This is a genomic window from Actinomadura spongiicola (assembly GCF_003432485.1).
Lineage (GTDB): Bacteria > Actinomycetota > Actinomycetes > Streptosporangiales > Streptosporangiaceae > Spirillospora > Spirillospora spongiicola.
The window spans coordinates 57,672-173,014 of sequence record NZ_QVNQ01000012.1 but is presented as its reverse complement, the minus strand read 5'-3'; the positions used below and the strand labels follow the sequence as shown (position 1 = coordinate 173,014).

General features: G+C 71.7%; 89 protein-coding genes, 1 tRNA gene, 1 other RNA gene and 2 pseudogenes (2 of these 93 cut by a window edge). 39 read left to right on the top strand and 54 right to left on the bottom strand.

Features of this window, described 5'->3' with window-relative positions; translation table 11 throughout:
* Positions 1-1,662: the 3' portion of a serine/threonine-protein kinase gene (locus D0T12_RS30985; RefSeq protein WP_117404124.1), read on the top strand. It extends 27 nt beyond the left edge of the window; the window shows 1,662 of its 1,689 coding nt (coding positions 28-1,689); the start codon falls outside the window, past its left edge; its stop codon occupies positions 1,660-1,662.
* A 2-nt stretch (positions 1,663-1,664) separates the two neighbouring features.
* Positions 1,665-4,388, top strand: a complete 2,724-nt coding sequence (locus D0T12_RS30980; protein ID WP_233526401.1) for an ABC transporter substrate-binding protein — start codon at positions 1,665-1,667, stop codon at positions 4,386-4,388.
* Between the two features lie 29 nt (positions 4,389-4,417).
* Here the strand turns inward: D0T12_RS30980 and D0T12_RS30975 are convergent, their stop codons facing one another.
* The gene (locus D0T12_RS30975) at positions 4,418-5,668 is read right to left on the bottom strand and encodes a sensor histidine kinase (RefSeq protein ID WP_233526393.1); all 1,251 of its coding nucleotides are present in this window, start codon (positions 5,666-5,668) and stop codon (positions 4,418-4,420) included.
* Complete coding sequence (locus D0T12_RS30970; RefSeq protein ID WP_117404189.1) at positions 5,665-6,318, bottom strand: response regulator transcription factor; 654 nt, start codon at positions 6,316-6,318, stop codon at positions 5,665-5,667. Before D0T12_RS30970 ends, D0T12_RS30975 begins: the two co-directional genes overlap by 4 nt.
* A 208-nt stretch (positions 6,319-6,526) precedes the next feature.
* Here D0T12_RS30970 and D0T12_RS36070 point away from each other — a divergent pair, with 208 nt between their 5' ends.
* Positions 6,527-6,703, top strand: a complete 177-nt coding sequence (locus D0T12_RS36070; RefSeq protein WP_199487803.1) for a hypothetical protein — start codon at positions 6,527-6,529, stop codon at positions 6,701-6,703.
* 94 nt (positions 6,704-6,797) lie between these two features.
* Here the strand turns inward: D0T12_RS36070 and D0T12_RS30965 are convergent, their stop codons facing one another.
* Positions 6,798-7,610, bottom strand: coding sequence for an inositol monophosphatase family protein (locus D0T12_RS30965; protein ID WP_117404122.1), 813 nt, complete (start codon positions 7,608-7,610; stop codon positions 6,798-6,800).
* On the bottom strand, positions 7,607-8,536 hold the full coding sequence (locus tag D0T12_RS30960) for a ferrochelatase (protein ID WP_117404121.1): 930 nt from the start codon (positions 8,534-8,536) through the stop codon (positions 7,607-7,609). The genes D0T12_RS30965 and D0T12_RS30960 overlap by 4 nt, the downstream gene beginning before the upstream one ends.
* Before the next feature lie 103 nt (positions 8,537-8,639).
* On the opposite strand from D0T12_RS30960, the gene D0T12_RS30955 reads away from it, so the two are divergent.
* A complete protein-coding gene (locus tag D0T12_RS30955; protein WP_117404120.1) occupies positions 8,640-9,950 on the top strand; it encodes a D-arabinono-1,4-lactone oxidase in 1,311 nt (436 codons plus the stop codon).
* 4 nt (positions 9,951-9,954) lie between these two features.
* Here the strand turns inward: D0T12_RS30955 and D0T12_RS30950 are convergent, their stop codons facing one another.
* Positions 9,955-10,911: a hypothetical protein gene (locus D0T12_RS30950; RefSeq protein WP_117404119.1), complete on the bottom strand. Its 957-nt coding sequence runs from the start codon at positions 10,909-10,911 to the stop codon at positions 9,955-9,957.
* A 425-nt stretch (positions 10,912-11,336) separates the two neighbouring features.
* Between D0T12_RS30950 and sepH the strand changes: the two genes are divergently transcribed.
* Entirely contained in the window at positions 11,337-13,043 is a 1,707-nt protein-coding gene (sepH, locus tag D0T12_RS30945; RefSeq protein ID WP_233526392.1) for a septation protein SepH, read from the top strand.
* A gap of 12 nt (positions 13,044-13,055) precedes the next feature.
* On the opposite strand, the gene D0T12_RS30940 is transcribed toward sepH, so the two are convergent.
* Positions 13,056-14,609 (bottom strand): PH domain-containing protein, encoded by a 1,554-nt coding sequence (locus D0T12_RS30940; RefSeq protein ID WP_233526391.1) that lies wholly within the window; start codon positions 14,607-14,609, stop codon positions 13,056-13,058.
* Positions 14,606-15,166, bottom strand: a complete 561-nt coding sequence (locus D0T12_RS30935) for a PH domain-containing protein (RefSeq protein WP_117404117.1) — start codon at positions 15,164-15,166, stop codon at positions 14,606-14,608. Before D0T12_RS30935 ends, D0T12_RS30940 begins: the two co-directional genes overlap by 4 nt.
* A gap of 268 nt (positions 15,167-15,434) precedes the next feature.
* Between D0T12_RS30935 and D0T12_RS30930 the strand changes: the two genes are divergently transcribed.
* Positions 15,435-16,442, top strand: coding sequence for an ATP-binding cassette domain-containing protein (locus D0T12_RS30930; RefSeq protein WP_117404115.1), 1,008 nt, complete (start codon positions 15,435-15,437; stop codon positions 16,440-16,442).
* A complete protein-coding gene (locus D0T12_RS30925) occupies positions 16,439-17,248 on the top strand; it encodes an ABC transporter permease (RefSeq protein ID WP_117404113.1) in 810 nt (269 codons plus the stop codon). The genes D0T12_RS30930 and D0T12_RS30925 overlap by 4 nt, the downstream gene beginning before the upstream one ends.
* A 212-nt stretch (positions 17,249-17,460) precedes the next feature.
* Here D0T12_RS30925 and D0T12_RS30920 read toward each other — a convergent pair whose 3' ends face one another.
* Positions 17,461-18,840, bottom strand: coding sequence for an NAD(P)/FAD-dependent oxidoreductase (locus D0T12_RS30920; protein WP_117404111.1), 1,380 nt, complete (start codon positions 18,838-18,840; stop codon positions 17,461-17,463).
* 386 nt (positions 18,841-19,226) lie between these two features.
* On the opposite strand from D0T12_RS30920, the gene D0T12_RS30915 reads away from it, so the two are divergent.
* The 3 genes from D0T12_RS30915 to D0T12_RS30905 all read left to right on the top strand — a co-directional run bounded on the left by D0T12_RS30915 (position 19,227) and on the right by D0T12_RS30905 (position 24,360).
* Positions 19,227-19,826, top strand: coding sequence for a YbhB/YbcL family Raf kinase inhibitor-like protein (locus D0T12_RS30915; protein ID WP_233526390.1), 600 nt, complete (start codon positions 19,227-19,229; stop codon positions 19,824-19,826).
* A gap of 268 nt (positions 19,827-20,094) precedes the next feature.
* Positions 20,095-21,996, top strand: a complete 1,902-nt coding sequence (locus tag D0T12_RS30910) for a hypothetical protein (RefSeq protein ID WP_147339692.1) — start codon at positions 20,095-20,097, stop codon at positions 21,994-21,996.
* 87 nt (positions 21,997-22,083) lie between these two features.
* Positions 22,084-24,360, top strand: coding sequence for a SulP family inorganic anion transporter (locus D0T12_RS30905; protein ID WP_117404107.1), 2,277 nt, complete (start codon positions 22,084-22,086; stop codon positions 24,358-24,360).
* Between the two features lie 439 nt (positions 24,361-24,799).
* On the opposite strand, the gene D0T12_RS30900 is transcribed toward D0T12_RS30905, so the two are convergent.
* Positions 24,800-25,021 (bottom strand): hypothetical protein, encoded by a 222-nt coding sequence (locus D0T12_RS30900; protein ID WP_117404105.1) that lies wholly within the window; start codon positions 25,019-25,021, stop codon positions 24,800-24,802.
* Between the two features lie 216 nt (positions 25,022-25,237).
* Between D0T12_RS30900 and D0T12_RS30895 the strand changes: the two genes are divergently transcribed.
* Together D0T12_RS30895 and D0T12_RS30890 are read left to right on the top strand one after the other, a co-directional pair.
* On the top strand, positions 25,238-26,050 hold the full coding sequence (locus D0T12_RS30895; protein WP_147339691.1) for a hypothetical protein: 813 nt from the start codon (positions 25,238-25,240) through the stop codon (positions 26,048-26,050).
* A 17-nt stretch (positions 26,051-26,067) separates the two neighbouring features.
* A complete protein-coding gene (locus tag D0T12_RS30890) occupies positions 26,068-26,496 on the top strand; it encodes a hypothetical protein (protein ID WP_233526389.1) in 429 nt (142 codons plus the stop codon).
* A gap of 592 nt (positions 26,497-27,088) precedes the next feature.
* Here D0T12_RS30890 and rnpB read toward each other — a convergent pair.
* The 4 genes from rnpB to D0T12_RS30870 all read right to left on the bottom strand — a co-directional run bounded on the left by rnpB (position 27,089) and on the right by D0T12_RS30870 (position 30,351).
* An RNA gene (rnpB, locus tag D0T12_RS30885) (RNase P RNA component class A) lies at positions 27,089-27,481 on the bottom strand.
* Positions 27,482-27,540: 59 nt separating this feature from the next.
* Positions 27,541-28,671, bottom strand: coding sequence for a bifunctional RNase H/acid phosphatase (locus D0T12_RS30880; RefSeq protein WP_199487802.1), 1,131 nt, complete (start codon positions 28,669-28,671; stop codon positions 27,541-27,543).
* Positions 28,668-29,411, bottom strand: coding sequence for a zinc ribbon domain-containing protein (locus tag D0T12_RS36065; RefSeq protein ID WP_199487801.1), 744 nt, complete (start codon positions 29,409-29,411; stop codon positions 28,668-28,670). The genes D0T12_RS30880 and D0T12_RS36065 overlap by 4 nt, the downstream gene beginning before the upstream one ends.
* A gap of 118 nt (positions 29,412-29,529) precedes the next feature.
* Entirely contained in the window at positions 29,530-30,351 is an 822-nt protein-coding gene (locus D0T12_RS30870) for a Nif3-like dinuclear metal center hexameric protein (protein WP_117404098.1), read from the bottom strand.
* A 167-nt stretch (positions 30,352-30,518) separates the two neighbouring features.
* Between D0T12_RS30870 and D0T12_RS30865 the strand changes: the two genes are divergently transcribed.
* The 5 genes and pseudogenes from D0T12_RS30865 (at position 30,519) to D0T12_RS36835 (ending at position 33,794) form a co-directional block, all read left to right on the top strand.
* The gene (locus D0T12_RS30865; protein WP_233526388.1) at positions 30,519-30,989 is read left to right on the top strand and encodes a pyridoxamine 5'-phosphate oxidase family protein; all 471 of its coding nucleotides are present in this window, start codon (positions 30,519-30,521) and stop codon (positions 30,987-30,989) included.
* 45 nt (positions 30,990-31,034) lie between these two features.
* On the top strand, positions 31,035-31,379 hold the full coding sequence (locus D0T12_RS30860; RefSeq protein WP_117404094.1) for a DUF6191 domain-containing protein: 345 nt from the start codon (positions 31,035-31,037) through the stop codon (positions 31,377-31,379).
* A 52-nt stretch (positions 31,380-31,431) separates the two neighbouring features.
* The gene (locus D0T12_RS30855) at positions 31,432-31,830 is read left to right on the top strand and encodes a hypothetical protein (RefSeq protein WP_117404093.1); all 399 of its coding nucleotides are present in this window, start codon (positions 31,432-31,434) and stop codon (positions 31,828-31,830) included.
* Between the two features lie 68 nt (positions 31,831-31,898).
* Positions 31,899-31,979: pseudogene (locus tag D0T12_RS37480) on the top strand (DUF2510 domain-containing protein); the annotation flags it as partial.
* Between the two features lie 930 nt (positions 31,980-32,909).
* Positions 32,910-33,794, top strand: a complete 885-nt coding sequence (locus D0T12_RS36835; RefSeq protein WP_233526387.1) for a M48 family metalloprotease — start codon at positions 32,910-32,912, stop codon at positions 33,792-33,794.
* Between the two features lie 4 nt (positions 33,795-33,798).
* Here D0T12_RS36835 and D0T12_RS30845 read toward each other — a convergent pair whose 3' ends face one another.
* A complete protein-coding gene (locus D0T12_RS30845; protein ID WP_117404091.1) occupies positions 33,799-35,895 on the bottom strand; it encodes a hypothetical protein in 2,097 nt (698 codons plus the stop codon).
* Between the two features lie 166 nt (positions 35,896-36,061).
* Here D0T12_RS30845 and D0T12_RS30840 point away from each other — a divergent pair, with 166 nt between their 5' ends.
* Positions 36,062-38,818: an ATP-binding protein gene (locus tag D0T12_RS30840; protein WP_117404090.1), complete on the top strand. Its 2,757-nt coding sequence runs from the start codon at positions 36,062-36,064 to the stop codon at positions 38,816-38,818.
* 8 nt (positions 38,819-38,826) lie between these two features.
* Entirely contained in the window at positions 38,827-39,480 is a 654-nt protein-coding gene (locus tag D0T12_RS30835) for a DUF1361 domain-containing protein (protein WP_117404183.1), read from the top strand.
* An 18-nt stretch (positions 39,481-39,498) separates the two neighbouring features.
* Here the strand turns inward: D0T12_RS30835 and D0T12_RS30830 are convergent, their stop codons facing one another.
* The 6 genes from D0T12_RS30830 to glnII all read right to left on the bottom strand — a co-directional run bounded on the left by D0T12_RS30830 (position 39,499) and on the right by glnII (position 53,565).
* Positions 39,499-40,770 carry a glycosyltransferase gene (locus D0T12_RS30830; RefSeq protein ID WP_117404089.1) on the bottom strand — a complete coding sequence of 424 codons (1,272 nt, stop codon included), beginning with the start codon at positions 40,768-40,770 and terminating at the stop codon, positions 39,499-39,501.
* Entirely contained in the window at positions 40,767-41,087 is a 321-nt protein-coding gene (locus D0T12_RS30825) for an acyl carrier protein (protein WP_199487800.1), read from the bottom strand. The genes D0T12_RS30830 and D0T12_RS30825 overlap by 4 nt, the downstream gene beginning before the upstream one ends.
* Positions 41,084-45,469, bottom strand: coding sequence for a beta-ketoacyl synthase N-terminal-like domain-containing protein (locus D0T12_RS30820; RefSeq protein ID WP_117404088.1), 4,386 nt, complete (start codon positions 45,467-45,469; stop codon positions 41,084-41,086). The genes D0T12_RS30825 and D0T12_RS30820 overlap by 4 nt, the downstream gene beginning before the upstream one ends.
* Positions 45,466-51,651 carry a type I polyketide synthase gene (locus tag D0T12_RS30815; RefSeq protein ID WP_117404087.1) on the bottom strand — a complete coding sequence of 2,062 codons (6,186 nt, stop codon included), beginning with the start codon at positions 51,649-51,651 and terminating at the stop codon, positions 45,466-45,468. The genes D0T12_RS30820 and D0T12_RS30815 overlap by 4 nt, the downstream gene beginning before the upstream one ends.
* A 170-nt stretch (positions 51,652-51,821) precedes the next feature.
* Positions 51,822-52,445, bottom strand: coding sequence for a hypothetical protein (locus D0T12_RS30810; protein WP_117404085.1), 624 nt, complete (start codon positions 52,443-52,445; stop codon positions 51,822-51,824).
* Between the two features lie 106 nt (positions 52,446-52,551).
* A complete protein-coding gene (gene glnII, locus D0T12_RS30805; protein WP_117404083.1) occupies positions 52,552-53,565 on the bottom strand; it encodes a glutamine synthetase in 1,014 nt (337 codons plus the stop codon).
* A 236-nt stretch (positions 53,566-53,801) separates the two neighbouring features.
* Between glnII and D0T12_RS30800 the strand changes: the two genes are divergently transcribed.
* Together D0T12_RS30800 and D0T12_RS30795 are read left to right on the top strand one after the other, a co-directional pair.
* A complete protein-coding gene (locus tag D0T12_RS30800; protein ID WP_117404082.1) occupies positions 53,802-54,851 on the top strand; it encodes a right-handed parallel beta-helix repeat-containing protein in 1,050 nt (349 codons plus the stop codon).
* Between the two features lie 89 nt (positions 54,852-54,940).
* Complete coding sequence (locus D0T12_RS30795; protein ID WP_117404081.1) at positions 54,941-55,615, top strand: DUF899 domain-containing protein; 675 nt, start codon at positions 54,941-54,943, stop codon at positions 55,613-55,615.
* A 1,091-nt stretch (positions 55,616-56,706) separates the two neighbouring features.
* Here D0T12_RS30795 and D0T12_RS30785 read toward each other — a convergent pair.
* The 9 genes from D0T12_RS30785 to D0T12_RS35650 form a co-directional block, all read right to left on the bottom strand.
* Positions 56,707-59,631 carry an NACHT domain-containing protein gene (locus tag D0T12_RS30785; protein ID WP_158581685.1) on the bottom strand — a complete coding sequence of 975 codons (2,925 nt, stop codon included), beginning with the start codon at positions 59,629-59,631 and terminating at the stop codon, positions 56,707-56,709.
* 1,806 nt (positions 59,632-61,437) lie between these two features.
* Positions 61,438-61,512: transfer RNA gene (locus D0T12_RS30780), tRNA-Val, on the bottom strand.
* A 109-nt stretch (positions 61,513-61,621) separates the two neighbouring features.
* Positions 61,622-63,067, bottom strand: a complete 1,446-nt coding sequence (locus tag D0T12_RS30775) for an aldehyde dehydrogenase family protein (RefSeq protein ID WP_117404078.1) — start codon at positions 63,065-63,067, stop codon at positions 61,622-61,624.
* Between the two features lie 98 nt (positions 63,068-63,165).
* Positions 63,166-64,122 carry an AraC-like ligand-binding domain-containing protein gene (locus D0T12_RS30770; RefSeq protein ID WP_117404077.1) on the bottom strand — a complete coding sequence of 319 codons (957 nt, stop codon included), beginning with the start codon at positions 64,120-64,122 and terminating at the stop codon, positions 63,166-63,168.
* Between the two features lie 108 nt (positions 64,123-64,230).
* A complete protein-coding gene (locus tag D0T12_RS30765) occupies positions 64,231-64,623 on the bottom strand; it encodes a nuclear transport factor 2 family protein (protein ID WP_117404076.1) in 393 nt (130 codons plus the stop codon).
* Between the two features lie 93 nt (positions 64,624-64,716).
* Complete coding sequence (locus D0T12_RS30760) at positions 64,717-65,886, bottom strand: geranylgeranyl reductase family protein (protein WP_233526386.1); 1,170 nt, start codon at positions 65,884-65,886, stop codon at positions 64,717-64,719.
* Between the two features lie 19 nt (positions 65,887-65,905).
* Positions 65,906-66,325 carry a CBS domain-containing protein gene (locus D0T12_RS30755; protein WP_117404072.1) on the bottom strand — a complete coding sequence of 140 codons (420 nt, stop codon included), beginning with the start codon at positions 66,323-66,325 and terminating at the stop codon, positions 65,906-65,908.
* A gap of 66 nt (positions 66,326-66,391) precedes the next feature.
* On the bottom strand, positions 66,392-67,300 hold the full coding sequence (locus D0T12_RS30750; RefSeq protein WP_199487799.1) for a proteasome assembly chaperone family protein: 909 nt from the start codon (positions 67,298-67,300) through the stop codon (positions 66,392-66,394).
* Between the two features lie 124 nt (positions 67,301-67,424).
* Positions 67,425-67,601 carry a hypothetical protein gene (locus D0T12_RS35650; RefSeq protein WP_158581684.1) on the bottom strand — a complete coding sequence of 59 codons (177 nt, stop codon included), beginning with the start codon at positions 67,599-67,601 and terminating at the stop codon, positions 67,425-67,427.
* Between the two features lie 123 nt (positions 67,602-67,724).
* Here D0T12_RS35650 and D0T12_RS30745 point away from each other — a divergent pair, with 123 nt between their 5' ends.
* On the top strand, positions 67,725-68,897 hold the full coding sequence (locus D0T12_RS30745; RefSeq protein ID WP_117404070.1) for a saccharopine dehydrogenase family protein: 1,173 nt from the start codon (positions 67,725-67,727) through the stop codon (positions 68,895-68,897).
* A gap of 1 nt (position 68,898) precedes the next feature.
* Here D0T12_RS30745 and D0T12_RS30740 read toward each other — a convergent pair whose 3' ends face one another.
* The 6 genes from D0T12_RS30740 to D0T12_RS30715 form a co-directional block, all read right to left on the bottom strand.
* Positions 68,899-69,957 (bottom strand): potassium channel family protein, encoded by a 1,059-nt coding sequence (locus D0T12_RS30740; RefSeq protein ID WP_117404068.1) that lies wholly within the window; start codon positions 69,955-69,957, stop codon positions 68,899-68,901.
* 114 nt (positions 69,958-70,071) lie between these two features.
* Positions 70,072-70,374, bottom strand: a complete 303-nt coding sequence (locus tag D0T12_RS30735) for a hypothetical protein (protein ID WP_233526385.1) — start codon at positions 70,372-70,374, stop codon at positions 70,072-70,074.
* 99 nt (positions 70,375-70,473) lie between these two features.
* Positions 70,474-70,950 carry a peroxiredoxin gene (locus D0T12_RS30730; protein ID WP_117404064.1) on the bottom strand — a complete coding sequence of 159 codons (477 nt, stop codon included), beginning with the start codon at positions 70,948-70,950 and terminating at the stop codon, positions 70,474-70,476.
* A gap of 126 nt (positions 70,951-71,076) precedes the next feature.
* On the bottom strand, positions 71,077-71,505 hold the full coding sequence (locus tag D0T12_RS30725; RefSeq protein WP_117404063.1) for a DUF3052 domain-containing protein: 429 nt from the start codon (positions 71,503-71,505) through the stop codon (positions 71,077-71,079).
* Positions 71,506-71,720: 215 nt separating this feature from the next.
* The gene (locus D0T12_RS30720; protein WP_117404061.1) at positions 71,721-72,128 is read right to left on the bottom strand and encodes a secondary thiamine-phosphate synthase enzyme YjbQ; all 408 of its coding nucleotides are present in this window, start codon (positions 72,126-72,128) and stop codon (positions 71,721-71,723) included.
* A 57-nt stretch (positions 72,129-72,185) separates the two neighbouring features.
* Positions 72,186-72,389, bottom strand: coding sequence for a DUF1918 domain-containing protein (locus D0T12_RS30715; RefSeq protein ID WP_117404059.1), 204 nt, complete (start codon positions 72,387-72,389; stop codon positions 72,186-72,188).
* Between the two features lie 352 nt (positions 72,390-72,741).
* Between D0T12_RS30715 and aceE the strand changes: the two genes are divergently transcribed.
* The gene (gene aceE, locus D0T12_RS30710; protein ID WP_117404181.1) at positions 72,742-75,531 is read left to right on the top strand and encodes a pyruvate dehydrogenase (acetyl-transferring), homodimeric type; all 2,790 of its coding nucleotides are present in this window, start codon (positions 72,742-72,744) and stop codon (positions 75,529-75,531) included.
* A 74-nt stretch (positions 75,532-75,605) separates the two neighbouring features.
* On the opposite strand, the gene D0T12_RS30705 is transcribed toward aceE, so the two are convergent.
* The 3 genes from D0T12_RS30705 to D0T12_RS30695 all read right to left on the bottom strand — a co-directional run bounded on the left by D0T12_RS30705 (position 75,606) and on the right by D0T12_RS30695 (position 77,832).
* The gene (locus tag D0T12_RS30705; protein WP_117404057.1) at positions 75,606-75,980 is read right to left on the bottom strand and encodes a VOC family protein; all 375 of its coding nucleotides are present in this window, start codon (positions 75,978-75,980) and stop codon (positions 75,606-75,608) included.
* A 75-nt stretch (positions 75,981-76,055) separates the two neighbouring features.
* Positions 76,056-76,760: a helix-turn-helix transcriptional regulator gene (locus D0T12_RS30700; protein WP_117404055.1), complete on the bottom strand. Its 705-nt coding sequence runs from the start codon at positions 76,758-76,760 to the stop codon at positions 76,056-76,058.
* Between the two features lie 43 nt (positions 76,761-76,803).
* Positions 76,804-77,832 (bottom strand): PHP domain-containing protein, encoded by a 1,029-nt coding sequence (locus D0T12_RS30695; RefSeq protein ID WP_199487798.1) that lies wholly within the window; start codon positions 77,830-77,832, stop codon positions 76,804-76,806.
* Positions 77,833-77,928: 96 nt separating this feature from the next.
* Here D0T12_RS30695 and D0T12_RS30690 point away from each other — a divergent pair, with 96 nt between their 5' ends.
* The 5 genes and pseudogenes from D0T12_RS30690 to D0T12_RS30670 all read left to right on the top strand — a co-directional run bounded on the left by D0T12_RS30690 (position 77,929) and on the right by D0T12_RS30670 (position 82,797).
* The gene (locus D0T12_RS30690; RefSeq protein WP_199487797.1) at positions 77,929-79,098 is read left to right on the top strand and encodes a PucR family transcriptional regulator; all 1,170 of its coding nucleotides are present in this window, start codon (positions 77,929-77,931) and stop codon (positions 79,096-79,098) included.
* 28 nt (positions 79,099-79,126) lie between these two features.
* Positions 79,127-80,116, top strand: a pseudogene (locus D0T12_RS30685) (ACP S-malonyltransferase); the annotation flags it as partial.
* Positions 80,113-81,081, top strand: a complete 969-nt coding sequence (locus D0T12_RS30680) for a beta-ketoacyl-ACP synthase III (protein WP_117404050.1) — start codon at positions 80,113-80,115, stop codon at positions 81,079-81,081. The pseudogene D0T12_RS30685 and the gene D0T12_RS30680, both read left to right, overlap by 4 nt.
* Before the next feature lie 55 nt (positions 81,082-81,136).
* Entirely contained in the window at positions 81,137-81,397 is a 261-nt protein-coding gene (locus tag D0T12_RS30675; protein ID WP_117404048.1) for an acyl carrier protein, read from the top strand.
* Positions 81,398-81,489: 92 nt separating this feature from the next.
* Positions 81,490-82,797 (top strand): beta-ketoacyl-[acyl-carrier-protein] synthase family protein, encoded by a 1,308-nt coding sequence (locus tag D0T12_RS30670; protein ID WP_117404046.1) that lies wholly within the window; start codon positions 81,490-81,492, stop codon positions 82,795-82,797.
* Positions 82,798-83,282: 485 nt separating this feature from the next.
* On the opposite strand, the gene D0T12_RS30665 is transcribed toward D0T12_RS30670, so the two are convergent.
* Complete coding sequence (locus D0T12_RS30665) at positions 83,283-83,777, bottom strand: DUF3145 domain-containing protein (RefSeq protein WP_117404044.1); 495 nt, start codon at positions 83,775-83,777, stop codon at positions 83,283-83,285.
* A 323-nt stretch (positions 83,778-84,100) separates the two neighbouring features.
* Here D0T12_RS30665 and D0T12_RS30660 point away from each other — a divergent pair, with 323 nt between their 5' ends.
* From D0T12_RS30660 to D0T12_RS30645, 4 genes are all read left to right on the top strand, one after another.
* Positions 84,101-85,267 carry a S8 family peptidase gene (locus tag D0T12_RS30660; RefSeq protein ID WP_117404042.1) on the top strand — a complete coding sequence of 389 codons (1,167 nt, stop codon included), beginning with the start codon at positions 84,101-84,103 and terminating at the stop codon, positions 85,265-85,267.
* A 95-nt stretch (positions 85,268-85,362) separates the two neighbouring features.
* Positions 85,363-85,890: an RNA polymerase sigma factor gene (locus D0T12_RS30655; RefSeq protein WP_117404041.1), complete on the top strand. Its 528-nt coding sequence runs from the start codon at positions 85,363-85,365 to the stop codon at positions 85,888-85,890.
* On the top strand, positions 85,887-86,336 hold the full coding sequence (locus D0T12_RS30650; RefSeq protein ID WP_117404040.1) for a hypothetical protein: 450 nt from the start codon (positions 85,887-85,889) through the stop codon (positions 86,334-86,336). Before D0T12_RS30655 ends, D0T12_RS30650 begins: the two co-directional genes overlap by 4 nt.
* Before the next feature lie 50 nt (positions 86,337-86,386).
* Complete coding sequence (locus D0T12_RS30645) at positions 86,387-88,897, top strand: CHAT domain-containing protein (RefSeq protein WP_233526384.1); 2,511 nt, start codon at positions 86,387-86,389, stop codon at positions 88,895-88,897.
* A 27-nt stretch (positions 88,898-88,924) separates the two neighbouring features.
* Here the strand turns inward: D0T12_RS30645 and D0T12_RS30640 are convergent, their stop codons facing one another.
* From D0T12_RS30640 to D0T12_RS30620, 4 genes are all read right to left on the bottom strand, one after another.
* On the bottom strand, positions 88,925-89,755 hold the full coding sequence (locus D0T12_RS30640; RefSeq protein ID WP_233526383.1) for a sulfurtransferase: 831 nt from the start codon (positions 89,753-89,755) through the stop codon (positions 88,925-88,927).
* Between the two features lie 71 nt (positions 89,756-89,826).
* A complete protein-coding gene (locus tag D0T12_RS30635) occupies positions 89,827-90,963 on the bottom strand; it encodes an alkaline phosphatase family protein (protein WP_407642132.1) in 1,137 nt (378 codons plus the stop codon).
* Positions 90,964-90,989: 26 nt separating this feature from the next.
* On the bottom strand, positions 90,990-91,571 hold the full coding sequence (locus tag D0T12_RS30630) for a DUF5998 family protein (protein ID WP_117404037.1): 582 nt from the start codon (positions 91,569-91,571) through the stop codon (positions 90,990-90,992).
* A 779-nt stretch (positions 91,572-92,350) separates the two neighbouring features.
* Positions 92,351-94,807, bottom strand: coding sequence for a bifunctional acetate--CoA ligase family protein/GNAT family N-acetyltransferase (locus tag D0T12_RS30620; protein ID WP_117404036.1), 2,457 nt, complete (start codon positions 94,805-94,807; stop codon positions 92,351-92,353).
* Between the two features lie 168 nt (positions 94,808-94,975).
* Here D0T12_RS30620 and D0T12_RS30615 point away from each other — a divergent pair, with 168 nt between their 5' ends.
* Positions 94,976-95,899 (top strand): carbohydrate kinase family protein, encoded by a 924-nt coding sequence (locus D0T12_RS30615; RefSeq protein ID WP_117404035.1) that lies wholly within the window; start codon positions 94,976-94,978, stop codon positions 95,897-95,899.
* A gap of 667 nt (positions 95,900-96,566) precedes the next feature.
* On the opposite strand, the gene D0T12_RS30610 is transcribed toward D0T12_RS30615, so the two are convergent.
* The 3 genes from D0T12_RS30610 to D0T12_RS30600 all read right to left on the bottom strand — a co-directional run bounded on the left by D0T12_RS30610 (position 96,567) and on the right by D0T12_RS30600 (position 101,662).
* Positions 96,567-97,787 (bottom strand): PP2C family protein-serine/threonine phosphatase, encoded by a 1,221-nt coding sequence (locus tag D0T12_RS30610; RefSeq protein ID WP_199487796.1) that lies wholly within the window; start codon positions 97,785-97,787, stop codon positions 96,567-96,569.
* A gap of 103 nt (positions 97,788-97,890) precedes the next feature.
* Positions 97,891-98,916, bottom strand: coding sequence for a LysR family transcriptional regulator (locus D0T12_RS30605; RefSeq protein WP_199487795.1), 1,026 nt, complete (start codon positions 98,914-98,916; stop codon positions 97,891-97,893).
* A 652-nt stretch (positions 98,917-99,568) separates the two neighbouring features.
* Positions 99,569-101,662 carry a RecQ family ATP-dependent DNA helicase gene (locus D0T12_RS30600; RefSeq protein ID WP_117404033.1) on the bottom strand — a complete coding sequence of 698 codons (2,094 nt, stop codon included), beginning with the start codon at positions 101,660-101,662 and terminating at the stop codon, positions 99,569-99,571.
* Positions 101,663-101,845: 183 nt separating this feature from the next.
* Here D0T12_RS30600 and D0T12_RS30595 point away from each other — a divergent pair, with 183 nt between their 5' ends.
* From D0T12_RS30595 to D0T12_RS30585, 3 genes are read left to right on the top strand one after another with little or no spacing between them, the layout of a single operon-like run.
* Positions 101,846-103,174: a threonine/serine exporter family protein gene (locus D0T12_RS30595; RefSeq protein WP_233526381.1), complete on the top strand. Its 1,329-nt coding sequence runs from the start codon at positions 101,846-101,848 to the stop codon at positions 103,172-103,174.
* Positions 103,175-103,226: 52 nt separating this feature from the next.
* Positions 103,227-103,553 (top strand): hypothetical protein, encoded by a 327-nt coding sequence (locus D0T12_RS30590; RefSeq protein WP_117404029.1) that lies wholly within the window; start codon positions 103,227-103,229, stop codon positions 103,551-103,553.
* Positions 103,554-103,562: 9 nt separating this feature from the next.
* A complete protein-coding gene (locus tag D0T12_RS30585) occupies positions 103,563-104,690 on the top strand; it encodes a DUF6745 domain-containing protein (RefSeq protein WP_117404027.1) in 1,128 nt (375 codons plus the stop codon).
* A gap of 378 nt (positions 104,691-105,068) precedes the next feature.
* Here D0T12_RS30585 and D0T12_RS30580 read toward each other — a convergent pair whose 3' ends face one another.
* The 8 genes from D0T12_RS30580 to D0T12_RS30550 all read right to left on the bottom strand — a co-directional run bounded on the left by D0T12_RS30580 (position 105,069) and on the right by D0T12_RS30550 (position 112,677).
* Positions 105,069-105,923 carry an STM4011 family radical SAM protein gene (locus tag D0T12_RS30580; RefSeq protein ID WP_117404025.1) on the bottom strand — a complete coding sequence of 285 codons (855 nt, stop codon included), beginning with the start codon at positions 105,921-105,923 and terminating at the stop codon, positions 105,069-105,071.
* On the bottom strand, positions 105,923-107,206 hold the full coding sequence (locus tag D0T12_RS30575; protein ID WP_233526380.1) for an STM4012 family radical SAM protein: 1,284 nt from the start codon (positions 107,204-107,206) through the stop codon (positions 105,923-105,925). The genes D0T12_RS30580 and D0T12_RS30575 overlap by 1 nt, the downstream gene beginning before the upstream one ends.
* Positions 107,203-108,006: an STM4013/SEN3800 family hydrolase gene (locus D0T12_RS36830; RefSeq protein ID WP_233526379.1), complete on the bottom strand. Its 804-nt coding sequence runs from the start codon at positions 108,004-108,006 to the stop codon at positions 107,203-107,205. Before D0T12_RS36830 ends, D0T12_RS30575 begins: the two co-directional genes overlap by 4 nt.
* Positions 107,991-109,100: an STM4014 family protein gene (locus D0T12_RS30570; protein WP_117404022.1), complete on the bottom strand. Its 1,110-nt coding sequence runs from the start codon at positions 109,098-109,100 to the stop codon at positions 107,991-107,993. The genes D0T12_RS36830 and D0T12_RS30570 overlap by 16 nt, the downstream gene beginning before the upstream one ends.
* Positions 109,097-110,065 (bottom strand): STM4015 family protein, encoded by a 969-nt coding sequence (locus D0T12_RS30565; protein ID WP_117404020.1) that lies wholly within the window; start codon positions 110,063-110,065, stop codon positions 109,097-109,099. Before D0T12_RS30565 ends, D0T12_RS30570 begins: the two co-directional genes overlap by 4 nt.
* Positions 110,066-110,170: 105 nt before the next feature.
* On the bottom strand, positions 110,171-110,986 hold the full coding sequence (locus tag D0T12_RS30560) for a MetQ/NlpA family ABC transporter substrate-binding protein (RefSeq protein ID WP_117404018.1): 816 nt from the start codon (positions 110,984-110,986) through the stop codon (positions 110,171-110,173).
* 30 nt (positions 110,987-111,016) lie between these two features.
* Complete coding sequence (locus D0T12_RS30555; RefSeq protein WP_117404017.1) at positions 111,017-111,673, bottom strand: methionine ABC transporter permease; 657 nt, start codon at positions 111,671-111,673, stop codon at positions 111,017-111,019.
* The gene (locus D0T12_RS30550) at positions 111,670-112,677 is read right to left on the bottom strand and encodes a methionine ABC transporter ATP-binding protein (RefSeq protein WP_117404015.1); all 1,008 of its coding nucleotides are present in this window, start codon (positions 112,675-112,677) and stop codon (positions 111,670-111,672) included. The genes D0T12_RS30555 and D0T12_RS30550 overlap by 4 nt, the downstream gene beginning before the upstream one ends.
* A gap of 716 nt (positions 112,678-113,393) precedes the next feature.
* On the opposite strand from D0T12_RS30550, the gene D0T12_RS30545 reads away from it, so the two are divergent.
* The 3 genes from D0T12_RS30545 to D0T12_RS30535 all read left to right on the top strand — a co-directional run.
* A complete protein-coding gene (locus tag D0T12_RS30545) occupies positions 113,394-113,978 on the top strand; it encodes a nuclear transport factor 2 family protein (protein ID WP_233526378.1) in 585 nt (194 codons plus the stop codon).
* A 32-nt stretch (positions 113,979-114,010) separates the two neighbouring features.
* A complete protein-coding gene (locus D0T12_RS30540; protein ID WP_117404011.1) occupies positions 114,011-114,592 on the top strand; it encodes a TetR/AcrR family transcriptional regulator in 582 nt (193 codons plus the stop codon).
* Between the two features lie 79 nt (positions 114,593-114,671).
* On the top strand, positions 114,672-115,343 hold the 5' portion of the coding sequence (locus tag D0T12_RS30535) for an SDR family NAD(P)-dependent oxidoreductase (RefSeq protein ID WP_117404009.1). It continues 78 nt past the right edge of the window; the window shows 672 of its 750 coding nt (coding positions 1-672); it begins with the start codon at positions 114,672-114,674; its stop codon lies off the right edge, out of view.

Genomic DNA, 115,343 nt, shown 5'->3' with positions numbered 1-115,343 from the left:
GGCGATCCTAGGGCACTCGGGCAGTACGAGGTCGTCGGGCGGCTCGGCGCCGGTGGCCAGGGCGCCGTGTTCCTCGGCAGGGCGCCGGGGGGCGAGTACGTCGCCGTCAAGCTGCTGCACGCCCAGATGGCGAACGATCCCGCCGCGCGTGCCCGGTTCAGCCGGGAGGTCGCCGCGGCGCAGAAGGTCGAGCCGTTCTGCACGGCTCGCGTGCTGGAGGCCGACGTCCAGGGCGACCAGCCGTACGTCGTCAGCGAGTTCATCGACGGTCCGTCGCTGCACGACGTGGTCGCGCACGACGGGCCGCGCAGCCCCCAGGAGTTGGAACGGCTCGCGATCGGCACGGTGACGGCGCTCGCCGCCATCCACGAGGCCGGGATCGTCCACCGCGACTTCAAGCCGAACAACGTCATGCTCGCGTCCGACGGCCCCCGCGTCGTCGACTTCGGCATCGCCCGGACGGTCAACTCGCAGGAGAGCGCGGTGACCGCCACCGGCATGGTGGTCGGCACGCCGGGCTACCTGGCGCCCGAGCAGCTGACCGGCGCGCCGCTGACCCCGGCCGTGGACATCTTCGCCTGGGCCGCGACGATGGTGTTCGCCGCGACCGGGCAGTCGCCGTTCGAGGCGGACACGCTGCCGGTCATCATCAACCGGATCCTCAACGAGGAGCCGGACCTGTCCGCGCTGCCCCCGGGCCCGCTGCGCGACCTCATCGGACGCTGCCTCTCCAAGGACGCGGGCCTGCGCCCTCCGGCCGCGCAACTCCTGCTGCACCTGCTGGGCCATGTCGGCGCCGCGCCCGCCGGTCAGGGAGCCGGGCAGGAGGAGCTGCTGAACCAGGGCACCCGGATCGCGGCGCAGCTCCCGCCGCCGCCTCCGGTGCCGCCGGCGCCCCGCCCTCAGCCGCCGCAACAGCACATCACCCCGCCGCCGATGCCGATGCACCAGGGCGGGATGCCGGGGCCGAACACCCCGCCGCCCCAGCCGATCACGCCGCCGCCGATGCCGATGTACCAGGGCGGGGCGATGCCGCCCCCGCCGCAGCCGCAGCGGGGCATGCCGATGGGGCAGCCGATGGGGCAGCCGATGCCGCCGGGACCGCCGGGGCTCGGCTACACGCCGCCCAGGCGGTCCGGCGGCGCCGGGCCGGCCCTCGCGATCGGCTGCGGCGTCCTCGTGCTCATCGTGGTGATCGTGATCGTGGCGATCGTCGTCGCCGCCTCCGGCGACGACGACCCCGACCCGTACGTGCCGCCGAACACCTACTCGCCGCCCGTGATACCGTCGCCGACCCTCAGCGGCACACGTGAGGGGCTCATCGGGGTGTTCCGGGGCAACGGCACGCAGCCGGGCGCCGCTTCGGGCAACACCAGTTTCCAGGTCCGGTTCACGCTCGCCTACTCGGTGGGGCTCGGGACGTACACGTACCCGGCCAACTCGGGTGTCGAATGCCGTACCCGGCTCTCGCACCTGTCCGGTGACGCGAACAGCTCGGAGATCGAGTACCAGGAGACGCCGCTCACGGGCATGGATCCGAAGGAGTGCGCCCCCGGCTACATCAAGTTCAAGCCGTCCCCGTCGGGCGACATCCTGCGCTGGGAGTGGCGGGAGAACCGGTCCGCCGCGACGGCGAGCGCCTTCGGGACCGTGAGCAAGTGACGATGGAGATCACCCCCCTTCGCGGGGGTGATCCGTCGCGTCTCGGCTCCTACCGGCTGACCGGACTCCTCGGGGCGGGCGGTCAGGGCACCGTCTATCTCGGCGAGGACGACGAGGGGCGCCGGGTCGCCGTGAAGTTGCTGCACGCGCGGTTCAGCGGCGACCCGAAGGCCAGGGCGCGGTTCGCGGCCGAGGTGGCGGTGGCCCAGCGCGTCTCGGCGTTCTGCACGGCCCGCGTCCTGGCCTCCGACGTCGAGGGCGACAGCCCGTACATCGTCAGCGAGTACATCGACGGCCCGCCGCTGTCGCGGGTGCTGGCGGACGAGGGCCCGCGGCGCGGCACCGACCTGGACCGGCTGGCGATCGGGACGATGACGGCGCTCGCCGCCATCCACCAGGCGGGCGTCGTGCACCGCGACTTCAAACCCGCCAACGTGTTGCTCGCCCCGGACGGCCCGCGCGTGATCGACTTCGGGATCGCGCGGGCGCTGGACGCGACGGGCACGCTGTCGAGCACGGCCGTCGGCACCCCCGCCTACATGGCGCCCGAGCAGATCTCCGGGGCGCCGGTCGGGCCGGAGGCCGACGTGTTCGCGTGGGGCACCACGATGGTGTACGCGGCCACGGCGCGGCCCGCGTTCGGGCAGGACTCCATCCCCGCGGTCATGCACCGGATCCTCACCATGCCGCCGGACCTCGGGGTCCTGGAAGAACCACTGCGCCAGGTCGTGGCGGACTGCCTCAGCAAGGACCCGGCGCTGCGTCCAACGGCCCCCAACGTCCTGGCGCACCTGCTGGACCTGGCGGGGAGCCTGCCGAAGCCGGGCGCCGCGCCGGAGGCGACCGGCGGTGAGGACTCGGTGATCCTCACCCGGGGCGCCGTGACGGCGGCCACCGAGTCGGCGCGGCTGCGGACCGTCCAGCCGCCACCCGCCGCGCCGCCGTCGCCGGCGTGGGCGCCCCCGTCTCCGGTCCCGCCTCAGAACACGCGGGGGCACACCGCGTGGCCTCCCCCGGCACCGCCTCCGCCGTCCCCTCCGCACCTGGGGACGGGCCCCACCCACCCGGTGAAGGGCAGGAGGCGCGGGATCGGCGTGCTGGCGAGCGTCGGCGGCGCCGCGCTCGTCGCCCTGGTCGTGGCGGGCACCGTGATCGCCGTCCAGCTCACCGGGGGCGAGGACCCCGAACCGGCACCGGACGGACGGACCGGCGGCACGTTCCGGATGACGGCGCTCTCGGCCGGCACGATCAACGACGTGATCGACCCGTCGCACGTCATCTCCGGCACCGGGCGTTTCCTGACCAAGCAGCTGTTCACCGGTCTGACCGAAGTCGGCGCGGACGGCGTCACACGCAACCGGCTCGCGACCCGGATCACGCCGGGCCCGGACTGTCGGCAGTGGAAGATCGGCATCAGGGGCGGGACGACGTTCAGCAACGGCGAGCCCGTCGACGCGGGGGCGTTCGTCCGCGGATGGGCGCGCAGCGCCGGGGTCACCAGCGAAGGCGGCGGCTCCTACCTGATGAACGACATCGAGGGCTTCGCCGCGGTCGCGGACGGCAAGGCCGAGACGCTGTCCGGGGTCGTGGGGGTCTCCGACACGGAACTGAGCGTCGCGCTCACCTCACCCAACTGCGACTTTCCCACTCGGCTGTCCGAACCCGCGTTCATGCCCGCCCCCAAGGCGGCGGGACGGCACGACAACACGACCTTCAACCGGCACCCGGTCGGCAACGGTCCGTTCAAGCTGGAGGAGTACCAGCCGAGCGTGCGCGCCTCCCTGACCCGCAACGACGCCTGGGCGTTCGGCAAGACCAGACTGGACGGCGTCGAGATCTCCATGGTCGCCACCGCGGACCTCGGACGCGCCCGCTACACCGCGGGTCAGGTCGACTGGGCGCCCATCGCGATCGAGTCCCTCGGCATGACCGGCGGGCCCGATCTGAAGTCGCGGAGCACGTCGTTCACGCGGCTGCTGGTCCCGATCACCGCGCGGGGGCCGATGAAGTCCAAGGAGGCGCGGGAGGCGGTGTCCCACCTCATCGACCGGAAGAAGCTCAGCGAACTGTTCGGCGGCGTCTACAAGCCCGCCCACGGCATCGTCCCGGCGGCGATCCCCGGCTTCGGCGAGCCCGGCGCCTGCCCCTCGTGCGCGGCGGCGAACCCGGCGAAGGCCCTGGAGCTCGCGCGGCGGGCGGGCCTCAAGCCGGGGACCACGATCCGGCTCTACTACCGGGAGAGGCCCGAGTACCGGCGGTTCGTGGAGGCCGTGCGGGCCATGCTCGAGTCGCCGACGCTCGGTTGGAAGGTCGAGACGAGAGGCGTCCCCCTCAGCGACTACGCGCGGTTCCGGAAGGAGATCGTCGCGGCCGACGCGTCCGGTCTCGTGTTGTTCCCCTGGGGCCCCGACTACCCCGGCGCCTACACGATGCTGTGGCCGCTGCTGGGCGGCACACTGGTGGCGACCGACAAGAACATGTACTCCAACCTGGCCGGTTGGAAGAACGTCCGCTTCGACGACCTGATCTCCACCGCGCTCAGGACGCACTCCGCCGGGACCCGGACGAGCCTGTTCCAGCAGGCCGAGAAGACGGCGCTGGACGACCTCGCCCTCATCCCCCTGCTCTACAACGGAACGGCCGCCACCGTGCGAAGCGACAGGTACGTCGGCCTGGAGATGGACTACGACGGCGACCCGACCGTGGCGACGGCCGCGCTCAAGTAACGCCCCCGGCGGGGCTCAGCCGGGTGGGCTCAGCCGGGTGGGAGGCGGACGGTGACGATCAGCCCGCCGCCGGGGCGCGGCGCCGCGTACACGGCGCCACGGTGCGCCAGCACCACCGACCGGACGATGGACAGGCCGAGCCCGGCGCCCTTGGACGACTCGACCCGGTCGGCGTTCAGCCGCCGGAACGGCTCGAACAGCCGCTCCACCTCGTAGGCGGGGACGACCGGACCGGTGTTCTCCACCTGCACGGTCGCGTACCCCTCCAGCATGCCGGTGCGGATCCACAGCTCGCCGCCGTCCTCGACGTTGTGCTTGACGGCGTTGTCGACAAGGTTGGACACCAGGTGCTCCAGCAGCACCGGGTCGCCGAGCGCCTTCCCCGGCGTCAGCTCCGGATGGACGGTCACGTCGCTGTCGTCGCCGCCCCGTCCGGGCCGCTCCAGCACGGTCGTGGCGACCTCGGCCAGGTCGACGGGCGTGCGGGTCACCAGCTCCCGTTCGCTGCGGGCGAGGAGCAGCAACCCCTCGATGAGCCGCTCGTGGCGGGCGTTGGTCGCCAGCAGCGTCCGGCCGACGGCGCGCAGGTCGTCGGAGACGTCGGGGTCGCCGAGCGCGACCTCCAGCAGCGTCCGGTTGATGGCGAGCGGGGTGCGCAGTTCGTGGGAGGCGTTCGCGACGAAACGGCGCTGCGAGTCGAACGCCTGCCCGAGCCGTTCCAGCATCGCGTCGAACGTGTCGGCCAGTTCCTTGATCTCGTCGTCGGGGCCCTCCAGCGCGATCCGCTCGTGCAGGGTGCTCTCCGACAGGCGGCGCGCCGTGGTCGTGACCCGCTGCAGCGGGCCGAGCGCCCGGTCGGCGACGAACCAGCCGAGCACCAGCGTGATGATGCCGACCCCGCCGAGCGCGAGCAGCGACCGTCCGACGAGCCGCCGCATCGTCTGCTCGACGAACTGGCGCTGGAACGCGGCGGCCTGCTCGTCGGTGATGTTGAAGCCGATCACCTTGACGCCGCCGAGGATGTCGGCCATCAGCAGCGACATCACGAACACCAGCAGCGCGCCCGCCAGGAAGAACAGCAGCCCGTACAGGAGGGTGAGGCGGAGCCGGACGCTCATCCTGGGCAGCGCCTTCATGTCGCCGCCGTGCCACATCCCCTTGACGGCGGGCGGCGGCTGCGGGACCTGCTGCGGGCCGGGGCGCCGCCACGCGCGGTGCTCGCCGGTCCCCGGACGACGCGGTTCGTCGGGGCCGTGCTGCGGCGTGGGTTCGGTGGTCACAGCCGGTATCCCACCCCGGGCACGGTCTCGATCACCGGGGGGTCGCCGAGCTTCTTGCGCAGCGTCATCATCGTGACGCGGACGACGTTGGTGAACGGGTCGATGTGCTCGTCCCAGGCCTTCTCCAGGAGGTGCTCGGAGCTGACGACGGCGCCGTCCGCGCTGAGCAGCACCTCCAGGACGGCGAACTCCTTGCGGGTCAGCTCGATGGGACGGCCGTCGCGGGCGACCTCGCGGCGGGCCGGGTCGAGGGTGATCCCGGCGCGTTCCAGCACGGGCGGCAGCGGCGCGGCGGCGCGGCGGCCGAGGGCGCGCACCCGGGCGATCAGCTCGGCGAACGCGAAGGGCTTGGCCAGGTAGTCGTCGGCGCCGATGGACAGGCCCTCGACCCGGTCGTCCAGTTCCCCCGCCGCCGTCAACATGATGATCCGCGCCGGGTAGCGCTGCGCGACGAGCTGCTTGCAGACGTCGTCGCCGTGGACCTTCGGCAGGTCACGGTCCAGCACGATCACGTCGTAGTCGTTGACGCCCGCCCGCTCCAGCGCGCCCGCGCCGTCGTAGGCGACGTCCACGGCCAACGTCTCCCTGCGCAGACCGGTCGCGATCGCGTCGGCGAGCACGCGCTCGTCCTCGACGACTAGAACACGCACGGGGTCCCCCTCCATGTCCGGGGCGGCCGCCGCCCCGGGGATTCCAGATATGCCACGGGAGCCGTAAGGCGCCCGTAAACGCCTGTTCAGATGATCGTCGTCCGCGCGGTGCCGCTCTCGCCGCAAATCCCGGCGAAAATTGCAGGGCGGACAGGTTTACCTTCAGCCTAGGCCTGGGTAAGCCTGGGCACGATCCGGGAGGAGGCCTATGGGCGAGTTGTCACGCATGATCCAGCAGCGACTCGATGACGCGTACACGTCGCTGCGGAACGCCCACGCAGAGGGAGACACCTACCTGGCGGACATTCGTCAGGAGGAGATCAACGATCTGCGCCGGATCGCAGCGAACAACGATATCGGCGTCGAGCCACCCCGCTGCGACTGAACGACGCGCACGACCTGTACGGGGCCCGGGACCGGCCACGGTCCCGGGCCCCGTGTTCGTTTCCCCGCGCCCGGCGCACACCGGGTGCCGTGTGTCAGTCGTCGCCGAGCGGGTCCAGCGGGGCGAGGAGGTCGTGCAGGGCCTCGAAGGTGCCCGGTCCCCCGGCGATGGTGAGTTCGGGGTTGGGCGCCGCGCCGTGCAGGCCTTCGATCCGCCCGCCCGCCTCCCGAACGATCAGACCGCCCGCGGCGATGTCCCACGCCTGGACGCCGCGCTCGTAGTAGGCGTCGATCCGTCCCGCGGCGAGGGCGCACAGGTCGACGCAGCAGGAGCCGCCCCGGCGGATGTCGCGGACGCGTGGCAGCACGCCGGTGAGGACCCGCGCCTGCCGGGCACGCCGTCCCGCCGCGTACCCGAACCCCGTGGCCACCAGCGCCTCACCGAGCGGCACCTGGGAGTTCACGCGAAGCTCCCGCGCGCCGGACGCGGTGTGCCGGAGGGCGCCGCCGCCGCGCACGGCGGTGTAGGTCTCGCCGCGCAGCGGTATCTCCACGACCCCGGCGACGACCGTGCCGTCCACCTCGGCGGCGATGCTGACCGCCCAGTCGGGCAGGTCGTAGAGGTAGTTGACGGTCCCGTCGATCGGGTCGATCACCCAGCGGACGCCGCTGCCGCCCGCGTGGTCGCCGCCCTCCTCACCGAGGAACGCGTCGTCCGGGCGGACGGCCCGGATCCGCTCGATGACGAGTTGTTCGGCGGCGCGGTCCATCAGGGTGACGACGTCGGTCGGGGACGACTTGGTCTGCACGACGTCCGGTCCGTCCGGGGGGCGCTTGTCGACCAGCATCCGGCCGGCCTCCCGCGCGGTCGCGGCGGCCAGTTCCAGCAGTTCGTCCGCGTGGCTCATGTCGCGTCGGCGAGCAGGTGGCGGGGCAGCGCGGCGAAGCGGGGGTCGTTGCCCGGGGTGGCGGCCCGCGCGAACGCGACGCCGAGTTCGGCGGCCCGCTCGGCGGCCTCGACGTCGAGGTCGAACTTGACCTCCATGTGGTCGGAGACGAAGCCGATCGGGACGACCGCGACGGCGCGGACGCCTTCGCCGCTCAGTTTCTCCAGATGGTCGGTGATCTGGGGTTCCAGCCATGGTTGGGTCGGCGGGCCGCTTCGGCTCTGGTAGACGAGGTCCCACGGTTTCCCGGGGGCCGCCTTCGACGCGACCGTCCGCGCGGCCGTCTCCAGTTCCGCGACGTACAGTTCCCGGTTGGGCTGGTCGAGCGGCACGCTGTGCGCGGTGAAGACCAACCGTGCGTCTTCGGGCAGCCGGTTCAGCGCGTCTTGGGCGGCGTCCGCGAACGGTTCGAGGAAGCCGGGCCGGTCGCAGTAGACGGGCAGCTTGTCGATGACGGGCGCGTCCGGTACTTCCTCGCGTGCGCGCTCGATGTCTTCGAGGTACTGGTCGTTGGTGGAGTACCCGCTGTAGGCGGACGTGACGAATGCGGCTGCTCGCCGGATGCCGTCCGCCCTCATCTGCCGGACGGTGTCGGCAAGGTAGGGGGTCCAGTTCCGGTTTCCCCAGTAGACGGGAAGCTCCACAGCGTGGGCGGCGAAATCGGCCTCGATGGCGGCCTTGAGGTCACGACACTGCTGGTTGATCGGGCTGACCCCGCCGAACAGGTAGTAGTGCTCCCCCACCTCTTCCAATCGTTCGCGGGGGATGTTGCGGCCGCGTGTCACGTTCTCCAGGAACGGCAGCACGTCCTCGGGCCCCTCAGGCCCGCCGAACGACAGCAGTAGCAGCGCGTCGTACGGCGCGCTCGTGTGCGCGGGCGAAGTCATACCTCCATCAAATCAGCTGTCTCCCAGCGCTCACGCCGCACCTTTGCCATCAGCCGCAAAACGTGAGCTTTCCTCGCGAATAGCGGGCGAGTAGAGTCGCCGCATGTCCCCCGTGCCCCACCCGACCTGGAAGAACTGGGCGGGAAACCAGCGGGCCGCCCCGCGCCGCGTCGTGACCCCGGGTACCACGGACGAGGTGGCCGCGGCGGTCCGGGCGGCCGCCGACGACGGACTCACGGTCCGTATGACGGGCACGGGTCACTCCTTCACCGGCGCGGCCGTCGCGGAGGGCGTCCTGCTGCGGCCCGCCGGGCTCACGGCCGTCCGATCGGTCGACACCGCGTCCCGGCTCGTCACCGTCGAGGCGGGTCTCACGCTGCGCGAACTCAACCGCGTCCTGGACGACCACGGACTCGCGCTGGCCAACATGGGCGACATCCAGGAGCAGACGGTCGCCGGGGCCCTCCAGACCGCCACGCACGGCACCGGCCGCGATACCTCCGGGCTCGCCTCACAGGTCACCGAGCTGGAACTGGTCCTCGCCGACGGCTCCATCGTGACGTGCTCGCGTGACGAGCGCCCCGACCTGTTCGACGCGGCACGCTCCGGCCTCGGCGCGCTCGGCGTCGTCACCGCCGTCACCTGGCGGACCGTTCCATCTTTCCTCCTGCACGCGCGGGAAGAACCGATGAGGTGGAACGAGGTGCTCGCACGCCTGGACGAGTTCGACGCCGACAACGAACACTTCGAGTTCTACTGGTTCCCGCACACCGAGGGGTGCCTGACCAAACGCAACAACCGCGTCGAAGGCCCCGCGGAGCCACTGTCGAAGCTCAAGCACTGGTTGGACGACCGCTTCCTGTCCAACACCGTCTTCGGGGCCGTGAACCGGCTGACGCATTCGGTGCCCGCCGCCACGCCGTTCGTGAACGGCATTTCAGCCAGGGCGTTCGGTGCCCGCGCCTACAGCGACACCTCGTACAAGGTCTTCACCAGCCCGAGGACGGTCCGCTTCAAGGAGCAGGAGTACGCGATCCCGCGCGAGCGGCTCGTCCCCGCGCTGCGCGAACTCCGTTCCCTGTTCGCACGACGGGACTGGCGGATCAGCTTCCCCATCGAGGTCCGGGTGCTCCCCCAAGAGGACGCCTGGCTGTCGATGGCCCACGGACGGCACAGCGCCTTCATCGCCGTGCACGTCTACCACCGCGACGCGCACGAGGACTACTTCCGTGGCGTCGAGGACCTCATGACCTCACTGGACGGCCGCCCGCACTGGGGCAAACTCCACACGCGCGACGCGGCGTACCTGGAGAAGGCGTACCCGAGGTTCCGGGACTTCCAGGCGGTCCGGGACGAACTCGACCCGGACCGCCGCTTCGCCAACCCGTACACGCGACGCGTGTTCGGCGACTGACCCGCTAGCCGATCGGAGCGGAGCGGCCCTGCGGGTCGGGGGCCCCGGGCTCCTGGCCACCGCCGCCCTGCGGACCCTCGGTGGGCGCCGGGGTGTCCGGCTGCGTCGGCTGCGGGGTCGTGGGCGCGGACGTGGGCTCCTCGGTGGGCTGCTCGGTCGGCCGCGTCGTCGGCTCACCGTCCGGCGTGCTCGGCCGCGTGGGCGGCACCTCACCGGTCGGCGTGCCGCTCGGGGTGGCGCCGGGCTCGGTCGGACCGTCGCTCGGGGACGGCGACGGCGCGTCCTCCGTCTGCCCGCCTCCACCACCGAGGACGTTGCTCACGGTCAGTCCCTTGTCGCTCTTGCCGATGGTCTGCCCGGTGGTCGCCTCGTAGATCGTGATGCCGCCGAGCACGATGCCGAACACCACCGCCGACGACACCACCAGCATCACCCAGCGCGCCTTCGCCCATTCGACGGTGCTCCGCCACGCCGACCGGCGGACGACCTGGCGCACCGCGTCCTCGCCCGCCTCCTCGGCGAGCGACGCGGCGATCGCGTCGACCGGGTCCATGCGGGTGGCGCCCGGGTCGGCGCCGTACGTGCCGTCGAGCCGCGTCGCGTTCGGGTCACCGCCGCCGAACGCCGGCTCGAACCGCGTCGCGCTCGGGTCGCCAGACCACGCGATGGTGCGGGTCGGGTCGGCGCTGGTCGCCTCGTCCGCCGCGCCCTCCGCCGTCGCCCGCCGCCGCGCGGCCGTCTGCAGGTGCGTCAGTTCCTTGATCTGCTCGCGGCCCTGGTCGAGGTAGTGCTTGCCGACCGCCGAACCCGCCGTCGAGATCACGCTCATCAGCGCCGCGCCGATGATCGTTCCGTAAACGCCCAGATAGGACGCGCCGAAGGCGGCGATCGCCGTCGCCGCCGCGCTGGCGACCAGCTGCGTCGTGCTGACTTCCGGCAGCTTACGCGGCATCTCGGTCACTCACCCCTGTCCATCGCCATTGATCGCCATCGAATCCCCGGAAGACCAACTAACCGGGACATTGAGGTTGTTCCTATCGAGAACGTGACGCTCACAACGTCGGGGGACGCTCGGGGCCGGACGTCCGTCGGGCACGGTGTGGAAAAAGATGGACAAGAATCCGGCCGGGCGCCCCCGGGCCGGTCGCGTCCCCGGCAAGCTTGGTCAGGTGCCCTCTTCGGCCTCGTGAAGAGGGCTTCGAGAGCGGCGATGTTCGGACATGCCGGGTACGGTGCTGGCAGCAGGTGTGTCCGAAAGAGAGACTCGGGAACCGGGGGAAGGGCACGCATGCGCCCTCGGTGGGCATCGGACGGCCGGCCGGTTGAGAGCACGGCGGGCGGGTCCGGGGTCCTCCGTGCCATCATGACAGGGCAGGAAGGACACGCATGCAGGAGCTGCGCCTCGTCGCGGTCAGCGAGGACGGTACGTACCTCGTCCTGGCCACCGCGGGCCGAGGCACCCGGTTCACCCTGCCCGTCGACGACCGGCTCCGCGCCGCGGTCCGTGGGCACTTCTCCCGCCTCGGCCAGTTCGAGATCGAAGTGGAGAGTCCCTTGCGCCCCAAGGAGATCCAGGCCCGAATCCGTTCCGGGGAGACCGCGGAGGAGATCGCCGAGTCGGCGGGAATCCCGGTCGAACGCGTCCGCTGGTTCGAGGGCCCGGTCCTGCAGGAACGCGAGTACATGGCGCAGCAGGCGCAACGCGTCGCCGTCCGCCGCCCCGGCGAGTCCACCCCCGGGCCACCGCTCGGCGAGACCGTCGAGGAACGCCTCGGCCGCGGCGGCGTCGACCTCGAAGAGGTCGAGTGGGACTCCTGGAAGTGCGAGGACAACACCTGGCGCGTCCGGCTGTCCTTCTTCGACAACGGACGCCCGCACGCCGCCGAGTGGACCTTCGACCCGCGGCGGCGCCATGTCTCCCCGCTGGACGAGATCGCCGCCCGCCTCACCGCCGTCGAATGGGACGACGAGCCGCTCTCCGACACCGTCACCCCGCTCGTTCCGCGCCGTCCCGCCATGAAGGTCGTCTCCAGCGACCGCGACCTGCCGCCCCGTGAGCTGCCCCCTCGTGACCAGCCGCGCGACCTGGCCCCGCGCGGCCTGCCCACCGAGCCCGACCAGCCCGAACCGGTCGAACGGCTCGGACGACGCGAACAGCACGACCGGCCCGCCGTCCGCGAACCCCTCCGCGCCGCCGAGCCCCACGCCTCCGTCGTCGAGCACGGCCCCGGGAACGACCCCCGCGGCCCGTTCCGCCGGCCGGGCGATGCCGTGGCGCTGCGCGAGGCCGCCGCCCAGCCCCGCGAGGCGGGCGACCGGCCCGAACCCGCCGCCGGCCCGCCCGCACCGCTGCGTCCGACCGCCGCCCCCACCGCGACCGAACCGTCCGAGGAGCCGGCGCCCGCCGACGAGACCGAACTCACCGAGAAGACCGAGTCCACCGAAGAGACCCGGTCCGCCGAGGAGACCCGACCCGCCGAGACGCCCGAGCCCGCCGCGGAGGCTCCCGCGACCGTGGAGTCGCGCGAACCCGGCCGCCCGCCGGAGCAGGAGGACGAAGGCGACGCCGCCGAGAAGGACGCGGCCCTCGCCGGCGAGCCGGAGGCGGCGACCGACAGGCCCGAAGACACGACCGGCGACGAGACCGGCGACGTCGACGGCACCGCGACCGACGAAGCAGCTGACGAGGCGCCTGTCGAAGCGCCCGACGAGGCGCCTGTCGAGGCACCGGTCGAGGCATCGGACGAGAAGGCGTCCGGCGAGGCTCCCGCTCCCCCGCGCGAGACCGAGCCCGCCGCGCCGCCCGAGCCCCCCGAAGCCGAGGGCGACGAGGCCGCGTCCGACACGCCCCCGGCGCCGCAACGGGCCCCGCAGCGGCCGTCCCCACGCCCACCCGCGAAGAAGAAGCAGACCGGCCGTCCCGCCATGCCCGCCGCGGCCGCGCAGGACAAGCCCGCCGCCGGGGCGTCGCCCGCCGCGGCCGGTGGGGAACCGGCCGCGGCGCGACCGGCGCGGCGCCGCAAGTCCAAGGCCAAGCGCGCCTCCGTGCCGTCCTGGGACGAGATCATGTTCGGCGCCCGCCGTCCCGAGTAGCGCCGCCCGACGTCAGCGGCCGGGCTCGGGCGGAACCTCCAGGAACGGCGTCACCCAGGCGGGGGATATCGCGGCGGCGAGGGCCACCGCGTCCTCTTCCGCCATGTCCGTGGCGGCGTAGCCGCCGTCCCCCGCGCCGACCGCGGCGAACAGCGTCGCCAGGCCGAGCCTGCGCTGGAAGAGGGTCCGGCGGATGCGCCACCCGACGAGGGCGCCGTGCTCGACGACCACCTGGCGGCGGCGCAGCGAGCCCGAACGGACGCTGAGGCGCGCGCCGTCCGTGGCATGGCCGAGCTGCCGGTAGCGGTCGAGCCCGAGCGGGACGGCGAGGACCGCCAGGATTCCGCACAGGGACGCGACCCACGGCTGACCGGCGAGCAGGGCCAGGACGGCGACGCCCACGGGCGGGGCCACCGCGCGGATCAGGCGGCGTCCCCGGGCCGCCGGCGGATGCGCCACCAAGGGGCCGGGGACGTCGCCGACGACGCGGGCGGCGAGGGTCTCGGCGACCGCGCGGGGCGCCGCGGGCAGGAGCCGGCCCCGGTGGGCGGCGTCCCCGAGACCGGTGATCAGCGCGCCGAGGCGGGTCACGCCCGCCGCGCGCTCGAACGGGTTGTCGGCCAGTTCTACACCGCGCAGCCGGCGCCGTTCGAGGGATACGCTGCGGCGCGTGACGAGGCCGCGTTCCGCGACGACCGAGCCGTCCCTCTCGTGGACGGTGAAGTCCCAGTTGAACAGCGTGAAGACGATGACCGACATGACGGGCATGGCGATCAGCACGAGGATGGTCAGCGCCACGACCAGGGCGGTGGGCAGCCCCACCACGTCATGCCCGAGGTTCTCGACCCGTTCCCGCGTGATGAGCCCGAGGTCGTCGCCGAGGTTGTAGGCGGTGCCGAGGAGGCTGCCCGCCAACGCGAAGGGCGTGAGAAGGTACGCGCCGCTGAGCGGCGCGTACACGTACCAGCGGCGTCTCATCCGGGCGAGGACGCGGCGCGGAGGCGCGGGCGCGTCACGGGCCAGCAGGACGCCGCGGAGCCGGTCGGCCTCGTTCCGGGACACGGCGTTGAGAGAGCCTTCGCCGCCGTCCGCCCCGGCGTCGATGTGGACGACGGCGAGCCCGAGCAGCCGGTGTGGAAGGGACGCGGTGATGTCCACGCCCCGGATCCGGTCGCGCGGGATGCTCTTGACCGACCGTCCGATGAGCGCGCGCCGGAACTCGATCCGGTCGCCGTACAGGACGTAGGTGAACGTCGCCCAGCTCGCGACGTGGAACAGCAGACCGACCGCGAGCCCGGTGAGGGCGAAGTAGAACGCCGTGGACAGCCCGCCGACGAGAAGCCCCGTCGCGGCGGCGGCGACCAGGGCGATGAGTTCCCGGACGGCCCCGACGACGAACGTGAGCGGGTGCAGCCGTTGCTCGTCACCGGCGTCCGGCAGGGACGTCCCGTTCCCGTTCGGCGCGGGATGGTGGCCGGCGTCGGGGCGGCCGTTGGACGACGGTTCGACCGTCCGGTGCGGATGCGCGGCGGGTTCGCCCGCGGGCCCGTCGTCTCGGAGGTTCACGTCGCGTCGTCGCGGAGATCGTGCGCGCGGTGCGCGAGGTCCTCGGCAAGGCGGGTCGCCACGTCCACCGGGAGGCCGGAGACCTCGGACGACCCGACATGCGAGGCCGTGTTGACCTCGATCGTGGCGAGGCCCAGCATCCGTTCTATCCAGCCCTGCTCGGTGTCGACGGTCTGGATGCGGCCCACGGGCACCAGCAGCCATTCGCGGCTGAACCAGCCCGTACGGGTGTAGACGACGTCGGCGCTGACCTCCCAGCGGTGGACGCGGTACCGCCACACGGGCGCGACGGTCACCATGAGCAGCCCGGCGGCCCCGACGACGTACGGCAGCCAGCCGATCCGGCCGGCCAGCCAGCCGGGCATGCCGCTCCACCCGGAGTCGCCCACCCAGGCCGCCACGCCCACCGCGAGACCGAACGCGAGCCCCCACAGCAACAGGTACTCGATCGCCCAGTGCGCGATCGCGCGGCGCGACACCCGGTGTTCGGGCGGCCGCAAACGCGGCGGGTGCGACTCCCCGCCGTCCCTGTGGTGACCGCGCCGCACCGACGTCACACAGCGAAGTTTAGAACGCCGGAGGCGTCCTCCCGTTGTTTCCTCCGGGTGCGAACCACGGGACTCCGGGCACGAATGAGCGGATGCCACCGTTTTGTCAGTGGCGGATGCGAGGTTGTGGGACGCCCCTGGCGTCTCACGACGGCGCCTGACGCGGGCGGCGAGAAAATCAGGATGCGCATCACACCGGACACCACCTATTTTGGCTGGTCTTGCTCCTTTTGGGAGCGGAGGCGTCCGGCGAGATCACACACTCTCAGGAGATCACATGACGTTCGCGATCCAGGCCGAGGGCTTGGAGAAGCGGTTCGGTGAGACCCAGGCGCTGGCGGGCGTCTCGCTCACCGCCCAGGCCGGAACGGTTCTCGGCGTACTCGGCCCGAACGGCGCCGGCAAGACCACCATGACCCGGATCCTCGCCACGCTGATCGAACCGACGGGCGGCACCGCGCACGTCGGCGGGTACGACGTCGTCAGGGAAGCGCACAAGGTGCGGCAGCTCATCGGCCTCACCGGACAGTACGCCGGGGTGGACGAGATGCTCACCGGCACCGAGAACCTCATCCTGATCGGCCGCCTGCTCGGCCTGCCGCGCCGCGCCGCCAGGGCGCGGGCCGCCGAGCTGCTGGACCGCTTCCAGCTCAGCGACGCCGCCGAGCGCGCCGCCAAGACGTACTCCGGTGGGATGCGCCGCCGCCTCGACCTGGCGGCGAGCCTGGTCGGACGGCCCCAGATCCTGTTCCTGGACGAGCCGACCACCGGCCTCGACCCGCGCAGCCGCAACGGGCTGTGGGACATCGTCCGCGGGTTGACCGACGACGGCGTCACCGTGCTCCTGACCACCCAGTACCTGGAGGAGGCCGACCAGCTGGCCGATGACATCATCGTCATCGACCGCGGCCAGGTGATCGCGCACGGCACGTCCGACGTGCTGAAGGCGCAGGTCGGCGGTCAGGTGCTGGAGGTCCGGCCGATCGACCAGCCCGACCTGGACGCCGTGGCGAAGATCGTCGGCGACCTGGCCGGGGCCGTTCCGGAGGTCCGCGACGGTCTGATCAGCACCCCGATCACCGACCCGCAACTGATGCCCGCCGTCGTCCGGCGGCTCGACGAGGCCGGCATCACCGTCGGCGAGCTGTCGCTGCGCAAGTCGAGCCTGGACGAGGTGTTCTTCGCGCTCACCGGCCACCACACCGACGACATCGACGCCGAGGCCGACGAGCTGGCCCAGTCCACCAGGCAGAAGGCGACCGACAAGGAAGGAGCGTCCGCATGACCACCGCGACGTTCGCGCCGCAGGACCTCTCCAAGCGGGTCGCCCCAGCCACGGCCGCCCGCAACATCCTCACGCTGGCCTGGCGGAACCTCGTCCAGATCAAACACAACCCGATGGAGCTGCTGGACCTGTCCATCCAGCCCATCATGTTCGTGCTGCTGTTCTCGTACGTGTTCGGCCCCGCGATGGAGGGCAGCGTCGACGCCTACCTGCCGATCGTGATCCCCGGCATCATCGCGCAGAACGCCCTGTTCGCCGGGATGAGCACCGGGTTCGGTCTCAACACCGACATCACCAAGGGCGTCTTCGACCGGTTCCGGAGCCTGCCGATCGCGCGCAGCGCCCCCCTCCTCGGCCGGATCATCGCCGACACCGCCAAGCAGGCGTGGTCGATGCTGATCCTGTTGTCGGTCGGCTTCGCCATCGGGTTCCGGCTGGAGACGAACGTCCTCGCCCTGCTCACCGCGTTCGCCCTCCTGCTGACCTTCGCGATCCTGTTCTCGTGGACGTCGGTGTTGATCGCGATGAAGGTCAACGAGCCGGAGAAGGTGCAGATCTTCGGCTTTGTCGTGATCTTCCCGCTGAGCTTCCTGAGCACCGCGTTCATCAAGTCGACCGAGGGCATCCCGGGCCCGGTGGCCTGGGTGATGGACAACAGCCCGGTGACGCACCTGGTGGAGGCGATGCGGGGGCTGCTGGTCGGCGGTCCCGTCCTCGAACACGCCCTGATCGCCCTGGCGTGGGGCGTCGGCATCTGCCTGGTGTTCGCCCCCCTCTCCCTCCGCGCCTTCAAGAAGCGCGCGTAACCACGCGAGCAAGTCGTCCGAACAGTGAGCCCGGGTCCCTTGTCAGGGACCCGGGCTCACTGCCGTACCGAACCCACTCCAGCCCGTCACCGCCACCCCGCGACAACCTCAGGGTCTGCGATCGCGTCCGAAGGCAGGTTCAGCGGAGCGAGAACCTGATCGCGCAGCGAGCCGCAAGGCGAGCCGGAGCGATGCCAGCGATCGCACGCAGTTCACGACGATGGAGGGCCTCCAGGCCCGACGGAGGAGGGCGCCGCCATAGACACAGCTGCCAGTTCGAAGTCGGCGCGTGGCTGTTCGACGGTGGCGAGGGAGACGGTCTCGCGCTTGAGGAACAGCGCGAGCGTCCAGTCCGCCACGACGCGGATCTTGCGGTTGAACGTCGGGACCATCGCGCCGTGGTAGGTGCGGTGGAAGAACCACGCGGGCCAGCCCTTGAGCTTGAAGCCCAGCGGGTTCGCGACGCCCTTGTGCAGGCCGAGGCCGGCGACGGTGCCGAGGTTGCCGTGGACGTACGGCTTGAGGGTCTTGCCGCGCAGCGACCGGACGATGTTGTCGCCGAGCAGCTTGGCCTGCCGGACGGCGTGCTGCGCGTTCGGCGGGCAGAACTCTCCGTCCTGGGTCAGGTCGGGGATCGCGGCGTTGTCGCCCGCGGTGAACGCGCGCACGAGACCCTCGATCGTCAGGTACTCGGTGCCCTTGACGCGGCCCTTCTCGTCGACGGGGAGGTCGCCGTTCCGGACGACCGGGGACGGCTTCACACCCGCGTTCCACACCAGGGTCCCGGCCTCGAAGGCGCTGCCGTCCGACAGCTCGATCCGGCCGCCGACGGCGGACCGCAGGAGGGTGTTCATCTTCACGGCGATGCCGCGGCCGCGCAGCTGCTCGGCGGTCCACTTGCCCATGTCGGGGCCGACCTCGGGCAGGATGCGGTCGGTGGCCTCGACGAGCATGAAGCGCAGGTCCTGCGGGGTGACGTTGCGCATGTACCTGGTCGCGTCGCGCGTCATGTCCTCAAGCTCGGCGACCGCCTCGACGCCCGCGAACCCGCCGCCGACGAACACGAACGTCAGCGCCTTGCGGCGCAGTTCCTCGTCGTCGGTCGACTCGGCGATCTCCAGCTGTTCGAGGACGTGGTTGCGCAGGTGGATGGCCTCGCCGACCGTCTTCAGGCTGATGCCGTTCTCGGCCAGCCCGGGGATCGGCAGCAGCCGGGGCACCGCGCCCGCGGCCATGACCAGGTAGTCGTAGGAGATGCGTTCCGGGGCTCCCGCCAGTGGCTGGACGATCGCCCAGCGCTCCTCGTGGTTCAGCTCGGTCACCCGCGCCTTGCGCACGGTGCACTTCGGAAGGACCCGGCGGAGCGGAACGACGACGTGCCGCGGGGAGATGTTCCCGGCTGCGGCCTCGGGCAGGAACGGCTGGTACGTCATGTACGTGTTGGGGTCGACGACGGTGACCCGCACCTCGCCCCGCTTCAGCTCGCGCTTCAGCTTCTTCTGCAGGCGCAGCGCCGTGTACATGCCCACATAGCCGCCACCCACGATGAGGATGTGGGGAGCACCAGGGGTCTCCTGGGCGGTCCTGGCCATTGCGGTCTCCAATGTCATGGTCGGCTTGTGAAGACATTCACAAGCTACTCGATGGGGCGCCTCCGACACCAATCAGAACCCTGCGAAGAACAGGAAAATTTCCCGAACCGGCAAAGAATCGGGCGCGTGAGGCTGTGAAACTCGCCACTCCTTCCCAATTTTCCCGACATACATGACCAAAGCACGCATGACCAACGTCACAAGGTCCGCGCCGGGAGGGCCGTCACCCGACGGGACGAAAGGCGCGATCCACTCCCCGCGAAGCCCTATGGTTGGGGCGGACACGGAAGGGGGCGCCGGCGGCGGACGCGGCCACCGAGACGCGGAGCCGAGTTGACGGCGACGCGGCGGCGCGCGGCGTACGATCTCGCCCGGGAGCGAAATCGATGATGAGCAGAGACCGGCGTCCGATTCCGGCCGCGGCCGTGACCACGGTCGCGGCGCTCGCGCTCGCCGGCACCGTCGGCGGCTGCGGGCTGATCGGCGAGCCCCAGAACAAGAGCGCCGAGCTGTCCGAATGGTTCACGGTGACGAGCCCCGTGTTCCGCGATGGCCGCGACTTGCCCCCGAGATACGGCTGCACGACGTACCCTGGCGGGCAGGGCAAGACCCCGCCGTTGCGGTGGTCGGGCACGCCGGCCGGGACCAGATCGTTCGCGATCGTCATGGACGACCCGGACGCGTCCGGCGGCGCCCAGGTCCACTGGGTGATCGCGGGCATCGACGGAACCGTGAACGAAGTCGTCGAGGGAGCACGTCTGGACAGGACCGTCGAAGGACTGACCACAGACAAGAAGGCGGGATACGCGCCGCCGTGCCCGCCCAAGGGAGAGCGGCATCGGTACCGGTTCACCATCTACGCACTGGACGATCCGGCACCGTTCCAGAACGGCGCCGCACTGAAGGACTCGCTGCCCGCCATCGCCGAGCACACGATCGGACGGGGACGGATCACCGGGAACTTCGGCGGCAAGCAGGCGCGTTGACCGTGGAGTCTCAGCACAGGGTCAAGGCGGACCCCACCGGGGGGCCGGAGCCGACAGGGGCGTACCGACGGGCGGAATTGGACCGGTCGGCACGCGCCGTGTGAGGGTAAATGTGCGCGAAGGGTGTGACAACGGTCATAGCGGTCGGACAGAATCGGGCTAAGCCGGGGCGGCGGACTCCCGAGGACGACAGGCCGCCGGCGACAGCCGGAACGGGCCCGAGGTCCGCGCCGGAACTCCTCGCCGAGCCAAGGCATTGGGTGGTGGCATGACTTCATACATCGTGGTCTTCGGCCTCATCGTGGTCGTGGTCCTCGTGGTCGTCCTCGTGGCCCTGGGCCTGCGGGCCAGCAGAGCGGGACGCGACGACGACGACTGGATGGACGACGAGCCGCAGCCGCGCGGCCGCCGGGGAGCCCCACAGCACGAGGACATGGGCGGCCCGGAGGGCTACGGGTACAACGACGGCTACGACACCGGGTACGACTCCGGTTACGACCGTCAGGGCGCTCCCGAGCCGGCCCACGACCGCCGTGTCGCGGGCGGCCCGCTCGCCGCTCCCACCGCCCAGGCGGCGCAGGGGCCGCCGGGGCCTCAGGTACCGCAGGGACCGCAGGCCCCGCCCCCGCCGGCGCCGAGCGGCCAGGCGTCGGACGAGATGGCCGACGACGACTACTGGGCGACGATCACCTTCGACAAGCCCAAGTTCCCATGGCAGCACGACCACGACGGCGAGCGCGGCGACGTCGACCCCGCCGCCGACCCGCTGAACGCGCAGGCGCCGGTCGAGCAGGCCCCCGCCGACCAGCCGCTCCCGCACCAGCCGAACCTGACCCAGCCGGTCTCCATGGGCGCCGACGGCCCGACCTTCGGCGGCATGGGCGCGCCCGGCGGCCAGGGCGGCGGAACCGGTCCCCAGCAGATGGCCGCGCCCGGCGGCTTCCAGGGCGGTTCCCCGTTCGCGAACCAGGACCCCGGCTCCACCGCGCTCGACCCGATCCCCGCCGACCTCACCGGACCCGGCGGCCCCGGCCCGCAGGGCGGCCCGCAACCGCCCTACGGAAGCGGTCCCGGCGTCCCCGAACAGCCCATGTACGGCGGGCAGGAAACCTATGGCGGGCAGGAGCCGCAACCGGCGTTCGGCGCGGCCGACTTCGGCCAGAGCGACCAGTACGGCGGCGCCCCCGACCCGGTCTACGGCGACCCGTCCCCGCACGGGACGCACGAGCCGTCCTACGGGTCCGACCCGCTGGGCGGTCGTCCCGCCGCCGCCGCCGGTCCGCCCCCGGCGGGCCGCCAGGACGGCTACGACTTCGGCCTCGGCTCGTCCGGGTCGGGCGGCGGTCAGCCCGGCGGCGACCCGCGCGTGTCCGACCCGCGCGTGTCCGACCCGCGCGTGTCCGACCCGCTCGGCCTGCCCCTCGGCCGCACCGACGAGCCGTCCGCACCGCCCGCTCCCGCGGCGCCCGCTCCTCCGCCGCCCGCGGCCGCGGCGCAGGGCGGCGCCCCCGGCACCGACACCGACGGTCACAAGCTCCCGACCGTGGACGAGCTGCTCCAGCGCATCCAGAACGACCGGCAGCGGTCGTCCGGCTCGCCTTCCGACACGGGCGGCGGCTCCTACGGCGGTTCGCTGAACGACCCGCTCGGCGACCCCCTCGGCACCGGCTCGTTCGGCACCGGCTCGGGGACCGGCACCACCGGCCCGTGGTCCACATCCGGCCAGACCGGCGGCTACGACTCCGGCGCGCCCTCCGGCTACGAGTCGGGGCTCGGCGGCACGTCCGGTTACGGACAGGGTCAGCAGAGCGACGGCTACCCGACGGCTCCCGCGTACGGCGACTCGTCCCGCTACGACGACCCGCTGAACGGCACCGGCCGGGAACCGTACGCCACGTTCGACGGCGGTTCCGGTACGGGTACCGACGGGCAGGGCGTCTACGGCGACTTCAGCGGCAGCAGCTACAACGGCGGCGCGGACCCGCTCTCCCCACCGTCCGACCAGGGTGCCTCGGGCGGCGGCTACGGCGACCCGGGCGCCACCCAGTCGTACGGGCCCGGCGGGTACGGCGTCCCTCAACCGGGCGGCTACCAGCAGGGCCACCCGAACGACACCGGCCCGTACGGCTCCCGCCAGCCCGCCGACGACTGGGAGAACTACCGCCGCTGACACCTTCCAACGAGGGCCGCCGGACGTGTCCGGCGGCCCTCGACGTGTTCAGGGGTGAAGCGGCACGGGGCCGGATATATATGCGGAGTGACTCCACGACTACCGAGCGTTTCCACCCTTCGGCATGACCTCCCCGCCTCGTTGGTGGTCTTCCTCGTCGCCATCCCCCTGTCGCTGGGTATCGCGGTCGCCTCCGGCGCCCCGGTCGCCGCCGGGCTGATCGCCGCCGTGGTCGGCGGGATCGTCGCCGGCTGCATCGGCGGATCGGCGCTCCAGGTCAGCGGACCCGCCGCCGGGCTCACCGTGATCGTCGCCGGGCTCGTCCAGACCTACGGCTGGCGCGCCACCTGCACGATCACCCTGCTCGCCGGGCTGCTGCAACTCGCGCTCGGCGCCAGCCGGGTCGCCCGCACCGCGCTCGCCGTCTCCCCCGCCGTCGTCCACGGAATGCTCGCGGGCGTCGGCGTCGTCATCATCCTGGCGCAGGTGCACGTGGTGCTCGGCGGCAGCCCCCAGCAGTCGGCGATCGACAACCTCCGCGAACTGCCGGGGCAACTGCTCCACCCGCACACCCATCCGGCGCTGCTCGGGTCGCTGACGGTCCTGGTCCTGCTGGTCTGGTCGCGACTTCCGCGCGGGGGATGGCTCCGGCTCATCCCCGGCCCCCTGCCCGCCATCGCCCTCGCCACCGCGACCGCGTGGTCGCTCGGCTGGAACGCGCAGCGCGTCGAACTGCCGGACACCCTCCTCAGCGGATGGGACGCCCCCGTCCTGCCGCACGGCTCGCTGCCCGGCATCGTCGGCGCCGTCGTGTCCGTCGCGCTCGTCGCGGCCGTCGAATCGCTGCTGTGCAGCGTGGCCATCGACCGCCGGCGTCCCGCCGGCGTCCCCCGCGCCGACCTCGACCGGGAGCTGCTCGGGCAGGGCGCGAGCAACGCGCTGTCGGGGTTCCTCGGCGGCCTCCCGATCGCGGGTGTGATCGTCCGGAGCACGGCGAACATGGAGGCCGGGGCCCGTACCCGCGCGTCCACGGTCCTGCACGGGGTCTGGGTGCTCGTGCTGGCGCTCGCCTGCGGCCCGCTCATCGAACAGGTGCCGCTGCCCGCGCTCGCCGCGCTGCTGGTCGTCCTCGGACTCCGCCTCGTCGACACCGCCCGCGTGCGTGACCTTCGTCACCATCGGGAGGCGCCCGCCTACTTCGCCACCCTCGTCGGCGTGGTCTTCCTCGGGCTCGGCGAGGGCGTCCTGCTCGGCATCGGCATCATGGCGATCATGGCGCTGCGGCGGCTGACCCGGCTGTCGGTCCGCGCGGAGCATCTCGTCCCGGCACCGGAGGACGGGCCCGTGCCTACCCGCGTTCACGTGGTCGTCGAGGGCACCCTCACGTTCCTCGGCGTGCCGAAGGTGACGCGCCTCCTGCAGGACGTTCCGCCCGGCTCCCATGTCGACCTGGACCTGAACGTCGACTTCATGGATCACGCCGCGTTCGACGCCGTCCACCAGTGGAGGCTGGCCCACGAACGTCATGGCGGCAGGGTCGACATCGACGAGGTTCACGAGGCTTGGTATGAAAGGGCTGTGACAGGCGAAATGTCTCAGCCGCGCAAAACGCCACCGTCTGCCCGTTGGTGGGCTCCATGGGCGAATCGTCGGCGGCGTTCCGAGACCGAACTCGACGCGCCCGAGGTGTCCCCGGCCGCCGTGCTGCTGGCCGGCGTCCGCGAGTACCACGGCCGCACCGCCCGGCTCGTCCGGCCGATCATGGCCGAGCTGGCGATGGAGCAGAAACCCCAGCATCTGTTCATCACGTGCGTGGACTCCCGCATCGTCCCCAACATCATCACCGCCAGCGGCCCCGGCGACCTGTTCATCAACCGGAACGTGGGCGCCCTCGTCCCCCGGCACGGCTCCCGTACCCCCGACGACTCCGTCGCGGCCACCGTCGAGTACGCCACCAACGTCCTCGACATCCGGACGATCACCGTCTGCGGCCACTCCAACTGCGGCGCCATGGCCGCGCTCCTCGCCGGCGGCGCCGAGGTCGAGCACCTGCCCGGCCTGTCCCGCTGGCTCAAACACGGCAACCACAGCCTCGCCCGCTTCCTCGCCGAACAACCGTCCGGCACGGACGAGTCGCCTCTCACCCGCCTCTGCAAGATCAACGTCATGCAGCAGCTGGACAACCTCCTCACCTACCCGTGGCTCCGGGAACGGGTCGAGTCCGGCGAGATCGAACTCGTGGGCCTCTACCTCGACCTGCAGTCCGCCAACGTCGAGATCCTCGACCGCACCACGGGAACGTTCTCCCCCGTTCCCGCCGAGCCCGTCCCGGACGAACCCCCACACCCCCGCACCCTCACCTGAGTGCCCTACAGCCCCGGCTGAGGGCACCCAGCGTCGGCCGAGGGTGTGCGACACCTGGAACCGCTCTGCCGCCCATCACAGCGACCAACCCTCGAATGGGCTGGTAGGGGCGCCCACTGTGCGCTCAGACGGGCCGGACAAGCGCTCACGTGACGGCCGGCCCTTGTGAATCGGGAGCTGGAGCGAGCACTCCTCTAAATGGGCGGACGGGTATCGCGCCGCCGGTTTTCGCCGACCTCACCTGCCAGTGGACCGGGAAGCGATCGGCCCCAGCTGCCAAAGCCGCGGCCACCGGGGCCGGAGGGGCACCGAATCGTGACCGCCACGCCGCGGCGCGCCCCTGTGGCGCCGATCCTCACGGTCTCCGATGTCCCGGCGAGGGTCGGCCCCGGTGGCGCTCGCGTCGTCGACGGATCCTCGCTGGACGGTCATCGAGCCGTCAGACCCCGCGGCGCTCTCCCGCCAGCGGGGTGACCAGCTCTTCGTTGCGTGAATAGTCGCGGGCGTACATCCCCGTTATACGGCGCGCCCGCCGAGCGCGACGGTCGGTCGCCGGCAGGAACAGCGCGTCGCGCCGGCTGGCGCGCGAGAAGTCCCACAGGTAGACGGCACCGGCCAGAACCCCGGCGAGCACGAGGGCCACGAAAGCGATGACGAACATCAGTGCTCCTCTCCACGGGGACTCAGCACCGGCCCCGCTTCGTCACCGATCAAGGCGATCAGCTCTTGCCTTGACATTAAGCGCCCCGTTTCAACCTCTCTGTGTCGTGCGCCCCAATTGAGGTGAGCCCTCTGCCACTGGGGTTCGGCCAGGAACGGAGGGGTTCGATCGTCCGTCTAACCGGCGGCGACGGGAGGGCGAATGGAGTCGGCGAGCGTGCTCATCGGGCTGTGGGTGGCGGTCCTGTTACCCGACAGCCTGCCGCAGGTGCGGCGGTCGTTCCTGTTCCGGGTGGTGTTCGCCGGGCTCTACAGCGTCTGGGTTCTGGCGCCGTCGCTCGCCTGGTGGAAGGTCGTCGCGCTCACGCTTCTCGCCATGTTCTGGTGCTGCGCGCTGCGGGTGTGGGAGAAGATCGTTGACGGGAACTCCCAGAACGCCGCTCCGGATCGGCTGTTCGGAATCCGCATCTATCTCGTCCGAATGGTGACGCGCACCAGGCGCGAACTGGGTTTCGCGGTCTCCTGGATGAGGAGGCAGGGCAGTTCCCCGCATCGACGCTCGGTGGCGAGCGCCCTGATTCTGGCCGCGCTGACCCTTTTGCTGCTCGAAATTTCGATCGACTTCGAACTCACGCCGGGAAGCGTCCTCTCCAAGATTAACAACCGAAGTCTCATCATCGTGCTCTCGGGCTTCCTGGCCGCGACCTTCGTCAGTCATGAAATAGTCGCGCGAATATATGCCCGCTTCGACACCGGCGCTCCGCGCACCCGCTCCGAAATATTAGCTTTCAGCGAGACCTACGCATATATCGGCTGGTTCGAGCGGGCCCTGGTCTTCGCCTTCGTCGCCGGCGGCCAGGCGGCGGCCGCGGCGCTGGTCATCGCCGCGAAGTCGCTGGCCAGGCATCCCGAGATCGAGAAGGAAAGGAAATTTGGTGAGAGATTCATCATAGGAACTTTCCTCAGTGTTCTCTTCGGTGTACTCTGGGCGGTCATAGTACGGGTCGCACTCGACCTGAAACCCATGTAGAGGGCACTTTGAACGATGTGGATTCCCTGATCGAGACGCTGGAGTCCCTTGATCTGAGGTATGCGGATTTCATTGTCGCGGGGAGCGCACCGCTCCTCGTCCACGGTCTGCGCTCCAGCATTCAGGATATCGACATCGTCGCACGCGGCCCAGAATGGGAAAAGGTCGAAACACGGTACGGCGTCACCCGCGCACCCTACGATGACGTGCTCGTCGCCCACATTTCCCGCCATGGAATTCACGTTGAGATACTCAACGGCTGGTTCCCTCGCACCTTGGGATGGGACGTCGACCACCTGATCGAAAAAGCGGACGTGGTACAAGGCGTCAACTTCCTGCCGCTGGACCTGACCCTCGCCTGGAAGCAGGCCCTGGGCCGCGACAAGGACCTGGACGACATCCGCGAACTGGAAAACTTCCTGCGCACCGGGAACAGCCACCCGTAAACCCACCCGCCATACGCACATCGGGCGCCGACATGGCCGGTTCGGGCGCACCCACCACGGTCGGTCGTTTCGACACTCGGCGACTCTCATCGCTTCGCACATGAGCGCGCGCCGTGGATCCCATCTTCTCGGCGCACGGGTATGCGTCATATGGCCCCGGCAGAAGATCCTGGAGTCGATCAGTGTCAGCATTGACACGAGAGGGGCCACGGCTGAAATGCATCGAATGCCGTTCGAGACGAAGGCGCCCCGGCTGACTATCTGATCCTCACCGAGGGCACGCGGCACATGCAGTGACCGGGCTGGGGTGCGGACGAGGTGCTCGTCACGAACCGGTGCCGCGGGATCGTCCGGTGGCTGTCGGCGAGAGGTCGTCGTGGCAGCCGGACCGCCGGAGGACGCGCGGTTTCACGACCTCCGCCACCTTTCGAACCTGAACCCGAGGGTCGCGCAGAGCCGTCTCGGGCACGCGAGCATCAGCGAAACGATGGACCCGGGTGCGATCGGGAGTCTTGTCGGTGAAGCGCAGACGGATCCACGGCGGGAGCCGGCGGGCTTATGAGTGCCGCGTCGCAGATGAGAGGGATGGAGGCGGACGAGTCGGCCTGTAAGCCGGGTTCTGTACCTGACGCCCCCGAAAGGGGGTCGGGTGACGGCCATCCATCTCGGACCGTCGTTGCCGACGGCCTCCAGCGGTCTACCCGCAGGCTCGGGCGGGCAGCCCTCGAGCACCTGCGCGGAGCCTCGCGGCCCCTTCTTGACCTTGCTCCGGGTGGGGTTTACCGGGCCGCCCACGTCACCGTGGGCGCCGGTGAGCTCTTACCTCACCGTTTCACCCTTACCGCCGGCGCACCGGCGGCGGTTTGTTTTCTGTGGCACTGTCCCGCGGGTCGCCCCGGGTCGGTGTTACCGACCACCCTGCCCTGTGGAGCCCGGACTTTCCTCGACGGGGATCGCTCCCCGACGCGGCCGTCCGGCCGGCTCGTCCGCCGTCCTTCAAGGTTAGTGGGTGCGCGAGTCGAACGCGTACCGAACGGGCTTCGGTCAGCTCTCCAGATGGTGGACGTCGTTGTAGGCGCGGAGGGTCGCGGGGCCGTCGGGGTACCAGTCGATGGACGAGAGCGCCCCCACGTCCAGGTGCATCCGGAACAGGGCCGAGATCGGCGCGCCCAGCGCGTCCCGCACCAGGAGCTTGATGGGGGTGACGTGCGAGACGACGAGGACCGTCCGCTCGCGGTGGCGGACCTTCAACTTGTCCAGGGCCGTGCGGACACGGCGGGACACCTGCGCGAAGCTCTCCCCGCCGGGCGGGGCGGCGTCCGGGTCGGCGAGCCACGCCTTCATCTCGACGGGCCACGCCTTGTCCGCCTCGGCGAACGTGAGGCCCTCCCACTCGCCGAAGTCGGTCTCGCGGAAGCCGTCCTCGACCCGGACGGCCAGCCCGGTGACGGCGGCGATCTCGGCGGCGGTGGCGCGGCAGCGGGACAGCGGGGAGCTGACGATCGCGTCGAGCCCACGGTTCTTCAGGGTCAGGGCCGCGGCGCGGGCCTGTGCGACGCCGTTCGCGGTGAGCGGGACGTCGCGGATCCCGGCGAAGCGACGCTCGACCGACAGGGGCGTCTCGCCGTGCCGCAGCAGGACCGTGGTCATCGAGGTGGACGACGGCCGCGACCAGCCGGGCGGCGGCGGCTCCGGCTCCCCCGGCGTCTCCTCCACCCCGCGGACCCACGGCTCGCCGCGGGCCGCCGCGTCCATCGCCTCGTTGGCGAGCCGGTCGGCGTGCGCGTTCCGGTTCCGCGGGATCCAGCCGTAGGACACCGCGCCGAGGCCCGCCGCGAGCTCCCGGGCCCGTGTCGCCAACGGAATCATGTCCGGATGCTTGATCTTCCAGCGCCCGGACATCTGCTCCACGACGAGTTTGGAGTCCATCCGGACCTCGACGCGGGCGGACGGGTCGACTCCGGCGGCGGCCGTCAACCCGGCGATCAGGCCCCGGTACTCGGCCACGTTGTTCGTGGCGTGCCCGATCGCCTCGGCGACCTCCGCGAGGACCTCCCCGGTGAGCGCGTCGCGGACGACCGCCCCGTACCCGGCGGGGCCGGGGTTGCCGCGCGAACCGCCGTCCGCCTCGACGACGAGCCTGCGACCGCCCGTCCCGCCGCGTCCCGCGCTCACAGCCCCGACTCTGGGGTCCGGACGAGGACGCGGCGGCACTCCTCGCAGCGGATGACCTCGTCGTCGGCCGCGGCGCGGATACGGTTCAGGTCCACGGTGTTGAGCGCCAGGTGGCAGCCCTGGCAGGCGCCGCGGAACAGCTTGGCCGCGCCGACGCCGCCGAACTGGCCGCGCAGCTTCTCGTAGAGGGCGAGCAGGTCGTCCGGGACGTCCTTGGCGACGGCCGTGCGGGCGGTCGTGGTCGTCGCGGCCTCCTCGTCGATCTCCCGCTGGGCGGTGTCACGGCGGTCGACGAGGGCGGCCAGTTCCTCCTGCGCGGTGGCCTGGTCGGCGCGCAGCGCCGCGACCCTGCCCTCGGCCTCCTCGGTCCGTTCCATGATCTCCAGAACGACCTCCTCCAGGTCGGACTGGCGGCGTTGGAGCGACTCGATCTCCGCCTGGAGGCTGCCGAGGTCCTTGGCGGACGTCACCTGCCCGGAGTCGAGCCGTTTGCGGTCACGGTCGGCGCGGGTGCGGACCTGCTCCACGTCCTGTTCCGCCTTCCGCTGCTCCCGCTGAAGATCGTCGACCTCCGTCTCGGCGGCCACGATCGCGTCGCGCAGTTCGGTCAGCCGGGTCTCCAGCCGCTCGATCTCCGCCAGCTCGGGCAGGGTCCGGCGCCGGTGCGCCAGCCGGTCCAGCGAGCTGTCGAGCTCCTGCAGGTCGATCAGGCGAAGCTGGGCCTGCGGTGCGGCTTTCACCGAGAACCTCCCGTGCGGATGGCCGATCCGTCACGCTCCCGTACAACGGATTCCGGCGGTGGATTAGTCAAAGTGACCCCTTGCTGTGAAGCTCATCCTGTTTCGTGCGCCGGCGACGTCAACGCGCTCCCTCGTCGTGGAGGCTCCACGCGTCGGTGACGATCGTGGACACCCGCGTCTCCAGCTTGCCCGCCTCCGGTGAGGCCGCGACCAGGCGCCGTTCGGCGTCGGCGAGCCAGGGCCACTCCGTCGCCCAGTGCGCGGCGTCCACCAGCGCGGGCCCGCCGTGCTCGGCGAACTCCGACGCGGGATGGTGCCGCAGGTCGGCGGTGACGTACACGTCGACGCCCGCCGCCCGCGCGGTGTCCAGCAGCGAGTCGCCCGCGCCGCCGCACACGGCGACGGTGCGGACGGGACGGTCCGGATCACCCGCCGCGCGCACACCCCAGGCGGTGGGCGGCAGCCCGGCGGCCACCCGTCCGGTGAAGTCCCGCAGTGTGAGCGGCGCGTCCAGCTCCCCGATCCGGCCGAGGCCGCGGCGGGGATCGTCGTCGGCGGGGACCATCGGACGCAACACGCCGGTGAGGCCGACCGCCCGCGCCAACGCGTCCGACACGCCCGGGTCGGCGCGGTCGGCGTTGGTGTGCGCGGTGTGCAGCGCCACCCCGTTCACGATCATCCGGTGGACGAGACGTCCCTTCGGCGTGGTCGCGGCCACCGAGTGGACCCCGCGCAGCAGCAGCGGATGGTGCGTGACGATCAGATCCGCGTCCCATTCCAGTGCCTCGTCCAGCACCGCGGCCACCGGATCGACGGCGAACAGGACCCGGCGGACCTCCTGGTCAGGATCGCCGCAGACGAGCCCGACGGCGTCCCAGGACTCGGCCCACGACGGCGGATACAGCTCTTCGAGGACCGCGATGACATGGGATAGGCGCACGTCCCGCAGGCTACCGCGCCGCGACCCCGCCAACGAGCGTCACTCGGGAGCGCCCGCGTCTGAAACGATGGACGGGGGGCATCCCGATCGAGAGGAGTTCGCCCATGTCGGCTTCCGCCGCCTCCGCGGAACCGCGGTCTGCCAAGCCCACCGCACAACGGCCGCACATGCCCGGCTACGGAGTCCGGGGACCGGACGAGGGAAGCGGGCTGCTCCCGTGGTCCTGGGCCGTCCAACGGTTGGAGTCCGCGCGCAACTTCTGGCTGTGCACCGTCCGTCCGGACGGACGCCCGCACGCCATGCCGGTGTGGGGCGCCTGGGACGGCGAGGCGCTGTTGTTCAGCAGCAGCGCGCCGTCCCGCAAGATTCTGAATTTGAGGGCGAACCCGCAGGTCGTGGTGACCACCGAGGGGGCCGAGGAACCCGTCGTCATCGAGGGACGCGCGGAGATCCTCACCGACAGGCGAGACCTGCAACGCTTCATCGACCTGGTCAACTCCAAGTACGCGACCCGATATCGTGTGGACTTCCTGGACCCCGAGGTGAACGCGACCGTCGCGGTGCGGCCACAGCAGGCGTTCGGGCTCGCCCAGGGAGACTTCACCGGCTCCCCGACCCGATGGTCGTTCGGACACTGAACGTCCCCCGGGATCAATCTGGAGACTCATCGCGTTGGAGCATGTGTGAAGTCACCCTTTCGTCGCCGCAAGCGCGTCAAGGGCCGTGCCATGGGCAACCGCCCCGAGCCGGCCGAGCAGGAGACCGTCGAATGGCCCCGTGACGGGACGGGCAAGCCGACCCTGATGGGCGCCATCCGCGGCGACGGCAAGACCGGAGCGGGCTTCGGCGGCGGCCTGGCCGAGGACCTCGCCTCCGTGTTCGAGGGCTCGAAGAAGATCAAGGTCGAGGAGCAGGAGCGGCAGAAGCTGCTCCGCGAGGACGACCACGAGCAGACGGGCTCGGGCGCCACCCGCGACGACCTCACCTCCGGCAAGATCCGCATCCGCCGCGAGTCCGGCCCCGAATGACGCACGACATCATCACTCGAACGTAAGTTCGAACTGAGGTTATCCTTTCCAGGTGAGCACCTACGTTCCGCCCGGCTGGCCCTCGCAGGTGCACCCACCGGGTTCCGACCGTTTCGAGGACACCGCCCTCGCCTGGCTGCTGGAACTCGTCCCGCCCGAGTACCGCCGGTACGGCGTCCTGCGCCGTTACCCCATCGCCCTCGCCCGCATGGCCCGCCATCACGTCGCCGCGTCCGTCGAGGCGGCACGCGAGGGCTTCCGCACCGCCCGCGTCGACCTCGGCGACGTCGTCCCCCCGCACGGGATCGAGTCCGTCCTGGACACCTACCGCCGCGAGGGCGCCCGCCTCGTCACCCTCCTGCACGGCATCGAACTCGTCGAGACGGCCCTGCGCGGCCTCGCCGAACCGGACGACCCGGCCCATCAGCGCCCCTTCACCCCCAAGCTGTGACCACCCCGTTGACGCTGAGTCGCGACGTGCGCAAGCCTTGACCTGATTTCGACGGGAGGCGGAGTCCGGTGAGCGCACCACCTGGTTGGTACCCAGATCCGGAGTTGATGGGCCGCGAACGCTATTGGGACGGACAGACCTGGACAGACCAGTCCCGCCGCTACGAGGGCCGCGCCCGCCGCCGCCCCACACCCTCCAACACCGCCCCACCCCCACGACCGGACCACGCCTCGCCCCCCACCACCCCCCACGACACCAACCCGCCCGCTTCCGGGCCACCACGGCCAACGCCGGACAGCGCCTCGCCAAACACCCTGCCCCCACGGCAAGGACGCGTACCATCACCAACCACGTCGCGTCCCGCCACACCGCCCGACACCAACCCACCCGCCCCCGAACCACCACGCGCCCGAACCGACGACCCGTCGGGTGTTCCGCCTCTACGGCCGGGACGCCTACCACCACCAACGGCGCCGCCTCCCGCCGCGTCCAGCAACACCAACCCGCAGGCATCCAAGCCACCACCCACGCGAACCAGCACCCCGCCAGGCACCGCACCTCCGCATCCGGGACGCGTACCACCGATCACGCCGCCTTCCGCCACGCCCCGCGACACCAACCCGCCCGCTTCCGGGCCACCACGGCCAACGCCGGACAGCGCCCCGCCAGGCGCCGCCACTCCGCGGCCGGGACGCGTACCACCACCAACCGCGCCGCCTCTTGCCGCGCCCGGCGATACCGAGTCGCCTGCTTCCTCGCCGCCTCGTACGCGGATCGGTGTCCCGCCGGGCGGCGTGCCGTTGCGGCCGGGGCGTGTGGCGCCGTCGGCCGGGGAGGCTCGGGGGGTGGATGGTGCCGGGTCGGTTGGGCCGCCGCCGCCCTTTCGTACGGCTCCTCGTCTCGCGTCCCCGCAGGCGGAACAGGTTTTACCGCCGGAGAAGCCGGCTGAGACCCGGGATCGGTCGGTGGCGGACGAGGACGCCGGATCGGTGGGGGCGCGGGGTGATGGCGCACCGGTCGCAGCGGCCGGGGTGAGTGGGGCGTCTGCATCCGCCGAGTCGGTGGCGGCCTTTGCTCAGATGCCCCTGCCCGCGGTGGGGGCGGCGGAGCCTCGTTTCCTGCCCCCGGGGCGGTCGCGGGCGGTGGACGTCCCCGAGCGCGGCGACGGGCGGCGGTGGGCGTCGGTCGGGACGGTCGTGCTTGTGGAGGCCGTGGTGGTCTCGGTTGTTGCCGCCGGGTTGCCTATGGTGCGGCCGGTCTGGAGTGGTGTCGTGTTGTTCGCCCTCTGGACGGTTTCGCTGCTCGCCACGCTCAGCGCGCCGAAGGCGTACGGCTACCGGGAGCCGACCGCGGAGGAGCGGAGGCGGTTGGAGCAGCCGTGGCGGGACGTCCAGCGGCGGGCGGGCGGTGGCGCTCACCGGCTCGTGGTCGTGGACGCGGACGCGTTGAACGCGTGCACGCCGTTCGGGCGGACGGTCGCGGTCACGTCCCATGCGGCACGGTCGCTGCCTCCGGACCGGTTGGCGGCGGTGCTCGCGCACGAGTTGGGGCATTCGCTCGGCTGGTGGGCGGGGCCCGCGTTCCTCCGGGAACAGGTCACGGCGCCGAGCCGGGTCGCGTCGTGGGTGTGGCGGGCGTTGTGGGATCCGGTCGCGTCGATGTGGCGGCGGGCCGTGGCGTGGCACATGCCGATCGGGTTCGTGCTGGTCTTCCTGATGGCCGTCGTCGCGGCGGCGGTCACGGTCGTGGTGGCGTTGCCGGTCGGGGCCGCCCATGCCGCGCGGCTGTCGGGGCGTCTGCTGACGGGCCGGTCCGAGGCGCGGACGGACGCGGCGGTCGTGCGGATGGGGTTGGGCGCCGACCTGCTGGCGGCCGTGGAGCAACGGCTCGACGACAGCGGGCGGGCGATGCCGCTCCCCCTGGTCCGGCGGGCCGAGGGGTTGCGTCGCAAGCTTCTCGGCTGAGGGTTCAGTGGTTGCCGCCGAAGAGGGGCGGCGGGCCGCCTTCTCCGGGTGGACGGTGGCGCGGCGGGCCCGGGTCGGTCGACGGCGGCGCGGCCCACGTCGGTGGGGGTTGCGCGGCCCACAGGGGGTTCTGGGCGGGTTCCGGGCCGGGGAGGGCGGCGTGCGGGGCGGGCGGCTCCGGGAGGGGGCCGGTGGTGACGCGGTCCAGGGTGACGATCGACGGGTCGCATTCCACCGGTGTGAGGGTGCGTCCCCCGCCGGTGGCCGACTCGACCAGGAGCAGTGCGTGGTCGGGAAGGTGCTGGAGGGTGACGGGTTCGACGGCGTACTCGTACACGCGTTGCGTCGTGTCGGCGTCGCTCCAGTTGGTGCCCTCGGCGTAGGCGTGGGCGGCGGACCAGTTCCGGGAGGTGGAGGTCGCGGTCCCCTCGGTGTCGCTGCGGCTGGTGGAACCGCCCCGGTTGCTTCCGCGCGAGTAGGAGGTGGAGCGGTCGGGGAACATGCCGAACGGTTCGCCGCCCGAGTAGCTGGCGCCGGAGGAACGGCTCGTCCCCCAGGTGGTGGCGGTGCCGGTCGTGCGGCTGGTGCTGTGGGTCTCGGAGTCGCCCTCGCCCTCGGTGACGGTGGACGTGTGCGACTCGTTCCCGCCGACGTTCTTGGTGATCTGCGACAGGACGAAGCGGTGGTCGCGTCCGATGAAGTCGGCGGCTCGGGCGGCGTCCTCGTGGTTGCCGAGCCGCATGAACGCGACGGCCCCGCCGCCGATCATCTCCGCGGACGTGTCCCGCAGCCGCCGGAACAGCAGGGTGAGCGGCACGCCGCGCCGTTCGCACGCGTCCGACAGGCGTTCCAGATGGCGGCGGGCCAGGTCGTCGGCGCCCACGACGACGACCGCGGGGGTGGCCTCCCGGGACGCGGTGACGCGGTGCGTGACCCACTGCACGATCAGGTCGGTGAGCAGCTCGGACCGGACGTTGCGGGCGTGGCTGTCCAGCGCGACGCACGTCAGGTAGCCGGCGCCGGTCCGCTCGGGTTCGGTGCCGAGGTCCTCCAGCGGATGCACGTACGACTCGATCCGTGACAGGTTCGCGTGGGCCTGGCGGCGGTACTCGACGGTGAACAGTTCGTTCGCGATGCGCCGCCGCTCGTCCCGGGTCAGGTCCTCGCCGTCGTCGGGTTCGCCCATGAGCGCGCGGAGCGCGGCCGCGATCCTGCCCAGGGTGACGTGGTCGCCGAGCGCCTCGCAGATCTTGGTGAGGATCCGGTCGTCCATGCTGCGTTCGGCCCGCGCCGCGTCGGGCGTGCCGCCGTGCATGGACTCGACGATCGCGTCGACGAGGTCACGCGGCGACAGGTCGGTCAGCAGGCTGGACGACGACTGGCGGCTCGGCAGCAGTTGCACGTCCACCCCCATCCACGCCTCCCGTGCCAGTTCGACGAGTTCACGGCTGACGACCTCACGCGACAGGTCCAGCACGAGCAGCGGCTGGACGGCGAGCGTGGACGCCCCGTACGTGGTCAGCAGCGCCTCCCACGACCACAGCGTCCCGCCGAACACGTCCACGCGGCGGCCGGGTCGCGTGACCGCGCCCCATTCGGGCAGCCCGTCCAGCCGCGCGTGTTCGGACGCGTCGTGCGCCTGCCTGCGGGCCTGCCATTGGCGGGCCTGTTCGTGGTACCCGTCGGTGTTCTGCCGCCGGGCCAGTTCGTAGGCGTCCCGGGCGCTCTGCCGCTGCCGGACGGCCCACGACGCCATCACGGCCCCAGGGGAGGCGGCGATGGCGGCCAGGACCAGCGTCCCGACCGGGAAGCCGCTCGGGCCGCTGGAGGCGGCGGCGCAGGCGGCGAAGAGCACCAGGATCGAGGCGACGCCCAGGCTCACCGGCAGCGTCCGGTTGAGGTGGCGCCGCGCGAACGCCTCGGTCTCGGCGACGCGGCGGGGGAGGTACTCCGGCAGCGGCCGCTGCAGCGGCGGGGCCTCGGCGAAGGGCCGCAGGAACACCCGGCGGTCCCGGAACACCCAGCCGAGGCGCGGTTCGGGACTGAAGAGCCGCTCGACGCGCGACCCGAGCCGTCCGTGATCGACGGGTTCACCCCTCACGACGCTGAACTCCCGTTCTGTTCGGATGCAGGGTGATCGTCACGCCTTGGACGGGGTGTGCGCGGCGATGCGTGATCAACCCAAGCAGATTGACACCGGACTTGTCAGGTCGTCCATCCGGTTTCGGGCTTCCCACGGGGCTTCTTGCTCAATAGCCTGACCGGCCATGGCACTCACTGACATGTGGGACATGGTGCGCGGCCTCCCGGTGTGCCGGCTGCTGGAGGTGCCCCGTCCGGACGAGACGGACGGGCGTGACGAGTGGCGTGACCAGCGGCTGGCCGCGCTGGTGTCGGCGTACCACGCGGGCGGGGACCCGGTGCTGGTCGGGTGGCGGCGCACACGGCCGTCCGGCCCCACGGAGGTGTTCGTCGGCGGGGACGGGCTCCTCGCCGACCATGACGGGCGGGCCACGACGCTGAGCCTCCCGGCCGGTGGACGCGGCATGCCGGTGCCGGACGGCATCACCGAGGACTCCATGGCCCACTGGGTGAGCGTCGGCGCCATCGCGGACGGCCTGCTCGTGGACGACGACGCGCCCGACGAGCCCGCGAGGCCGTCCCTGGAGGACGGTCTCCTGTCCGTCTGGACGCGGCCGTTCGCGTGGCTGCTGGTCGCCGAGCCCGTGGACCCGGCGGAGGCCGGATTCCTCGCCGACGACCTCGCCGACCGGCAGCGGCGCGCCCAGTCGATGGCGGAGATGTCGCCGGAGGAGTCGGTCGCGGCCGTCCGGTTGGAGCGGCGGCACCGCGAGCTGCGCCGGGCGGCCACGTCGGGGCTGTGGCGGGTGCGGCTGATGGCGGGCGGGGCGACCGAGCGGGCGGCGGCGCGGGTCGCGGCGCTGGTGTGCGCGTCGGCCGATCTGAGCCGGTTGCCGTACGCCCTGGTGCCGGGGGCCGCGGGGCCGTTCGAGGCGAGCACGCAGCTGGTGGCGGCGCTCGCCCGGCCGCCGGTCCGGGAGGTCGCCGGGATCAGGTTCGTGATGCGGCCCGACTTCGACGTGACGCCCGAGTCGGCGGGCACCGGCGTGGCCCTCGGCCGGGTCCTGGACCGCGACCGCCGCGACGTCGGGCCGATGTCGGTGCCGCTGTCCAGCCTGAACCGGCACACGTTCGTGTGCGGCGCGACCGGCGCGGGCAAGTCGCAGACGGTCCGGTCGCTGCTCACGGCGGCATCGGGCGCGGGGGTGCCGTGGCTGGTGGTCGAGCCGGCGAAGGCCGAGTACCGGCTGATGGCGGCGCGGCTCCCGGACGCCGAGGTGATCACGATCCGGCCGGGCGACACCGAGGCCATCGCCGCGGGGATCAACCCGCTGGAACCGGCGGCGGGCCCGGACGGGCGGCCGTTCCCGTTGCAGACCCACGCCGATCTCGTCCGCGCGTTGTTCCTCGCCGCGTTCGACGCCGATGAGCCGTTCCCGCAGGTGCTGTCGGCGGCGCTGACCCGCTGCTACGAGCGGCTCGGGTGGGATCTGGCGCTCGGCGAACCGTCCGTCCCCGGGGCCGCGCCGCGCCATCCGACGCTCGCCGACCTGCAGGCCGCCGCCGAACAGGTCGTCACCGAGATCGGCTACGGCCAGGAGATCACCGACAATGTGCGCGGGTTCGTCCGTGTCCGGCTGTCGAGCCTGCGGCTCGGCACGACGGGCCGGTTCTTCGAGGGCGGCCATCCGATCGACTTCGACGCGCTCCTCCGCCGCAACGTCGTCCTGGAGATCGAGGACGTCGGCGACGACCGTGACAAGGCGTTCCTCATGGGGACGGTCCTGGTCCGGCTCGTGGAGCATCTGCGGATGCGGCAGCGGGCGGGCGAGGGCGCCGGGCTGCGTCATCTGACCGTGTTCGAGGAGGCGCACCGGCTGCTGCGCCGTAGCGAGCAGGCGGGGCCCGCGTCCCATGCCGTGGAGACGTTCGCGAGCCTCCTCGCGGAGATCCGCGCGTACGGGGAGGGGTTGATCGTGGCGGAGCAGATCCCGTCCAAGCTCGTCCCGGACGTCATCAAGAACACCGCCGTGAAGATCGTCCACCGGCTGCCCGCGCGGGACGACCGGGACGCGGTCGGCGCCACCATGAACATCACCGACGCGCAGTCGCGGTTCCTGGTGACGCTCACGCCCGGGGAGGGCGCGGTGTTCACCGACGGCATGGACTACCCGCATCTGGTCCGCATGCCGGACGGCTCGCACCTGGAGAAGGCCGCGCCGGTCGCGTCGCCCCGCGCGCTGGTCAGCCCGCGAAGCGGCACCTGCGGGGCGGACTGCCGCGACCTGCCGTGCACCCTCCGCGACATGCGCGCCGCCCAGCGGGCGGTGGCCGACCGTCCCGAGCTGGTCCTGTGGGCGGAACTGGCCGCGGCGGCCCATCTGACCGGCTGGGGGCCGCCGAAGCCGGACGTCTCCGTGCTGGACGGCCTGCCCTCAAGGCTGCGCGACTGTGCCCTGTCCCACGCGGTCGACGCCGCGGTGGCGGCCCGTGGCGCTCCGACCGGGCTCGCCGGGCATCTCGTCGCCACCTTTCACGGAGCCCCCTGCACCGACGGCGAGACGGAGTTCCTCGCGGCCCCCTACCGCTGGTGCCTCGTTCTGGAGGAACTCCAGCATGCGCACCGGGACGACCCGGACGCGGGCAGGCATCGACTGAGCGAGGAATGGGCGTCCGCCTATAAGAGAACCATTCCCGGTGACACTCTCGCCGACCAGTTCGGTCATGTCACGACCTGGTGGGAACGCGACCAACGTGATCCGCGGGCCCGTTCCGTGGCCCTCTGGGGCGGGACCCCGTCGGCGCTCGAAACCGCGGTCGGCGCGTTCCGCACCGACTCCGACTGGCCGGAACGGCTCCGCGAGGCGACGTCCCTTTTCGGCCACGTGGACGGCCTGCTCGATCTCTTTCTCCACACGGCCGACGCCGATGATCATGCATGATGGGGATCATGGGGGTACTGGAACAGGTGGCACCGAATCTGGTCGACGTCCTGCGCCGTGACGCCTGGTGGATGGGGTGGAACACCCTGCTGGCGTGGATTCCGGTGGGGCTGGCCTGGGTGCTCTTCCGGGGTCGGCGACCGTCCCGCTCACCCTTCTGGTGGGCCGGACTTGTCCTTTTTGTTCTCTTCTTGCCGAATGCTCCGTATGTCGTGACCGATCTGGTGCATCTGCGCGGCGACATCCTGCTGGCCGACCGCGGCGGGCCCGTCGTGAGCGTCATCCTGCCCGTCTACGCGGTGTTCATCGGCTCCGGCTTCCTGGCCTACTACCTGGCCCTCGGCGCCGCGCTCCGCCATCTCGCCCGCCTCGGCCTCGGCGCCTGGCAAGGCCGTGTCACCATCGCCGCGCACGCCGTCTGCGCCGTCGGCGTCTTCCTCGGACGCTGGGCCCGCCTCAACAGCTGGGAACCCGTCGCCGACCCGCAGGGCGCCGTCGAACGGATCATCGTCCATCTGACCTGGTCCTGGGCGCCCATCCTGATCATCGGCACGTTCGCGGTCACCTGGCTGTGCCACTTCCTGACCAGGGCCGTCGCCGAGGCGTCGTTCGACGCGACCGTCAAGGGCGCCCGCCGCCTCCACGCGTCCCTCACGTCCTGAGGCCCGCGCCCGGGGGGCTCAGGTGAGCTTCTCCAGGCGGTCGGCCGCCTCGGCGACGCCCCCGGCCGAGGCGAAGGAGTCCCGGACTCGTCCGGCGGCGGCCCTGTGGGCGCCGTCCGCGAGAACGGTGGCGAGCGCGGTTCTGATCTCGTCCGGGCGGACGCGGGCGAACCGGACGGCGATCCCGGCGCCCGCCGCCTCCACCCGCCGGGCGATGACGGGCTGATCGTCCCGGACGGGCGCCACCACCAGCGGAAGCCCGTGGGAGAGGGACTCGCAGACCGTGCCGTGGTCGGCGTCGCACACCACGACCGCGAGGCGTTCGAGCAGCTTGAGGCGCGGGACGTCCTCCCGCACGAGCACGTTCGGCGGCGGGTCGGGCACCGCGCCCGGCGGCGCGACGAGGATCGCCTGGACGTCCATGTCGCGAACGGCCTCGGCGGCGACCCCGCGAAACCGGTCGCCGGACGGGCCGTCCGCCGCGCCGAGCGTGATGAGCACGGCGGGGCGGCCGTCCAGCCGGTCCCACGGGAACGCCCGGGGCGCGGCACGGCCCGGCACCGGGCCGACGAAGGCGAAATGGTCGGGGAAGAACGAGACGTCCCCGACCAGGGCGCCGGAGGAGAACACCAGCACCAGATGGTCGGAGAATCGCAGGTCGAGCAGGTCGTCGATGCCGTGGGCGAGCTGGAAGTCCGCGATTTGTTCACGGACCCACTCCTCGACCTTCGGCAGGTGGCCGAGCGGGCGGGTGAACTCCACCGGCGTCGTCGCGGACGTGGCCCAGGGGATCTCCCGGTGCCGGGCGGCGACGGGCGCGGCGAGCACGAACTGGTCGGAGACCACCACGTCCGGGCGGAAGCGGTCGATCGCCTTCTCCACGCCCGGCATCATGGCGTGCCCGAGCGGCACGACCCACTCCTCCCAGTGGAAGCGCAGGGCGGCGAGGCCGCGCAGCCGCAGCCGGTCGCCGCGGAGGCCGGGCAGGCGCGCCGCGAACGCGCCGTCGACGGACCCGAACACGCGGGAACCGGGGCGCAGCAGCCGTTCGAGGGACGGGCGGTGTCCCGTCCAGGCGACCTTGTGGCCGCGGTGGACGAGTTCGGCGGCGACCGCGACCACCGGGTCGGTGGACGGGTCGCCGCCCAGACCGGTGTTCGAGTCGGAGGAGGGGGCGAGGGGGCCGGTCGGCGGTGGGACGGCGAACAGGAACCGCCGCGCCGACGTCCTCGCGCGCCGGATCCCGGGATCGTCCAGCAGGGACGGGACGTGCACACGGCGCGCGTTCATCGATCGCCTTCCGGGAGTGCGGCGGAAGAGCGGGACGCCGAGACGTGCGCCCGTTCCCGTTCGGTGATGTGGTCCACGACGTCCCCGACCGTCAGGTTCGTGATCTCGTCGAGGTCGAGGTCGGCGAGGAATCCGGGGAAGTCGACATGGTCGCCGTAGCGGGTGCGGAGCCGGTCGGCCAGGGCGACGAACTCGATGCTCTCCAGCCCGATGTCGTCGCCGAACGTGGTCGCGGGGCCGATCCGCGCGTCGGGCGGGAAGTCCTCCCCCACCACGTCGGTCAGTATCTTGACGACCTCGGAGAGAACGTCGTTCATGCGCGGGCCTCCTCCATGTCTGCGCCGCCGTCCGTGGCCGTCCAGGCCACGACGTGTCCGTCGATTTCCCGTGTCTCCACCGTGGTGACCGTGCCGTCGGCGGCGATGAGGAGCCGTTCCGCGTCGGCGACGGTCACGGTCAGTTCCGGGCGGTCGGCCCCACGGCGGGATCCGACGTTCATCGACTGGAGCACCGCCTGCTCGGCCGCGCGGACCCGCGCGTCCTTCTCGTTGCGGGCTAGACCGATGCCGGCCGGTTCGTCGCCGGTTCTGACCAGGGCGACGCCCAGTTCCGCCTCCGAGGCGATGGACACGGTCAGCGGTTCGTCGAAGGGGCCCGTCACCGTCGGCCCCCCATGGACGGTGAGTTCGGCCGGGAACAGGGGCCCGTGACCGTTGCGCCACAGGTGGTCCCGGACGGCGTCCTTGGCCGCGATGCGTCCGAGCAGCCATGGCCCCTGCGCGAACGGCGGAAGTGCCTCGTACTCGGCGCGTTCGACGGCGCACAGGTACTGCCGCATGAGAAGGTCGCGTGACGCGGTGCCGTCCCAACGTTTACGGGCCAGGCACCAGCCGCCCGGTTGTGGTTCGCCCGTTCCCGACACTTCGGCGGTGAACTTCATCCGCCAGAGGGCCTCGTCGGTGTAAAAGCGGTGGGTCGTCCATCCGTCGATCCGTGCCCAGACCGTTCCGTTCCGGTGGACGAGTTCGGCCGAGCAGCGCATGGTGGTGTCGGTCAGGGACTGGTTCCAGATGGTCGTCACGACGGGCTCGCCGAGGGACGGCTGGGGCCCGTACAAGGAGACCCGCTCGATCCCGACCGGGAACACGGTCTGGTTCGTGTCGCCGTACACCTGGATCCAGTGGCCGCAGAGTTGCCCGGCACTGTCCAGCAGCGCACCCGGCGCGGGGAGGGATGTCAGGACGGCTCGGACGCCGTCCTCCGCGAGCGCCGTGATCTCGGTGATGCCGCGGAAGAGCGGGCCGTGGAACATCCACCGTTCGTCGTACAGCCGTTCGGCGGTGACGATCGGCGGCCCTTCGACCGTCAACGGGGTGCGGTCCGGGCTGGGCGGCGCCGGGTAGCGGTCGGCGAGGAGAACCGTCCCGTCCGCGTAACCCTCGACGACGACCTTCACCTTGCGGGGACGGTCACGCTCGTCGATGAGATGCGCGCGGACGGCGGCGGTGGTCGGAGGGGCGGCCACGATCCAACGGGCGGCATGGACGTTCTCGAACCCGATGACCACCGTCCCGGGCAGGAGGGCCCGTGCGGTGTCCGCCAGGACCTCCAGCAGCGTGGCCAGCGGAACGATCGGGAACCTGTCCGACATGTCAGGCCAGCCGGGGGCCTGCGGGACGACACAGTGGTCGCTCAGGTACGGCATCGTCTCCAGCGAGAACACCCGCGACGTGGTCGGCGCCGCCGCCCCGGACGGCTCGTCCACGCCGGGCGCGCCCAGGTTCCCAGGGCACACGTCCTCGGCACGCGCGTTCTCGGCGGGCGGAACCGGGGCGGGCGCGTCGTCGGACCGCCCGGACGGTCCCGCGCGGTCACCGAGCGCGTCCAGGACGGACTGCGCCCCGCTCGCCGCGTCGTCGAGCAGCGCCTCCAACTCGGCCAGGACGGGATCGTCCACCGGAAGCGACGGCACCCCGGACGCCAGGCGCAGGGGCGCCACGGCGCCGTCCAGCCTCACCAGCGGCGTCCCGAGGTCGAGCCGCATGCCCGTGGCGGGAGGCGGCGACGGCGCCGCGCCGTACCCCTCCGCCCACAGCGCCGCGACGACGCGGCGCAACTGGGCCATGCCGTCCCGGTTCGGCGCGTTGACGGCCACGGCGAGATGCTCGCGGTCACCGAGGACGTCGTCCGCGAAACCCGTGAGACTCCCCGGCCCGACCTGCACGAACGCCCGCACATGGGCCGCGTTGTACAGCTCGTCGATCAGCTCCCTGAACCGGACCGGTTCGAGGAGGTGACGGACGACGAGTTCACGGACGTCGGCGGCGGCCCGTGGGAACGGCGCGACCGTCGTCGCCGACCACAGCGGCACACGCGACCCACGGACGGGCAGCGCCTCCAACGAACACCGCACCCGTTTCTCGTGCGCGTGGGCCAGCGGCGTGTGGAGACCGGACGTGAACGGCAGTTCCCGCCCGAGCACGCCTTCCGCCGCGAGCCGTCCAAGGATCTCGCGGACCTCCTCCACCGGACCGCAGATCACCGACTGGTGCGGGCCGTTGTCGTGGCTGACGAAGACGCCGGAGCGTCCCGTGACGGCGTCGCGCGCCTTGGCGGCGCCGCAGCCCAGCGCCGCGTACACGACGCCGGGGTCGTCCGGGACCTCCTCGTCGAGGGCCCGGAGGAGCCCCTCGACCGCGTCGGCGTCGCACACGCCGGTGGCGACCATCGCCGTCCACTCGCCGAGGCCGTGCCCCGCGACGACGTCCGGTTCCACGCCGAGGTCGACGAGGGCCGTGGCCAGCAGGCCGCCCACGGCGATCGCGTCGGCGGCGTGGCCGAGCAGGTCCGTGCGGCCGGTGAGCGCGGGCCGCGGCAGCCCGAGACGCTCCGCGACGTCGTCCACGCGGGGGTCGAAGGCGGGCTCGAACCCGGGAAACACGAACGCCAGGCGCCCGCCCTCCGCGAGGAGCGGCCGGGGGGAGAACCACACGTCGCTGCGGCCCCGCCACGCGGTGCCGCGCTGGACGACCGCCCGCGCGAGGTCGAGCCTGCGCGGCGTGGGGGCGACCATCGCGAGGCGGCACGGCAGGTCGGGGACGTCGTCCGCCGCGCGTGCCAGGAGGTCCTCGTCGCGTGCGGTCAGGGCCTCGGCCAGTTCTGCGGTCGTCCGGGCGGCCAGCCGCAGTACGGCCTCGTCAGACCGTTGCTCGTCGGGACCTGGCTCGTCCGAACGTGGTGTGTCGAGTTTCCACCGTTTCGTCCACCGTCGCGTCCGCCGGGCGACCCGGCCCGAGGGGGGCTCCTCAAGGATCACGTGCGCGTTGGCGCCGCCGAACCCGAAGGCGTTGACCACGGCGCGTCGCGGACCGCCGTGCCGCTCCCACTCGGCCGCCTCCCGGACGGGCCGCAGCCTGCCGTTCTCCAGCGCCGGGTGCGGGTCGTCCACGTGCAGCGTCGGCGGCAGGACACCGTCGCGGACCGCGCACGCGGCCTTGATCAGCCCGGCGATCCCGGCGGCCGTCATCGCGTGCCCGATCATCGACTTGACGGCGCCGAGCCCGATCGGCGGGCCGTCGGCCCCGAAGACGCGGTGCAGGGTCGCCAGCTCGGCCGCGTCGCCCGCCGGTGTCCCGGTGCCGTGCGCCTCGACCAGACCGAGCGCGCCGGGCTCGGCCGGGTCGAGTCCCGCGTCGCGCCAGGCGCGCTCGACGGCGAGGACCTGCCCTTCCACGCTCGGGCTCATGGGCCCGGCGGCGCGGCCGTCGCTGGACGAACCGGCGCCGAGGACGACCGCGTACACGCGGTCGCCCGCCCGTTCGGCGTCGGACAGCCGCTTGAGCAGGACGATCCCGGTTCCCTCCGCGAGGAGCGTCCCGTCCGCCGCCCGGTCGAACGGACGGATCGTCTCGCTCGGGCTCAGCGCCCGCAGCTGGCTGAAGACACTCCACACGGTGGCGTGATGGGCGTGGTGGACGGCCCCGGCGAGCATCGCGTCGGCCTGCCCGCTCCGCAGTGCCCGCACGGCGTGCTCGACCGCCAGCAGCGCCGACGCGCACGCGCCGTCCAGCGTGTACGCGGGGCCGCGCAGGTCGAACCGGTCGGCGATGCGGGACGCGGCGAGGCTCGGCACCAGGCTGATCGAGGCGTCGGCGGGGTCCGGGCCGATCCGCTCGCAGAACGCCCGGCGGATCTCGTCCAGTCGCCGCTCCCCGAGCTCCGGCACCAGTTCGGCGAGGAGCCCGGTGAGCTGGTGGGACGTCCGGACCCGCTGGTCGAACCGCGCCACGCCCGAGGTGAGGTAGCCGCCGCGTCCGATGACCACGCCGATCCTCGACCGGTCGGGCAGCCGCTCGTCGCCGCCCGCGTCCGCGATCGCGTCCCCGGCCGCCCGCAGCGCCAGCAGCTGGTCGGGTTCCATGCCCGGCACCGCCGCCGGCGCGATCCCGAACCGCGCCGGGTCGAACGTGGCCAGGTCGTCGACGAACCCGCCCCTCCGGCAGTAGAACCGGTCGCTTTCCGGTGGCCGCCCGTACGCGTCGGCGTCGTAGTACAGCGCGGGATCCCACCGCCCGGCGGGCACGTCGGTGATCGCGTCGAACCCGGACAAGACGTTGCGCCACAGTTCGGCGGCCGAGCCGGCGCCGGGGAACACCGCCCCCGCGCCGACGATCGCGATCGGCTCCCCCGCCTCGCTCATCGCCCGGTCCCGGTGAACACGACGTGTGTCTCGTCGCCGTGCGCGATCTCCCGCAGCAGGGCCGTTACGGCCACGTCCGGCGCGTCCCGATCGACCGGCTCGATCCCCTCGGCACTGGGGGGCGCGTCCCAGTCGGCGACGAGGACCCTCCCCCGCAGCCGCGTCCGCCACAGGTTCGCCAGCGTGCCGCAGGCGTCGCTCGCCGCGGCGTGATCGCTGTGACCGGGATCGCCGCGCACACCGGCGGCGCGACCGAGGACGACGAAGAACCCCAGGTCGGGTCGTACCGACTGGACGAGCGCGCACGCGCCGTCCACCTTCGTCCGGTACACCTGTTCGAACACCTCGGGCGTCTTGTCGGCGATGGGGCGGTCGTCGACGATTCCGGCGCCGTGCACCACGCCGTCGAGCCGCCCGTGCCGCGCGTAGACGCCGTCGACGACGTTCCGCACCGCCCGCCGGTCACGCACGTCCACCGTGTGGTACCTGACGGACGCCGCGTGTTCCCGCAACACCGCCAGGTCACCGGATGGCTCCGGCGCGTGCCCCACGATCTCCATATGGCAGCCGCTCGTCCGGGCCAGCTCCAGGGCGATCCGCGCGGACAGGCCGCCCACGCCTCCGGTGAGCAGCACGACACCGTCCGGGCCCACGGGCGCCTCGGGTTCGCCGTCCAGTTCCACCGGGACGACGCTCAGCCCGCGCCGCAGCCCGCCCTCGTGCCCGACCACGACCGGCGCGTCGGCGTCCAGCAGCTCCGCCAGGATCCGCTGCGCGATCACACGCGGGGTGGCCTCGACGTCGACGTCCACGGCCCGCACCAGAACGTCGGGGTACTCCAGGGCGATCGTCCGCGCCAGGCCCGGCAGTCCCGCGCCCGGAGCCGGGTCTCCGGTGCCGCCGCCGTCGAGCCGCCGTCCGAACGTCCCGCCCGCGCAGCCGGCGACGGCGAGCCAGCGCAGCCCACCGGACAGCGCCTGCCGGATGCCCGCGTACGCGCCGGGCAGCGCCGGTGCCGACGCGGGACGCAGCGCCGCCAGCTGGACCAGCCCGTCCCCGTCTCCGTCGACGTCGACGTCGACGTCGCGTGAGGTCCGTGTCCGTGCTCCGAGCCGTTCGAGCATCGTGGCGAGTTCGGGTGCGACGCCGCATTCGTCGTCCACGATCTGGAAGTGGCGTCCGGCGAACATCGTCCCCGACTCCGGGGGCGTCGGCAGCGCGTCCAGTTCCACGACCCGCAGAACCTGCCGGACGACACCGGTACGCGGCCGCACCCGCACGTCCACGGGCTTGGGGGCGGAGGCCGGCGGCGGCTTCTCCCGGGTTCGGGGCGGCATCTCGCGCGGAGACACCGCCGTCGGCTCGCTCCGGCCGGTCCGACGGGCCCGCACGGGCGTCGCGGCCGTCTCGGGGAGGGCGGGACGCGGCGCCGGAACGGAGGCTTCCGCCGGATCGGGTCGCGGCTTCCGGGCGGGCGGTGGCGCGGCGCCGAGATGCCGGAGCACCACCTCGCGCTGGGCCGCGATCATCTCGCGGCCGGTGCGCAGGTATTCGAGGACGGCGGCCTCCGACGGGTGCGGGGCGAGGAGGGGAACGCGTTCGGCCGGGCGGAGCGCGCCCGCCGGGTATCCGCCGTCGGCGGTCCGGACGAGGCGACCGTTGACCACCCACCCGGGCACCGGGGCGGGGCCGGTGAGCGGGCGGGCGTCGCGACCGGCGAACAGGGGCAGCGGGTCGACGGGGACACCGGCGGCGGCGAGTTCGGCGAGCGTGTGCAGGAGGCGAACGATGCCGTTCTCGCCGGGAACGTCGCAGGCCACGGCGGTGTGCGGGCGGTCGCCGAGGATCTGGCCGACGAAGCCGGTGAGGGCGCGTCCGGGGCCCGTCTCGACGAAGACGCGGGCGCCCGCCTCGTACATCGCCTCGATCTGCTCGGCGAACCGGATCGGCGCGGCGATCTGACCGGCGAGGGTGGCGGCGAGTTCGGCGGGGTCGGTCGGGTAGGGCGCGGCGGTCGTGTTCGCCCAGACGGGGAAGGCGGGCGAGCGGAGGTCGCGGCGCAGAAGATCGGCGCGCAGTTCGGCGGACGCGGTGGCGACGAGCGGGCTGTGGAACGCGCACGCCACCGGGAGCCGTTCTACGGCGACGCCCGCGGCGGACAGCGCGCGCAGGGCGCGGTCGAGGCCCGCGCACGTCCCGGAGATCACGACCCGGCGCGGCGCGTCGTGTCCGGCGACGACGACCTCGGTGAGGCCGCGCAGCGCCGCGCGGACGTCGGGGAGGGACGCGGCGACGGCGGCCATCGCGCCCGGCTCGTCCCCCTCGGCGGACCGTGCGGCGGACAGACCGGCGGACAGACCGGCGGACAGGCCGGCGGACAGGGCGGCCTCGGCGCGGACGGCGCCGAACTCGACCATGCCGGTGTCGTCGAAGACTCCGGCGGCGCACAGCGCGGCGAGCTCCCCGTACCCGTGGCCCGCGGCGAGGTCCGGGTGGACGCCGACGGCGGTCAGGAGGCGGTGGGCGGCCAGCCCGGCGATGCCGAGGGCCGGCTCCGCGACCCGGCCGTCGTTGATCTCCGCCTGGTGGCGCCGGGTCGCGGCGCGGGTGAACGCGGCGGGCGGGAACATCGCCGGGGCGTACCGTCCGCCCGCAAGGCAGAGCAGGCGCTGGAGCCGTGGGAACGCGATGAACAGGTCGGCGAGCATGTTCGGACGCTGCGAGCCCTGCCCCGGGAACAGGAACGCGACCCGGCCCGGTTCGCCGGACGGGACGAACACGCCCGGTGCCGGGCGGAACTCCCCGGCGAGATCGAGTTTCCGTCGAAGGTCGTCCAGGCCGGTGGCGACGAAGGCGACCTGGAGGGGGCCGTCGACGGCGGCGGCCGTTCGCGCGAGGTCGCGGAGCCGGGGTTCGCCCGGCAGGAGGGCCGAGAGGCGGTCGAGTTCGGCGCGGGCCGCGGACCGGTCCGCGGCCCGGATCAGGAACAGTTCGGCGGGCCATTCGGCGAGCCCGGACACCGGTTCGGGCGCGCCGTCGTATCCGGACAGGACGGCGTGGACGTGCACGCCGCCGACGCCGAACCCGCTCACCCCCGCGAACCGTTCGCCGGGCGGCGTCGCCCACGGGCGGGCGGCGCCGCCGAACGAGAACGGGCCGCCGGGTTCCCACGCGACGTTGGGACGGACGAGATGCGGCGCCCCCGGCAGCACGCCCGTGTGCAGCGCGTACGCGGTCTTGACGAGTCCGGCGAGCCCGGCGGCGCATCCGGTGTGCCCGATCTGCGCCTTGACCGATCCGAGCGTGATGCCGCCCGGGGCGGCGTCCGCGAAGGTGGAGCGCAGGGCCGACAGTTCCGTCCGGTCGCCGACCGCCGTGCACGCCGCGTGCGCCTCGACGAGCCCGACCGAGGCGGGTGCGACGCCCGCGCGTTCGTAGGCGCGGTCCAGCGCGCGGCGTTGTCCCTCGGCGCTGGGCGCGGCGAGGTCGCCGGAGCGCCCGTCACCGGCGGCGGCGACCGCCTTGACGACCGCGTAGATCCGGTCGCCGTCGCGTTCGGCGTCCGCGAGGCGCTTGAGGACGACGCAGGCGACGCCCTCACCGAGCGCGACCCCGTCGGCGGACGCGTCGAACGCGGCGCAGCGGCCGGACGGCGACAGCGCGCCCGCCGCCGCGTAAAGGTGGTCCCGGACGCCGCCGCGCAGGTCGGCGCCCCCGCACAGCGCCATGTCACTGGCGCCCACGAGCAGGTCCTTGCAGGCGGTGTCGAGGGCGACGAGCGACGCCGCGCCGGCCGCGTCGACGGTGTGGGCGGTGCCGCCGAGGCCGAGCCGGTCGGCGATCCGTCCGGCGATGACCCCGGTGAGCACCCCCGGAAGCGAGCCCTCCACCGGACGTGGGAGCTGCTCGTCCAACCCGGCCGGGATTTCGCCGAAGTAGTCGGGAAGCGCGGCGCGCATGGCGTGGGCGGCGCCGAGGTCACCGCCGCCTCCCGCGCCGAAGATCACGGAGGTGCGGGCCCGGTCGAACGGGCGGTCGGCGTATCCGGCGTCGCGCAGCGCGCGGGCGGCGACCTCCAACGCCAGGAGCTGGACCGGGTCGATGCCGCCGACCGCGCCCGGCGGGATCCCGTACGCGAGCGCGTCGAACGCGATGTCGGGCAGCGGCCCACCCCACCTGGACGGCGCCTCGCCACCGGTGAGCCGGCCACGGGGGACCTCGGCGTCGTGGCGCGCGACCTCGATGATCGAGTCGGCGCCGCCCACGATGTTCGCCCAGTAGCCGTCGGCGTCGCGGGCGCCGGGGAACACGCGCCCGATCCCGATGATCGCGATGTCGGCGGGACGCGCCGCGCCGACCGGGTCGGGACGCGGCCCCGTGAGGCCGAGTTCGGCGGCGCGGGCGGCCAGGAACGCGGTCGCGCCCGCCGTGACCTGCTCGTGCAGCGCGGCAACGGTGGTCGTGGCCGAGCGCAGCGCCGCGGCCTGACCCATCACGTACAGGCCCTCGGAGCGCTGCACGGCGGGCGCCACGGGCGTCGAGCGGCGCAGCCCCTTCGCGGCGAGGCGCAGGCGGGCGAGGTTCAGTTTCTCCAGCCGGCGCCCCACCTCCGGGCGCGGCGTCCCGGCCTGTTCCAGTTCGCGGCGGGTGTCGGCGAACGTGTCGACATAGGGGGTTATGGCGCAGCGGATCTCGTGTCCGGGGGACGTCTCCAGCAGGGCCGTCCCGGCGCAGTCGAGCGCCGTGTCCTGGAAGCCCGGCAGGATCGCGCCCGCCGCCACGGCCTCCGAGGTGAACAGGTACGCGGTGCCCATCAGGACGCGGACGTCGGCGCCCCGCTCGGCCAGCGGCCCGGCCTGCGCCGCCACCATCGCCGCGGACCGCTCGTCGTGGATCCCGCCCGCGAACATCACCGACAGCCCGGCGACCGTGTCGTCACCGCACGCCATCAGCCGTTCGACCTGGGCGTCCCACAGCGGAAAGCTCGCCAGCGGCCCGACCGGGCCACCGGATTCCCGGCCCGCGAACACGAACCTGCGCGCGCCGCCGTCGAGGAATCGTTCCAGCAGGTCCGGTGTGGGGGCGTACAGGTACGCGCTGGTCCCGGCGGCCTCCAGCGGCTCGGCCTCCGCCGGACTCCCGCCGGCGATCAACGCGTACGGCGGCCCGGCCTCGTGGACGGCGGCGAGCTGCTCGGCCCGGACGTCCGGCGGGGCGAACCCGTCGATCCCGACGCCCCAGGGCCGTCCCCCGAGCCGGTCGGCGGTCTCCCGCAGCAGGGCCCGGACGGTGTCGCCGTCCATCAGGGCGAGCGCGAGGAACGGCAGGCCGCCGTCCTGCGCGACCGCGCCCGCGAACGTCGAACCATCGCTGACCCGCGCCATCGGCCCCTGAACGACCACCGGCGAGGTGCGCGCCGCCAGCGGCTCGACGCGGACGGCGGCCCGCAGATGCGCCGCGATCCCGTCCCGGACGGCCTGGACCACGCCCCCGGCGGTCTTGTGGCGCCCGGCGAGCGCCGCCGCCAGCGGATCCTCCGGCCCCGGCGCCGTGTCGGCCTCCCGGACGAGCGCGAGCTGCGCGTCCAGGACGACCCCGGCCGCGCCACCGACCACCGCCGCCGCGGCCGAGTGCGTCCCGATCCCACCCGAGGCGTACACCGGTACGTCCACCGACGGGTCGGCCACCAGCCTCTGCAACAGGACGAAAGCGGTCAGCTCACCGGCGCGTCCGCCCGCCTCGGAGCCCCGCGCGATGAGCCCCACGTCATCGGTGAGACCGCGGGCGACGGGAAGGACGGCCGCGGCCTCGTCGGGGCCGACGACCTCCACCAGAAGACGGCGACCGCGAGCGAACCCGGCGATGTCGAGCGAATCGTCGGACCTGAGCGCGGGCGCGTCCACCAGGACGGTGTCCACGGCGTCCGGGAGTTCCGCCGGCCGGATACGGCACCCCGCGGGGACGCGGACGCCGAACGGACCCGTCCACCAGCGGCGCACGTCCGCGAGCGCGGCGAGGCCCGGCGCGCGGTCGGCGCCGAGATCGAGGACGCCGACGCCCCCGGCCCGCGCGACCGCCACGACGAGATGGGGTGCCGGACGGCCGAACGGGGTCACCCCGATGATCTCCGTCCGGGGGCCGTCGTCCGGCCCTCGCCCGTACTCGCCCGCGTCCGCCGCCATGCACTGCCCCCCGACGTCCCGTGCGGCTCGCAACAACGGTGCGCCACACTACGGTCGGCGACACCGCGATCACCGGGACGACACACCCGCGGGCACGCCGATGCCGCCGCCGCAGGGAACATTGGAGGTCCCTTGACCCCCGGGACGCCGGCGGGCCGCGGGCGCCGTGCTCAGAACCGTCCGCGCCCACCCTCGGGTGGGAAGGGCCGCGAACCCACCACCACCAACGAGAGCAGCGCCACCACGGCCGTCCCGCCGACCAGGTTGAGGCCGGACGTCGCCAGCGCCGCGTCGAACGGGCCCTCCAGAACCAGCGGCAGGATCGTCAGCAGCACGACCGCGATCGCGCCGATCCACGCGAACGCCCGGACGGGCCGCGCCGACGACGCCACGAGAAGGTGCATCAACGCGGTCGCCTGGATCGTTCCCGCCATCGCGCACAGGGCGTAGCTCGTCGCGGCCGGGACCGCGCCGGTGCGTCCACCCGCGAACACCGGGACGTCGACCCCGGCCATCGTGCGCAGCGCCGCCACCGACGCGAACGCCAGGACACCGCCGCACAGCGCCGCGGAGATCCCCGTCCACCACAGCGGCCGCAGCCGCGGATCGGACCCGGCGGAGATCTCCTCGTGCAGCGCGACGAAGTCCTCGTACCGTCTAGCCGGAGCCTCCAGGGGGCGCCGACGCGCCGTGGACGGGCACCGGAACGACCGTTCCCAGGGCCGTGGCGCCGGGCGGCCGGCGCGCCTGCCGTGCAGACCGCCGGAGTACCGCCCGAATGACGAATCGGGCATGTCCCCTCCCCCGTGCGAACGAGGAGGGGATACCCGGCGCCGAGCGAAGGAACTCCCCTAAGCGCACCATTTTGCAGATGTTTGGCCGCCTTTCTCCGGCGGAGCCTCAGATCTGCCCGGCCTTCTCCAACGCGGCGCAGCAGGTACCGGTGATCAAACGAGTCACCACATACGGGTCGACGTTGGCGTTCGGACGGCGGTCCTCGATGTAGCCCTTCTTGTCGACCTCGACCTGCCACGGGATCCGCACCGAGGCGCCACGGTCCGACACGCCGTAGCTGAACTCGCTCCACGGAGCCGTCTCGTGCATCCCGGTCAGCCGCCGCTCGATGTCGGCCCCGTACCCCGCGACATGCTCCTGCGCCTTCTCGGCGAGCGCCTCGCACGCCGTGATGATCGCGTCGTACCCCTCGCGCATGGCCTTGGTCGAGAAGTTCGTGTGGGCGCCCGCGCCGTTCCAGTCGCCCTCGACCGGCTTCGGGTCGAGCGTGGCGGACACGTCGTGGTCCTCGGCGATGCGGTAGAGCAGCCACCGGGCGACCCACATGTGGTCGGCGACCTCGACCGGGCCCGCCGGGCCGATCTGGAACTCCCACTGCCCCGGCATGACCTCGGCGTTGATACCGGAGATCTTCAACCCGGCCGCCAGGCAGGCGTCCATGTGCCGTTCGACGATCTCACGCCCGAACACCTCGTCGGCGCCCACACCGCAGTAGTAGAACCCCTGCGGGGCGGGGTAGCCCCGCTCGGGGAAGCCCAGCGGACGCCCGTCCTTGAAGAACGTGTACTCCTGCTCGATCCCGTACCAGGAGTCCTGCGCCTCGTACCGTTCGGCGATCGGACGGAGCTTGGCCCGCGAGTTGGTCTCGTGGGGCGTGCCGTCCACCAGGTAGACCTCGCAGAGCACCAGCTTGGAATCGCCGCCCCGGATCGGGTCAGGGCAGGTGAACACCGGCTTGAGCACACAGTCGGAGTGGTCACCGGGCGCCTGGTTGGTGCTGGACCCGTCGAACCCCCAGTCCGGCAGATCGGCGCCATCGGCCAGGATCCTCGTCTTCGACCGCAGCCGCGCGGTCGGCTCGGTGCCGTCGATCCAGATGTACTCGGCCTTGTAGCTCAACGTGGGTCCCTTCAGACGCTGCTCGGGCAGGACACACCCTGCCAACCGGGCATTTCGGACCTGTTGCCCGTATGTGAACGCCATGTAAACCCGCGAGCCGCCGCCGGGACGCCACCCACCATCCGCACTTTATCTTTTTACCTTTCTGATCCCTTATACATGATCTTCCCGGTTCAAAATGAGCGAGGAATTCCCCGCCGCACCGTGCGGCGAAAAACACAGAACGGGGGAAAAGGATGAGGCGTACTATTGCGGCTCCACTCGGCACGGTCGTCGCGCTGGCCGGGCTCGCCGCCATCGCACCTTCCAGCCAGGCGCATCCCGGCGCACAGACCCATATCGTCTGGCCGGGCCACTCGCTCCAGTCGGCCGTCGACCGCGCCAGACCGGGCGACACGCTCCGGCTCAAGGCCGGTCACTACGACGGCGGCATCCTCGTCCGCAAGCCCCTCACCATCCGCGGCGAGGGCAACGACACCATCATCCGTCCCGGCCGCACCGACCACTGCGCCAAGGCCAAGGTCCCCGGCATGGGAATCTGCGTCGTCGGACGACCGAAGCACCCGGTCACGGGGGTGGTGATCAAGCAGGTGACCGTCCAGGGCTTCCGCGACACCGGCGTCTACGGCAACTACACCGACCGCATGAAGGTCCTGGCCGTCCTGGCCAAGAAGAACGGCGAATACGGCATCGCCCAGTTCAACTCCACCCGCGGCGAGTTCGTCTGGAACTGGACGATCGAGAACAAGAACGACGCCGGCCTCTACGTCGGCGACACCGCCAACGCCCAGGGCACGGAGGTCGCCTGGAACCACTCGTCCGGCAACGCGCTCGGCCTCCTGATCCGGCACGCACGCCACATCAAGGTCCACGACAACACGTTCACCGACAACTGCACCGGAATCGCCCTGGTCGACGACGGCCAGCGAACCGGGCAGGGCAACACCACGATCTGGAAGAACAACGTCTCGAAGAACAACAAGTTCTGCGCGCCGCACGGCCCGGCTCCCGCGCTCAACGGCACCGGGATCCTGTTCTTCGGCGGTGACCACAACGAGGTCGCGAAGAACACCGTCCACAAGAACCGGGGCAAGCTCGCCTACTCCGGCGGAATCGTCCTCTTCCGCGGCGTCCCACCACGCAGCCGTCCGGCCACGCACAACCTGATCAAGGCGAACGACCTCCGCGAGAACGCGCCGTACGACCTGGTCAACAGAAGCGGCAGCAAGACCAACCGCTTCCTGGGCAACACCTGCCGAACCTCCAGCCCGCCCAACCTCTGCTGACCGCCCGGAGGGGCCATGGACGACCATGGCCCCTCCGATGAGTTTCACGACCGGCCATGGTCTACACATCAAAACCACAAGGAGGAGCCATGGCCGAAGCACTCCCACCCATCGTCGACACCGAGACCTGGCAACGCCACCTCGACGACCTACGCGCCCGCGAGAAGGCCGCGACCCGCGAACTCGACGCGATCGCCGCCCAACGCCGCCGACTCCCCATGGTCGAGATGCCCGACTACACCCTGGAGGGCGAGCAGGGCCCCGTGAGCCTCGCCGACATCTTCGAGGACAAGACCCAACTGATCGTCTACAACCACATGTGGTTCCCCGGCAAAACCTGGCAGTGCCCCGGCTGCACCGGCCTCACATCCCAGTTCACCCGCCTCGAATTCCTGGACGCCTACGACGCCAGGTTCGTCATAGTCACCCAGGGCCCCATCGACGAGGCCCTCGCCTACAAACACCGCGTCGGCAACAAGATGACCTGGTACTCCACCGCCAACAGCCCCTTCGGCACCGACGTCGGCGCACCCCCGGGAGGCGGCTTCGCGGTCAACGTCTTCCTCCGCGACGGCACCACCGTCTACCGCACCTGGCACACCAACGGCCGCGGCACCGAACAACTCACCCACACCTTCGCCCTGATAGACATCCTCCCCTACGGCCGCCAGGAGGAATGGCAGGACTCCCCCGAAGGCTGGCCTCAGTCCCCCACCTACTCCCGCTGGCCGACCTCCAAACAAATAGCCGCCCACTACGCCTGAACACCCGGAGGCCCTCACGTATAGACGCCCCTCCAGTACTCCTCATGGCTCTTGGCGAAGTCCCCGGGCCGCGACCGACGCAGCTCGTCATAACGCGCATAGAGAAAGCACGTGGCGTCCGCCAGCCCACACTCATAGGTGCCCATAATCCACCTGACCGCCGTCAGGACCTGCCCTTGCAAAATAAGACGATCAAGCGACTCCGACGCAACGCTCACAACCGCATCCTGCCACCCAGCAAACCATCACCCAACGCAATTTCTCCGCCAGCAGCCACGCGAGCGCCTCGACACACCGGGGGCGGCCGGCTCACTCGTCGTACTACTCGCCCTCATCCCCTTGAACGCGGGCACCCACCTTCTTAGCGATCTCACACATCTTGGCGATCAGAACCTCATTCGGGTTCTTCACCCGATGCAGCCGTCCCACCAGTCCAGCCACGCCCCCAGCGTCTCAAGCGCGGGGTGGACGACCATGCGCGCCAACCACTCATTGGCGTAGTTGAGTACAGCCCCGCCATCCACCTCCGCGTGAGCCGCTACCATCTCCAACTCAGGATCAGCAGCCACCATAGTCGCTTACTCCCCGAACTGATCTCAGGCCCCCCTCATCAAACCAGTCGGCTTTACGCGCGACGTGCACCTCATACCCCATGCCAACACCCTAGGCAAAGCCACGTCCCCGGGCAGGCTTTACGGACGTCCGCTGAGCGCGTCTCGCGGACGTGAGACGGTTGCGGCGTTGAGAGCAGTCCGCCGTAGTGCCATCCCCTCGCAGCTCAGTTACGTGCGGGCTTCGCTGGCGTCGGTGGTCGTCAGGCTCTCGTTCGCTACCTTGTGCCACACGACTTGAGAACGCCTATCACGGTGGTGCTGGATACGTACGTCTCCGTGTTACCCGCCGAGGCCGTCGGTCATCGCCAGGACTCGGCGGCGAACATGGCCACTGCTCTCATCGCGCTAAAGCAACTAGCAGTCGTGTAGTAACTACAACAGCCAGACGCTCCCACAATGCCGAATGCCCATCTGACTCTCGGGCATTTAGCGGCCTACAGAGCGAAAACCGTTACCTATTCCTAGCAATACCTCTGCCTATGGCGAGTACTGAGCGGTCCGTCCCCGCGTGGCCAGTCCCCGCACTCGCTCCACCGCACCAGCAATCTGATCCCGGTGTGGAGGCTCCGCCAACCAGGGCAGAAGGCCGGGATTGTCCTTGTCGTAGGCGATCATCCACTCTCGGAAGCCCGGGCTGATGAATTCGGGTCCCACGTCCCATACTGCGGCCGGAATGGGCATCGTAGTCCGCCTCGGAACCATGCGGGTGACTTGTTCCAAGGCTCGATCAAGATCGCTGAGCACGTCAGCCGCACCCACAAGCTTTTCTGCCGGAGTGGCATCCACCAGCCGCAGCAACCGTGTCAACTCCGGACGATATGTCGCCCGACGCAGCCACTCCTGGAGCTGCTCACCCGAGGGAGGTTCATCAGCGAGTCGGCGCCGAATTTCGGCGCGCGCCAGCCTCCGTCGCCACCACGCAGCCAGCACGATCATCACCAGCAGCACGAGAGCGGCCGTCAGGCCGGTGTTTTCCCTAACGGCTACCGGATCAGCGTGTGGGAATGACCCGACGGGGGCGAGAGTGTACCCCGCGAGGAAGCCGGCCACTGCCGCCAGCGCCAAACCCGTCTTGGCGTTGCGCTTCATATTGGCCTTAAGACTTCGCGTTCGGTACCTGGCTGCGAATTTCCTGACCGGCATGAGGTGCGGAAGCGTCCACTCGCCCGGTCTCGTGGGCCGCTTGATCGTCAAGGCGGCCACCACGGCGACCGGCCAAGTCGCCATATGAATGGCGATCAACCAGCCGATAGCGTTGCCGAGGCGTCCATGAACAATTTCGATGACAGCTTCCTCCACGGTCGCGATCCCCGCCGCGAAGAGGATGGCCGTGGCCGCACTGATCCCGTATACGGTCAGTTTTGCAGGCAGCGAGGGAAGGCGACATCCGGCGCTGCTCCAACCTACGAGAAACGCGCCGCCCGACACACCCAGGAAAACGGGAATCATGACGTCTGACCACTCGAGATGATTTTCATTCCAGAGGCCGATCGAGCGCCATACGCCCAGAATAATGAGCCCCACTGAGCAAATCTGGCCCACTCGGAGCAAGTCCAGCAGTGTACGCGGAAATGAACCACCAGTCCCAGGCGGGGTGGTGTCGCCGATGGCGAGCGTTCTGTCGACAAGGGGGACGTCACGCGGCAGGTATCTGAGGACATCCCAACGCCCATGGGATGATAGGTCGGCGAACGTTTCGGGAACGGAGACGAGGGAATGTGCGGCAGCCCGCCGAAGAAGCGTACTACGGGACGAACTCGCACGCTCGGTAGCCCAGACGGCGACCTCAGAACTCGTGCACGCCAGCAGTTCGAGAGCTGGACGCTGGTCGGCCTGGGTTCCCCCGATGAACGCGTTGAGGACGAACACATCGGCGTGGGTGCGCAGTCGGCCTAATGCCGTGTCGTTCTGGTGGCGCACCGACTCTGCCAGTATGCGCAGGATGTGCAGCGCTGGAGGTGGCCAGGTAAAACTTCCGGTGGCCATGGGGAGTTGCTGCCTAGGGCTGAGCCCAAGAAGGGAATGCACGTCCCGAGCCAGGTCGATCGAAGCCGCTTCCCGGTCGAGGATGTCCCCCGCCGTCTCCAGCAACCGCCGCCGTTTGTCGGACGGGCCGAGGCGTAATGCGGCGATCACCGCTTCCCGCCAGCGGTGGTCAGTAAGCAGGTCGCGGACCTCGGGTTCGGCTCCGGCACGCAATAGCCACCCAGCAGCGAAGTGATCTAGAAACACGCTGTGCGCGAATGCGAAGGACCCCGGCCGGTCGTTCTGGGCTATGCGCGCCCGACGCAGATGCTCAAGGGCGAGCCTGGCCGAGCCTGCATCCACACCAGTCCGCCTGCCGAGCGCGGCGATCAGGTCGTGATCGGTGGGGGCACGGCCCAACGAATCATCGGACGCCAAACAGTAGGCTACGTCCTCCGCCACAGACCGAACTTCCTGGTCCGTCAGACGGGAGCCAGGCGCGCCCCGCAACCTTGTCGTGACCGCCACATCCACGATCTCATAGAGGTCCGCCGGCAGGTCGGCGCCTCCCGTGTCACTTACGTGATCACAGATGAGGCTGAGCAGCAGTGGATTGCTCGCGGCCACCGCACCCGCCCAGTCGGCACGGAGCCGGTGAATGATCTTGGCGGCCACCTGGCCCCCTAGACCGGCTGCCGCGATTAATTTGCGCTGTTGGGGCTGAGAGAGCGGCGTTACATGCACGCGAAGACCAGTGAAGGATTCGAGAAATTCATTGTCTCGCGTGGTGATTACCGCTTGGAAAGCCGGTCCAGCGTTGACGAACCGGTGAATAGCGTCGAGATATTCGCGCGCCATACGTTCCCTGGGACCCGGAGCCCACAGGGCGGGGAGTTCGTCGAAGGAATCGAAGACAAACAGCCAGCGGGGTTGGTCGGGCGGTCGGCGCAGGAAGCCTTCCATGGCATCTCGCACATCCGGGTCGTCGGCTCCGACGGTCTCCAGGACATGCGCTCGAATCATCTCCGCGTTTATGGGTCCCCTTCGCTGGAGAGCCGCCAAATCCACGTAGACGGCCATGAGCTTTGGGCCTCGCCTCCGCGACGTGCCACGCGCACAGATCTCCCGGACAACCTGCCGGGACGTCACGCTCTTGCCTGCCCCCTGTTCACCAATGAGTGCCACCACAGGTACTCGAGTGCGAGACAGGACGCGGGTTAACCGCTTGCCGCCATCCGCGGTCAACTGCACGAAGCCCCGAGAGTTGAAGCCTGCCGAATCGTCGAAACGATCGATGTACTTCTGTACAGCGAGCGCTATGATTCGAAGTCGTCGGTGCTCCGAGCTGCGCGGCGCGCGCATGGCACTCACCGCGCCTCCGACCGCCAATAGAACGCCGGCACACAACAAAACGAAAGGTACCGGTGACTCGCCCATTCGCATGGTGTCGCGGAAGATTAGGAGTACCACAGCGGTGCCCGCGGAGAGCCCACCTAGCACGCATACAAGCCAGCCCGTCGTTCGGCGGGCAGACGGTGACCACTGCCTGAGGTACCCGAGCAGGGCCACGATGAACGCGGCGACCGCAATGACCGCCGAGGCCCAGGCCGGGGCCGTCCCTATCCACTGCATTGCGAGCTCCGTCCTCCGATGGCGTGGGGCCATTCTCGGTGGTGTCCTGGTGGCTTATCGACACAACCGCCCAGGTGTCCGACTGAGGCCATGACTGTATGCATCGAAATGCCCTGCTGTGGATCATGGTTGATCCACAGCAGGGCAGCGACCAAGACGGTCGCCGCCGGATGGCTGCGGGCAAGCTTGCCGGACCGGAGGGCGATCATCCGCCCTTTTAAGTCAGCCGATGCACCATTCGATCACATTGCGGCGCTTGTAGAGGGTCGATTTGAAGACCGGTCGTCGGCCACCGAGTGCTCCGCGGCGGGCGTTTCCCTGTGCGGCCACGGCGGTGGGCTGGTTCGTGCGCACGAAAGGGTCGACACTGACGGTTCAGTGGATACGGCCGACCGAGTCGTCATGGACGTGCAATAAGATCGCTTCAAGGGTGCCCTCGGCCGCCCACCAACGGTACCGCTCCTAGACGATCTTCGAACGCCCTGGAGCGGAAACCTCGTTGGCTTGCTACTGCATCAACCTCTTGGGCACCTTGGGTCATGGCACCGAACCGAGAGGGCTGACCACCAGTCCGGCACTAACACTGTAAGGGCCATGATCCGCTGTTGCGCATCATGGCCCTGCCGCCGCGTGGGCGCGGGCGGTTTCGAACCGCCGGCCCCTCGTTGGTAAGGAGCCGCGATCATCTGCTGAGCGGCGTTGACCTGGGCCTTGGCCGCTCGTCTGGGACGGCATGCAGTCTGCGCCACAGCCTAAGGGCGCGGGCATGCGGCTTGGTCACGCAGGCTGATCAAGGCCCTGAGCTGCCGCGCCTCACAACTCCCGCCTCCCAAGTGGTGCGCGAATGGCACGGGACCGTCCTCCCGCGTGGGCACACACCGCTCCCCGCCTGAGCTTTCCATCTGCCGGGCCAAGGTCAGGGGTGAAGATGGAGCGCCCCACCGGACGAACGACCTTCACCCCTCTGGTCCCTGTCTGGTAGATCCCCGATCGGGACGACAGACGGGAAGCTCAGGCATCCTCAAGCCACCAACAACCGTCACGGGCGCGCCCTCGGCTTCCCAGAGTCAAAGGCCCCGCCGGAGGCACCGTCTGTACCCGTGGAACGGAGTCGGGCGGCTTGTTCACGGGCCTTGGTGGCTGCGGCAGCGGCTTGTACCCGGTCTGATTCGAACAGAAGATGCTGGGCCAGCTCGTCAAAGACGCGGGCCATGTCTTCGTGCCAGTTCGCGAGGCTGAGGGGATCGGCTGAGTCGTCGGGGCGTCCTGCTCGCACTCGGCGCAGTCCTTGGAGTGCGTTTTTCATCTCTGGAGGGAGGCCAGGCCTCTGAACGGACATGGGGTGAGCGTACGGCGGCGGCGCGGACCCGTGACCGCCGGCGCCTGGCGAACCGGGCGGCGGGCGCAGGATGCGCGGCCCGGCGCGGCCGTACGGTGACCGGCGCCCACGCCGCACGCTCCGGGCGGCCAGGCACAGGACCACGCCGCAGCCCCAAGCGCCGCCGCCGGTGATAGAGGACCATGACAGTGTGCGGGCCGCGATGATCTACAGCATGGGACGGCCGGGCTGCGCGGACCCCGTTTCCCTGATCGGAAACGGGGTCTTTGCGCTGGTGGGCGCGGGCGGTTTCGAACCGCCGGCTCCTCGCTTGTAAGGCGAGTGCTCTACCCCTGAGCTACGCGCCCGTGTCGCCGGGAAAGCGTACCCGGTTCGGGGGTGTGGGGGCGAAGTGGATATCGGCGGAGGGCCGGTTCGCCGGGGTGGCGAACCGGGTCTCCGCGTGGGGTTGTGGGGTCAGGTGTCCAGGTGGACCCAGACGCCCTTGACCTCGGTGTAGGCGTCGAGGGCGTAGGGGCCCATCTCGCGGCCCCAGCCGCTGGACTTGTAGCCGCCCCAGGGGGCGGCGGCGTCGGGGATGGGCAGCATGTTGATGAAGATGGCGCCGGCGCGGATGTCGGCGGCGAGGCGGTGCGCGGTGGACAGGTCGCGGGTCCACACGGACGCGGCGAGCCCGTAGTCGGTGTCGTTGGCGCGGACGGCGAGTTCCTCGGGGTCGTCGTAGGCGAGGACCGGGAGGACGGGGCCGAAGATCTCCTCGCGGGCGATGGTCATGTCGTCGGTGACGCCGCCGAAGACGGTGGGGCTGTAGAAGTAGCCGTTGGCCAGGGGGCCGTCGGCGCGTTGCCCGCCGGTGACGAGTTCGGCGCCCTGTTCGGTGCCGGTCTTGACGAGGGAGTCGACCCGGTCGAGTTGTTCGAGGGACACGAGGGGGCCGATCTGGGTCTCGGGGTCGAGGCCGGGGCCGAGGCGGAGCGTGGAGGCGGCCGCGGCGAGTTTCTCGGTGAACTCGTCGGCACGGCGGCGGTCGACGTAGAGGCGCGCGTAGGCGGCGCATACCTGGCCGCTGTTGAGGAGGGCGCCCTGGAGGTTGCCGGCGACGGCCTTGTCGATGTCGGCGTCGCGGGCGATGACGCTCGGGGCCTTTCCGCCGAGTTCGAGGGTGACGCGCTTGAGGTTGCCCGTGGAGGCCTTGACGATCTCGCGTCCGACGGAGCTGGAGCCGGTGAAGGAGACCTTGTCGACGTCGGGGTGCGCGACCAGGGCGCGGCCGACGTCGGGTCCGCCGGTGAGGAGGTTGACCACGCCGGGCGGGAAGCCCGCCTCGGCGCACAGCTCGATCAGCCGGACGGTGGTGAGCGGCGTCTGCTCGGCGGGCTTGATGATGACGGTGTTCCCGCAGGCGAGCGCCGGGGCGAGCTTCCACGCGGCGATCATGAGGGGGAAGTTCCACGGGGTGATCAGCGCGCAGACGCCGACGGGTTCGCGGCGGACGTAGTGCAGGGTGTCCGGGAACGAGACGGGAGAGACCGCGCCTTCGAGTTTGGTGACCCAGCCCGCGAAGTAGCGGAAGTGCTCGGCGGCGCCGTTGACGCTGACCGCCTGCGCGACGCCGAGCGGCTGGCCCTGGTCGCGGGTCTCCAGTTCGGCGAGGTCGGCCTGGTGCGTCTCGATCAGGTCGGCGACGCGCCAGAGGAGGCGGGCGCGGGCGTTCGGCGCCATCCTGGCCCACGCCGGGTCGTGCAGCGCGGCCCGTGCCGCGTCGACGGCGTTCTCCACGTCCTTGGGTCCGGCCTCCGCGCAGGACGCCAGGACGGCTCCGGTGGCCGGGTCGGACGTGGTGAACTCGGCACCGTCCGCGGCCGCGGCCCACTCGCCGTTGATGTAGAGCCGAGTGTTCATGGGGGGGACCTCCCTCGCAGGTTCGGCCCCAGTCTCGGCCGGAGACGGCGTCCGGGTCTTGTCTGTGGGTGTACGAGATTTGACTGGATCGGTAACGATCACTCGCCGGAAATCGTCACCCGGTACTCGCGGGGGCTGGCGCCGTAGGCGGCCTTGAACACGCGGCTGAAGCGCGCCGCGTCCACGAAACCCCACCGGGCCGCGATGGCGCTGACGGGACGGTGCAGCTGGAGCGGGTCGCGCAGGTCGCGGCGGCAGTGCTCCAGCCGGCGCTCCTTGATCCACGCCGAGACCGTCGTGCCCTCCTCGCGGAACAGGTTGTACAGGTGGCGGGACGAGACGAAGTGCGCGGCGGCGATGTCGTCCGGGGACAGGTCCGGGTCGTCCAGGTGGCGTTCGATGTAGGCGCGGACGCGCAGCAGCAGGGCGCGGCGGCGCGCGTCGGCGGTCGGCGCGCTCATGTCGAGGCGTTCGGCGAGGAGGGTGACGAGAAGGTCGACGATGTTGTCGCCGAGCCGGACGCTGCCGTGATCGTCCAGGTCGTCGAGTTGTTGGGCGAGCTGGAGCAGGAACGGGGACAGCAGCGCCCCGACGCCCTGTCGGCCGGAGATCCGGGTGGCGGTGAGACCGGCTACGGCGTCCTCGGGCAGGTGCAGCAGGCGGCGCGGGACCATCAGGACCAGCTGCCGGTACGAGTCATCGAACGCGAGCGTGTACGGGCGCGTCGTGTCGTAGATCGTGAAGTCGCCGGGGACGAGCGCGGCCTCGCGCCCGTCCTGAGTGAGCAGGCAGTACCCGTTGAGCTGCACGCCGATCTTGTAGTGTCCGGGGTCCGACTGGGAGATCAACGCCCCGGTACGGCGCACGATGTTCGGTGTGGACGCGACGTCGGCCACCGTGAGCGCGCCCAGCTCACGTCCGCGCAGGCGGCCTTCGAACCGTTCCGGACGGGTCGTGTCGGCGCGCAGCGGCACGAACATGTCCGTGACCGAGTTGCGCCAGTAGTCGAACCGTTCGGCGACCGGAAGATCCGACGTGCGGATGAGCATGGACATGCGCATTTCCCCAGATGAAGCCCCATTCCCCTGATGCACACATGGTGCACCGTCCGGGCCGGATCGCGCTAGTGGCAGCCCGGCCCGGACGGAGATCGACGTCATGTCTCAGGCCATGGCCTGGCGGACGAGATGGGTGTCGGTGAACTGCTCGAAGCCCGTCACCTTGCCGTCCTTCACCCGCCACACGTGGACGAACCGTACGCGCATGGGCTTTCCGGTGGCCCGGTAGGTGCCCGAGTAGTGGCCGATCGCGACGACGGTCCCGTCGCCGCCGTCGACCAGTTCGTCGGGGTCGGCGCGGAAGCCCTCCCAGTCGGCGTTGAGGCGCCCGAACACGCCGGACTTGATCTCGTCAAGGCCCACGTAGGTGCCCGCGTAGGGGAACCCGGCCATCTCCGTCCACGCGATGTCGTCGCCGAACGCCTCCATCATTCCGGCCAGGTCACCGCGGTCCGACGCCGCGTAGTGGGCCTTGATGATGTCGTAAGCCTCGCTCATGTGCTGTCCTCCCAAACTTTGTGCCAGTCCAGCGTCTCGGCCGGGTCGGGATCTTGATTGTGTCCGAATGATCCTTGTCTGTCGCGGCACAGGTTAGGACGCGGGCGTGATCCGGGTCAGCGCGACGGCGAGGCGGTCGGCCGCGGTCGGGGCCGCCGGCGCGGGGAGGCCGCCGACCATCGTGAGGGCGAGGCGCATGAGGGACGGGTGGGACAGCCCGTGGCGGGTCGCGAGCCGCATGAGGCGCGGGTCGTCGAGGGCGCGGGTGACGGCCCGGCCGAGGGTGAACGGGCCGCCGTTGGCGCGTTTCAGGGCGGACGGGTAGGTCCGCAGGACCCGTTCCGGCGACGCCGAGGAGAACGCGGTCATGATCACTTCGGCGGCGAGGCGGCCGGCTTCGAGCGCGTACGCGATGCCCTCGCCGCTGAACGGGTTGACCATGCCCCCGGAGTCGCCGACGAGCAGGAGCCCGGGCAGATAGTGGGGTCCGCGGCTGAAGCCCATGGGAAGCGCGGCGCCGCGCACGGAGCCGACGGCGTTCTCCTCGGTGAGGCCCCACTCCGGCGGCAGCCGGGCCAGCCAGCGGGACAGGAGCCCGTGATAGTCGGGGTGGGAGCTGCGCAGCAACGCCACCCCGACGTTGCAGGTGCCGTCCCCCATGCCGAACACCCAGCCGTAACCGGCGGGCGCCAGGTCGAGCCAGATCTCGAGGTGGTCGTCGTCGTGGCGGGGGCTGCGGTAGTAGCGGCGGCCCGCGATGCCGATGGGACGGTCGCGCCGGGGCCGGAGCCCGAGCGCGACGCAGAGCCGCGACGAGGCGCCGTCGGCGGCGATGACCAGGCGGGCCCGGTGGTCGCCGTCGGCGGCGCGGACGCCCGTGATCCGTCCGTCCGCCCGGAGGGGCCCGGTGACCTTGGTGTTCTCCCGGAGGTCGGCTCCGGCGGCGACCGCGTTGCGGGCGAGGAGCTCGTCGAGGTCGGCGCGGGTGCGGGTGAGGCCGTGACCGTCCGGCCAGGGGATGTCGAGGCGGTGACCGCCGCCGACGAAGCGGATGCCGCCGGTGCGGAACCAGCCCGGCCCGGTCACATCGACGCCGAGCCTGCGGAGTTCCTGGACGGCGCCGGGCGTCAACCCGTCCCCGCAGACCTTCTCACGCGGGAACGACGACTTCTCCAGGACGAGGACGTCCAGACCGAACCGGGCCAGATGACAGGCGACCGCGGACCCCGCGGGACCCGCGCCCACCACGATGACGTCGCGCACAGACGTCGATTGAATCAGATCACGTGTTGGGCGGCTCCGCGCTGATGTCGGCGAGGGCCGAGCGTTCGTCGCGCTGGACGGCCAGGTCTCCGATGGAGACCATTCCGATCGGGCGGTCGCCGTCCACGACCGGGATGCGGCGGACGGCGTGTCGCCGCATGAGCCGCACGGCGTCGTCGGCGTCCGCGTCCGGCGCGACCGTGACGATGTTGGTGCTGCAGATGTCGGCGACGGGCGTCGCGCCCAGGTCCTTCTCCAAGGCGACGGCGCGGACGACGATGTCGCGGTCGGTCACCAGGCCGCGGAGCCGCCCCTCGTGGACGACGAGGACGTCGCCGATCCCGTGCTGCCGCATCAGGTCCCCGACCCGGACCAGGGACGTGTCCGGGGACACCGACACGGGCACCGGTGTCATCACTTCGTTCACCATCTGGGCCATGTGCGAGCCTCCCCTCTCCGGGCTCGCGTACCCAGCGACGGGCGGGATATGTCGGCGGAGTGGGTGTCAGCCCTGCGCGTCCGGCCCGTCCTGCTCGGCGAGGAACCGCTCGAACTGGGCGCCGAGCTCCTCGGCGGTGGGCATGTCCTGCGATTCGGCGAGGAGGCTGTCGCGCTCGGCGGCCCCGGCGAACGCGTCGTACTGCTGTTCCAGGGCCCGGACGACCTTCTCCACCTCGTCGTTGCCGTCCACCTGCTCGGCGATGTCGGCGTCGGTCGCGGTCGCGGCCTCCCGGAGCCGCTCGACGGGCAGCACCAGCCCGGTCGCGGCGACCACGGCGTCCAGCGCGGCGACGGCGGCGGCCGGGTACGCCGACTGCGCGAGGTAGTGCGGCACGTGCACGGCCAGCCCGACCGCGTCGTGGCCCGCCTCCCCGAGCCGCAGCTCAAGCAGCCCGGCGGCGCTGCCGGGGACCTGCACCTTGTCGAACCACGAGTTCCGCGTGACCAGCTCGGGGCGGGTGGCGTGCGTGGTGACGCCGACCGGACGGGTGTGCGGGACGCCCATCGGAATGCCGTGGAACCCGACGACCAACCCGACGTCCAGACGCTTCACCAGGTGCAGGACGGACGCGGTGAACCCCTCCCAGAGCCGGTCCGGTTCCGGGCCGGACAGCATCAGGAACGGGCTTCCGACCTCGTCGCGCAGCAGCCGCACCACCAGTTCCGGCGCCTCGTAGGACGCCCAGTGATCACGGTCGAAGGTCATCGGCGGGCGCCGCGCCCGGTAGTCGATCAGCGCGTCGACGTCGAAGCGGGCGATGACGCGGTGCTCCAGCGCCTCCAGAAGGTGCTCCCGCACGAGCTGGCCGGTGGAACCGGCGTCCACGAAGCCGTCGAGGCTGTGCAGGAGCACCGGCCCCGTCATCTCGGGCAGATCGGTGTCGAGCTCGTACAGCTCCTCAGGGTTCAGCACCTTTTCCCCCACATTTCCATGTCGTCCAATGTACGCATTCGTGGCATTTCCCTCTTCGACCCGGGGCCCGCGTCGCCGAGGGATCGTCACGGGGCCGAGGTGGTCGTCGATGCCTTCGCGGACGTCAGGGAAGGCTCCAGAGGGACACTGACAGCAGGGCCAGGCTGGCGGCGATGAGGAGCATCGCCACGGACTGGCCCCCCTCGTCGGCGGGCACGGTCCTGCCGTGGGTCACCAGGGCCACGAACCAGGCGAAGAAGCCCACGGCGACGATGTCCATCGCCACGGCGAGCCCTGTCACGCCACCACCTCCCCCCACACCGGAGCAACCCTAGACGAGTGCGGTGGCCCACACCGCCGCGTCGGCGAGCACGCCCCGAGCGAACAGGACAGAATCGAGAACTCGGAGTCAGTGGGAGGGTGCGTGACCGGTGACAGGGCTTACGACATCGTGCTGTTCGGCGCCACCGGGTTCACCGGTGGCCTCACGGCCGAATACCTCGCCGGGCATGCCGATTCCAGGACGCGCTGGGCGCTCGCCGGACGGAACCAGGCCAAACTGGCGGCCGTCCGCGACCGGCTCACCGAGATCGATCCCGCGTGCGCCGACCTGCCGCTGCTGCACGCCGACGCCACCGACCCCGACTCGACCGCCCGGATCGCGGACGCGGCGCGGGTCGTCATCTCGACCGTCGGCCCGTACGCAAGGTACGGCGAGCCGCTCGTCGCGGCGTGCGCGCGTTCCGGGACGGACTACGTCGACCTCACCGGCGAGCCCGCGTTCGTCGACCGGATGTATGCCAAGTACCACGACGAGGCCGTCCGCAGCGGCGCGCGGATCGTGCACGCCTGCGGGTTCGACGCGATCCCCGCCGACCTCGGCGCCTACTTCACGGTCAAGCGACTCCCCGAGAACGTTCCGCTGCGCGTCGAGGGGTTCGTGCGCGTCCGCGCCGACGCGTCCGGCGGCACCCTCCACTCGCTGGTCGGGGCCCTGGCGGACGCGACACGCCCCCAACGGGCCGGACGTCGACGGCCCGAGGAGCGGCCCGCCGGGCGCACGGCGCGCGTCTCGCGGCGCCTTACGCCGAAGACCCGTATCGGGGACGGCCGGGCGCTGCCCTTGCCCACCCTCGACCCGCGGGTGGTGATCCGGTCGGCGGCGGCGCTGGAGCGCTACGGGCCGGACTTCACCTATGGCCACTACCTCGCCGTCAGGCGCCTCCACCGCGCCGCCGGGCTCGTGGCGGGCGCGGGCGCCCTGGTCGCCCTCTCCGCGCTGCCGCCCACCCGGCGGCTCCTGCTGGGGCTCCGCCGGCCGGGCGACGGGCCGTCCAAGGAACGACGCGCCCGGCACTGGTTCAGCGTGACGTTCACCGGGGAGGGCGGCGGCGAACGCGTCGTCACCGAGGTGGCGGGCGGCGATCCCGGATACGACGAGACCGCCAAGATGATCGCCGAGTCGGCGCTGTGCCTCGTCCACGACGAACTGCCCGTCACCGCGGGTCAGGTCACGACCGCCACCGCGATGGGCGACGCCCTCATCGACCGGCTGACCCACGCGGGGATCGCCTTCCGCGTCCTGGACCCGACCTGAGCTACAGGTCGTGCCAGGGGATGTCGGGGCGGGCCGGGGCCACCACCGCCAGAGACTGGCCGCCGCGGATCTTCTCGTCCGGTTCGAGGGTGAGCCGGAACCGGGCGTTCGGACGGTGCGACTCGCCGACGGCCAGCAACGTGCTGCCACGGTGCAGGAGGAAGACCGAGAGGTCGATGCGGGACCACTCGCCCGCGTCGTCCGGGACGTCCACCCGGTAGAGGGTCCCGTCGGTGTCGAGCGTGCTGGCCAGGTTGTGGTAGATCGACGCGACGCCGGGGTTGCGGACCGCGACCGCGATGACGGCGGGGTCGTCGACGTCGACGGTCTCGATGTCCCGGCTGATCAGTTCGAGCGCCTCGGTGATCTCCCCGCGGCGGACGCCGTCATGGAGACCGGCCAGGAGATGGACGGACGTCTCGCCCTTCCGCCGCAGGTACGCCGCCACCCCGAGCATCACCCGGACGGTCTCGTCGTCGGTGCGGCCGACGACCACGGCGGTGCGGGCCGCCTCCAGGCACGCCCGCTCGTACGCGGTCTCGTCGTAGGCGACCACGTCGTACAGGTCGGGGTCGGGGTTCTCGCCCGTCAGCTCCCCCGGCCAGAAGATCGCGGCGACGGGCGTCCCGGCGAACTCCGGGTCGGCGCGGAGCTGGCCGATGACGGCCCGCAGCCGCTCCCTGTCGTAGCCGATCATCACGAGGTGCCGCCGTCTGTGCAGCCGCGCCTGGCCGTTGGCCCTCATCGTCCGTCCTCTCCCCATCCAGAGCGTCAGCTCGGCGAACATCACCAGGCCGGCGGTCAGCCCGGCCACGATGACGATCACGCCGCCGATCCGTCCGCCGACCGTCGTCGGGGACAGGTCGCCGTAGCCGGTGGTGGTGCCGCTGACGAGGAAGTACCAGAGGTACTCGTCCGGCCGTTTGAGGTCGGCGCCGGGCTCCTCGAACACCACGATCAGCAGCCAGCCCGCGACGAACGCTCCGAGAAGCACCAGCGCGGGCGCCCGCCAGGAACGCCGGGTGATCCGGTTGACCAGGCGCAACAACACGATCGGCATCCGCGCAGCGTGGCAGCAGGCAAAATGCCACGTCAAGGCTGAATTGTCCCGGCCATGGCGGTGCGGGCGTAGCCGAACACGGCCGTGCCTCCCTCCGTCAGGGATATGCCACGGTCAGGTGGCGCGGCCCCGGCGCAGGACGCGGTTCAGCGCCGCGGCCACCTCCTCGGACAGGTCGCTGTCGCCGGACGCGGGCGGCGCGGCGGGCGCGGTGCCCGAACGCACGAGGTCGGCGGGGATGGCCTCGCGCGTGTGGCCGCAGTCGCGGCACTCGACCTCGCCGAGCCGGCACACCAGCGCGACGGATCCGCACGCCGCGCATCGGTCGAGATCGTCCGCCCAGTCGTGGGCGGACTGGCAGCCGGGGCAGATCAGGATCTGGCGGTCCGCCCGGACCCCGCGCTTCCACAGGCTCACGCCGCGCACGGGATCGGTCTGCCGCGCCCCGCAACGGAAGCAGGGCATCACACCTCCAGGGTGCGGGGGCCGACCGGAGTGCCCAACCGGCCCGTTCACTCAGAGATCGGCGAGCGCCTTACGGTACTCGCCGATGTCGCGTGCGTCCGGGATCGCGTTCACGACCTTCCACCGGACCACGCCCTCGGTGTCGATGATGAAGGTGCCGCGCAGGGCGACGCCCCTGTCCTCGTCGAACACGCCGTAGCGTCGTGCCGTCCCACCGTGCGGCCAGAAGTCCGACAGCAGCGGGAACTGGTACTTCTCCTGGTCGGCCCAGGCGCGCAGCGTGAACATCGAGTCGACCGACACGGCGAGCACCTGCGCCTTGTCACCGGAACCGCCGTCCAGCGTGGACAGCTCGTCCCGGATCTGGCACAGCTCGCCCGTGCAGACGCCGCTGAACGCCAGCGGGTAGAACACCAGGACGACATTCCTGCCCTGTCCGCCCGCCCGGTAGTCCGACAGCCTCACCGGAGTGCCGTGGTGGTCCTTCAGTTCGAAGTCGGGTGCGCCGTCGCCCACCTCAAGCGCCAAAGCCTCTCCCATGATTCTCGGCCCCACCGACGGCAGGGACGTACCCGCCCCCACGGTCGTGGGCGACGGGCCCGGTCCATACGTTCCCGCGGCGCCCGCCGGACCGGGGCGCCGTGGACGTCCGCGCTACTTGCGGACCTTGGGTGCGACCAGTCGCGTCCCGGACCACTCCTTCGCCGCGCTGACGCTGCTGGTCTGCGACAGGCCGGCCGTCTGGGCGGCCTCGCCGATGTCGCTGGGCTCCACGTGGCCGTCCCGGCCCGCCTTGGGCGTCAGTAGCCAGATGTCGCCGCCACCGGCAAGGGGGATCATCGCGTCGGTCAGGCCTTCGAACAGGTCGCCGTCGTCCTCGCGCCACCACAGCAGCACGACGTCGGCGACGTCGTCGTAGTCCTCGTCGACCAGCTCGTTCCCCGTGACGGCCTCGACGGATTCCCGGAGATCCTCGTCGACGTCGTCGTCGTAGCCGATCTCCTGCACCACCTGGCCCGCCTTCAGGCCGAGCCGTTCGGCCAGGCTGCGCTCAGACTGCGCCTGACCCGCGGTCGCGCTCACGAAAGTCCTCCCATTGTCGTCGTCCGCACGGTGTCGTGCGCGTGCTCTCCGGCCCCCGGGCCGGGTGGCCCGCCCGCACCCGTGCGGTGTTTGCGGGACAGTCCACACAAGTGAGGGCCCCTAGCGCAAGTGTCTTCCCGGCTTTTGGTGGCCTCATTGGCCCGATTACGACAATCACCGTCATGGAATGCTCACGTAGGGTGACACCTTCGGGGTCATCCTTTGACGAAGGACAACCTGACCTGGCGATCGGGGTTGTCGACGTTGAGATCGACCAGGGCCACCGACTGCCAGGTGCCCAGCGCGAGCCGTCCGCCGACGACCGGGAGCGTCGCGAACGGTGGGACGAGAGCGGGCATGACGTGCGAACGGCCGTGCCCCCGCGATCCGTGGGCGTGCCGCCAGCGGTCGTCGGCCGGAAGCAGGTCGCCCAGCGCCGCGAGCAGGTCGTCGTCGCTGCCGGACCCCAGTTCGAGGATCGCCACACCGGCGGTGGCGTGCGGGACGAAGACGTGCAGCAACCCGTCGCCGCCCGCCGACGCGGCGAACTCCTCGCACTCGGCCGTGATGTCGTGCACGACCTCGCGTGTACCGGTGGTCACCTGGACCACGGTGCTCTCCATGATCCCGTGTGTACCCGATACGGAGGCCCGGACGCATCCGAAATCCCCGGACGCGCCTCAGCTCTGGTGGCTCATCCGCTCCCCGGGCTCGATCACCGCGTCCGGTCCCGGGTAGACCAGCGCCTCATGGTCGTCGGCGAAGCGGACCACGTACGGCGGCCCGCCGTCCGGGCCGCGCACTTCGACGATCTCTCCTATCCGGTCCGGCTGGCCCACGACGTTGCCGTGAACGTGCAGCCGGTCTCCGACCTGTCCGTTCATCACTCCCCCAAGCTCGTACGTCCGTCACCTGGACGGACCGTGCCGGGCACGTGGTGCCGTATGTTCCCAGCCTCATACGTTCCCCTCACCCCGTCGAGGGGAATCTTCCCGACACGTGAAAAAGCGGCCCACGACGACGGCCGTGGCAAGAGCCCGTGACGACGGCGCCGCAGGGGGCGGTACCCGGTGACACCGGGGACAATGGTTACCGACTGGTAGAGATGCGTTAGCCGTCGTTAACGGCGACGATGGATCACAGACCGAGGCGACGAACAGTCGGCCGGTGACCGGCGGCCTCCCTCCTGGCGGCACCGGTCTCACCAGCAAGGACGGCAAGGACAGAGGGGACCCCGTGGCTTCCGGACGTCAACGCTTTTCGATCATCAGCGACGGCCTGCCGAGCCAGCTGCCCGACATCAACCCGGACGAGACCCGGGAGTGGCTGGAGTCGCTGGACACGGTCATCAAGACCGAGGGCCGTGGCAGGGCGCGCTACGTGATGCTCCGGCTCCTGGAGAGGGCCCGGGAGCTACAGGTCGGCGTGCCCAGCCTGCGCAGCACCGACTTCATCAACACGATCCCGCCGGAGCACGAACCCTGGTTCCCCGGCGACGAGCACGTGGAACGGCGCATCCGCGCCTATATCCGGTGGAACGCCGCGATCATGGTGTCGCGGGCGAACCGTCCCGACATCGGGGTCGGCGGGCACATCGCCACCTACGCGTCCGCCGCCTCGCTGTACGAGGTCGGCTTCAACCACTTCTTCCGCGGCAAGGACCACGGCGAGTCCGGTGACCAGGTCTTCATCCAGGGCCACGCCTCGCCGGGCATCTACGCCCGCGCCTACCTGGAGGGACGGCTGCCGGGCGACAAGCTCGACGGGTTCCGGCAGGAGCACTCGCATCCGGGCGGCGGGCTGTCGTCGTACCCGCACCCGCGGCTCATGCCGGACTTCTGGGAGTTCCCCACGGTCTCCATGGGTCTGACGGCGATCGACTCGGTGTACCAGGCGCGGTTCAACCGTTACCTCTACAACCGGAAGATCAAGGACACGTCCCGGTCGCACGTGTGGGCGTTCCTCGGCGACGGCGAGATGTCCGAGCCGGAGTCGCTCGGCGCGATCGGCCTGGCCGCCCGCGAGGAGCTGGACAACCTCACCTTCGTCGTCAACTGCAACCTGCAGCAGTTGGACGGACCGGTCCGCGGCAACGGCAAGATCATCCAGGAGCTGGAGTCGTTCTTCCGCGGCGCCGGCTGGAACGTCATCAAGGTCATCTGGGGCCGTGACTGGGACCCGCTGCTCGCCCAGGACGTCGACGGCGTGCTGGTCAACCAGATGAACACCACCCCGGACGGCCAGTTCCAGACGTTCAGCGTCGAGTCCGGCGCGTACATCCGGGAGAAGTTCTTCGGCGCCGACCCGCGGCTGCGCAGGATCGTCCAGCACCTGTCGGACGACGAGCTGCGCAAGCTGTCGCGCGGCGGGCACGACTACCGCAAGGTGTACGCGGCGTTCAAGGCGGCCCGCGAGCACGTCGGGCAGCCGACCGTCATCCTCGCGCACACCATCAAGGGCTGGACGCTCGGCTCCGACTTCGAGGCCCGCAACGCCACCCACCAGATGAAGAAGCTCACCAAGGCCGAACTGAAGGAGTTCCGGGACCGGCTCTACCTGGACATCCCCGACTCGGCGCTGGAGGAGCCGCTGCCGCCCTACTACCACCCGGGCGAGGACTCCGACGAGATCCAGTACATGCGGGAGCGCCGCGCGGCCCTCGGCGGGTTCCTGCCGAAGCGGGTGGTCCGCGCCAAGCCGCTGAAGCTGCCCGGCGACCCGGTCTACGGCGAGCTGAAGAAGGGGTCCGGCAAGCAGAACGTCGCGACGACCATGGCGTTCGTCCGGCTGCTCAAGGATCTGATCAAGGACGAGAACATCGGCGCCCGGTTCGTGCCGATCGCCCCGGACGAGTACCGCACGTTCGGCATGGACTCGCTGTTCCCCACGTCCAAGATCTACTCGCCGCACGGGCAGACCTACGACGCCGTCGACCGCAAGCTCCTGCTCTCCTACAAGGAGTCCGAGAGCGGGCAGATGCTGCACGAGGGCATCAGCGAGGCCGGGTCGATGGCGTCCACCATCGCCGCGGGCACCGCGTACGCCACCCACGGCGAGCACATGATCCCCGTCTACATCTTCTACTCGATGTTCGGGTTCCAGCGGACCGGCGACCAGATGTGGGCGCTCGGCGACCAGATGGGCCGCGGATTCCTCCTCGGCGCCACCGCGGGCCGCACCACCCTCACCGGTGAGGGCCTCCAGCACGCCGACGGCCACTCCCCGCTGCTCGCCGCGACGAACCCGGCATGTGTCCACTATGACCCGACGTGGGCGTTCGAGCTGGCGCACATCGTCCAGGACGCGCTGCGCCGTATGTACGGAACCTCCGAGGAACACCCGAACGGCGAGGACGTCTTCTACTACCTCACCGTCTACAACGAGCCGTACCAGCAGCCGCCCGAGCCCGACGACCTCGACGTCGACGGCGTCCTCAAGGGCCTCTACCGGTACAAGGCCGCGCCCGAGGTGTCGTCCGGCAACGGCGAGGTGCCCCGGGCGCAGATCCTGGCGTCCGGCGTCGGCGGCCGGTGGGCCCTGGAGGCGCAGCGGCTCCTCGCCGAGGACTGGGGCGTCGCCGCGGACGTGTGGTCGGCGACCTCGTGGAACGAACTGGCCCGCGAGGCCCGCGAGTGCGACGAGTGGAACCTGCTCAACCCGGACACCGAGCAGCGCGTCCCGTACGTCACCCGCAGGCTCGACAACGTCCCCGGGCCGATCGTCGCCGTGTCGGACTTCATGCGCGCCGTACCCGACCAGATCGCACCCTGGGTGCGCGCCGACTTCACCACGCTCGGCACCGACGGCTTCGGTTTCTCCGACACCCGCGCCGCCGCCCGCCGCTTCTTCCACGTGGACGCCGCGTCGATCGTCCTGGCGGTCCTGACCCGCCTGGCCCGCAACGGCGAGATCAAGTCGGAGACGCCGCAGCAGGCGATCGAGCGCTACCGGCTGAACGCGGACGTCGGCGACGTGTTCGCGGGCGGCGCCGGCAGCCCGGAGAGCAACACCGGCGGGGAGAGCTGATCCCGGTGACCGCGAAGGCGTAGGCCGCGATCACCCGGACGGGCCCCGAGCACACGCTCGGGGCCCTCGGCCTGTCAGGTCGCCGGAGGCGTGAACACGCCGAAACGGTTACCCGCCGGGTCTTCCAGGTAGGCGAACGTGAGGCCGTTGCCCGTGGTCACCGTCGGCATGGCGACCTTTCCGCCGTGCTTCTCCGTCTGCGCGCAGGCCGCGTCGACGTCCTCGACCAGTACCAAGAACATCGCGTGGTTCTCGGACGGGTCCGCGCTGTAGGCGATACCGCCGGCCGGCTCCCCGGCCCCCGGGTAGCTGATCAGGTCGTAGCCGTCGTCGTCCGGGTTCACCGCGAACTTCCAGCCGAACATGTCGCCGTAGAACCGCCGCGCCTTCTCCGGCGCGTCGGCACCGACCTGGAACCACGTGACGGTGTTGAACGCGGGAACTGTCATGGCCCTCTCCTCTGCTGCTCAATCGGTACGCGACCAGCATCGGCCCGCTCCGCGACAGCCCCCTGTCGGCATTTCTCAGACGAATTCGAGAGGGCGCACCACGAATTCGCACGGGGGCTGGGCCAGCTCCTCGTAGCTGCGTTCGGGCGCGGGCTCGTCCAGCAGCGCGGCCCGTCGAACGCGGTCGATGCGGAAGACACGGGCCTCACCGCGGAGACGGCACCAGCCGATCAGGTACCACCACAGCGACACGGCCGTGAACGCGACGGGTTCGACGTCGCGTTGGGTCTCCACGCCGTCCGCGGCGACGTAGTGGAGCCGGACGACCCGCCGGGCCGACATCGCCTCCTCCAACACGGCGGGCACGGACGCGGGCTCGCCCCCGCCGGCCGGCGTCAGGAACCGGACGCGCTCGGCCAGCTCCCGCGCCGACGCGCTGTCGTCCGCCGACATCGCCGCGACGATCTTGTGCAGGGCGGTGCGGGCGGCCCGCGAGTACGGCGAGCCGCCCGCCCGCGCCAGCGTGATCGCGACGGCCACCGCCTCGGCGGGCGTGAAGTTCAGCGGCGGCAACGTCCGGCTCCTGTCGAGGGTGTATCCGCCGCCGCGCCCCACATCGGCGAAGATCGGCACCCCGGCCTGCTGCAACGCGCCGATGTCACGCTCGATCGTCCGAACGCTCACCTCGTACCGCGCGGCCAACTCCCGCGCGCTGACCCGCCGCGGCGCACACGCGCGCAACTCCTCCACCAGGGCGTACAACCGGTCGGTGCGATTCACCCGCCGACCGTACGCCCCACCTGCGACATTCAAGACTCGACGGTCAGAGCTTGGAGTGGGACCAGGTGGTGAGGGGGGCTGCGGGGAGGGTGTTGACGATCTGGGTGGCGGGGACGGCGCAGCGGGCGGCTCGTTCGCAGCCGAAAGGTTGCCAGTCGAGTTGGCCGGGGGCGTGGGCGTCGGAGTCGATGGCGAAGCGGCAGCCCGCCTCGACGGCGAGGCGGAGGAGGCGTTTGGGCGGGTCGAGGCGTTCCGGGCGTGAGTTGATCTCGACGGCGACGTCGTAGGCGGCGCAGGCGTCGAAGACGAGGGCGGCGTCGAACTGGGACTCGGGGCGCAGGCCGCCGCGTTTGCCGCCCGCCTTGACGATGCGTCCGGTGCAGTGGCCGAGGACGTTGACGCGGGGGTTGGCGATGGCCGCGACCATGCGCTCCGTCATCGCGACGCGGTCCATGCGGAGGTTGGAGTGGACGCTGGCGACGACGATGTCGAGGCGTTCGAGGAGGGCGGGGTCCTGGTCGAGGGAGCCGTCGTCCAGGATGTCGACCTCGATGCCGGTGAGGACGCGGAACGGCGCGAGGGTCTCGTTGAGTTCGGCGACGACGTCGAGCTGGCGGCGGAGGCGGTCGGCGCTCAGGCCGTTCGCGACCTTGAGGCGCGGTGAATGGTCGGTGAGGGCGATGTACTCGTGGCCGAGGGCGCGCGCCGTCTCCGCCATCTCCCTGATGGGGGAACCGCCGTCCGACCAGTCGCTGTGGGTGTGCAGGTCGCCCTTCAGGGCGGCGCGGAGGGCGGCGGTGGCCTCGTCCACGGGCTCGCCCTCGGTGGCCTCCAGGCGGCGCAGGTAGACGGGGGTCTCGCCGCGCAGGGCCTCCTCGATCACGAGGGCGGTGACCTTGCCGATGCCGGGGAGGGCGGTCAGCGTGCCCGCGCGGGCGCGGGCGGCGAGTTCGTCGGCGGGCGTCCGATCGACGAGGTCGGCGGCCGCGCGGAAAGCGCGGACACGGTAGGTCGGCTCGTGAGCGCGTTCCAACAGGAACGCGATGCGGCGCAGGGCTTCGACGGGCTCCACGCCTCGCACCGTACCCGCGGGCTCGGACGGCCTGTCCAAGTGACACCCGGCTGACCTCGGGCCGGGCCATCACCGGCGTGATGGCACCCTGGGGAGGTGGACACCGCGAGCGAGACCGAGATACGTGAGCAGACGACCCAGCGCCTGGAGAAGGCCATGGGGACGTTCGGCACCGCGGCGCTGAACCGCATGGAGGAGCAGCTCCCCTGGTTCCGGCGCATGCCCGCCGACCAGCGCTCCTGGATCGGTCTCGTCGCCCAGGCGGGCATCGCCGCGTTCGTCGAATGGTTCAAGAACAACGAGCGGACCCGCCCGGCCATCGCCGGTGAGGTGTTCGGCACCGCGCCCCGCGACCTGCTCCGCGCCATCAAGCTCCAGCACACCATCGACATGGTGCGCGTCATCATCGACGTGGTCGAGACCCGGCTGGACGAGCTGGCCGCGCCCGGCGGCGAGGCGCAGCTCCGCGAGGCGATCCTCCGCTACACCAGGGACGTCGCGTTCGGCGCCGCGCAGGTGTACGCGCGTGCCGCCGAGACCCGCGCCGCCTGGGACGCGCGGCTGGAGGCCCTCGTCGTCAACGCGGTGCTGCGCGGCGAGGTCGACGACGGGATGCACTCGTGGGCCGCCGCGCTCGGCTGGACGTCCAAGCCCGTCACCGTCGTCGCCGGGTTCACCCCGGAGGACGAGGAGCCCGAGGTCACCATCGACCAGATGCAGCTCGCCGGGCGCCGTGCCAGGTCCGACGTGCTGGCGGGCGTGCAGGGGCACCGTGTCATCGTCATCGTCGGCGGCGACGCCGACCCGATGGAGGCGGCCCGTCCGATCGCCGCCAAGTGCGGGCCGGGGCCGGTGGTCGTCGGCCCCCGCGTCGGCGACCTCTACGACTCGACCCGCTCCGCCCACGCCGCCGTCGCCGGGCTCCGCGCCGCCGCGGGCTGGCCGGACGCGCCGCGTCCCGTCCACGCGACGGAGCTGCTGCCCGAACGGGCGCTGGACGGTGACGACGAGGCGCGCCGCTATCTGGTCGACAACGTCTACAACCCGATGCTCGCCGCGGGCGCCCCGCTCCTCGACACGCTCACCACCTACCTCGAACAGGGCTCCTCGCTGGAGGCCACCGCGCGGCTGCTGTTCGTCCACCCCAACACGGTCCGGTACCGGCTGCGGCGCGTCAGCGAGTTGACCGGCCTCGCCCCCACCGACGGCCGCAACGCTTTCACCCTCCGTATCGCGCTCGTCCTCGGCCGTTTCCAAAAACGCTGATGACCTTGAGGTTGTAGGGGTCGTACAAAGGGGTCCGACCAAAGTTCGTGCCGATCCGCATCGTGAGGGATGGGGCGATCGCGGCAGGCTGGACGCTGTGATCCTCCTCGCATCGCCCGGCCAGGGCGCTCAGACCCCCGGCTTTCTGCAGCCATGGCTAGAGATACCCGGCGTCGCCGATCGTCTGGCGTGGTGGTCCGCCGTGACCGGGCTCGACCTGGTCCGGTACGGGACGGTCGCGGACGCCGAGGAGATCCGTGACACCGCGGTGGCGCAGCCGCTGCTGGTCGCCGCCGCGATCGCCGGCCACGAGGCCCTCTACGACGGTGTCGACGGCGTTCCGGACGTGGTGGCCGGGCACAGCGTCGGGGAGCTGGCCGCCGCCGCGATCGCCGGGGTCCTGTCGCCGGAGACGGCGCTGGTCCTCGTCCGGGAGCGGGGACGCGCGATGGCCGACGCCGCCGCCGTCACCGAGACCGGGATGACGGCGGTGCTCGGCGGCGACCCCGACGAGGTCCTCGCCTCCATCGACAAGCACGGGCTCACCGCCGCCAACGTCAACGGCGCCGGTCAGATCGTCGCCGCCGGGACGGTGCGGAACCTCGCCGAGTTCGCGGACGAACCACCTTCGAAGGCGCGGCTGCGCTCGCTGTCGGTCGCCGGGGCGTTCCACACCGAGCACATGGCGCCCGCCGTCGACGCGCTCCGCCGCGTCACGTCCGGCGCGCCCGTCGCCGACCCGCGCACGCGGCTGCTGCAGAACCGCGACGGCGCCGTCGTCGAGTCCGGGCAGGACTTCGTGACGCGGCTCGTCGAGCAGGTCAGCGCGCCCGTCCGCTGGGACCTGTGCATGGCCACCATGCGCGACCTCGGCGTCACCGCGATCATCGAGTTGCCGCCCGGGGGGACGCTCACCGGCCTCGCCCGCCGCGAGCTGCCGGGCGTCGAGCGCGTCGCCCTCAAGACCCCCGACGATCTCGACAAGGCCCGCGAGCTGATCAAGGCGCACGCCTCATGAGCGGCGGGCTGCAGATCCCCGACGCGCGGGCCGGGGCCCGGGTCCTGGCGTTCGGCGACTACCGGCCGGCGCGGATCGTCACCAACGACGAGATCGCGCGGACCGTCGACACCGACGACGAATGGATCCGCACCCGCGTCGGCATCGCCGAGCGCCGAATCGCGGGCGACGACGAGGGCATCGTCGAACTGGGCGTGCACGCGGGCGGCAAGGCCCTCGCGGGCAGCGGCCTCGACCCGTCCGACATCGACCTGGTGATCCTCGCGACCTGCTCGGCGGAGTCGCCGATGCCGGGCTACGCCCCGCAGGTCGCGCACCGCCTCGGCATCGACGCGCCCGGCGCCTTCGACCTGAACGCCGCGTGCGCCGGGTTCTGTTACGCGCTGGCCACCGCCAGTGCGGCCGTCCGCGCCGGGAACGCCCGCAACGTGCTGGTCGTCGGCGCGGAGAAGATGTCCCAGTGGATCGACTGGACGGACCGCTCGACCTGCATCATCTTCGCGGACGGAGCGGGCGCCGCGGTCGTCGCGGGAAGCGACTCCCCCGGCATCGGCCCGGTCGTCTGGGGCAGTGCCGGCGACAAATACGACAAGATCATCATTGAGGACCGGCACTCGTTCATCCGGCAGGAGGGGCAGTCGGTCTTCCGCTGGGCGACCACGGCCATCGCCCCGGTCGCGGCGCAGGCGTGCGAACGCGCCGGGATCAAGCCCGAGGAGCTCGCCGCCGTCGTCCCCCACCAGGCCAACCTGCGGATCATCGAGGCGATCGCCCGCAGGCTGAAGGCCGTCAACGCGGTCGTGGCCGACGACATCGTCCAGTCCGGCAACACCTCCGGGGCCTCCATCCCCCTGGCCCTGTCCCGCATGATCGAACGCGGCGACGTGCCGTCCGGCGCACCGGCCCTGCTGGTCGGGTTCGGCGCCGGGCTGTCCTACGCTGCCCAAGTCATCCAGATCCCGTAGGCCGTCACGCCTTCTCACAGGCTCTGGACCAACCACCGAAGGAGAAACGCAGACCATGGCAGAAGTCGCCACCGAACAGCAGATCCTGGACGGCCTCGCGGAGATCATCGATGAAATCGTCGGCATCGACAAGGCCGAGGTGACCCCGGAGAAGAACTTCATCGACGACCTCGACATCGACTCGCTGTCGATGGTGGAGATCGCCGTCGCCGCCCAGGACCAGTTCGGCGTCGAAATTCCCGACGACGAGCTGCGCAACCTGAAGACGGTCAAGGACGTCGTGGACTACGTCCAGAAGGCCCCCGCCAAGAGCTGAACGACACGGGGCGGGCGCGCCGCGGGTTCCGGACGGGAACCCCGCGGCGCGCCCGGTCCCATCCCCTCTCCAGCCCGCAAGGAGCAGCCACCATGAGCAAGAGCCAGACCAGAGTCGTCGTGACGGGTCTCGGTGCAACGACCCCACTCGGCGGAGACGTGCCGTCGACCTGGTCCGCCCTGCTCGCCGGAGAGTCCGGGGTACGGAGACTGGACTGGGACGACGTCGAGAACCTGCCGGTCCGGTTCGCCGCCACGCTGAAGGTGCAACCGGACACGGTCCTGCCCAAACAGTCGCTGCGCCGCCTCGACCGCAACCAGGCGATCGCGCTGGTCGCCGCGCGGGAGGCCTGGACGGACGCCGGGTTCGCGCCGTCCACCGGCGGGAAACCCCAGAAGGGCATGGACAAGGCCGGTGTCGAGGGCGGTTTCGTGGTGGACCGCGATCGGCTCGGGGTCGTGGTGTCCAGCGGCATCGGTGGCCTGCACACCGCGCTGAACAGCTACGACGTGTACAAGGAGAAGGGTTGGGCGCGTGTGTCCCCCTTCACCGTCCCGATGCTGATGCCGAACGGGGCGGCCGGGCACGTCGGGATCGAGTTCGGCGCGACGGCCGGCTCACACGCCCTGGTCAGCGCGTGCGCGTCCAGCGGTGAGGCCGTCGGCTACGCCATCGACATGATCCGGACGGGCCGCGCCGACGTGATCATCTGCGGCGGCACGGAGGCGTGCATCCACCCGTTGCAGATGGCGTCGTTCGGCTCCATGCGCGCCCTGTCGACCCGCAACGAGGAGCCGGAGCGCGCGTCCCGGCCCTACGACAAGAACCGGGACGGGTTCGTCCTCGGTGAGGGCGCGGCGGTGATGATCCTGGAATCGGAGGAGCACGCCCGGGCCCGTGGCGCGCGGGTCTACGGCATCGCGTCAGGCGCGGGCTACTCCAACGACGCGTTCGACATCGTGCTGCCCGAGCCGACCGGCTCCGGGCAGGCCAAGGCGATGCAGCGGGCCCTCGCCGACGCCGGGCTCGAACCGTCCGACATCATCCACATCAACGCGCACGCCACCTCGACGCCCGCCGGTGACGTCGCCGAACTCGCCTCGACCAAGGCCGGGCTCGGCGAGGAGGCCGCGAGCAAGGTGGTCATCACCGCCACCAAGTCGATGACCGGACATCTGCTCGGCGGCGCCGGCGCCCTGGAGTCGATCTTCACGATCCTGGCGCTGAAGGAGGGCCTCGTCCCGTTCGTCGCCAACCTGGAGGACCTCGACGACGAGGTCGACCTGGACATCGTGCGCGACGAGCCGCGCAAGCTCCCCGACGGCCCGGCCGCGGCGCTCAGCAACTCGTTCGGCTTCGGCGGCCACAACGTGTCGGTCGTCTTCGAACGCGCCCTCTGACCTCCACCCACCCGAAGGGCCCGACGAGCACGGCACCTCGCTCGCCGGGCCCTTTCGCACCCGCCTGCGCCCTCAATGACGAACGCCACCACCGTTCACCCACTCTGACGCGGAGCGCACGCGCCCCACGACCGTTCAACACCGTCACGCTGACGCACGTGCCCCACGAGCGTTTCGGTCTCCAGACGGACACGGACCGGCGTGGGCCCTCGCTCGCCGCGCTGTCTCTCGCCTGGCGACGGCTCGGCATCGGGTGCCGTCACCGCTCAACACCGTCATGCCGACGCGCTCCAGGAGCGGTTGTGGCCCGGGGACGGGGACGGCCCGGCGAGCGGATGCTCGCCGGGCCGTTTCGCTGTGCGGCGGCGGCCTCGGTGTGGGGGTGTGGCCGCCGCTCAGCTGCCGTGCCGGGGATACCCCGGGCGGGGCGCGCACGTTGCGGGGCGGGCACGCACCGAGGGGCCGGCGTCAGCCGGTCACCGGGCTCACACGGCGGCGTGCAGCCAGCGGACGGGGGCGCCGTCGCCCGCCCGGCGGAAGGGCTCGAGCTCGTTGTCCCAGGGGGTGCCGAGCAGGCGGTCCAGCTCGTGCTCCAGGGTGGTCTTGCCGACGGCGGCGTTCGCCATGACGGACCGGAGCCGGTCCTCGGGGACCATGATGTCGCCGTTGGCACCGATCACGCCCGAGAACACCCCGAGGGACGGGGTGAAGCTGAAACGGACGCCGTCGGTGCCCGGCGTGGGATCCTCGGTGGCCTCGAAGCGCACCAGCTTCCACGTTCGCAGCGCCGAGGTGATGCCCGCGGCGGTACCCGGCCTCCCCTCCCAATGAAGCTCGGCGCGCAGCGTTCCCGGCGCGGCCGCCTGATCGGTCCATTCAAGGGAAACGGGCACACCTAGAACACCTGCGGCGGCCCACTCGATGTGCGGGCTCAGCGCAGGCGGCGCGGAGTGGACGTAGAAAACGCCACGTGCGGTCACCGGACCTCCTGGATCTGTACCGAGGCTCGTCTTCCCCTACGGCCTCGTACGTCCCAAGTCGGCGTCCGCGTCCCTCATTGTGCATCATCGGCACGTGTCGCACCACTGTGAGTTCACGGATTATCGAACGCTTGACCACAGGATGCACACCGTTCACCGGGCCTGCCCGTCCAAGCCTAGGGCCTCGTGAGGGGACGCGCGGCGAAACCCGCGCATGGGGACGGCCGCCTCCGGCCGTTCCGCCACGTCCGATTCCGATCACAAAGTGTCGTCGATCGTGCACGATGTGTGCGGGGCCGGGCAGGTGACGAAAGCGAGGACGGATGTTCGACCAACAGGCGCGGCTGGAGCGGATCCTGGCGCGGCATCCCGACGCGGTCGTGGTGGAGCCGGTGCCGGGACGCCCGGCGCTGATCCGGCGCGACGAGCTTCTGGTCGCCGGGCCGGACGCCGGCGCCGCCGAGACGCTCGTGCGGCGCTGGTACGACTCGCGGCACGACGAGTGCGGTGTCACGCGGTTGCGGCTGCGCACCCGGGCGAAGGTGGACGTGTGCGGGCTCGCCGCCGATCTCGGCGCGGAGCGGAGGTCCCGGCGGCTGAGCGTGTCGCCGAACCATCTCGTCCACGGGCAGCCGATGTGGTGGAGCGGTCCCGCGGACCTGCCGCGTCCGGCCCCGCCGCTGCCCGCCCCCGAGGCCGGGGCGGCGCCGCGCCGGGACGTGACGGTCGCGGTCCTCGACACCGGCCTGTCGCCGCACCCCTGGTACGCCGGCACCGACTGGTACGAGGAACAACGCGCGGAGGTGGAGGAGGTCCTGGACGCCGACCTGGACTTCGAACTGGACGCGCAGGCCGGTCACGGCACGTTCGTCGCTGGCGTGGTGCTGCGGCACGCGCCGTCGGCGCGGTTGCGGGCGCGCCGCGTCATCGGCGGCGACGGGGTCGGCGACGAACTGGCGGTGATCCGGGCGCTGGAGTGGCTCGCCGGGCTGGGCGACGTCGACGTGGTCAACCTCTCGCTCGGCTGCCACACCTACGACGATCGTCCGTCGCCGCTACTGGCGCGGGCGATGGCGGCGCTCGGCCGCCGCACCGTCGTGGTGGCGTGCGCGGGGAACGCGGCGACGGACCGTCCGTTCTGGCCGGCCGCGATGAAGCCCGTCATCGGCGTCGCGGCGCTGGACGGCGATGACCGCGCCGCGTTCTCCAATCACGGCTGGTGGGTGGACGCGTGCGCGCAGGGCGTGGACGTCGTCAGCGCGTTCGTGCGGTTCGACGGGACGCGCCCGCCCGTGCGCGGCGTCGATCCCGACCTGTTCGAGGGCTACGCCACCTGGAGCGGGACGTCGTTCGCGACGCCGGCCGTCGCGGGCCGGATCGCCGGGCTCGCGGCGGCGGAGGGCATCGACGCGGTGACCGCCGCCGACCGCGTCCTGGATCCGGCGGGGCGCCCCGTGCTACCGGGCCTCGGCGTGGTCGTGGCCTCGTGAGCACGGCACGGTCGCGAACTGGCGACCGTCCACGCGGAGTGACCGTTCTATGCCTTAGGGTGAACGTCAGCGGGGGGCCTCGGGAGGAGACTTCGGTGGCCCATAAGGACGACGGTACGGGCGAGCTGGTGGTCCGGGCGCGCGACGGCGACGGCGCCGCGTGGGCCCGGCTCGTGGAGCGGTACAGCGGGTTGCTGTGGTCGATCGCACGCTCGCACGACTTGAACGACGCCGATTCCGGCGACGTGGTGCAGACCACGTGGCTGCGGTTGGTCGAACGGATCGGCGGGCTGCGCGATCCGTCGGCCGCCGGATGCTGGCTGGCCACGACCGCGCGGCGCGAGAGCCTGCGCCTGGTGCGCCTGCGTGGACGCGACCTGCCGGTGGTGCCCGCGCCGCGCGCTCCGGAGGCGCCCCCCGAGCGGGTGGTGATCGGCCGGGAACGCGTCGGCCGGGTCGGCGCGGCGCTGGGCGCGCTGCCGCGGCGGTGCCGGACGTTGCTGCGGCTGTTCGCGGTCGTGTCGAGCCAGGCCGAGCTGGCCGCCGCGCTCGGCATCCCGGTCGGCAGCGTCGGACCGACCCGGGCCCGGTGCCTGGACGCGCTGAGGAGGCTCGTCCAGTGACCGACGACGAGCTGCTGGCGGGCGTCCGCGAGGCGTTCACCGTGTTGGACCCGGTGCCGGCGGACGTGCTGGCGGCGGCCCGCGCGTCGATCGCGTGGCTGGCGCCGTCCGCGACGCTGGCGGAGTTGGAACGCGACCGGTCGGCGCGGGCGGCGGCCGGGGTCCGCGGCGCGGCGAACCGCGTGCTGACGTTCGCGTCCCCGGACGGTTCGGTGGAGATCGAGGTGTCGGAGAACGGCCGGGACCGGGAGTTGATGGGGCGGCTCGTCCCGTCGATGCCCGCCCTAGTCGAGGTCCGGCACCGTGACCTGCCGCCGGAGGGGATCACGACGCGTGCGGAGCCCGCCGGGCTGTTCTGCGTGCCGCGCGTGCCCGAGGGCCTGGTGAGTCTCGCCTTCCGGTTGGACGACGGCACGACGATCGTCACCAGCTGGATCCGGCTGTGACGGCCGGGTTCCTCCGGTGGGGGCGCCACCGGAGGAACCGTCCCAAGGGGGTGGAGGGCCCGTTCGACGAGCGCGCCCTCCTTCACCTCGCCGCGGTCGACCCGGCCACCGCCTTCGCGCGGGCGAGCGCCCTCCTCGACGAGGGCGGCGGGGTGCTCGCGCTGCGGGTGGCCGGGCTCGCCGCGAAGGAGCTGGGGAGACTCGACGAGGGTGTGGCGTTCCTCCAGCGCGCACTGGCCCGGTCGGACGGTTACACGGCGGCCCAGGTGCGCATGAACCTCGTCGGGCTGCTCACGGCCCGTGGCGACGTCGCCGGGGCGCTGGCCCACGCGACGGAGGCGGAGACCGTGCTGGACGGCGCGGACGCCGACCGTCTCGCGGCCAACAAGGCGTGCGCACTGGCGAGGGCCGGACGCCTGGACGAGGCGCACACCGTGGCCGCGCAGGCGTTGCCGCGCCTGCGACAGGGCCATGACCCGGCCGCGCTCAACGGGCTCCTCACCAACCTGGGGCTCGCGCGTGCGTTACGCGGCGACCTCGCCGGTGCGGAGTCGGCGCTGGAGGAGGCGGTCGCCGTCGGCGAGGCGGCGGGGCTGCGTCACCAGACGGCGATGTCCAGGGGGAATCTCGCGTTCGCGGTGTCGCGCCGTGGGGACGTCCCGCGAGCGCTACGGCTCTTCGTCGAGGCCGAGAGGCACCTGAGCGGTGAACGCCTGGCGCAGTGCCGGCTCGATCAGGCGGAGACCCTCATCATGGCGGGGCTGCCGGGCGAGGCGCGTCCCGTCCTGATCGCGGCCCTGGACGCGGCGACGGCGAACGGCTACCGATGCGACATGGCGGACGGTTTCCTTCTGCTCGCCCACGCCGAACTGGCCGCCGGGTATCCCGAGCAGTGCACCGACGCCGCCGAACGCGCACGGGCGGCGTTCGCCGAACAGGAACGCACCGGTTGGGTGCCGCTGGCCGAGCATGTGCTGCTCCGGGCCCGGTGGGAGTCCGGTGAACGCTCGGCGGTGCTGCTGCGCTCCGCCGTGGCCACGGCCGATCGGCTGAGCGCCGGCGGCTGGACGGACGCCGCCGACGAGGCCCGGATCGTCGCCGCGCGGGTGGCGCTGTCCCTGGGCCGCCCGGCCGGGCACCTGCTGTCGCCGGTCGGGCGGCGGCGCGGCCCGGCGTCCGCGCGGATCGCCGCCTGGCACGCCGTCGCCCTCGAACGCGCCGCACGCGCCGACCGGGCCGGCGCCCTGGCCGCGGTCAGGGCGGGCCTGCGGGTGACCGAGGAGCACGCGGAGGCGCTCGACGCGCTGGACCTGCGGGCCCGCGCGTCGGGACTCGCCACCGAACTGGCCGGGCTCGGCCTCGAACTTGCCCGATCGGCGCGGGAACTGCTCGCCGTCGAGGAGCGGCGGCGGGCGATCGCGCGGCCCGCCCGCGTCCGTCCGCCGAAGGACCCCGAGCGCGCGGCGGCGCTGACCGCGCTCCGCGCCCTCAGCGCCGAGCACACGGCGGGCACGGCCCGGGGCGGCGCATCGGCGGCGCCGCCCCGGGACCTGGCCGGTCTGGAGGCCGAGATCCGGTCCCGGACGCGCGGCCGCCCGGCGGGCGCCGCGCCGCCGCGGCCCGCCGGCCTCTCCCGCGTCGCCGCCGCGCTCGGTGAGCGTGCGCTCATCGAGATGATCGCGGTCGGCTCGGATCTGCATGCCGTGACCGTCGTCGGCGGCACGCCGCGCCGCCACCGCCTCGGCTCGTACGAGGCCGCCGCCCGGGAGACCGGCCTGGTCCGCTACGCCACGCGCCGCCTCGCCGAGGGCGACGACCCGCGGGCGCTGTCGGCCCTCGACGACACCGCCGTCCGCCTCGACGACCGCCTGCTCGCTCCGCTGCGGGCCGACCTCGGCGACCGGGACCTCGTCATCGCCCCGGCCGGTGTGCTGCACGCGCTGCCCTGGGCGGCGCTGCCGTCGCTGGCCGGGCGGGCGTTCACGATCGTCCCGTCCGCCGGGGCCTGGCTGCACGCCCGCGCCACCGCACCCGCGGACGGGCACACCGTCCTGGTCGCGGGCCCTGGGCTCCGGCACACCGAACGCGAGATCGCCGCCCTGCGTGTGCTGCACCCGGGCGCCGTCGTCCTGGACGGCCCGGACGCCCGCGCGGACACCGTCCTGGACGCCCTGGACGGCGCGGACCTCGCCCACATCGCCGCCCACGGCGAGTTCCGGCAGGGCAACGCCCTGTTCTCCCGGCTGCGCCTCGCCGACGGGCATCTGACGGTGCACGACCTGGACGAGCTGACCGTGCCGCCGCGCCTGATCGTCCTGTCCGCCTGCGACATCGGCCGCGCCGACGAGGGCGACGCCGTGCTCGGCATGGCCAGTGTCCTCCTCGCCCTCGGCGCCGCCACGGTGATCGCCAGCGTGACGCCCGTCCAGGACGCGGCCACACCGGAGTTCATGTCCGCGTTCCACACCGCGCTGGCCGCCGGACACGACCCGGCCCGCGCACTGGCCTCCGTCCCGCGCCCTCCGGGCGTCCTCGGGCTCCTGTGCATGGGCGCGGGCTGAGGCACCGGCCCACGCGAACGCGGCCCGTCAGTCGTCGCCGGTGGCGACCGGGTTGGACGGGTCCGTCACCCAGTTCGACCAGGAGCCGACGTAGAGGGCGGCGGGAATTCCGGCGAGGTGGAGGGCGAGGATCTCGTGGGCGGCGGTCACCCCGGAGCCGCAGTAGGCGCCGACGTCGACCGCGTCCGTCACACCGAGCTTGGCGAAGCGTTCGCGCAGCAGCTCGCTCGGCAGGAACCGGCCGTCCACGCCGACGTTGCCCGACGTGGGCGCGTTGCGGGCGCCCGGGATGTGACCGGCGACGGGGTCGACGGGCTCCTGGTCGCCGCGGTACCGCTCGGCGGCGCGGGCGTCGAGCAGGACCCCGGCCGTGGCGAGTTCGGCGGCGCCCTCGGCGTCCAGAACGGGGAGACGGCCCGGGTTGGCGATGAAGTCGCCCGGCTTGACCTCCGGGTCGTCGTCGCTCACCGGACGGCCCGCCTCAGTCCACGCGCGGTACCCGCCGTCCAGGACCCGGACCCTGTCGTGCCCGAAGTACCGCAGCGACCACCAGACGCGCGCAGCGGCCGTGGAGTCGGCGTCGTCGTAGACGACGACGAGACCGTCCTGCGACACCCCGGCGCGGCGCATGGCCGACTCGAAGGCGACGGGGTCGGGCAGCGGATGGCGGCCGCCGGGCCCCGGCGGCCCGGCCACGTCCCGGTCGAGGTCGACGAACACGGCGCCGGGCAGGTGCCCTCTGCGGTAGGACTCGATCCCCGGGGGACCGGCCAGATGCCATCGGACGTCGAGGAGGACCACGGGCTTCTGCCGCCGGAGCAGAGAGTCCAGCGCGAGCACTTCGATGAGAGGGTGCACACGGTCAGTTTGACCGTCGTTGCCCCGATTAGGGAGGGGCGAATCCTGTTTCATCTCGGGCACCTTCCCTCTCAGGGTCGGGACGTGGTCAGCAGCGGGACGAGTTGTTCCGCCGATACGAGGGAACCGTGCATGCCGACCATCCGGTTCAGCCACGGTTCCCGTTCGGTCGCGACGATCGCGAGATCGGTGTGCGGGACGGCGATCACGTCACCGACGCGTTCCCGCATCCCGGGTCCTAGCGGCCCGAACCAGCCGTTCGCGACGGCCTCCTCGCGGGAGACGACCCACGCGCGGTCGCCGAGCCGGGCCGTCCAGGCGGCGAGGACGTCGGCGTGGGCGCCGGGCTCGCTGTAGACGTACCGGGCGCGGGCGTCGCCGCCGAGGAGCGCGACGCCGTCCCGCAGTTCGGGCACGGCGTCGACGTCGACGCGTTCCGTCGGGTCGACCATGCCGTGGTCGGCGGTCACGTGGAGGGCCGACCCGGCGGGCAGGACGGCCGCGATCTCCTGGACGAGCATGTCCATGAACCGCAGTTGGTGCCGCCAGTCGGCGGAGCCGGTCCCGAACCGGTGCCCGGTCGCGTCGAGGTCGGCGTGGTACACGGTGACGAACGAGCGGTCGCCCTGGCGGAGGGCCAGTTCGGTGCGTCCGACGAGCTGCCCGAGGCTCTGCGCGGCGACGTACCGGGAGCCGCGCGCCGTGGCGCGGCTGAGCGCGGTGCCGCTGTACTGGCGAAGCGCGACATAAGCGGTCTCGACACCAGCCGCCGCGGCCCGCTCGTACACGGTCGGAACGGGCTGGAACTCCTCCGGAACGACGGAGCCGTCCTGCCAGCGCAGGCAGTTCAGCAGCCTGCCGGTACCGGGGATCGCGACCTGGACGCCGAGCAGCCCGTGCTCGCCGGGCGGCGCGCCGGTGCCGAGCGAGCCGAGGCTGCTGACCGTCGTCGCCGGGAATCCGGACGTGATCGGGCCGCCGCCCATCGCGTTCAGGAAGGGCGCCTCGTCCGGGTGCGCCTTCAGCTGCTCCCAGCCGAGCCCGTCGATCAGCAGGACGCAGACGCGCGGCACGGGCGGCAGGCCGAGGACGTTCACCGCGCCGGGGACGCCCAGGGACGCCAGCACCGAGGGCGGCAGATCCGCGAGCGCGCCCTCCCCGTACCGTGGCACAGGCGGCTCGGGACGGCCGCCGGGAGCCGCCGCGATCACCGGAGGATCATCGGGGGGTCGCGTCATCGGGCGGTCGCGGCGGACAGTTCCTCGGCGAACGCCAGCACCTGCCCGACGGCGTCCGCGCCGTCGGCGGCCTCGCTGACCCGCAGGGACAGGTCGTCGGCGGTGACGCTGCCCGTGTAGCCGTGGTCGGCCTCGCAGTTCTCGTCGCCGCACGTCGCGGGCTCAAGGTCGATGTGGGCGATGGCGCCCCAGCCGATGGTCAGCACGACCTCCGTCGGCGGCACCCCCGGCACGTACGACGCCGGGTCCGGGACGACCCGCGTCACCGCGACCGACTGGACGCGTTCCAGCTTGACGGCCTCGGTGGTGGTGGACGCGTGCGGTTGGGCCATGCCCTCGCCGGGCGGGTGCTCGTCGGTGTGGCACACCAGCAGCCGGCTCGCCGACAGCACCAGCACCGTCACGTGCCGCCGCACCTCCATGGCGGGGTCGAACGTCGCCTCGTGGTGGACCACGTAGGCCACGACGGGCTCGTCCCCGATGGCCGACTCGACCGCGTCCGCGACCAGGTCCGGGTAGTAACCGCTGCGCTCGATCGCCGTGCGCAGACCGCCGGCGGTCGCTCGGGTTTCCCTCATGGCCCCATCCTGCCCTGTCCGGGGGCGGACGCGCACATGGCCGCCCATCGGACCGTGATCGACGCTAGCGCGGGCGCATCGCGGGTACGGGATCGACATGGACGAGAAGCCGCTTCCCAAGCCGCCGCCGGTGCCGCCCCCGACACCGGACCCCGCGCCGCCCCCGGGGCCGCTGGTCCCGCCCACCGACCCGGCGCCCGGTCCGTCCCCGGGCCCCGCGCCGCAGCCCCCTGGCCCCGTGCCGCCTGGCCCGTCCCCCGAACCGGTCCCGCCCGGACCGCCGCCGGAGCCCACCCCACCGGGGCCTGCGCCCGACCCGTCCCCGCCGACGCCCGTCCCTGACCCGGTCCCGCCGGGCCCGGAACCCGACCCGATCCCGCCGACCCCGGAACCCGCCCCACCGGGCCCGCCCGGACCACCGCGCTGAACAACCCAATCGCGCCCAGCACATCACCACGGACGGGAACCGGAACCCCGGTGATCCCGGCGCCCCATCCGCCACGCCGCCCCTCGCACAAACGGTCAGCCAGCACGCCATCGTGGACGAAGAGAGGAAAGCCGGTGATCCCCGGCGTGGCAGGAGGACGACGGCCGCCGTGTCGGCTCTTGGAACCGCGCGGTCGCTGGCGGTACGGCGCTCAGGGCCGGTGATCCCGGCGCGGTGGGAGGGGAACGGGCGCCGCGCGGACGTGTCGCCCGCCGCACCCGCTCCTCGGGGCCGCGGGGGCGCTGTCACTGACGTCCGTGGCAGACGGCCGGCGCGGGCGGTCGCGGGTGGGTCAGGAGAGTCGGCGTGGCTCCAGTTCGGGTCGTGGGCCCACTGGTCTGTCCAGGGTCAAGGTCGCGTGCCGGACGGTGACGCCCGACGCGTCCGCCATGACCGGGCTCAGTTCGAGCCGCGCCACCTCGGGCAGGTCGTAGCCGAGGCGGGACGCGCGGAGCAGCAACTCCTCCAGGGCCGCGAGGTTCACCGGCTCCGCGCCGCGATGCCCGAGCAGCAGCGGCGCCGTGCGGATGGCGCGGATCATCTCCGCGGCGTCCACGTCCGCGAGCGGCGACAGGCGGTGGGCGCGGTCGTCGAGCAGTGCCGCGATCTCGTCGGCGACGCCGAAGGAGACGACCGCGCCGAACGACGGGTCCTCCCTGATCAGGACGCGGACCGGGACGCCGCCCGTGGCCCCGTCCCCGGCGACCTCGACGCCGTAGCACGCCAGCAGCTCGGCCGCCTGCCCCGCCGTGGCCTCGACCGGACCGTCCGTGCCTCCCGGGCCGAGCCAGCCGGCGACGAGCGTCCTGGCCCGGTCACGGTCCACTCCGTCGAGTTCCGGTACGCGACCCGTGGGACGCCGCCGCCACCGCGCGTACCTGATCACGTACGCCAGCGCCCGGACGGCGTCCTCCGGCGAGGGGTAGGACGGCACCGACCCCTCCGCCGCCGTTCCGTCCGGACCGGTGACGCGCAGGTCGACCGGCATGCCCTCCGTGCCGAGGTACGTCGCCACGACCGGCTTGCCGGCCGTGGACGCCAGCCGCACGATCCGCTCCGGGACGCGCACGTCGTAGCCCCCGATCGTCGGGGGCGTGAACAGCGCCACCACCGCGTCGACCGACTCGTCGTCCAACGCGGACGCGAGCGCCGCCTCGTAGTCGTCGGCGTCCGCCCGGGGGCCGAGGTCGACGCGCGGCCGGACGTCGAGGCCGAGCGCCACGGCCTCGTCCTGCGCCAGCAGTCCCAGCGAGTTCGAGTTGTCGATGATCGCGATGCGGTCGCCCGTCGGAAGCGGCTGGTAGGCCAGTATCTGGGCGACGTCGAACAGCTCCGACAGGTCCTCGACCCGGATCACTCCGGCCTGCTCGAACAGGGCGCTGACCGCATGGTCGGGCAGTGTCAGCGCGCGTGCGGCGTGCCCGAGCGGGACGCCCTGCGTGCTGCGCCCGCTCTTGACCGCCACGATCGGTTTGCGGCGGCCGAGCCTGCGCGCCAGCCGCGCGAACTTGCGGGGGTTGCCGAGCGACTCCAGATACAGCAGGACGGCCTTGGTCGCCGGATCCTCCTCCCAGTACTGCATGAGGTCGTTGCCCGACACGTCGGCCCGGTTCCCGGCGGAGACGAACGTGGACAGGCCGAGGCCGCGTTCGGCCGTCCGCTGGAGGATCGCGATTCCCAGCGCGCCCGACTGGGAGAAGAACCCGACGGGCCCCCGTCCCGGCATCGTCGGCGCCAGGGTCGCGTTCAGCCGTACGTCCCCGTCCGTGTTGGCGATTCCCAGGCAGTTCGGGCCGACCACGCGCATCCCGTAGGCGCGAGCGAGCCGCACCAGCTCTTCCTGCCGGGCGCGGCCGTCGTCCCCGATCTCTCCGAACCCGGACGACACGACGATCAGGCCGCGCACGCCCTTGCCCGCGCACTCCTGGACGACCTCGTGGACGGCGTCGGCCCGCACGGCGACGACCGCGAGGTCCACGTCGTCCGGGATCTCCAGGACGGACTGGTAGGCGCGCACGCCCGCCACCGCCACCGCCGTGGGGTGCACCGGGTAGACGGGGCCGGTGAAGTCTCCGGACAGCAGGTTCCGCAGCACGGTCTGCCCGACGCTGTGCTCGGCCCGGCTCGCCCCGATCACGGCGACCGACCGGGGGAACAGCAGCCGCTGGATCGACCGCGACTCGGCCCGGTGCTCCCGGGCCGCCATGACCTCCATCGACGTCTCGGTCGGCTCCAGGTCCAGGACGAGTTCGATCACGCCCTCCTCGAACCGTTGCTCCGCCCGGTATCCCGCCTCCCGGAACACCCGCGTCATCCGGCGGTTGTCGGGCAGGACGCTCGCGACGAACCGGCGCACCCCCCGCTCCCGGGCGGCCGCGGCGATGTGCTCCAGCAGCACCGGCCCCAGCCCGCGGCCCTGGTGCGCGTCCTCCACCAGGAACGCCACCTCCGCCGTCTCCAACCGATCATTGAGCCGGTCATAGCGGACGACTGCCACCATTTCCGTGCCAATCGTGGCAATCAACGCGACTCGCCGGTCATGGTCGACGGTCGTGAAGTGTTCGACATCACGATCCGACAGTCGCGGGCGCGGCGAGAAGAACCTGTAGTAGATCGTTTCGGGCGACAGCCGCGCGTGGAAGTCGCGCAGGAGCTCGGCGTCCGCGGGCCGGATGGGGCGCAGATGCGCCGTTCCGCCGTCGCTGAGGACGACGTCGGCCTCCCATTGATCCGGGTAACGCTCGGTCACGTACCCGAGAGTAAGGCACGGACGCTCCGCCCTCGCGAGAGGAAAATCCGGGCTTCCTCGGGGATCGCTGCGCGTTCGAGACCTAATCGGGGCTCCGGAGCTGTTACGGTCGAGCACACGCCCAGAATTGCCGCTCGCGCGGGCCGTGTTGATCGAGGTGATGACTCCATGACGCGCGTGGTCGTGGTCGGCGATCTCATGACAGACACCGTGGCGCGTGCCGCCTTTCCTCTCGCCAAGGGAAGCGACACGCCCGCCGCCGTGACGATCCACGGGGGCGGCTCGGGCGCCAACGTGGCCGCCTGGCTCGCCGTGGAAGGGGTCGACGTCGCCTTCGTCGGCCGACGTGGTTCCGACATCGCGGGCCGCAACCGGGACATGGAGCTGATGGGGTACGGCGTCGACGCCCGCCTCGTCATGGACCACGAGCGTCCCACCGGCACCTGCGTGGTGATGGTCACCCACAAGGGCGACCGGACGATGCTGTCCGACCCCGGGGCCAACGCGGCGCTCCTCCCCGAGGACATCGAGCGCTGCAAGGACCTGTTCTCGCACGGGACGCACCTGCACCTGTCCGGCTACGCCCTGATCAACGAGGGCTCCCGCAAGGCGGCCATCCACACCCTCGATCTCGCCCGCAAGGCGCAGATGTCGGTGTCGGTGGACGGCGGCTCGTCCTCGCCGCTGAAGCGGATGGGCGCCGAGCCCTTCCTGGAGTGGACGCAGGGCGCCCGCCTTCTCGTGGTCAACGCCAAGGAGGCCGAGATCCTCACCGGCCGCGACACCCCCGCGCAGGCCGCCAAGGTCCTCACCGCCTGGTACCCGCAGGTCGTCATCAAGAGCGGCGCCGACGGTGCCCTCTGGTACACCAACGGCCGTCCCGAGCCCGTCACCGTCGCCGCCGAGCCCGTCGAGAAGATCGTCGACGGCACCGGCGCGGGCGACGCGTTCGTCGCGGGCTTCCTTCCGCCCTGGCTGGACGGGAAGCAGCCGGCCGACGCCCTCACCGCGGGCTGCCGCCTGGCCGCCCGTGCCATGCAGCACCTGGGCGCCCGCCCCACCCTCGACGTCGTCGACAACCAGATCAAGTAACACCGTCCGTCGACGGTGAGTTCGACGGCGCCCAGGTCGGTCGTCGGTCCTGGTGGCGTCGGCGATGTCGGTCCGACGGCGAGTCCGACGGCGACACCCGGCCCGGGTCCCCCTGCCCCTCCTGGCCGGACGGGACCCGCGGATCGGGGCCTCGCCGCGATCTCCGGCAGGCTCGCCCCGCTGGTCTGCGGCCTGTTCGTGCTCCGACTCGGCGACGTCCGCGACGACCTGCCGCGCCCGGGACCGGAGGTCGCCACCAGATCACCGTCCGCCATGGCCGGTAGCTCACGGTCGAAGTCAAACGCCTTGGACGACGGCACTCGTTGGAGGGCGGTGGTGCGGCCGTCGAGTGTGGGGGCCCGCCCAGGTCGCGGGCGTTCGCCGCCTGGCCGACGAGACGGGCATGATCCGTCCGGGACGCGCGGCATGTGGATCGCCACCGTCGCCGGCATCGACTGGCCAACGAGGTGGCCGCCGAGTGAGCGGTCCTGCTGAGAACCGGCCTTGGAACGGTCCACGTTGCTGATGGTCATCGGTTTCAGCCTGGCCCGCCCCATCAGCGAACGGGTAGCGAAGACCCGCCCCCGACCTGACCGGCTCGACCCGCGGTACTGCACGGCCGAGCAGTACTACAGCGCGCAACAGGTGCCGTCCGGCCGGACGAGGTTCAGGAGAGCGACCGGCGCAGCACCAGCAGCGCGACGTCGTCCTCGGCCGGCAGTCGGCCGACGAGCGCGCTCATGACCGCGGCCCCGACCGCCTCGGGCGGCCCGGCGTACACGGAGTCGCACAACCGGGAGATCCCGCTGTCGATCTCGCTGTCGCGGCGCTCCACCAGACCGTCGGTGTAGAGGCACAGCACGGCGCCCGGCGGGAAGTCGATGACGGCGGTGTGGCGGGCGACGTCCTCGCCGAGACCGATCAGCACGTCGGACTTCATGTCGACCGTCTGCGCCGACCGGCCCGGCACCGCCAGGATCGGCGGCAGGTGCCCCGCCGAGGACAGCCGGACCCGGTCCGGCGTGGCGTCGCACACCGCGTACAGGGCGGTCGCGGTCACCTCGGGCTCGAAATGCCGGAACTTGCGGTCGAGCTTGCCCAGCACCTCGGCCGGGTCATCGCTGTCCAGCGAGTAGGCCCGCAGGACGCTGCGCATCCGTCCCATCACGACGGCGGCCGGCAGCCCGTGCCCGACGACATCGCCCATGACGACGCCCGTCTCGCCCGAGGGAAGCGCGAACACGTCGTACCAGTCGCCGCCGACGTCGGCCTTGCCGGGACGGTACCGGGCGGACACCTCGATGCCCGGAACGCTCGACGGCACGGACGGCACCAGGCTGCGTTGCAGTTCCCGGGCCCCGGCGCGTTCCGCCCGGTTGTGCAGGGACTGCACGGCCATCGCCGCCTGCCCAGCCGCGAGTTGGAGGAATTCGACTTCCTCCGAGGTGAACCGGCGTTCGCGGACCGTTCCGACGTGCAGAACACCCACGAGCGTGCCCGAGGCGAGAAGCGGAACACCGAGCAGGGAACGCAGGCCCCGCTGAACCAGGAGGGGGTTGTACACCTCGTCGGCGGTGACGTGTGGGAGGGAGACCGGCCGTCGCTCGGCGGCGACGCGCCCGGCGAAACCCTCTCCCACCGGAACGTGGGACGCCTGGGCGACCTCTTCCTCGATACCCCTTGCCACGGTCGCCACGAGGTACTGTGCCTGGCGGTCGAGCAGCAGCACGACGGCGGTGTCCACGTCCAGCACCTGCTGGACGCGTTCCAGCAGGGTGTCGAGGAACTTGTCGACGTCCATGTCCACGAACGATTCGTCGGTGATCGCTCGGATGTTCTCTAGCCTGCGCAGGACGTCCACCAAGGTGCCGCCGGATGGTTTGCTCACTTAACGACTCTATGCGCCATGTGTGCCGGTTAGAACCGGTTGGCGTACTTGAGATCGCTAACGAGCGTACAGTCACACGTCAAATCGCCTCAGCGGAACCGGCTCAGGCGAGCGGTGTGTAGGTGCGAACGTCCTCCTTCACCGCGGCCCACAGGCGGTTCAGCGGGTGGGTGGCGTCATAGCGTTCGAGGTCGGCGCGGCGGACGAAGGCGCCGGTCATGAGCTCGGCCCTGGGCTCCAGATCGTCGTGCAGGGCGATCGTGCGGAGCGGAACGGCGTCCGGATCGTCCTGCGCGGCCATCCCACGTCCGATCGACCCGGTGACGATCATGCAGCCGCGGACGAACCCGGAGCGCAGCAGCGACAGCCCGTAGTGCACGTCGTCGATGTCGGCGACCACCGAGAGCCGTTCCCGGAAGTTCGGCCCGTACCAGGTGGCGAGCAGGTCGGCCACCAGCCCGGCGGGCGGCACCACCAGCGGCACCCCGCCGAGACGGCTGGTCTCGACCGGAGTGCTCGGCAGTTCGGCCTCCGGCAGGTTGGTGAGCAGCAGTGCCTGCCCCCGGGCGTACTCGATGACCTCGTACTCCTTCAGACGCAGGTCGCCCTCGGGCGTGCTGACGATGCTGCCGCAGATCAGATCGACCTGCCGGGTCTCCAGCCGCGACCACAGATCCTTGGTCCGGACGTGGGCGACCTTGAACTCCACCTCGCGCTGCCGGAACTCCTCCGAGACCCGGTCCCACGCCCGCGACACGATCGGCAACGTGAACTCGGTGGTTCCGACGGTGAGCATCCTGCCGAGACGGCGCCGACTCCAGTGGATCGACTCCAGCCATTTCTCGAACGTCGTCCGCGCCAACTCGACCGTGGTCTCGCCGGTCGGCGTGAAGAGGTAGTCCTTGCCGCGTCCCTGCCGGACGGTCAGCACCTCGCCGCACAGCGTCTGGCTGTTGCGGTTCAGGGTGTCGAGCTGCTTCTGGACGCTCGACTGCTCGCGCCCCATGACCCGGGCGGCCCGCAGCGCGGACCCCGTCTCGCGCACGACCAGCAGCGTGCGCAGCTGGTCGAACGTCATGTCCAACAGCCCGGACGGGCAGTCGAGGAGTGCGTCGAGGTTCGAGGACACGGAAGGGGACCCTACTACCTGCTCCGGAGCCCGCCGAAAATGGCCGAACGGTCACTTTGACGGGAAGTGATGACATTTCCCGTTCAACTTATCTCAAGATGTTCTGCCAAACAACTGGACAGAGTTTTCTAATCTCTAGAACACTTTCTCCGGGCCATCCGCTCGCCGCCGTCATCCGTCCCGACAGGACGGCGGCGCTCCCGGGCGCGCCCCGGCGGTGCCGGCCGCCGGGGCCGCCGTCCGGACACCCGAACTCCCGTTCGCCGCGGCTCTTCTCCGCCGCGGCGCCGGGGCCGGACGTCGGCCCGTGCGCGGGGCCGCGCGCACGGGCCGACCTCGATCGTCCCGCACGCACGGGCACGCGCGACGGACCAGGCCACACCGGCGGTCCCGCCCGCGCCCACGGGGGCGCGCGGGCGGCACACCCGCCACCCCCTCCCCGGTGCGGTGCCTCCCGCGCGGGGCGAGGAGGCACCGCACCGGTCACCCGTCGTGGCGCAGGCCAAGGCCGGTCCCCGCCAAGACGGCCAAGGCGAGCGGGGCCAAGGCAAGCGGGGCCAAGGCGACACAACCTCAGGCGGCCAGGCCCGGCGAGGCAGACCCAGGTGACGCAGGGCGAGGTGGTGCGGATGGGGCACGTGAGGCCGGTGGATTAGGTGGGGGTGGACAGGGTCAGGGGGAGGATGGTCTGGGCGCCCGATTGTTTGAGGAGACGGGTGGCGACGGTCATGGTCCAGCCGGTTTCCACGCGGTCGTCGACCAGGAGGAGGGGGCCGGGGGTGGCGGGGAGGGCCGAGGCCAGGGGGTCGGGGACGGTCAGGGTGTTCCAGACGGAGCGAAGGCGTTGGGCGCTGTTGTGGCGGCGGGGGGCGGGATCGCCGAGAGGGGTCAGTTCGCCGAGGTAGCGGAGGCGGCCTATGTCGGCGATGCGGCGGCCGAAGGTGGTGACCAGGCGTGGGCGGGATCGGGAGCCGATGGTGACGACGCCGGTGGGGCGGGCGGACCAGTCCCAGGCGGCGAGGACCTTCACGACGGCGTCCAGCATGTCCGGCGGGACGTCGGTGTCGTCGGCGGCGAACAGGTCGCGGAGCCGGTTGCCCCAGCCGATGTCGGTGAGACGGCCCAGGGCGCGGCCCGTCTCGGCCTGGAGCGCGGGGTCGATGCGGCCGGAGACGCCGAGGTCGTCCTTCACACCGGCGGGCCACATGCGGCGGGGCGCGATGTCGACGCCGGGGCGGTGCAGGCGGTCACGGGCCTGGAGCGCGCTCTTCTCGGTGACGTCGGCGGGCCGGTGGCGTCCCGTGCAGTTGTCGCAGCGGCCGCAGGGGGCCGCGGCGGGGTCGTCCAGCTGGCGGCGTAGGTACTCCTCCCGGCAGGTGGAGGTCGCTATGTAGTCGAGCATCGCCTGCTGTTCGCGGCGGCGTTCGGCGGTGACGCGTTCGTAGCGTTCGCGGTCATAGGTCCAGGGGCGACCGGTCGCCGTCCAGCCGCCCTTCACGCGGTGGACGGCGCCGTCCACGTCGAGGACCTTCAGCATCATGTCGAGACGGGTGCGGTTGAGGTCGACGTGGGGTTCCAGGGCGCCCGTGGACAGCGGACGTCCGGCCGCCTCCAGGACGTCGAGGGTCTGCCGGACGACGGGTTCCGGCGGGAACGCGAGGCCCGCGAAGTAGGCCCAGATGTCACGGTCCTCCCGGCCGGGGAGGAGGATCACCTCGGCGCGGTCGACGCCGCGTCCCGCGCGTCCGATCTGCTGGTAGTAGGCGACCGGCGACTGCGGGGCGCCGACATGGACGATGAAGCCGAGGTCGGGCTTGTCGAAGCCCATGCCGAGGGCGCTCGTGGCGACGAGGGCCTTCAGCTTGTTGTCCTGGAGGTCCTGTTCGGCCTGGAGCCGTTCGGCCTGTTCGGTCTGGCCGGAGTAGGCGGCGACCTCGTGGCCCCGGTCGCGGAGGTAGCCCGCGATCTCGTGGGCGGCGGCGACGGTGAGCGTGTAGATGATGCCCGAGCCGGGGAGTTCGTTGAGACGCTCGCCCAGCCACGCGACGCGCTGCTCGGCGGTGGGCAGCCTGACGACGGCGAGGTGGAGGGAGTCGCGTTCGAGCGGGCCGCGCAGGACGAGGGGGTCGTCGCCGGCGAGTTGTTCGGCGACGTCCTGGGTGACGCGGGCGTTGGCGGTCGCCGTGGTGGCGAGCACCGGGGTGCCGGGCGGCAGCTCGGCCAGCAGGGTTCGCAGCCGCCGGTAGTCGGGACGGAAGTCGTGGCCCCAGTCGGAGATGCAGTGCGCCTCGTCCACGACGACGAGCCCGGCCCCGGCGGCGAGCTTGGGCAGGACGAGATCACGGAACTCGGGGTTGTTGAGCCGTTCGGGGCTGACCAGCAGGACGTCGACCGCGCCCGCCTCGACCTCGGCGAAGACCTGGTCCCAGTCGGCGGTGTTGGCCGAGTTCACGGTGCGGGCGTGGATGCCCGCGCGGTCGGCGGCCTCGATCTGGTTGCGCATCAGCGCCAGCAGCGGCGAGACGATCACGGTGGGCCCGGCGCCGCGGTCGCGGAGCAGCCGGGTGGCCACGAAGTAGACGGCGGACTTGCCCCAGCCGGTGCGCTGGACCACCAGGGCCCGGCGTCGCTCCACGACCAGGGCGCCGATCGCCGTCCACTGGTCGTCGCGGAGCCGGGCGTGGTCGCCCGCGAGTGCGCGCAGGCAGCGCTCGGCCTCGTCACGGAGCGCGTCGGGATTGCTCATGCGTCCTTCGTACCAGCGGCGCGGAGCACCCCGCACCAGAACCCCGTTCTGTGGATAGGCGAGGCACGATTTTCGGACGCGGTGGCGCGGGTAGCCTGCCCCTCAAGATCGGTTTCCGGCGGGGAAGGAACACGGGCGGGGATGGGCGCGGGGGAACGCTTGCGGCGAACGTGGCAGGTCCTGATGGACCACACGCCCCCCGAACCCCCGGAAGAGGAGCCCGGCGACATCGTCGATCCGCGGGCCGTCGACCTCGTCCTGCGGGTCGGTGAGCTGCTTCTGGCGAGCGGTGAGACGACCGAGCGCGTGAACGAGGCCATGCTCGGATTGGCGGTCGCCTTCGAGCTTCCCCGCTGCGAAGTGCAGGTCACGCTGACGAGCCTGCTGGTTTCCGCGCATCCCGGGAAGGGCCAGCCTCCGGTGACGGGGACGCGGGCCATCCGCCGCCGTACACCGGCGTTCTGGCGGCTCACCGCGTTGCACGAACTCGTCCAGCAGGCGTCCATCGGGATGCTGGAACTCGACCAGGCCCATGCGAGGCTCGCGCGGATAAAGACGGCCCGCCCCCCGTACCCGGCGTGGTTGCTGGTCGTGTCGCTGGGGCTGATCGCGGCGTCCGGCAGTGTGCTGACCGGCGGTGGACCGCTCGTGGCCGGTACGGCGTTCATCGCCACCCTGCTCGGCGACCGCGCCGCCGCCGCGCTGGCGCGCCGGGGCATCGCGGAGTTCTTCCAGTTGACGGTGGCCGCCGCGATCGGGGCGGGGGCGGCCGCGATCGTGGTGGCGATGGGCAATCCGGGCCAGGCCGCGACGGTCGTCACGGGCGCGATCCTGGCGCTGCTGCCGGGACGTCCGCTGGTCGCCAGCATCCAGGACGGCATCACCGGTGACCTGGTCAGCGCGGGGGCGCGGGTGCTGGAGGTCTTCTTCATGATCGCGGCGATCGTGTCGGGGCTGGGCGCGGTCGTCTACCTCGCGGTCTCGTTGGGCGCGCCGATCGACGTCCGGCACCTGCCCACGCCCGCGGCGTCGCTCGAACCGGTCGCCGTGCTGGCCGCCGCCGGGATCTCGCTGACGTTCGCGGTGTCGCTCGCCGTGCCGCGGGACGTGCTGACCGCCGCGGCCCTGGGTGGTGGCCTGATCTGGGTGCTGTACGTCCTCGTCCGCGGTTGGCACGTTCCATCAGTGCTGGCGGCGGCCGTGTCCGCCACCGTCGTCGGCGTCCTGGCGAACTGGTTGGCGCGCAGGCACGGACAGCCGGTCATGCCGTACGTCGTCCCCGCCATCGGACCCCTGCTGCCGGGAACGGCGCTCTACCGGGGCATGGTCGAGCTCAACACCGGTTCCCCCGAGTCGGGTGTGCTGAGCCTGATCGGCGCGGTGTCGGTGGCCCTCGCGCTCGGCGCGGGCGTCAACCTCGGCGGTGAACTCGTCCGGGCGTTCCAGCACGTCGGGTTGACCGCGTCCGGGCGCTGGGCCCGCCCGGCGGCGCGCCGCACCCGCGGGTTCTGACGCGGCGGGCGGAGGCGCTCGTTCTGTCGGTGGCGGACGTTACGTTCACGGCATGTACCGACAGGGAGACATCCTGATCCTGCCCGTGTCCGAGGAGGCGGTTCCGCGGTCCGTGCGCGACCTGCCTCCGGCACCGCGGGACGGCCGTGGACGCATGGTCCTCGCGCTCGGCGAGGCGACCGGGCACGCGCACGCGTTGTCCGCGCCCGGGTCGCTGCTGCGGGTTCCCGACCCGCTCGCGCCGGACCATCTGCACCTGCCGTCGGGCGGACGGCTCGTCCATGAGGAGCACGCCCCGATCAGCCTGCCGAAGGGCTGGTACCGGGTGATCCGCCAGCGTGAGTACGTGCCCGGTTCCGTCCGTGTCGTGGCCGACTGAGGGGCCGGAATGCTCACCGTGACAACACGCGAACCCCACTACGTGGTGGGCGACTGGCAGTCGGTCGCGTTCGGCACCGGCCCCGCCGACCGCGACCGGGCGGAGACCGCCGTCGCGGCAGCGTACACGGCCGCCGGTCTGGACGCCCCCGAACGGTACATCTGGGTGCCCTCCCCCGTCCGCGGCGCGGCGGTCGCGGCCCTGCTGGCCGGGCACGGCGACGCGTTGGCCAAGGCGGGGCTCGGTGACCTCGTCGACCAGGCCAGGGCCGATCTGGCGGGCGCCGCCGCCGGGCCGAGCGTCCTCGCCGCGGTGCGAACGCGCCCGTGGGAGACCGAACGCGCCGCGGCCTGTTCCGAACAGGGGCCGGAGCAGTGGCCGCGCGTATGGGCCGAGACGGGTGGTCTCCTCTGGGACCAGGTGCAGTCCCTGGTCACGCGTGTTCGCGCCGCGATCGGGGCGGTGGCGGAGGGCGAGGAGTCCGCCGAACGGGCGGAGGCGGCGTCCCTCCTGCGGAGCGCGTCGCTCGACGCGGTCCTCGGCCAGCACGACGCGCCGTGGCTGGCGCTGTTCGAGACGCTCGGACGGCTGGACGGCCCGCTCGCGGGCCTCGCCGACGCGGCCCGCGCCACCGGCTGGTGGTGGCCCTACGAGCGGCTGGTGATCCTGTCGGAACGCCCGTCCGAGCTGCACCGTGACGAGCCCGGACGGTTGCACCGCGGTGACGGCCCCGCCCTCGCCTACCCCGACGGTTTCGCGTTGCACGCCTGGCGCGGGATGCCGATCCCCCACGACTTCATCGACTCGCTGACCGACCTCACGGCGTCCCGCATCCTGTCCGAGGAGAACGCCGAGCTGCGCCGGGTGATGCTGGAGATCTTCGGCTACGACCGCTACCTGGCCGAGACCGGCGCGCGCCCCGTCCACCGGGACGAGACGGGCGTCCTGTGGTCGATCGACCTGCCCGGCGACGAACCGGTGGTCATGGTGGAGGTGGTGAACTCCACCCCGGAGCCGGACGGCACCTACCGCACCTACTACCTGCGCGTCCCGCCCGACACCCGCACGGCCCGCGCGGGCGTCGCCTGGACGTTCGGTGTGGACGAGGCCGACTACCACCCCGAAAAACAGACCTGACCCCCGCCCGGGGCCACCCAACCCCGGGCGGGCAGCCGTCGATCCGTGTGCTCCCGCAGGTTCGAGCCTCACAGCACCTCGCCTGCGGGCACATCACGCGGCCATTCCCGGACGCCCACACCATCGCTTCGCTGTTCGCGTGGTGGAACCCGCCTTCGGCGTCACCTCATTCGCAGGTCACACGAGCACGTGGAAGCCGAAACCCCGTGGGAAAGATCCAGGCAAGCCCCCGTCCCCGGTTCGAGCGGACATGAAATCACCTAGCGGTAAGCATGGTGAGGCCGCCTTCGGCGTCGTTTCACCAGGCGAGTCACTCGGTTATGCGGTGGCCAGAGCCACCGCGCATCGTGTCGTCCCTCCGCGGCACGGGGGCGGGGTCTAGCTGTGGGCGAGGAGGGCGGGGATGCGTTCCAGGATGCCTCCGGCGAATGTGTCGTACAGGCCGAGGGGTTCCAGGTGGACGTAGCCGATATGGCAGTCGCACGTGTCGAGGGGGCACGAGCGGGGGGCGAGGGCGTTCCGGAACGAGTCGTCGTACAGGTTGCCGAGGACGGTGGGGACGAAATGGCAGCGGCGGACGGTTCCGTCGCCGTCGACGGAGACGACGGTGTCGCCCGTCCGGCAGGGAAGGCCGCGGCTGGCGTGCGGGCGGCGGCTCACCGGGAACAGGGGGTCGATGGCCGTCCAGGAGTCCGCTTCGGCGTCGCTGTACCGGTGGCCTTCGGCGGCGTTGACCCACAGGTACGTTCCGGCGGGCAGGTCGGCGCGGAGGCGCCGGGCGTCGTCGAGGTGTTCCGGCAGGCCGACGATGCCGACGCTGAACCGCACCCCACGGGCGTCCAGGTCACGACATTTAGCGAGGAACCGGTCGTAGGCCACTTGGCCGGGGTGGTAGGTGGCCCACAGCGCCAGGCGGGTCCGGTCGGCATCGGACGTCCATGACACGCGGTGGCTCAGGTTCGTCTGGATCGCGACCCGTTCGATGTGCGGCAGGTGGCTCAGTTCGACGAGGGCACGCCGGTACCAGGACCGGACGAGACCCTCGCCCCATGGTGTGAACAGGACGGAGACTCGGTGGTCCTGGGCGGTGACCCACTTCGTGAAGCGTTCGAGCGCGGCGCGGTCGGCGCGGAGTTGCTCCCGGCTGTCACGGCGTTTGGCGAAGGGGCAGTACGGACAGTCGTAGTCGCAACTGGCGAGCGGCCCCCGGTAGAGGATGGTCAGATGCTCCATCAGCGGGCCTCGTAGGACGCCATCAGCGCCTGGACCTGCGGTGAGAACAATGCCGGGCCGATGGCGTCGGAGTAGGCGAGACCTTCTGATGTCAGCCGCAGCGTGCTGCCGGACGTGTCCAGCCATCCGCGGTCTTGGAAGGTCTTGAGGTCGAGGGGGAAGTCGTCCAGTGGGTCTGTACCGAAGCGGGATCTGTAGAGGCTTCGGTTCAAGCCTTCCGCTTGTAGGAGCGACTGGATGAGGTGTCGGCGGCGGCGTTCGTCGTCGTCCAACGGGAAGCCGACGCGGGCGGTGGTGAAGTCGTCCTCGCGGACGTAGTCGTCGATGATGGAACGCACCGCCCGTGTCTCGACCGCGTACTCGAACGAGTAGTGCAGGCGCGAGGTGTACGAGCGAGCTCCGCAGCCCAGCCCGACCATGCCATCGGTCTGGCAGCAGTATTCGGTGCCGTTGGCGGTGTCGGAGGGTAGACGGAACATCCGCATCGACACCTGTTCGTAGCCTTCGGCGAGGAGGTGGTCCCGGCCGATCCGGTAGAGGCCGAGGCGGTGGTCGTCCCAGTCCTTCGCGCGGTGGCCGAGGCCGGTCAGCGGCCGGACGTAGAGGGGATAGAGGTAGATCTCCTCGGGCCGCCAGGCGAGCGCGGCGTCCAGGGAGCGGGTCCAGGTCGTGGGCGTCTGGCCGTCGATGCCGTAGATGAGGTCGATGTTGAGGGTCGGGAAGCCCACGGCACGGATCCGGCCCAGCGCGGCCTCGACCTCGGCGCGTTTCTGTGGCCGGACGGCCGCGCGGGCCTCGTCGTCGAGGAAGGTCTGCACGCCGATGGAGATCCGGGTCGTTCCCCGGTCGGCGAGCACGGTCAGCCGGTCGGTGGTCGCGGTCGCCGGTGAGGTCTCCACGCCCAGCGGAATCGCGCCGAATCCTGGGAACCGTCCGGCGATGTCGCAGAGGCGTTCCAGTTCGTGCGCGGTGAGATAGGTCGGTGTGCCGCCGCCGAAAGCGGCGGTGGCGAAGGAACCGGCGTCGCCCAGCGCGTCCAGGACGGCGGTGGCCTGACGGTCGAGGGCGTCCAGGTAGGCACCGGTCAGCTCTTCGGGCGCGCCGGTGCGGGTGAACAGGTTGCAGAAGCCGCACCGCATCTCGCAGAAGGGCACGTGCAGGTAGAGGAAGAGCGCGTCGAGTGACTCACCGGCCCAGACGTCGCGCAGCGCGGGAGGGACGGGAAACGGACGGTACGCGGTCTTGTGCGGGTAGGCGTAGACGTACGCCTGGTAAGGATTCACGACAGTACGAACTCCCCGTACGGGACGGTCCAGACGACCTCGTGGCCGATGCGGTGCCCGGTGTGGCCGTCCTCGCCGTACGCGGTCCCATGGTCGGAGCACACGATGACGAAGCAGGGGCGGCGCATCAGTGAGAACAACCGGTCGATGTGCGCGTCGATGTGTCGAAGCGCGGCGGCGTGACTGGCGCGGGTGTCCCCGTCGGAGGGTGTGGCGCCGTCCAGGTAGAACCAGTTGGGCTGGTGCAGGGACGCGACGTTCACCAACATGAACAGGCGACGGTCGGCGGGCAGCCGCGCCATGATCTCGGCGACGCGGTCGATCTGGTTGGGCAGCGACTTCGGTTCGGTCACGCCGAACTCGCGTGCCCAGTGGCTTTCGGCGAACAGTGACGGCAGTGCTGAACCGAGCGGTGTCAGCTTGTTGAAGAACCCGACGCCGCCCACGCAGACCGTGTGGTACCCGGCGGTGGCGAGCCCGGACGGCAGGTCGGCGGCGTCGAACGTCCATGTGCCGTCGGTGGTCGTCTCGCTGCCCGGGAACGTTCCGGCGAAGAGACGCGGGTGCCGTCCGGGCGACGCGGGTGTCGGCAGGAAACCGGCCAGCATCGCCGCGTGCGCTGCGTAGGTGAAGCTGCCCGGTGTGTGGCGGCGCTCCCAGCGGCCGTCCGGGAGATGTCTTGTAAGGGTGGGCGTCTCCCCGGACGCGGCCAGTTCGGCGGCCACGTCGTAGCGGAGGGTGTCGAGAGTCACCATCAGCAGGTCATGGCTGCCGACGATGTCGTTCATGTCGTGACGCATGCCGTCTTCCCCGTCGTGCCCGACGTGCCCCACGTGCCCGCGAGAACGGCTTTGACCTGGGCGGCATAGGTGTCGAGCCGCTCCGCGGGGCCGCCGGGGAATCCGGTCAGCCCGGGGAGCAGGTCGCCGAACGCGTTGACCTCGCAGACCGCGAACCGCTTCATCCCCCGGCCGACGAGCAGGTCGACGCCGACCATGAGACTGCCCGGGAAGCAGGCGGCGGCCCGCGCGCACACGGCGAGGGCCCGTCGCCATCCGTCCGGCCCAAGGGCCCGCCGCACCGCGGTCAGATCTCCTCGCGCACCGCCCAGATGCAGGTTCGTCATCGGGTGCCGGCTCGTCCGGGCGACCGCGTGCGTCGGCTCACCGTCGACGACGACGACCCGCAGATCGAACACACGGCCGCCGACCGTGGCCTTCGGCATCCACCGCTCCACGTGCAACCCGTCGGGCGCGAGCCCGTCGATGAGGGCCGCGACCTCGTGCTCGGTGTCGTAGGCGCGTACGCGCAGCGAGTTGACCAGGACGTCGCCCGTCATGGACGCCGACGTGACCGCCCTGACCCGGCCCGGCGCGATCTGCAACGCGACGACCCCGGACGCGGACGAGCCGTGCGCCGGTTTGACGAACACCCGCCGCTCCCCCGCCTCGTCCATCCGCGAGCGAAGCGCCGCGTAGCCGTCGACCTCCGGCAGGGCGGGCGGGACGGGCACCCCGGCGGCCAGGAGGCGGGCATGGGCGAGCCGCTTGTCGAACATGACCGCGATCTCCTCGACATCGCCGAGGAGCCGCGCACCGGAGGCCGACGCCGCCGCCGACAACCGGCCGAGGGCCGCCGTGAACGTCCGGTACCAGCGCGCTCCGCCCCCGACCCGGGCCGGATCGCCCGGGCCGCGCAGCAGCGCGTCGGCCTCCGGGTCCTCCCCCGGCGAGTCGACGCGCAGCAGGTCACCGGGGCGCAGGTCGAGGTCGGCGCCGCGCAGCACGTCCGTCCACGCGACGAGCCGGGGCTCGGGCAGCCCCGACGACCGGCACGCCGCCGCGAACAGCGCGGGACGCCGATCGCCGGGCGTGCCGACGACCGTGAACGTCACTCCGACACCGCGATGAACCGCCAGTCGTCGTCCCGGTTCTCCTGTTCGTCCAGGTCGACCTCGACGTCGGGAAGCGCCGCCTTCACCCGCTCCATCATGGCGTCCGAGAGGAAGTGGTGGTGCAGGTCGAGAGCGTGCAGATGCGTCAGCGGCTGACCGGACAGCAGCGCCTCGGCGCCCTGGTCGGTGAGAATCCCCATCGCGAGGCTGAGCGACTCCAACCGGGCCACGACGGGCGCGCCCGCGACCGCCGCCGCGATCTCGTCCTGAATCTCGCTGTCCTCCAGGCCGAGATGGCGCAGGGCGGGGAACCGTTCGCCGCTGAGGAACGGCGCGAGGTCGGCGACGGTCGTGTCACCGCCGTAGTTTTCCTCGCCGAGCCACAGGTCGAGATGCTCCAGGTTCGGCAGGTCGCTCGCTCCCACGGTCCGGACGACGTGCGCGGGCAGCCCGCCCGACTCGAACCGCAGCACCCTCAGCCGGTCGCTCTTGATCGGTTCGAGCCGCAGCCCCTGTGAGCCGCGGACCTCGAACCGCTCCAGGTCGGGGAACGCGGTGAACAGCGGGGAGATGTCGGAGTGCTCGATCCAGGAGATCTCCGACTCCTCCCCGGTGATGTCGCCGAGGAACAGCGCCTTCAGCTTGGGAAACGACCCGGCGGCCTTCTCCAGCAGATCGACCGGGTCGGCGACGTCGTCGTCGTAGGACGCGCCCCAGTAGCCGATGATCAGTGCCGTGACCTCGGTGGTGTCGACAACCTGGAGGAACCGCGCGAACGTGTCCGCGAAGGACTCCCCGTTGAAGGACGTCCCGACGTACCAGGCGGCCTCCGCCGCGGGCGGGAACTCCCCGCCGGGCCCGGACCCGCGGCCGTCGTCCTCCTCGGTCCCGTCCGGTCGCGTCTCTTCGTTGAACGTGACCACCGGCAGGCCGACGTACTCTTCGAGGTGCTGGTAAACGCCCATGGGTCCCCTTCGCGAGCGAGATCGTCGGGCCCTGTCCTATCAGGAGCGACGGACAGTACACCGCGCAATCCCCGGGTTTCCTCTGATTCGCCCGCTTTGGTGGGGTCAGGACGTCACGAGCACCGACCCCTGGTACTTGTCCGCGACGAACTTCTTGACCTCGGGCCCCTGGAGAAGCCGGACGAGTTTCTGCACGCGCGGGTCGTCCTTGTTCTCGGGCAGCGTGACGACGCCGTTGGCGTACGGGTTGCCCTCGGGCTTCTCGGCGGCGAGCGCGTCCTTGTTCGGGGCGAGCCCCGCCTCGATCGCGTAGTTCCCGTTGATCACCGAGAGGTCCACGTCCGCCAGCGACCGGGGCAGCTGCGCGGCCTTCAGCGGCTTCACCTTCAACTCCTTGGGGTTGCTCGCGATGTCGCGTTCGGTGGCGGTGGCCGGCGCGTCCGGCTTCAGGGTGAGCAGGCCGTTGGCGGCGAGCAGCTTCAGCGCGCGGCCCTGGTTGGCCGGGTCGTTCGGCACGGCGACCGTCGCGCCGCGCGGAACCGCCCCCAGGTTCTTGACCTTCTTGGAGTACACGCCGAGCGGTTCCAGGTGGACGGGCGCGACGAAGGCCAGCTTCGTCCCGGACTCGTTCTCGAACTCCTTCATGAAGGGGACGTGCTGGAAGTAGTTGGCCGTGACCTGCTTCTCCTTCAGCGCCGTGTTCGGCTGCTGGTAGTCGTTGAACGTCACGACGTCGATCTTCAGACCGTTCTCGGCCGCAAGGTTGTCCTTGACGTAGGTCAGGATGTCGCCGTGCGGAACGGGGTTGACCGCGACCTTCAGCGGGGCGTCCGGATCGTCGGACGCCGACGACGAGCCGCAGGCGGTCAGTCCCGCGAGGAGCCCGACGGAGGCCAGCGCGACAGTGATCTTGCGTAGCACGACAGGTGCCTTTCTCTGTGTCTCAAGCGGTTACTTGTGGGTCAGGCGGCGGGCGACGAGGTCCCCGATCGCCTGGACGGCCAGGACGATGACGACGAGCAGCGCCACCGTGGCGACCATGACCTTGGTCTCGAAGCGCTCGTAGCCGTAGACGACGGCGAGGTTGCCGAGCCCGCCGCCGCCGACCGTCCCGGCCATGGCCGTGTAGCCGATCAGCGCGATCACGGTGACGGTCAGGCCGGACACCAGGCCCGGCCGCGCCTCCCGCAGCAGGACCTTGCCGACGATCTCGCGGCGGGTGGCGCCCATCGCGTTCGCCGCGGCGACCACGCCCGGGTCCACCTCGCGCAACGCGATCTCGACGAGCCGCGCGTAGAACGGGATGGCGCCGACCGTCAACGGGACGATCGCGGCCGCGTTCCCGATGCTGGTGCCGACGACCGCCCGGGTGAACGGGATGATCGCCACCATCAGGATCAGGAAAGGCAGCGACCGCCCGATGTCGACGACCAGGCCGAGCACCCGGTTGACCGGCGGCGCGGGCAGCAGCCCGCCGCGCTCGGTGACCACCAGCAGCACCCCGAGCAGCAGCCCGAGGACGGCGGTGAACAGCGTGGCCACACCGGTCATGACGAGCGTGTCGACCGTGGCGGGCCACAGCAGCGGGGTGACCTCGTCCCAGCTCATCGCGCCTCCTCGGGGGTCGCGGGGTTCAGCACGGTCACGGTCAGGCCGGACTCGCGCAAGAACGCGAGCTGGGCGGCGTTCAGGGACGGGTCGCCGGGCAGTTCGAGCTGGAGACGCCCGACCCGCTCGCCGGCGACCGTCTCGACCGCGCCGCCGAGGATGTTGACGTCCAGGGAGTACTTGCGCGCCAGGGCCGACACGAACGGCTCGTCGGCGACGGAGCCGACGAAGGTGACCTCGACGAGGGTGGTGCCCTCACGGGGGTCGGCGGGCGGCAGCGGGAACAGGCCGCGCGCCAGGTCGGAGTCCGGACGGGCGAGGAGCTCGGGCACCGGCCCCGACTCGGTGAGGCGACCGTCGCGCATGATCGCGGCCGAGTCGCAGATGCTCTTGACCACGTCCATCTCATGGGTGATCAGCAGGATGGTGAGGCCGAGCCGCCGGTTCAGGTCGCGCAGCAGGTCCAGGATCGACGCCGTGGTCTCGGGGTCGAGCGCGGACGTCGCCTCGTCCGACAACAGGACCTTCGGACGTCCGGCGAGGGCGCGGGCGATGCCGACGCGTTGTTTCTGGCCGCCGGAGATCCGCGAGGGATAGGCCTTCGCGTGGTCGCCGAGGCCGACGAGGTCCAGCAGTTCGGCGACGCGCCGGGCCCGCTCCGCGCGGGGCACGCCCATGACCTCCAGGGGGAACGCGACGTTTCCGGCGACGGTGCGGCTGCCGAGCAACCCGAAATGCTGGTGGATCATGCCGATGCCCTGGCGTGCGCGGCGCAGTTCGGCGCCGCGCAGGGAGAGCAGGTCACGGCCGTCGATCACGACACGGCCCTCGTCGGGACGTTCCAGCAGGTTGACGCAGCGCAGCAGCGTGCTCTTACCGGCGCCGCTGCGGCCGAGGACGCCGAAGACCTCGCCCTCGGCGACGGTGAGGTCGACGCCGTCGACGGCGGTCACCTCGCGGTCTCGGCCGCGGTACACCTTTCGAAGTTTTTCGATCTGAATCACAGGAAATCAGTCCAGGCGTGACGGAGAGCCGCCGGGTGGGCGACGGTCTGGGCGGGACGCGGGCCGCGAGCGCGGCGCGGATCGGAATCGCGATCAGCCGAACACGGTCAGCCGCGCCGGTCGACCGGGCGCCGCCGGTCGAACACGGTCGGCCGGACACGCGGCCCGGCAGGGTCGACCGGGCACGGGCGTGGTCAGGCGAGTCCGGGCGGGTAGGGGCCGTGGCTCAACAGATGGCGAACGAAGTGCATGCGCGACTTCCGGCTCGGGGCTTGCTCGCTTCGGGGCGCGAGCCTCGGACGGGGGCCCTCAGCGGTCGCACATTCGACAACACCGCATACGCCGCATGGCCCGCGGGGACAGCGGAGGCTCATGGCACTGGCGTACGGAGGTCATGTCAGCAGTTAACTCGCTCCATGCAACTTACGCAAACCCATTCGGGTGAGGCGCTCGACACGTCCCCGGTCCCAGCCGGTCACACCTGGTGAGGCCGCGGTGGAAGTGAGATGAACACCTCATGGCGAAGCGCCGACGGGAGTGTGCCAGATGGGTGAAACCAGGCGAGCCGGACGTCTAGAGTGAGTCCGACGTGGGGCCTTCTCGCGGGAAGGCCCCGTTGTTCTGCCCACATCTTGTGTTCGCAATCCTGCCCGCACCGCCCCGCCGGCACGGTCATGCTCGAACCGTCCCACCCGTACGATCCAGAGGTCCCCACCATGAACGACGACGAGGTGCTCGAGGAGTGCTTGCGACTCCTCAGGGACGGCCTGCCCACCCCGGCCCCCGCCACCTTCGACGAAGGACGGGGCTTTCTCCCGCTGGGGCTCGACATCGACGGCGACGTCGCCGTCGTCACGTTCCTCTACCGGTCGGGGGACGGGTCGTCCGTGGGCGCCGACTTCATCGAGGGCTGGACGTTCCACCGCCGTGACGGCGAGTGGCGGGAACTCGGCGGCGGCGGTGGTTCGGCGCCCGCCGAGCCCCTGACGCGCCGCTCGTCCGGGGAGATGGGACGTCACCTGCTGAAGTACGGGTCGGGCCGGACGGTCCGCAACGCCAACCGGCTCCTGCCCTGGGGCGCGAAATGGGTGAACCAGGCGCGCCTGCACGCGGCGGCCGAGGTCGCGCGGATCAGGATCGGCCAGCGGCTGCTGGACGTCCCCGCGCACGGGCACGCCGTCGTGGTGTGGGGTGCGCGCCGCGGCCCGGTCGTCGAGGCCCTCGCCCCGGACGGGGCGGTCCTGGACGTCCTCGACCTCGGCACCCGGCTGCCGCGGCCCGTCCTCAGCGCCGATATTTGACCGATCGTTCTCGATAGCTCTACGCTCCCGCCATGGCCAGGGCGAAGGAGTTCGACCCGGACGAGGCGCTGCGACGCGCGCTGGAGCTGTTCTGGGAGCGTGGATACGAGGCGACCTCCATGGCCGACCTCGTGGCGTGCCTGGGCGTCGCCCGCGCGAGCATCTACGCGACGTTCGGCGGCAAGCACGAGCTGTACCTGAAGGCGCTCGAACGCTACCTCCGGACCACCGACCCGGCGATCGCGGAGGCGCTGTCCCGGCCGGGGCCCGTCCTGCCGCAGGTCAGACGGCTGATCGAAGACTATGCCGAGCAGTCGTTCCGGGGCCGTCCGCGGAACGGCTGCTTCGTCGTGAACACGGCGGTGGAGCTCGCCGCACGTGACCCCGAGGCCGCGCGGCTGGTGGAGGCGAGCTGGACCTTCCTGGAGGCGTCCCTCACCTCCGCGCTAACTCGCGCCCGCGCGCAGGGTGAACTGCCCGGGGATCGAGACCCCCGCTCGCTGGCCCGTTTCCTGGTCGTCTTCTTCCAGGGCCTTCGCGTGCTGGGCCGCGCGCCGGGCGACGACGACCGCCTCCGCGACGCGACCCGCGAGGCTCTGGCCCTCTTCGACTGACCTCCCACCGCCCCGCCACACGGACCCTTTCCAATCCGATTCAAGAACGATCGATCTAGTATCTCTGGAGGAGACAGCCATGTCGTTCGACGGCAGAACCGTCCTCATCACCGGCGGCGCGGGCGGCATCGGCCGCGCCCTCGCGCACACCTTCGCCCGCGCGGGCGCCACCGTCGTCCTCGCCGGACGCGACGCGACGGCGCTCGCCGACGCCGTCAAGGAGGTCGGCTCGGACCACGCCGACCACGTCGTCGCCGACGTGACCGACACGTCCGCCGTCGCCCGCATGGTCGAAACCGTGACCGCCCGGCACGGAGGGCTGCACGCGGCGGTCAACAACGCCGGGATCCTCGGCGCGACCGGCCCCCTGGCCGACGTCGACGAGGCCGCCTGGGACGAGGTCCTCGCGGTCAACGTGACCGGCGTGTTCCTGTCGATGAAACACGAGGTCGCGTACATGCGGCGGCACGGCGGCGGAGCGATCGTGAACGTCTCGTCCAACATCGGCGCGCACGGCCGCCGCCCCGGCCTGGCAGCGTACGCGGCGTCCAAGGCGGCGGTCAGCGCCCTCACCCGCGCCGCCGCCCTCGACCACGTCGCCGACGGCGTCCGGATCAACGCCGTGAGCCCCGGCGCCAGCGACACGCCGATGTCGCTGCTGCCCGGCGAGACCCGGGACGAACGCGCGGAGCGGATGCGCGTCGCCGCGCCGTCCGGGCGGGTGGCGGACACGTCCGAGGTCGCCGAGGCG

Bases quoted from the DNA above. Each gene is read 5' to 3' on its own strand.
- D0T12_RS36835 (WP_233526387.1), top strand. From the start codon at position 32,910: ATGCCCCTGCCCGCGGTGGGGGCGGCGGAGCCTCGTTTCCTGCCCCCG.
- D0T12_RS30930 (WP_117404115.1), top strand. From the start codon at position 15,435: ATGACGTTCGCGATCCAGGCCGAGGGCTTGGAGAAGCGGTTCGGTGAG.
- D0T12_RS30865 (WP_233526388.1), top strand. From the start codon at position 30,519: ATGCCCGGCTACGGAGTCCGGGGACCGGACGAGGGAAGCGGGCTGCTC.
- D0T12_RS30630 (WP_117404037.1), bottom strand. From the start codon at position 91,571: ATGAGGGAAACCCGAGCGACCGCCGGCGGTCTGCGCACGGCGATCGAG.
- D0T12_RS30835 (WP_117404183.1), top strand. From the start codon at position 38,827: ATGGGGGTACTGGAACAGGTGGCACCGAATCTGGTCGACGTCCTGCGC.
- D0T12_RS30755 (WP_117404072.1), bottom strand. From the start codon at position 66,325: ATGGCCCAGATGGTGAACGAAGTGATGACACCGGTGCCCGTGTCGGTG.
- sepH (WP_233526392.1), top strand. From the start codon at position 11,337: ATGCAGGAGCTGCGCCTCGTCGCGGTCAGCGAGGACGGTACGTACCTC.
- D0T12_RS30965 (WP_117404122.1), bottom strand. From the start codon at position 7,610: ATGAGCCACGCGGACGAACTGCTGGAACTGGCCGCCGCGACCGCGCGG.
- D0T12_RS30910 (WP_147339692.1), top strand. From the start codon at position 20,095: ATGACTTCATACATCGTGGTCTTCGGCCTCATCGTGGTCGTGGTCCTC.
- D0T12_RS30585 (WP_117404027.1), top strand. From the start codon at position 103,563: ATGCTCACCGTGACAACACGCGAACCCCACTACGTGGTGGGCGACTGG.
- D0T12_RS30775 (WP_117404078.1), bottom strand. From the start codon at position 63,067: ATGAACACTCGGCTCTACATCAACGGCGAGTGGGCCGCGGCCGCGGAC.
- D0T12_RS30680 (WP_117404050.1), top strand. From the start codon at position 80,113: ATGAGCGGCGGGCTGCAGATCCCCGACGCGCGGGCCGGGGCCCGGGTC.
- D0T12_RS36070 (WP_199487803.1), top strand. From the start codon at position 6,527: ATGGGCGAGTTGTCACGCATGATCCAGCAGCGACTCGATGACGCGTAC.
- D0T12_RS30920 (WP_117404111.1), bottom strand. From the start codon at position 18,840: ATGGCCAGGACCGCCCAGGAGACCCCTGGTGCTCCCCACATCCTCATC.
- D0T12_RS30915 (WP_233526390.1), top strand. From the start codon at position 19,227: ATGATGAGCAGAGACCGGCGTCCGATTCCGGCCGCGGCCGTGACCACG.
- D0T12_RS30955 (WP_117404120.1), top strand. From the start codon at position 8,640: ATGTCCCCCGTGCCCCACCCGACCTGGAAGAACTGGGCGGGAAACCAG.
- D0T12_RS30960 (WP_117404121.1), bottom strand. From the start codon at position 8,536: ATGACTTCGCCCGCGCACACGAGCGCGCCGTACGACGCGCTGCTACTG.
- D0T12_RS30815 (WP_117404087.1), bottom strand. From the start codon at position 51,651: ATGGCGGCGGACGCGGGCGAGTACGGGCGAGGGCCGGACGACGGCCCC.
- D0T12_RS30715 (WP_117404059.1), bottom strand. From the start codon at position 72,389: ATGAACGGACAGGTCGGAGACCGGCTGCACGTTCACGGCAACGTCGTG.
- D0T12_RS30785 (WP_158581685.1), bottom strand. From the start codon at position 59,631: ATGGGCGAGTCACCGGTACCTTTCGTTTTGTTGTGTGCCGGCGTTCTA.
- D0T12_RS30840 (WP_117404090.1), top strand. From the start codon at position 36,062: ATGGCACTCACTGACATGTGGGACATGGTGCGCGGCCTCCCGGTGTGC.
- D0T12_RS30565 (WP_117404020.1), bottom strand. From the start codon at position 110,065: ATGGGCGTTTACCAGCACCTCGAAGAGTACGTCGGCCTGCCGGTGGTC.
- D0T12_RS30660 (WP_117404042.1), top strand. From the start codon at position 84,101: ATGTTCGACCAACAGGCGCGGCTGGAGCGGATCCTGGCGCGGCATCCC.
- D0T12_RS30670 (WP_117404046.1), top strand. From the start codon at position 81,490: ATGAGCAAGAGCCAGACCAGAGTCGTCGTGACGGGTCTCGGTGCAACG.
- D0T12_RS30555 (WP_117404017.1), bottom strand. From the start codon at position 111,673: ATGAGCTGGGACGAGGTCACCCCGCTGCTGTGGCCCGCCACGGTCGAC.
- D0T12_RS30795 (WP_117404081.1), top strand. From the start codon at position 54,941: ATGGCCGAAGCACTCCCACCCATCGTCGACACCGAGACCTGGCAACGC.
- D0T12_RS30590 (WP_117404029.1), top strand. From the start codon at position 103,227: ATGTACCGACAGGGAGACATCCTGATCCTGCCCGTGTCCGAGGAGGCG.
- D0T12_RS36830 (WP_233526379.1), bottom strand. From the start codon at position 108,006: ATGCGTCACGACATGAACGACATCGTCGGCAGCCATGACCTGCTGATG.
- D0T12_RS30825 (WP_199487800.1), bottom strand. From the start codon at position 41,087: ATGAACGACGTTCTCTCCGAGGTCGTCAAGATACTGACCGACGTGGTG.
- D0T12_RS30980 (WP_233526401.1), top strand. From the start codon at position 1,665: ATGGAGATCACCCCCCTTCGCGGGGGTGATCCGTCGCGTCTCGGCTCC.
- D0T12_RS30595 (WP_233526381.1), top strand. From the start codon at position 101,846: ATGGACCACACGCCCCCCGAACCCCCGGAAGAGGAGCCCGGCGACATC.
- D0T12_RS30830 (WP_117404089.1), bottom strand. From the start codon at position 40,770: ATGAACGCGCGCCGTGTGCACGTCCCGTCCCTGCTGGACGATCCCGGG.
- D0T12_RS30820 (WP_117404088.1), bottom strand. From the start codon at position 45,469: ATGAGCGAGGCGGGGGAGCCGATCGCGATCGTCGGCGCGGGGGCGGTG.
- D0T12_RS30900 (WP_117404105.1), bottom strand. From the start codon at position 25,021: ATGTTCGTCATCGCTTTCGTGGCCCTCGTGCTCGCCGGGGTTCTGGCC.
- D0T12_RS30810 (WP_117404085.1), bottom strand. From the start codon at position 52,445: ATGCCCGATTCGTCATTCGGGCGGTACTCCGGCGGTCTGCACGGCAGG.
- D0T12_RS30545 (WP_233526378.1), top strand. From the start codon at position 113,394: ATGAACGACGACGAGGTGCTCGAGGAGTGCTTGCGACTCCTCAGGGAC.
- D0T12_RS30580 (WP_117404025.1), bottom strand. From the start codon at position 105,923: ATGGAGCATCTGACCATCCTCTACCGGGGGCCGCTCGCCAGTTGCGAC.
- D0T12_RS30925 (WP_117404113.1), top strand. From the start codon at position 16,439: ATGACCACCGCGACGTTCGCGCCGCAGGACCTCTCCAAGCGGGTCGCC.
- D0T12_RS30540 (WP_117404011.1), top strand. From the start codon at position 114,011: ATGGCCAGGGCGAAGGAGTTCGACCCGGACGAGGCGCTGCGACGCGCG.
- D0T12_RS30740 (WP_117404068.1), bottom strand. From the start codon at position 69,957: ATGCCGATCGTGTTGTTGCGCCTGGTCAACCGGATCACCCGGCGTTCC.
- D0T12_RS30720 (WP_117404061.1), bottom strand. From the start codon at position 72,128: ATGGAGAGCACCGTGGTCCAGGTGACCACCGGTACACGCGAGGTCGTG.
- D0T12_RS30800 (WP_117404082.1), top strand. From the start codon at position 53,802: ATGAGGCGTACTATTGCGGCTCCACTCGGCACGGTCGTCGCGCTGGCC.
- D0T12_RS30675 (WP_117404048.1), top strand. From the start codon at position 81,137: ATGGCAGAAGTCGCCACCGAACAGCAGATCCTGGACGGCCTCGCGGAG.
- D0T12_RS30765 (WP_117404076.1), bottom strand. From the start codon at position 64,623: ATGAGCGAGGCTTACGACATCATCAAGGCCCACTACGCGGCGTCGGAC.
- D0T12_RS30705 (WP_117404057.1), bottom strand. From the start codon at position 75,980: ATGACAGTTCCCGCGTTCAACACCGTCACGTGGTTCCAGGTCGGTGCC.
- D0T12_RS30600 (WP_117404033.1), bottom strand. From the start codon at position 101,662: ATGAGCAATCCCGACGCGCTCCGTGACGAGGCCGAGCGCTGCCTGCGC.
- D0T12_RS30615 (WP_117404035.1), top strand. From the start codon at position 94,976: ATGACGCGCGTGGTCGTGGTCGGCGATCTCATGACAGACACCGTGGCG.
- D0T12_RS30770 (WP_117404077.1), bottom strand. From the start codon at position 64,122: ATGTCCATGCTCATCCGCACGTCGGATCTTCCGGTCGCCGAACGGTTC.